Origin of the sequence: Alteromonas oceanisediminis (assembly GCF_018474025.1) — a bacterium.
GTDB lineage: Bacteria > Pseudomonadota > Gammaproteobacteria > Enterobacterales > Alteromonadaceae > Alteromonas_E > Alteromonas_E oceanisediminis.
Genome location: NZ_JAHCTA010000001.1, coordinates 173,015 through 288,357, shown reverse-complemented (window position 1 = coordinate 288,357; position 115,343 = coordinate 173,015). Strand labels below are relative to the sequence as shown.

The 115,343-nt window shown below is 47.6% G+C and carries 101 protein-coding genes and 1 tRNA gene (2 of these 102 running past the window's edge); 75 read left to right on the top strand and 27 right to left on the bottom strand.

Annotated features, from left to right (window positions below; genetic code table 11):
- On the bottom strand, nucleotides 1-946 hold the 5' portion of the coding sequence (locus KIU71_RS01340; protein WP_214129338.1) for a GspE/PulE family protein. Its footprint begins 752 nt before the window's first position; only the first 946 of its 1,698 coding nucleotides appear in the window; it begins with the start codon at nucleotides 944-946; the stop codon falls past the left edge of the window.
- An 801-nt stretch (nucleotides 947-1,747) separates the two neighbouring features.
- Between KIU71_RS01340 and KIU71_RS01335 the strand changes: the two genes are divergently transcribed.
- From KIU71_RS01335 to KIU71_RS01315, 5 genes are all read left to right on the top strand, one after another.
- Nucleotides 1,748-3,451 (top strand): hypothetical protein, encoded by a 1,704-nt coding sequence (locus KIU71_RS01335; protein ID WP_214129336.1) that lies wholly within the window; start codon nucleotides 1,748-1,750, stop codon nucleotides 3,449-3,451.
- A 109-nt stretch (nucleotides 3,452-3,560) separates the two neighbouring features.
- Nucleotides 3,561-5,309 carry a LicD family protein gene (locus tag KIU71_RS01330; RefSeq protein ID WP_214129335.1) on the top strand — a complete coding sequence of 583 codons (1,749 nt, stop codon included), beginning with the start codon at nucleotides 3,561-3,563 and terminating at the stop codon, nucleotides 5,307-5,309.
- A gap of 91 nt (nucleotides 5,310-5,400) precedes the next feature.
- Nucleotides 5,401-7,791: a rhamnan synthesis F family protein gene (locus KIU71_RS01325; protein WP_214129334.1), complete on the top strand. Its 2,391-nt coding sequence runs from the start codon at nucleotides 5,401-5,403 to the stop codon at nucleotides 7,789-7,791.
- Between the two features lie 173 nt (nucleotides 7,792-7,964).
- The gene (locus KIU71_RS01320; protein ID WP_214129333.1) at nucleotides 7,965-9,794 is read left to right on the top strand and encodes a LicD family protein; all 1,830 of its coding nucleotides are present in this window, start codon (nucleotides 7,965-7,967) and stop codon (nucleotides 9,792-9,794) included.
- Between the two features lie 11 nt (nucleotides 9,795-9,805).
- The gene (locus KIU71_RS01315; RefSeq protein ID WP_214129329.1) at nucleotides 9,806-10,261 is read left to right on the top strand and encodes an adenylyltransferase/cytidyltransferase family protein; all 456 of its coding nucleotides are present in this window, start codon (nucleotides 9,806-9,808) and stop codon (nucleotides 10,259-10,261) included.
- Nucleotides 10,262-10,271: 10 nt separating this feature from the next.
- On the opposite strand, the gene KIU71_RS01310 is transcribed toward KIU71_RS01315, so the two are convergent.
- The gene (locus KIU71_RS01310) at nucleotides 10,272-11,975 is read right to left on the bottom strand and encodes a sulfotransferase domain-containing protein (protein ID WP_214129327.1); all 1,704 of its coding nucleotides are present in this window, start codon (nucleotides 11,973-11,975) and stop codon (nucleotides 10,272-10,274) included.
- Nucleotides 11,976-12,389: 414 nt separating this feature from the next.
- Here KIU71_RS01310 and KIU71_RS17930 point away from each other — a divergent pair, with 414 nt between their 5' ends.
- Genes KIU71_RS17930 through galU form a run of 4 tightly spaced genes read left to right on the top strand, consistent with a single transcriptional unit; the run spans nucleotide 12,390 to nucleotide 17,601 of the window.
- Nucleotides 12,390-14,108, top strand: coding sequence for a glycosyltransferase family 2 protein (locus tag KIU71_RS17930; RefSeq protein ID WP_214129326.1), 1,719 nt, complete (start codon nucleotides 12,390-12,392; stop codon nucleotides 14,106-14,108).
- On the top strand, nucleotides 14,101-15,318 hold the full coding sequence (locus tag KIU71_RS01300) for a glycosyltransferase (RefSeq protein WP_214129325.1): 1,218 nt from the start codon (nucleotides 14,101-14,103) through the stop codon (nucleotides 15,316-15,318). The genes KIU71_RS17930 and KIU71_RS01300 overlap by 8 nt, the downstream gene beginning before the upstream one ends.
- Nucleotides 15,319-15,361: 43 nt before the next feature.
- Nucleotides 15,362-16,708: a UDP-glucose dehydrogenase family protein gene (locus tag KIU71_RS01295; RefSeq protein ID WP_214129324.1), complete on the top strand. Its 1,347-nt coding sequence runs from the start codon at nucleotides 15,362-15,364 to the stop codon at nucleotides 16,706-16,708.
- Nucleotides 16,705-17,601, top strand: a complete 897-nt coding sequence (gene galU / locus KIU71_RS01290) for a UTP--glucose-1-phosphate uridylyltransferase GalU (protein ID WP_214129322.1) — start codon at nucleotides 16,705-16,707, stop codon at nucleotides 17,599-17,601. Before KIU71_RS01295 ends, galU begins: the two co-directional genes overlap by 4 nt.
- 79 nt (nucleotides 17,602-17,680) lie before the next feature.
- Here galU and KIU71_RS01285 read toward each other — a convergent pair whose 3' ends face one another.
- The 7 genes from KIU71_RS01285 to queF all read right to left on the bottom strand — a co-directional run bounded on the left by KIU71_RS01285 (nucleotide 17,681) and on the right by queF (nucleotide 25,252).
- On the bottom strand, nucleotides 17,681-17,995 hold the full coding sequence (locus tag KIU71_RS01285) for a ComEA family DNA-binding protein (protein WP_214129321.1): 315 nt from the start codon (nucleotides 17,993-17,995) through the stop codon (nucleotides 17,681-17,683).
- A gap of 198 nt (nucleotides 17,996-18,193) precedes the next feature.
- Nucleotides 18,194-19,204 carry an isocitrate dehydrogenase gene (locus KIU71_RS01280; RefSeq protein ID WP_214129319.1) on the bottom strand — a complete coding sequence of 337 codons (1,011 nt, stop codon included), beginning with the start codon at nucleotides 19,202-19,204 and terminating at the stop codon, nucleotides 18,194-18,196.
- Between the two features lie 131 nt (nucleotides 19,205-19,335).
- Nucleotides 19,336-20,943 carry a hypothetical protein gene (locus KIU71_RS01275; protein WP_214129318.1) on the bottom strand — a complete coding sequence of 536 codons (1,608 nt, stop codon included), beginning with the start codon at nucleotides 20,941-20,943 and terminating at the stop codon, nucleotides 19,336-19,338.
- Nucleotides 20,940-21,314, bottom strand: coding sequence for a DUF3192 domain-containing protein (locus KIU71_RS01270; protein ID WP_214129316.1), 375 nt, complete (start codon nucleotides 21,312-21,314; stop codon nucleotides 20,940-20,942). Before KIU71_RS01270 ends, KIU71_RS01275 begins: the two co-directional genes overlap by 4 nt.
- 84 nt (nucleotides 21,315-21,398) lie before the next feature.
- Complete coding sequence (gene ppnN / locus KIU71_RS01265) at nucleotides 21,399-22,781, bottom strand: nucleotide 5'-monophosphate nucleosidase PpnN (RefSeq protein WP_214129315.1); 1,383 nt, start codon at nucleotides 22,779-22,781, stop codon at nucleotides 21,399-21,401.
- Nucleotides 22,778-24,322, bottom strand: coding sequence for a GGDEF domain-containing protein (locus KIU71_RS01260; protein WP_214129313.1), 1,545 nt, complete (start codon nucleotides 24,320-24,322; stop codon nucleotides 22,778-22,780). Before KIU71_RS01260 ends, ppnN begins: the two co-directional genes overlap by 4 nt.
- 81 nt (nucleotides 24,323-24,403) lie before the next feature.
- Nucleotides 24,404-25,252, bottom strand: coding sequence for an NADPH-dependent 7-cyano-7-deazaguanine reductase QueF (queF, locus tag KIU71_RS01255; RefSeq protein ID WP_250207176.1), 849 nt, complete (start codon nucleotides 25,250-25,252; stop codon nucleotides 24,404-24,406).
- A gap of 64 nt (nucleotides 25,253-25,316) precedes the next feature.
- On the opposite strand from queF, the gene syd reads away from it, so the two are divergent.
- Entirely contained in the window at nucleotides 25,317-25,868 is a 552-nt protein-coding gene (gene syd / locus KIU71_RS01250; RefSeq protein WP_214129311.1) for a SecY-interacting protein, read from the top strand.
- Here syd and KIU71_RS01245 read toward each other — a convergent pair.
- The gene (locus KIU71_RS01245) at nucleotides 25,846-26,199 is read right to left on the bottom strand and encodes a hypothetical protein (RefSeq protein WP_214129310.1); all 354 of its coding nucleotides are present in this window, start codon (nucleotides 26,197-26,199) and stop codon (nucleotides 25,846-25,848) included. The two genes, syd and KIU71_RS01245, sit on opposite strands and share 23 nt — an antisense overlap.
- Nucleotides 26,200-26,416: 217 nt before the next feature.
- On the opposite strand from KIU71_RS01245, the gene KIU71_RS01240 reads away from it, so the two are divergent.
- Together KIU71_RS01240 and KIU71_RS01235 are read left to right on the top strand one after the other, a co-directional pair.
- Complete coding sequence (locus KIU71_RS01240; protein WP_390881766.1) at nucleotides 26,417-26,782, top strand: DUF3192 domain-containing protein; 366 nt, start codon at nucleotides 26,417-26,419, stop codon at nucleotides 26,780-26,782.
- A 99-nt stretch (nucleotides 26,783-26,881) separates the two neighbouring features.
- Nucleotides 26,882-27,538: a GNAT family N-acetyltransferase gene (locus KIU71_RS01235; RefSeq protein ID WP_214129306.1), complete on the top strand. Its 657-nt coding sequence runs from the start codon at nucleotides 26,882-26,884 to the stop codon at nucleotides 27,536-27,538.
- A 598-nt stretch (nucleotides 27,539-28,136) separates the two neighbouring features.
- Here KIU71_RS01235 and KIU71_RS01230 read toward each other — a convergent pair.
- Nucleotides 28,137-28,442 (bottom strand): DUF3301 domain-containing protein, encoded by a 306-nt coding sequence (locus tag KIU71_RS01230; RefSeq protein WP_214129304.1) that lies wholly within the window; start codon nucleotides 28,440-28,442, stop codon nucleotides 28,137-28,139.
- Entirely contained in the window at nucleotides 28,443-29,507 is a 1,065-nt protein-coding gene (locus KIU71_RS01225; RefSeq protein WP_214129303.1) for a DUF3549 family protein, read from the bottom strand. It abuts the gene before it with no gap.
- Between the two features lie 48 nt (nucleotides 29,508-29,555).
- Between KIU71_RS01225 and KIU71_RS01220 the strand changes: the two genes are divergently transcribed.
- Both KIU71_RS01220 and KIU71_RS01215 read left to right on the top strand, forming a co-directional pair.
- Complete coding sequence (locus KIU71_RS01220) at nucleotides 29,556-30,431, top strand: pseudouridine synthase (protein WP_214129302.1); 876 nt, start codon at nucleotides 29,556-29,558, stop codon at nucleotides 30,429-30,431.
- Between the two features lie 79 nt (nucleotides 30,432-30,510).
- On the top strand, nucleotides 30,511-30,960 hold the full coding sequence (locus tag KIU71_RS01215; protein WP_214129301.1) for a flavodoxin: 450 nt from the start codon (nucleotides 30,511-30,513) through the stop codon (nucleotides 30,958-30,960).
- Nucleotides 30,961-31,037: 77 nt separating this feature from the next.
- On the opposite strand, the gene dapD is transcribed toward KIU71_RS01215, so the two are convergent.
- The 3 genes from dapD to map are packed head-to-tail and all read right to left on the bottom strand — an operon-like array spanning nucleotide 31,038 to nucleotide 35,351.
- Nucleotides 31,038-31,862 (bottom strand): 2,3,4,5-tetrahydropyridine-2,6-dicarboxylate N-succinyltransferase, encoded by an 825-nt coding sequence (dapD, locus tag KIU71_RS01210; RefSeq protein WP_214129705.1) that lies wholly within the window; start codon nucleotides 31,860-31,862, stop codon nucleotides 31,038-31,040.
- Complete coding sequence (gene glnD / locus KIU71_RS01205; protein WP_214129300.1) at nucleotides 31,855-34,524, bottom strand: [protein-PII] uridylyltransferase; 2,670 nt, start codon at nucleotides 34,522-34,524, stop codon at nucleotides 31,855-31,857. Before glnD ends, dapD begins: the two co-directional genes overlap by 8 nt.
- 35 nt (nucleotides 34,525-34,559) lie before the next feature.
- Nucleotides 34,560-35,351, bottom strand: coding sequence for a type I methionyl aminopeptidase (gene map, locus KIU71_RS01200; RefSeq protein WP_214129296.1), 792 nt, complete (start codon nucleotides 35,349-35,351; stop codon nucleotides 34,560-34,562).
- Between the two features lie 346 nt (nucleotides 35,352-35,697).
- Here map and rpsB point away from each other — a divergent pair, with 346 nt between their 5' ends.
- The 17 genes from rpsB to tilS all read left to right on the top strand — a co-directional run bounded on the left by rpsB (nucleotide 35,698) and on the right by tilS (nucleotide 55,135).
- The gene (gene rpsB / locus KIU71_RS01195) at nucleotides 35,698-36,429 is read left to right on the top strand and encodes a 30S ribosomal protein S2 (RefSeq protein WP_214129294.1); all 732 of its coding nucleotides are present in this window, start codon (nucleotides 35,698-35,700) and stop codon (nucleotides 36,427-36,429) included.
- Between the two features lie 116 nt (nucleotides 36,430-36,545).
- Nucleotides 36,546-37,418: a translation elongation factor Ts gene (tsf, locus tag KIU71_RS01190; RefSeq protein WP_214129293.1), complete on the top strand. Its 873-nt coding sequence runs from the start codon at nucleotides 36,546-36,548 to the stop codon at nucleotides 37,416-37,418.
- Between the two features lie 179 nt (nucleotides 37,419-37,597).
- Nucleotides 37,598-38,338 (top strand): UMP kinase, encoded by a 741-nt coding sequence (gene pyrH, locus KIU71_RS01185; protein ID WP_214129292.1) that lies wholly within the window; start codon nucleotides 37,598-37,600, stop codon nucleotides 38,336-38,338.
- A 15-nt stretch (nucleotides 38,339-38,353) separates the two neighbouring features.
- The gene (gene frr / locus KIU71_RS01180) at nucleotides 38,354-38,911 is read left to right on the top strand and encodes a ribosome recycling factor (RefSeq protein WP_214129286.1); all 558 of its coding nucleotides are present in this window, start codon (nucleotides 38,354-38,356) and stop codon (nucleotides 38,909-38,911) included.
- Between the two features lie 41 nt (nucleotides 38,912-38,952).
- On the top strand, nucleotides 38,953-39,708 hold the full coding sequence (gene uppS / locus KIU71_RS01175) for a polyprenyl diphosphate synthase (RefSeq protein WP_214129704.1): 756 nt from the start codon (nucleotides 38,953-38,955) through the stop codon (nucleotides 39,706-39,708).
- The gene (locus KIU71_RS01170) at nucleotides 39,702-40,565 is read left to right on the top strand and encodes a phosphatidate cytidylyltransferase (RefSeq protein WP_214129284.1); all 864 of its coding nucleotides are present in this window, start codon (nucleotides 39,702-39,704) and stop codon (nucleotides 40,563-40,565) included. Before uppS ends, KIU71_RS01170 begins: the two co-directional genes overlap by 7 nt.
- Nucleotides 40,565-41,749: a 1-deoxy-D-xylulose-5-phosphate reductoisomerase gene (ispC, locus tag KIU71_RS01165; RefSeq protein WP_214129283.1), complete on the top strand. Its 1,185-nt coding sequence runs from the start codon at nucleotides 40,565-40,567 to the stop codon at nucleotides 41,747-41,749. The genes KIU71_RS01170 and ispC overlap by 1 nt, the downstream gene beginning before the upstream one ends.
- Entirely contained in the window at nucleotides 41,746-43,098 is a 1,353-nt protein-coding gene (gene rseP / locus KIU71_RS01160; protein WP_214129282.1) for a sigma E protease regulator RseP, read from the top strand. Before ispC ends, rseP begins: the two co-directional genes overlap by 4 nt.
- A 40-nt stretch (nucleotides 43,099-43,138) precedes the next feature.
- Nucleotides 43,139-45,619, top strand: coding sequence for an outer membrane protein assembly factor BamA (bamA, locus tag KIU71_RS01155; protein WP_214129280.1), 2,481 nt, complete (start codon nucleotides 43,139-43,141; stop codon nucleotides 45,617-45,619).
- A gap of 58 nt (nucleotides 45,620-45,677) precedes the next feature.
- Nucleotides 45,678-46,193, top strand: coding sequence for an OmpH family outer membrane protein (locus KIU71_RS01150; RefSeq protein ID WP_214129279.1), 516 nt, complete (start codon nucleotides 45,678-45,680; stop codon nucleotides 46,191-46,193).
- 150 nt (nucleotides 46,194-46,343) lie between these two features.
- A complete protein-coding gene (fabZ, locus tag KIU71_RS01145) occupies nucleotides 46,344-46,790 on the top strand; it encodes a 3-hydroxyacyl-ACP dehydratase FabZ (protein ID WP_214129278.1) in 447 nt (148 codons plus the stop codon).
- Entirely contained in the window at nucleotides 46,791-47,564 is a 774-nt protein-coding gene (lpxA, locus tag KIU71_RS01140; protein WP_214129277.1) for an acyl-ACP--UDP-N-acetylglucosamine O-acyltransferase, read from the top strand. It abuts the gene before it with no gap.
- 3 nt (nucleotides 47,565-47,567) lie between these two features.
- Nucleotides 47,568-48,722 (top strand): lipid-A-disaccharide synthase, encoded by a 1,155-nt coding sequence (gene lpxB, locus KIU71_RS01135; RefSeq protein WP_214129276.1) that lies wholly within the window; start codon nucleotides 47,568-47,570, stop codon nucleotides 48,720-48,722.
- On the top strand, nucleotides 48,716-49,306 hold the full coding sequence (rnhB, locus tag KIU71_RS01130) for a ribonuclease HII (RefSeq protein WP_214129274.1): 591 nt from the start codon (nucleotides 48,716-48,718) through the stop codon (nucleotides 49,304-49,306). Before lpxB ends, rnhB begins: the two co-directional genes overlap by 7 nt.
- 60 nt (nucleotides 49,307-49,366) lie before the next feature.
- Entirely contained in the window at nucleotides 49,367-52,786 is a 3,420-nt protein-coding gene (dnaE, locus tag KIU71_RS01125; RefSeq protein ID WP_390881765.1) for a DNA polymerase III subunit alpha, read from the top strand.
- Nucleotides 52,787-52,830: 44 nt separating this feature from the next.
- Nucleotides 52,831-53,787 carry an acetyl-CoA carboxylase carboxyl transferase subunit alpha gene (gene accA / locus KIU71_RS01120; RefSeq protein WP_214129267.1) on the top strand — a complete coding sequence of 319 codons (957 nt, stop codon included), beginning with the start codon at nucleotides 52,831-52,833 and terminating at the stop codon, nucleotides 53,785-53,787.
- Nucleotides 53,774-55,135, top strand: a complete 1,362-nt coding sequence (gene tilS / locus KIU71_RS01115) for a tRNA lysidine(34) synthetase TilS (RefSeq protein WP_214129265.1) — start codon at nucleotides 53,774-53,776, stop codon at nucleotides 55,133-55,135. Before accA ends, tilS begins: the two co-directional genes overlap by 14 nt.
- Nucleotides 55,136-55,268: 133 nt before the next feature.
- On the opposite strand, the gene KIU71_RS01110 is transcribed toward tilS, so the two are convergent.
- A complete protein-coding gene (locus KIU71_RS01110) occupies nucleotides 55,269-56,195 on the bottom strand; it encodes a GGDEF domain-containing protein (protein ID WP_214129262.1) in 927 nt (308 codons plus the stop codon).
- A 186-nt stretch (nucleotides 56,196-56,381) separates the two neighbouring features.
- Between KIU71_RS01110 and KIU71_RS01105 the strand changes: the two genes are divergently transcribed.
- Nucleotides 56,382-58,358, top strand: coding sequence for a cation:proton antiporter domain-containing protein (locus KIU71_RS01105; RefSeq protein ID WP_390881752.1), 1,977 nt, complete (start codon nucleotides 56,382-56,384; stop codon nucleotides 58,356-58,358).
- Nucleotides 58,359-58,377: 19 nt separating this feature from the next.
- On the opposite strand, the gene KIU71_RS01100 is transcribed toward KIU71_RS01105, so the two are convergent.
- Complete coding sequence (locus KIU71_RS01100; protein ID WP_390881751.1) at nucleotides 58,378-58,629, bottom strand: hypothetical protein; 252 nt, start codon at nucleotides 58,627-58,629, stop codon at nucleotides 58,378-58,380.
- A gap of 219 nt (nucleotides 58,630-58,848) precedes the next feature.
- Here KIU71_RS01100 and tadA point away from each other — a divergent pair, with 219 nt between their 5' ends.
- On the top strand, nucleotides 58,849-59,346 hold the full coding sequence (gene tadA, locus KIU71_RS01095) for a tRNA adenosine(34) deaminase TadA (protein WP_214129261.1): 498 nt from the start codon (nucleotides 58,849-58,851) through the stop codon (nucleotides 59,344-59,346).
- A gap of 14 nt (nucleotides 59,347-59,360) precedes the next feature.
- On the opposite strand, the gene KIU71_RS01090 is transcribed toward tadA, so the two are convergent.
- Both KIU71_RS01090 and mltF read right to left on the bottom strand, forming a co-directional pair.
- Entirely contained in the window at nucleotides 59,361-59,513 is a 153-nt protein-coding gene (locus tag KIU71_RS01090) for a hypothetical protein (RefSeq protein ID WP_214129259.1), read from the bottom strand.
- 304 nt (nucleotides 59,514-59,817) lie between these two features.
- The gene (mltF, locus tag KIU71_RS01085; RefSeq protein WP_214129257.1) at nucleotides 59,818-61,203 is read right to left on the bottom strand and encodes a membrane-bound lytic murein transglycosylase MltF; all 1,386 of its coding nucleotides are present in this window, start codon (nucleotides 61,201-61,203) and stop codon (nucleotides 59,818-59,820) included.
- Nucleotides 61,204-61,306: 103 nt separating this feature from the next.
- On the opposite strand from mltF, the gene purL reads away from it, so the two are divergent.
- Entirely contained in the window at nucleotides 61,307-65,194 is a 3,888-nt protein-coding gene (purL, locus tag KIU71_RS01080) for a phosphoribosylformylglycinamidine synthase (RefSeq protein ID WP_214129255.1), read from the top strand.
- 227 nt (nucleotides 65,195-65,421) lie between these two features.
- Nucleotides 65,422-65,562 (top strand): hypothetical protein, encoded by a 141-nt coding sequence (locus KIU71_RS01075; RefSeq protein WP_214129253.1) that lies wholly within the window; start codon nucleotides 65,422-65,424, stop codon nucleotides 65,560-65,562.
- 10 nt (nucleotides 65,563-65,572) lie between these two features.
- On the opposite strand, the gene smrA is transcribed toward KIU71_RS01075, so the two are convergent.
- Entirely contained in the window at nucleotides 65,573-66,187 is a 615-nt protein-coding gene (gene smrA / locus KIU71_RS01070; protein WP_214129252.1) for a DNA endonuclease SmrA, read from the bottom strand.
- A 138-nt stretch (nucleotides 66,188-66,325) separates the two neighbouring features.
- Between smrA and KIU71_RS01065 the strand changes: the two genes are divergently transcribed.
- Complete coding sequence (locus KIU71_RS01065) at nucleotides 66,326-66,469, top strand: hypothetical protein (protein ID WP_214129250.1); 144 nt, start codon at nucleotides 66,326-66,328, stop codon at nucleotides 66,467-66,469.
- On the opposite strand, the gene KIU71_RS01060 is transcribed toward KIU71_RS01065, so the two are convergent.
- Nucleotides 66,466-67,248, bottom strand: coding sequence for an AraC family transcriptional regulator (locus tag KIU71_RS01060; protein ID WP_214129247.1), 783 nt, complete (start codon nucleotides 67,246-67,248; stop codon nucleotides 66,466-66,468). The genes KIU71_RS01065 and KIU71_RS01060 overlap by 4 nt on opposite strands.
- Before the next feature lie 193 nt (nucleotides 67,249-67,441).
- On the opposite strand from KIU71_RS01060, the gene KIU71_RS01055 reads away from it, so the two are divergent.
- The 11 genes from KIU71_RS01055 (at nucleotide 67,442) to KIU71_RS01005 (ending at nucleotide 83,374) form a co-directional block, all read left to right on the top strand.
- Nucleotides 67,442-68,605, top strand: a complete 1,164-nt coding sequence (locus tag KIU71_RS01055; RefSeq protein WP_250207207.1) for a Gfo/Idh/MocA family protein — start codon at nucleotides 67,442-67,444, stop codon at nucleotides 68,603-68,605.
- Nucleotides 68,602-69,663 (top strand): sugar phosphate isomerase/epimerase family protein, encoded by a 1,062-nt coding sequence (locus tag KIU71_RS01050; RefSeq protein WP_214129246.1) that lies wholly within the window; start codon nucleotides 68,602-68,604, stop codon nucleotides 69,661-69,663. Before KIU71_RS01055 ends, KIU71_RS01050 begins: the two co-directional genes overlap by 4 nt.
- A 2-nt stretch (nucleotides 69,664-69,665) precedes the next feature.
- Nucleotides 69,666-70,904 carry an MFS transporter gene (locus KIU71_RS01045; RefSeq protein ID WP_214129245.1) on the top strand — a complete coding sequence of 413 codons (1,239 nt, stop codon included), beginning with the start codon at nucleotides 69,666-69,668 and terminating at the stop codon, nucleotides 70,902-70,904.
- Nucleotides 70,901-71,536 (top strand): gluconate 2-dehydrogenase subunit 3 family protein, encoded by a 636-nt coding sequence (locus KIU71_RS01040; RefSeq protein ID WP_214129244.1) that lies wholly within the window; start codon nucleotides 70,901-70,903, stop codon nucleotides 71,534-71,536. Before KIU71_RS01045 ends, KIU71_RS01040 begins: the two co-directional genes overlap by 4 nt.
- Nucleotides 71,537-71,545: 9 nt before the next feature.
- A complete protein-coding gene (locus tag KIU71_RS01035) occupies nucleotides 71,546-73,282 on the top strand; it encodes a GMC oxidoreductase (protein ID WP_214129243.1) in 1,737 nt (578 codons plus the stop codon).
- 82 nt (nucleotides 73,283-73,364) lie between these two features.
- Nucleotides 73,365-76,382, top strand: coding sequence for a TonB-dependent receptor (locus tag KIU71_RS01030; protein ID WP_250207175.1), 3,018 nt, complete (start codon nucleotides 73,365-73,367; stop codon nucleotides 76,380-76,382).
- Nucleotides 76,383-76,491: 109 nt separating this feature from the next.
- Nucleotides 76,492-78,072: a tryptophan halogenase family protein gene (locus KIU71_RS01025; protein ID WP_214129242.1), complete on the top strand. Its 1,581-nt coding sequence runs from the start codon at nucleotides 76,492-76,494 to the stop codon at nucleotides 78,070-78,072.
- Nucleotides 78,065-79,456 (top strand): tryptophan 7-halogenase, encoded by a 1,392-nt coding sequence (locus tag KIU71_RS01020; protein ID WP_214129241.1) that lies wholly within the window; start codon nucleotides 78,065-78,067, stop codon nucleotides 79,454-79,456. Before KIU71_RS01025 ends, KIU71_RS01020 begins: the two co-directional genes overlap by 8 nt.
- Before the next feature lie 3 nt (nucleotides 79,457-79,459).
- On the top strand, nucleotides 79,460-80,971 hold the full coding sequence (locus KIU71_RS01015) for a tryptophan halogenase family protein (protein WP_214129240.1): 1,512 nt from the start codon (nucleotides 79,460-79,462) through the stop codon (nucleotides 80,969-80,971).
- A gap of 94 nt (nucleotides 80,972-81,065) precedes the next feature.
- A complete protein-coding gene (locus KIU71_RS01010; RefSeq protein ID WP_214129238.1) occupies nucleotides 81,066-81,920 on the top strand; it encodes a sugar phosphate isomerase/epimerase family protein in 855 nt (284 codons plus the stop codon).
- Between the two features lie 50 nt (nucleotides 81,921-81,970).
- Entirely contained in the window at nucleotides 81,971-83,374 is a 1,404-nt protein-coding gene (locus KIU71_RS01005; protein ID WP_214129237.1) for a sugar porter family MFS transporter, read from the top strand.
- A 12-nt stretch (nucleotides 83,375-83,386) separates the two neighbouring features.
- Here KIU71_RS01005 and KIU71_RS01000 read toward each other — a convergent pair.
- A tRNA-Arg gene (locus KIU71_RS01000) sits at nucleotides 83,387-83,462 on the bottom strand.
- 37 nt (nucleotides 83,463-83,499) lie between these two features.
- The gene (locus KIU71_RS00995) at nucleotides 83,500-84,666 is read right to left on the bottom strand and encodes a flagella assembly protein FlgT (protein WP_214129236.1); all 1,167 of its coding nucleotides are present in this window, start codon (nucleotides 84,664-84,666) and stop codon (nucleotides 83,500-83,502) included.
- A 240-nt stretch (nucleotides 84,667-84,906) separates the two neighbouring features.
- On the opposite strand from KIU71_RS00995, the gene KIU71_RS00990 reads away from it, so the two are divergent.
- Complete coding sequence (locus tag KIU71_RS00990; protein WP_214129699.1) at nucleotides 84,907-85,356, top strand: LPP20 family lipoprotein; 450 nt, start codon at nucleotides 84,907-84,909, stop codon at nucleotides 85,354-85,356.
- A gap of 10 nt (nucleotides 85,357-85,366) precedes the next feature.
- Here the strand turns inward: KIU71_RS00990 and flgN are convergent, their stop codons facing one another.
- The 3 genes from flgN to flgA form a co-directional block, all read right to left on the bottom strand.
- Entirely contained in the window at nucleotides 85,367-85,798 is a 432-nt protein-coding gene (gene flgN / locus KIU71_RS00985; protein WP_214129235.1) for a flagellar export chaperone FlgN, read from the bottom strand.
- A 44-nt stretch (nucleotides 85,799-85,842) separates the two neighbouring features.
- Nucleotides 85,843-86,175, bottom strand: a complete 333-nt coding sequence (gene flgM / locus KIU71_RS00980) for a flagellar biosynthesis anti-sigma factor FlgM (protein WP_214129234.1) — start codon at nucleotides 86,173-86,175, stop codon at nucleotides 85,843-85,845.
- Nucleotides 86,176-86,323: 148 nt separating this feature from the next.
- Nucleotides 86,324-87,043, bottom strand: a complete 720-nt coding sequence (gene flgA / locus KIU71_RS00975) for a flagellar basal body P-ring formation chaperone FlgA (protein ID WP_214129233.1) — start codon at nucleotides 87,041-87,043, stop codon at nucleotides 86,324-86,326.
- A gap of 158 nt (nucleotides 87,044-87,201) precedes the next feature.
- Between flgA and KIU71_RS00970 the strand changes: the two genes are divergently transcribed.
- From KIU71_RS00970 to flgE, 6 genes are all read left to right on the top strand, one after another.
- Complete coding sequence (locus KIU71_RS00970) at nucleotides 87,202-88,122, top strand: chemotaxis protein CheV (RefSeq protein ID WP_214129232.1); 921 nt, start codon at nucleotides 87,202-87,204, stop codon at nucleotides 88,120-88,122.
- Nucleotides 88,123-88,134: 12 nt separating this feature from the next.
- Nucleotides 88,135-88,968 carry a CheR family methyltransferase gene (locus tag KIU71_RS00965; RefSeq protein ID WP_214129231.1) on the top strand — a complete coding sequence of 278 codons (834 nt, stop codon included), beginning with the start codon at nucleotides 88,135-88,137 and terminating at the stop codon, nucleotides 88,966-88,968.
- An 86-nt stretch (nucleotides 88,969-89,054) separates the two neighbouring features.
- The gene (gene flgB / locus KIU71_RS00960) at nucleotides 89,055-89,459 is read left to right on the top strand and encodes a flagellar basal body rod protein FlgB (RefSeq protein ID WP_214129230.1); all 405 of its coding nucleotides are present in this window, start codon (nucleotides 89,055-89,057) and stop codon (nucleotides 89,457-89,459) included.
- The gene (gene flgC / locus KIU71_RS00955; protein WP_214129229.1) at nucleotides 89,456-89,887 is read left to right on the top strand and encodes a flagellar basal body rod protein FlgC; all 432 of its coding nucleotides are present in this window, start codon (nucleotides 89,456-89,458) and stop codon (nucleotides 89,885-89,887) included. Before flgB ends, flgC begins: the two co-directional genes overlap by 4 nt.
- Before the next feature lie 27 nt (nucleotides 89,888-89,914).
- Nucleotides 89,915-90,601 carry a flagellar hook assembly protein FlgD gene (gene flgD, locus KIU71_RS00950; RefSeq protein ID WP_214129228.1) on the top strand — a complete coding sequence of 229 codons (687 nt, stop codon included), beginning with the start codon at nucleotides 89,915-89,917 and terminating at the stop codon, nucleotides 90,599-90,601.
- A 12-nt stretch (nucleotides 90,602-90,613) separates the two neighbouring features.
- Nucleotides 90,614-91,999, top strand: a complete 1,386-nt coding sequence (gene flgE / locus KIU71_RS00945) for a flagellar hook protein FlgE (protein WP_214129227.1) — start codon at nucleotides 90,614-90,616, stop codon at nucleotides 91,997-91,999.
- 100 nt (nucleotides 92,000-92,099) lie between these two features.
- Here the strand turns inward: flgE and KIU71_RS00940 are convergent, their stop codons facing one another.
- Nucleotides 92,100-92,801 (bottom strand): hypothetical protein, encoded by a 702-nt coding sequence (locus KIU71_RS00940; protein WP_214129226.1) that lies wholly within the window; start codon nucleotides 92,799-92,801, stop codon nucleotides 92,100-92,102.
- Between the two features lie 234 nt (nucleotides 92,802-93,035).
- On the opposite strand from KIU71_RS00940, the gene KIU71_RS00935 reads away from it, so the two are divergent.
- The 21 genes from KIU71_RS00935 to KIU71_RS00835 all read left to right on the top strand — a co-directional run.
- Nucleotides 93,036-93,875 carry a flagellin N-terminal helical domain-containing protein gene (locus KIU71_RS00935; protein ID WP_214129225.1) on the top strand — a complete coding sequence of 280 codons (840 nt, stop codon included), beginning with the start codon at nucleotides 93,036-93,038 and terminating at the stop codon, nucleotides 93,873-93,875.
- A 478-nt stretch (nucleotides 93,876-94,353) separates the two neighbouring features.
- Nucleotides 94,354-95,196, top strand: a complete 843-nt coding sequence (locus tag KIU71_RS00930) for a flagellin N-terminal helical domain-containing protein (protein WP_214129224.1) — start codon at nucleotides 94,354-94,356, stop codon at nucleotides 95,194-95,196.
- Between the two features lie 452 nt (nucleotides 95,197-95,648).
- A complete protein-coding gene (locus tag KIU71_RS00925) occupies nucleotides 95,649-96,476 on the top strand; it encodes a flagellin N-terminal helical domain-containing protein (RefSeq protein WP_214129223.1) in 828 nt (275 codons plus the stop codon).
- A gap of 791 nt (nucleotides 96,477-97,267) precedes the next feature.
- The gene (locus tag KIU71_RS00920) at nucleotides 97,268-98,107 is read left to right on the top strand and encodes a flagellin N-terminal helical domain-containing protein (protein ID WP_214129222.1); all 840 of its coding nucleotides are present in this window, start codon (nucleotides 97,268-97,270) and stop codon (nucleotides 98,105-98,107) included.
- Between the two features lie 39 nt (nucleotides 98,108-98,146).
- On the top strand, nucleotides 98,147-98,617 hold the full coding sequence (locus KIU71_RS00915) for a flagellar protein FlaG (RefSeq protein ID WP_214129221.1): 471 nt from the start codon (nucleotides 98,147-98,149) through the stop codon (nucleotides 98,615-98,617).
- A gap of 151 nt (nucleotides 98,618-98,768) precedes the next feature.
- Complete coding sequence (gene fliD / locus KIU71_RS00910; protein WP_214129220.1) at nucleotides 98,769-100,247, top strand: flagellar filament capping protein FliD; 1,479 nt, start codon at nucleotides 98,769-98,771, stop codon at nucleotides 100,245-100,247.
- A gap of 12 nt (nucleotides 100,248-100,259) precedes the next feature.
- Nucleotides 100,260-100,688 (top strand): flagellar export chaperone FliS, encoded by a 429-nt coding sequence (gene fliS / locus KIU71_RS00905; RefSeq protein WP_214129219.1) that lies wholly within the window; start codon nucleotides 100,260-100,262, stop codon nucleotides 100,686-100,688.
- Between the two features lie 5 nt (nucleotides 100,689-100,693).
- On the top strand, nucleotides 100,694-100,996 hold the full coding sequence (locus KIU71_RS00900; RefSeq protein WP_214129218.1) for a hypothetical protein: 303 nt from the start codon (nucleotides 100,694-100,696) through the stop codon (nucleotides 100,994-100,996).
- A gap of 78 nt (nucleotides 100,997-101,074) precedes the next feature.
- The gene (locus tag KIU71_RS00895) at nucleotides 101,075-104,605 is read left to right on the top strand and encodes a motility associated factor glycosyltransferase family protein (protein WP_214129217.1); all 3,531 of its coding nucleotides are present in this window, start codon (nucleotides 101,075-101,077) and stop codon (nucleotides 104,603-104,605) included.
- Nucleotides 104,598-105,596 carry a UDP-N-acetylglucosamine 4,6-dehydratase (inverting) gene (gene pseB / locus KIU71_RS00890; protein WP_214129216.1) on the top strand — a complete coding sequence of 333 codons (999 nt, stop codon included), beginning with the start codon at nucleotides 104,598-104,600 and terminating at the stop codon, nucleotides 105,594-105,596. Before KIU71_RS00895 ends, pseB begins: the two co-directional genes overlap by 8 nt.
- A complete protein-coding gene (gene pseC, locus KIU71_RS00885) occupies nucleotides 105,593-106,768 on the top strand; it encodes a UDP-4-amino-4,6-dideoxy-N-acetyl-beta-L-altrosamine transaminase (protein WP_214129215.1) in 1,176 nt (391 codons plus the stop codon). Before pseB ends, pseC begins: the two co-directional genes overlap by 4 nt.
- Nucleotides 106,765-107,469, top strand: a complete 705-nt coding sequence (gene pseF / locus KIU71_RS00880) for a pseudaminic acid cytidylyltransferase (RefSeq protein WP_214129214.1) — start codon at nucleotides 106,765-106,767, stop codon at nucleotides 107,467-107,469. Before pseC ends, pseF begins: the two co-directional genes overlap by 4 nt.
- A 20-nt stretch (nucleotides 107,470-107,489) precedes the next feature.
- A complete protein-coding gene (locus tag KIU71_RS00875) occupies nucleotides 107,490-108,488 on the top strand; it encodes a glycosyltransferase family 9 protein (protein ID WP_250207174.1) in 999 nt (332 codons plus the stop codon).
- Entirely contained in the window at nucleotides 108,481-109,533 is a 1,053-nt protein-coding gene (gene pseI / locus KIU71_RS00870) for a pseudaminic acid synthase (protein ID WP_214129213.1), read from the top strand. The genes KIU71_RS00875 and pseI overlap by 8 nt, the downstream gene beginning before the upstream one ends.
- The gene (locus tag KIU71_RS00865; protein WP_214129212.1) at nucleotides 109,534-110,547 is read left to right on the top strand and encodes a PseG/SpsG family protein; all 1,014 of its coding nucleotides are present in this window, start codon (nucleotides 109,534-109,536) and stop codon (nucleotides 110,545-110,547) included.
- Nucleotides 110,540-111,115 (top strand): GNAT family N-acetyltransferase, encoded by a 576-nt coding sequence (locus KIU71_RS00860; RefSeq protein ID WP_214129211.1) that lies wholly within the window; start codon nucleotides 110,540-110,542, stop codon nucleotides 111,113-111,115. Before KIU71_RS00865 ends, KIU71_RS00860 begins: the two co-directional genes overlap by 8 nt.
- 29 nt (nucleotides 111,116-111,144) lie before the next feature.
- Nucleotides 111,145-111,384: an acyl carrier protein gene (locus tag KIU71_RS00855; protein WP_214129210.1), complete on the top strand. Its 240-nt coding sequence runs from the start codon at nucleotides 111,145-111,147 to the stop codon at nucleotides 111,382-111,384.
- Between the two features lie 10 nt (nucleotides 111,385-111,394).
- Nucleotides 111,395-112,123, top strand: coding sequence for an SDR family NAD(P)-dependent oxidoreductase (locus tag KIU71_RS00850; protein ID WP_214129209.1), 729 nt, complete (start codon nucleotides 111,395-111,397; stop codon nucleotides 112,121-112,123).
- On the top strand, nucleotides 112,068-113,525 hold the full coding sequence (locus tag KIU71_RS00845; RefSeq protein WP_214129208.1) for an AMP-binding protein: 1,458 nt from the start codon (nucleotides 112,068-112,070) through the stop codon (nucleotides 113,523-113,525). Before KIU71_RS00850 ends, KIU71_RS00845 begins: the two co-directional genes overlap by 56 nt.
- 89 nt (nucleotides 113,526-113,614) lie before the next feature.
- A complete protein-coding gene (locus KIU71_RS00840; protein WP_250207173.1) occupies nucleotides 113,615-114,766 on the top strand; it encodes a LuxE/PaaK family acyltransferase in 1,152 nt (383 codons plus the stop codon).
- Nucleotides 114,763-115,343, top strand: partial view of an acyl-CoA reductase gene (locus KIU71_RS00835; RefSeq protein WP_214129207.1) — the beginning only. 637 nt of this gene lie beyond the right edge of the window; the window shows 581 of its 1,218 coding nt (coding positions 1-581); it begins with the start codon at nucleotides 114,763-114,765; the stop codon falls past the right edge of the window. The genes KIU71_RS00840 and KIU71_RS00835 overlap by 4 nt, the downstream gene beginning before the upstream one ends.

Genomic DNA, 115,343 nt, shown 5'->3' with positions numbered 1-115,343 from the left:
GGCCCGTGACTAAGATAATACCGTGTGGCTGGCGAACGAGACGTGCCATCAGAGCCATTTGGTCGGGTAGCATGCCAAGCTTTTCCATGCTCAGACGCTCTTTGTCTTTAGGCAAGAGTCGCAACACCATCGATTCACCGTGTACCCCCGGTAGCGCTGAAACACGAATATCGATCTCCACGCCACCGGCACGTGTCGAAATACTGCCATCCTGTGGGAGCCGCCTTTCGGCGATGTCCATCCCTGAAATTAACTTTATTCTCGACACCAGCGCATCAAACTTCTCTTTACCTAAGGTCAACTTAGTGGTTAATACGCCATCACCTCTGAACCTAACTCGAAAACTACCTTCTTCCGGCTCGAAATGAATGTCAGAGGCGTTCGCATCAACAGCTTGAGCGAACAGGCTATTGACTAATTCTATCGTCGGCGCTTCCTCCGCTAGCTCCTTAAGGTAAGATTCGCTGCCAGCAGCGGTGTCGGAATACATATCTTTAATTTTATTGATACTGCGATTTAGGGAATCAAAATCTTGTGAAAGAATAAAGCAAGGCGAAATTTCAGCTTGCGGACAAAGCATTTCTAACGCCGAGATCAGTGGCTCTGAAAGAGGATCGCGAGACGCGCAAATAAGGTTATGCTCGGTACCTGACTCGAACCAAACTAGCGCGTGTTGATCAACGAGCCATTCGATATCAATATTGTGTTCTCTGCAGCACTCAACGATATCGGATGGGTCAGGCAGTTTGCGTCCGCTCCCCGCTAACAGCAAATCTAACTGTTCAGCTAACGTTCTCACCACGAACTCTTCAGAAGTAGCACCAATTCTGATTAAGATGGCGCCAAGCTTTCCGCCAATCTCTGTTTGGATGTTCAGCGCCTTCTCTAAATCCTTCGCTGAAAGAGCGCCTTTCTCCCGCAATAACGCACCAATTTGTCTCGTCATTTATTACACTCAATTAGACATCGAAAACAGCAGTTGTATAGCAACCAGCCGAGAATGGTAAAGCAATTGAAATATGAACTCAATGCAAACACCATGAGACCATATACTCATTTTATAATGCTTGTTTAGGGTCGGCAGCTTAGTTAAGGATTGAGGTGGCAAACCATCACATCACAATTGACAGGTTAGCACGCAATAATATAAGCGTATCTAAAACGACAATCGCTTATTATTATCGATACTTAAGTGGTTAACAGCAATGTATACATTGCGACATTAGCGACACAGCACATTGAATTTAGTTTTTAGGCGGGGATAAACTGCTCTTTAATCACTCGGATAATATACTATCAACCTTGGCGAAAACGTCGTAGTTTCCCAAAAAATGGTCATCAAAGCCGCGCTGTAAGCTGAAACCGCTATCTCAAGGAGCTAACCTTTTAGCCGATAATGTCCAAGTAACTGCTCGGATGTACGGCGCTACATAATTAAACAAGCGTTAATGACGCTGTAAGAATGTGCTACGTCACAGCGATAACTCTTAGCCAATGGCATTTGGGATTACCAGACAATATTTTTCACATAAAGACTTACTTTAATTGGAGAATTGGCCTAATCTAAGGGTTGACTTCTGAAATGGTACGAATAGAATCTCAAGTCGTGAAAGGCGCACCAATTATAGGGGCCCTATCTCAATTGATGCGCTTATTAACATGTTCAGGCATTTTTTCACGGTGCGCTAACTGCGATTATAATGATCTGAACGGCTATAGCTATATAACTATATTTAAGGATTTATAAATGAAATTATTTAACAAAACAGCACTTGCTGCAGCGGTCTTAGCTGCGTCAGCTGGTTCGGCGGTTGCAGCGCCTGACCTTGAGTTTGGCGGCGGCGACCAAACGGTAGTATTGGCAGATGTGATTTTTGGCATCGGTAACCCGGGTACTGGTTCTGAAGAAACACTGATTACTGCTCCGACAGTAGATTTCGATTTGACAAACGGCGCGACTGAGCCGGGCGATATTGCCGATGCGGGCGATGTTGCTACTATCAAGTACACACTTGGTGGCGGTGCTGTTTTTGGTGAGGATTTGTCAACGACCACGCTAGTCGATAACTCTAACGGCGGCGTTGGTGCGTTCAGCCTTGCTGTTGCTGGTGGCGACACTATCACTTATGAAGTGGTACAGGGTGGCGCGATTGGCGACAACACTATTACGTTTGAATTGAGTTTCGACACTGACGCTGGCGCTGATGGCGTTATTCTTAGCGGTACTACGTTTGAAGGTTACGCGGTTAAGAACTTGACCGACGCGCTTAACCCAAGCAGCTCAGATAAGAAAGTACGTTTAGGTGTAGAATACGTTGAAGGTGTTGAGACTGTAGCAGGCGGTGTGCTGGCTGATGAGATCAACCTTACAGCAACTGACACGCCGTTGGTTATTTTTGGTTCACAAGAACCGTTTGATTTGACAGCAAATGCTACTGATTTCACGGGAACTGTGCGCATTAACGTTGGTAACTCTGAAGTTACGTTTACTGATGCTAATGGAATCATTACATCACTAGAAGATGGTCGTTCAGACTTCGACCCAGCTGGTGATGTTTCAACTGTTAACTTGGGTACATTGCAGCTTGCTCTTCAGGCTGCTAGTACTACGGTATTCCCAGGTATCACCGGTAACGTACGTAAAGAAAACGGCGACGACTTTGATTTCCAAGGTGGTGACGAGCATACATTAGCATTCTCAGCTGGTTCTGGTTCTTTCCAGGATGGGAGCTCGTTCTTCCTAAGCTCTGCTGCGGATTGTTCTACTACAGCATTCACTGCTAATACATTGACGGCTGCCGCTGGCGAATTGACGTCTTTTGAGCTTGAGGTTTCTGGTAACACAACTCAGCTGACGTCTTTGTACAACGTTTGTTACTCAGTTAAGACGGGTGCAAACGCAGCAACTATTCCTGAAGTTGGTCAAATCAGTGCAACGTGGAACGTTGATTTCTTCAACGCGCGTTATGACAACATTGCTGAGGAAGCTGGTCCTTTCGGTGATTTAGTGCGTAACGGCTGTATCGCTAGCTTCTTTAATATTCCGGCGGTTGGCAATTCTGATACTGCGTATGTTCGCTTAACTAACACATCTGGTATTAACGAAGGTGATATCCGTGGCACACTTTACGCACAAGATGGTGCAGTATTGGGTACAGCAGATACAACTATCGCTCCAGACCTAGCGGTTCACGCGACTCAAGTGTTCTCGACTGAAGGTGCTAACCGTACAACTGCAGCTGGTCAAGACATCATCGATATTGAAACAGCGTTTGGTGTAGACGGTGCGACAGAATATAAAGGTCGTGCACGTTTGGTTCTTAAAGGCGCATTCGATACGTGTGAAGGTTTAGGCCTTATTCGTACTGCCGGTGGTTCACTGTTCAACATGACAGCAACGACACAAGGTAACGAAGCAGCTCTACCAAACAACGGTAACAACGGTAACTAATATTACTGTTACATTAATAGCGTTAGTTAAAAAGGTGGCTTAGGCCACCTTTTTTTATGACTACGCATTGGTATTCGTTAATGGTAAAGGCATAATTGCGCTTTAATATATGATTGAACAGGAAATTTTGAGCTATACAGCAGTTCAAAATGGCCTAATCGGGAAGGGAAATCAATTTATGGCTTGGGCGTGTCAGCTTATTGAGGGGCGTGTAGAAGTATCAGCTAGCGAGCGCGTTGTCATTGTACTTAAAGACGACCACTTTGTACTCGCTTATGCATCAATAACATACTGCTCTGAGGAAGAAATACATTGGGCACATTACGTGATTCCTGTTCCCGACACCGAAAATGTAACGACCAGTAGCGGATTTGTCACGATATGTCTGGATGATGAGTCAGGCACGGTAATTAGAGAGCTGCCAGTCAGTCGATTGAAAGAAAAACTAAATGAGCGGTCATTATACATAGCGTTCTTAGAGTATGTTGCTCCGTCATTCGGGTTTATCGGAGGAGCACTTAATCAACCTCTTGACATTATCTCGCAGCACGTATTTACATCAGTTAGAATATCTTTACGTGGAGTTAAAGATTTTCTTAATTTCAGTAGCTTTTCGCTATTTGATAGAGATGATACGCCAATAACACCAGAAGCAATTAAAGCGATTCGCTTTAGCTCTAGCAAGAACGCTAAGCTCGATCCTGAATCATTTGCTGCAGGTGGTTTTCATTCTGAATTAGATCAAACACCCTGGGTTGAGATAGAACTCAAAAAGCCAAAATTTATTAGCAGATTTCGCTTTATCAATCGCGGCGATAAATGGGGGGTGCGGTCAAAACCTTTGTGTATTACAGGGGAAGATATTGATGGTAGAACTCACGAGGTACATAACAATCTTAACAATACCGAAAAGTTAACACTGTATAGCAAAGTTCAAAATCTGTTAGGTAAACGCAAATTTCATCCGGATATGACGCGTGAACAAGTCTTGAGCTTTCTTCTCAGTTATTTCGACGTGTTGAACGATATTACAGAACATGATGAACAAGACATTCAGTTAATTCCGTATTTTTTATCGTCTTGGAGTAAGACGTTGGTAACTGGACCTGAAGCTTTGCTAGAGCTCAAATTGTTAGCGGTGTATCTGGTTTTTTACATGAAAGTACAGACATCGCTTAATTTGTTATGCTTTGAGGACTTGCTTGCCACCCGCAGCGCGCTACAAACCCTTGAGCTTGAAATAAATCATAAACGGGCTAGAGCCGATTTACCGTTGATTGAAATAACTAAACATGGAACAGCTCTGGCAAGCAAACTAACCGCTAAATATGGAAAGTTTGTCGAATCGCTCAAAATGCTAATTGCTGATCTAGACAATTTGAACGTCAGGCCTTGTCTTGCATATGGCACGTTGTTAGGGGCTGTTAGAGACAATAAGTTTATCCCCCATGATGATGACGTAGATATTATTATTGAATTACCGGGACAAAACCTCTCTATACCCGATGCATTGGCTGTTCACGAGCAAATTGCAGCTCAATTGGATGAAGATAAATATGTTATTAATCGCGCAACAAAAAGCGGAGCAAATTTAAATTTGCATGTGTACGTGATAAAGACCGGTGTATTGATTGATTTATTTCCGTATTGGTTGAATAACGACCAAGCCATGTTGCATATGGAAAAAATGCAAATTCGCGGCATACCTAAGCACATAATGAGTGAACGAAAAATGATAAAGCTCTATGAAGAGGATATGCCAATACCGGGAGATCCTCAATCGTTCTTAACTGAACGTTACGGCAGCACGTGGTCTACTCCAGATAAATTTCACGAGTGGCCGTGGAAACTTAAATAACAGTCTTGGTTAATGGTTTATAATGAGCTCAACGCCCTTTTACCTCTGTAGCGGTTTTCATCGCACGGGCACCTCTCTAGTGTCACTAAATATGATTAACAACGGTGTCGATATGGGCCGGGACCTTATGGGGGCCAGTTTCGCAAATCCCAAAGGCCATGGTGAAGAGGCTGAAATTGTCGCTATCCACAACCACTTTCTGCAGGTTAATGGTACGGATTGGCGCTACGACGGTAGCTTTCCATTGCTGATGCCTGACAATTCGCTTGAAAATTTACGTGACTATGTTCAGCGGCGAAAATCAAAATGTTCAGTGCAAGCGCTAGGTTACGGCGCTAAAGATCCTAGAGCAGCGCTATTTTTAGACCATTGGTTTGAAGCCTGTGAGGGGAATATTCGGTTTGTGTTAGTGTATCGGAACTGGAAGTTTGCAGTATCATCGCTGATGAAAAGGCACAGCAGGACACTGTTGCAGTTTAACCAATCTATGCAAGATCGCACGGAGGATATTGATTTCTGGCAACGCCCTGATTTAGCGGCAACTATGTGGTTATTGTCCACCGAGCGGATGCTTAGCTGTGTAAAAAACTATCCAAAATGTACACTGCTGTTCGAGCAGTCGGCATTTGTCGCTGACAATGAATTAGTATGCAGTGCTGCTCAAAGCAAAGGTATTCCGCAACAGGCTTTACGGTCTCACGCCTATGATGCAACGCTTCTGCAAAAAGATATCCCTGAAAGCTTGTTTGCGATGGTTTCACCCGAGCTTCAAAAACGATGCGATGAAGCGATGAGGCAATTACATGCCTTTGCTGATGTTAGCAAGGTATCGTCCGTCTCAAAAAGGCAGTCGCATCCCTTAACCGCACCAATCATCGATGAATTTAATCGACAAAGTAGCAAACGTGCCGAAATCGAAAGTAAAAATACATCATTGTCTCCGCGACCCAAAATCACTTTAGCGGGTATGAGCATTGGTGACGCCATTTCGACAATGAAAACTATGAATAGATCGTTGCTAGCTTTTGTTGACTGGCACTATTGGATCGCAAAGCCGTGCAGCGCTAATGAGGCAATTGAGTTGTTTTATCTTGCAACAAAGGGCAAAGCGAACGTTGCTGCAGAAATATTTATTGGGCGAGCGGCCGTCAAGCGTGATTTGTATTGGCAATGGATACATTTCGGTGATCATTTTTTTCAGATGCAACATTTCGATAATGCGCAGCGGTGTTACCAACGAGCTGCCGACACTCAACCTGAACATCCTGGTGTGATAGCTAGGCTTGCCGATATCGCTACTAAAGCGGGTGAGTTTGATCGGGCCGATACGCTGATCACAAAGGCTAGTTGTATTGAGCCTACGCATCCAGCTATCGAAAGCGCTAAAGTACGACTGAAAAGGGCTCTGAAATCTTGTTCCCCAGCCTCATCTGTTCGTCAGGGAGATGCTACATTTTCGTCGATCAGTGATTATCAGCAGGTGGTCACCGCGATGGCCGAAGATAGTCGGTGGGGCAATGCTGTTGACCGTTACATGGTGCAATCTAATTTCATTCTCAGGGACAATCTAACGTGGTTATACGAGGGTAGTTCCCAGTTATCAAGTAATGCCAAGCGATGCCTTTTTGATTACATATTTCAACACTTAGATGCCTATTGGAGTAGGGAGACACTTATTACAACGTTTGCCAAAGGAGCTAAATATAACCATTGGGCTGATTCTTACGACTGGCAAGTTTCTCCCAGAAGTTTATCAAGTGCTAGCACCAAGTTAGGAGTGCATATTCACGTATTTTACGTCGACTTGTTACCAGAAATACTGGGCTTCTTGTTACCACTTCCAACATCCAGCCAAATTATTATTACCACAACCGCAAACAATCACAACGCCGTTTGCGAAATAACGTCAAAACTAAAACATTGCGACGTTATTGTAGTAGATAACCGTGGCAGAGATATCGGACCTTGGCTAATGGTTGCAGGGCCCAAGCTGTCGGGTTGCGACATCGTCCTCAAACTACACACTAAAGCAACACCTCACTCGCGTCGACTTTCCGGTTGGCGACTACAATTATTATGGTCGTTAGTCGGTGGCTACCCCACAAAGATTGATTCTATTCTTGCGACGTTCATGGCTGACAGTACGTTAGGTCTATACCTTCCACCCTATCATCCTGAAATTATTGAGGATCTTGATTGGGGAGATAACTTCGATATGGCAGCAGCACTTGCATCAAGCATGGGTTTGGAGTTGACCAGCGACGTTGGAGATTTTCCGGCAGGTAGTATGTTTTGGTATCGTCCAGATGCACTGAAACCACTGTTCGAGCGAGAATGGAAGCCCTCAGATTTCCCTCAGGAGCTCGGTCAAATTGATGGCACGTTAATGCACGTAATCGAACGTCTATTGTGTAACATCGCAAAGCATAAAGGCTATAATTATCGATTTATTGATGTTTTTCCCGCCAAAGAAGTATCGTGATTTCCTGCAAACTCATTGAAAAATGGCTGTTAATTGGAGATTAGAGTATTTTCCAATTCCAACTGAAATGGTATTTTTTCGCGTGTAGCGTTATTATATGACACTTTAATGACAAGTCTGTGACCGCTCAGTTAGGTCACTTGGTCTCGAGCCTTTAACACACGGGGAATGGAATGCCTGGCAAATTATCAAGTTCCTGCGCTTTTTTAGGGGACGCGGGAGCGCTTTCAGTATTAAATATCGGTCAAAGTGCTTCTCCCAATAGTGGAGTGGTTCACCGTGTTTCCGCGAAACGCGGACAGGTTTTCATTGAAGGTGCTTGCTGCGTTTTATTAAGTCGTAAAGCGATTGTTACGGCGACGATCGGCGATGAGGTCTGCGGTATTGAGGTTCTCAATCGCAATGATAATCCGTTCATGGATACCACCGAAGTTGTCGCTTTTTCGATATCGATTGATCCCATATTACTTAGGAGAGCACCCAGTAGCCTGCTCTCCATATGTTTGCTCAACGACACAACATCGCAATTTTATGTCGTCAGATGCGGTCAGCTTATAGACAGCGCGCAAGAGAATAAGCAATTCACAGTTCCCACATTAGACGATATTTTTCCTTCAATGGGTTTTTTCGGTGGCGGTAATCACCGGCCGTTAGAAATTACGATTGATAGCAAAGTTAAAGCCATACGTTTAGTGATTGAAAAATCTAACGCTTTCTTAAACTTCGCTGGTTTGGAGCTCTTGGGTAAGCACGGTGAAAGGATTAATGGTGGTGACAATGTCAAAATTACTGCAAGTTCGAAGCTTAATCACAAAAAAAACCTCCAAACAGTGTTGGAAGGCCAAGGATTTCATTCCGCGCACGAGGATAACCCGTGGTTAGAAATAAAATTCGATAAGCGTTGTTATATCAGTAAATTGCGGATCACAAATCGTAAAGATAGATGGAGCATCCGGGCTAAATGCCTCGTTGTTTATGCGCGTTTTCGCAGAAATAAAGCCGCACTTGTGTACTCGCGTGATAAGCATTATTTCGGTGCTGAGCGTTTGAAAATTGAATTATCTCAGTTGCTAACGCTATCGGACATTAAACAATATAATGGGAATGGTGTACTCATTCGCCAGTCTATGATGAATAAAATTATAGAAATCTGTTATCGGGATGTTTCAGCCCATGAAATGTTCGAGTTGCCATTTCTACAGCAGTTGCTTGTTACTTGGGCTGAAATAGAATTTGATGATTTAGACATGGATAACGAACTAGCGTTGCTCGCGCTTGTGGTTTTCAAAGATACATTAAAGTCGATTCAGTATGACTTAAACATTCATTCTCGACTGTTGTCAACAACATTGAATATCTGCAAATTTGAACGTTATCTCAATAAGCTTCGCACAGCTAATGGTCAGAAGCCTGTGCAGCTTACGAAACATGGCATTGCGCTCAAAGGGGTTCTGCTCGAAACCTCTGAGAAGGTTGTTCACGTACTCAAAAATGTGATGGAAGAATTACAAAGGCTGGATTACAAACCCTGCTTGGCTTATGGCACTTTGCTCGGGGCAATTAGAGAAAAACAATTTATTGAACACGATGATGACGTCGATATTTTAATTGAACTAACCGACCAAGAGATTTCATTTGAACAGGCGGTTGAATTGAGAGATCGAATGGTTGAGCAGATAGACAGTGAAAAATATCGGATCGGTTACGGGATAGCAAGCAACCTCAACGTTCATTTGTACGATATACAATCCAATGTAATGATCGACATTTTCCCTTACTGGTATCAGAATGGGCGAGTGATGCTATACATGGAGAATATGTCGATTAGGAGCGTTGATAGTGCGATTCTTTCCCAGCGTAGCAGCATCAATTTTTATGGCGTTGATTTTCCCATTCCAAAATTGCCAGAACGTTTTTTAGCTGAAAGGTATGGTGATGCATGGACAGTATCTGATAAATTTCACGAATGGCCTTGGAAGATTTCAGTTAACAACACGTATTAGGAAATCTTATTGTGACAACCATTGTAACCTATGGAACCTTCGATCTTTTTCATGTAGGGCATGTTCGCTTGTTAAAACGGTTAAAGGCGCTTGGCGATCGTCTAGTCGTGGGGTTGTCGTCAGATGAATTTAACGAGGTAAAGGGAAAACAGGTTGTCATTCCCTATGAGGATAGGCGAGAAATACTATTGGCTTGTCGCTATGTTGACGCTGTTTTCGAGGAAAATTGTTGGGATCAGAAGCGTGGTGATCTGATTCGTGAACATGCCGATATTTTTGCCATTGGTGATGATTGGGCAGGCAAGTTCGATGAGCTTGAAGATATCGCCAAAGTCATTTACTTGCCGCGAACAAAGGATATCTCGACCACTGAGTTGAAAACAGTGCTGTCGTACCTAAATAAGGAGAAAGTTGTTGAAATTAAAAACGTAGTTAATAATCTAACGTCATTAGTAGAGCACTTGTAGCAACCTTAGGCTAGGTATTATCGCTCGATGAATTGAATCTGCACCAGCGGTACCCGTTAAATAAGATTAGTCGTAGCGTGTCAGCTAGGCTCCATGGAAGTATTCGCACGCAAGCACCATCGGTCAATATGGCTTGTTTAGCAAAGTTGCGGCTACGTTTTGCAATTACAGCTGCGATGTGGATTTTTTCCTTTTTAAGTTTCTGCCAAGCAATTAATACTTCCTCCCAACTTTCTGATTGATCCTTAAATGGAAGATGCCACTCCGCGGACGCGAGAAGCGTCAATTTTTTAACAACATTACCCTTCTGCAGTAACTCAGGATAAACTTGAGTAATGCCGCTGAGTTGGTCGAGCATAGACCGTTTAGATGCTTCAGCTTGTGCGCGCGAAATAAATGAGAACGGTGCTTGATTCTGGCTTTCCCGTTGCAACCAAAAGTCCAGCGATCTCAATAACCAACTGTCCAGTCTTTTCATCTGTTTGGGGTCAAAAAACTGATTGCAAAAGCGCATTAATTCAAGTTCGCCAAATCCAAACCGAGAGTTTATTTTTTGGTTGTTGATAGGCGTTATCGATCTTATCCCAAGGACATCGGTGAAGTCAGCGATTAAGCTCGAACCGCGCTGAAGTTCGCAATCGTAAAACCTAAGCATGGGCTCTATGCTCATTTCCGAGCATACCATCAAAAAAGCACATAATCGGCTAAACCTTGTGTTATCGGCGAGATTAAAAGGAGCAACACGCTGATGTCTTTTCACTTCCTGATGATAACTTGATTCAATAAGATCGAGTGGATGTCGAATATAAAAGACATACTTTGCTTGAGGCAACCACAAGAATAAATCCAATAAATGATTGTAAAATCGCTCTGATGACAGCAGCAAGGTATGGTGTGGCATTGTTTCAAAGTCAGATAATAACTTTTGTGATTTTTGAACATCGAAAAAGTACTGAGTCTGCCGTGTTTTCTGGCTTAGAAGAGACAAAAAGTTTCCCGAACTAACACCATTAGCATCTACTGTATGAGGGGGATAAAAAATCCCAGCATCACTCAGTTGGGTTTGATTTTCCCTAAGCCATTTTTGGATCGCTGACGTGCCGGTCTTCGGAGGACCTATATGAATAATAACTTTCTTTTGACGGCTAACAGATAGCGGTTTTACCCGAAGAGTTGATTCAAAATACCTGTTTAGCCTAACTTTGGCCTCGGCGTATAGTGCGCAATCTATAGCGTGCAAATCTTGGATTGCTAACTTATGTTCTGCGGTGAGTAAGTTGGCTATTTCGTCCGCATCGGCCGTGATGTCATAGTATTGTTGGACCGTTAAATCTACATTAAACCATTTTCCTGCTCTTAACAAACTAGTGTTGAACAGCTCGAACACACCGACAAACGATAAATCTTTAAGATTACGCCCTTGCAGCATCTCATTAAATACATTGAGTTGTTGAGGCTCGCTGTAATATTGGCGAAAGGTTTTTTGTGTGTGTCCAAGTTTTTTCAAAACGATGTACGCATGCGCTAATCGGGCCGCAGGCTCCCTTACAAAAATTCCTAAACGTGTTGGATCAAGAGTGGAGCCTATTTGCGCATTAAGTTTCCGTGATATCGAACTCGTAGCTTGATATCGGCTATCCCTAGAAAAATCAGTGGTATCCCTGAACCTAACCACCTTTCCCTGACTGTGAACTTCGCAGTGGTGCAGCAGCATATCAGCGCCAGAATATGGGGCGTCTAATAAATAAAATGGTCTCATGTGCGATAAAGTCTTACTTGCCTCATTCTGTGTGGTAGACCTCGTTTTTAGCTTAGAATAGAGCCAGTGATAATATATCAGCTACACGCGATGAGGATGCCGAAAAAGCCTAATATTATGACAATTTTTTGACTAAGAAGATATTTAAACTTCGTACGAAAACAACGCTAAGTAATTATCAATGGCGTGCAGCGGAATAAATCGGTATCAGAGCTGTCGAATAAGTGCTCGCAGCTATATCTGGTTTATATTTTCGAACAATATCACCAGGGGTTAACTCACACAACCTCTGCGTTGATTATACTTCTGTGTGTATGGTATTTTGTGACTTGATAAAATAATAATTAAACCAATAGGATTCCGTTCATCGTGAATAAAGTAAAGTCGCTCGTTAAAAGACTGATTGGACGGCCCGCTTCAACTCCATCACTTATAAACATCGATATTTGCTCTAAAACCGTTAACGGCTATGTTGTTATCGGGTGGTACCTTTCAGAAAAAGTAAACTCACTCACGTTGGTCGATAATGCGTCATCTGACCTAGAGTCGAATACGACAAAAATAGCGAGAGAAGATGTCGTAGCTCACATTGGACAACCGGCTGATGGTTTCCAGATAACTGTAGACACTGATCTGGATATTGATGACATCAAACTTCTAGCCAAATTAGCTGATGGTAGTACACAGAAAATCGCTTTAATGTTAAAGAATGCGCAGCAATTTATTGCACCTAGGGTGCCGGTGAGCGAAGAGCAGGTAATTTCTCCTTCAGACACCGAAGCTAGAGCGTCTTGCGAGTTTGTTATTATTGCGGAAAAGCATATATTTGTAAGTGGGTGGATTGTTGATAAAACGTCACACGTAGATGCCGTACTAGTAAATAGCAAAGGGAAAGTTGTTGGCAATACCGTGCATCAGTTAAGGTGTAATCGAAAAGATGTACAAGACGTATTTGGTGTTGGAACTAAAGTGAATACTGGGATTATTCTGTCGCTCGAACGCACGGACACAAAAAAGTATCTCGCTAGGGAGCTAACCCTGCGCGTCCATCTCGACTCATCCACTGAGCAAGATGTTGATGTGCAGAACCTATATCACACTGACACTAATCCAATAGCAACTTTAAGGCGATTATTGACGCACTGGACTGCACATGATGCGCTGCACTTAAGTAAAAGTGTTATTTTTCGGCCATTTTTAAGCGAACTTTACCCTAAAGATAGGAAGGTAGAAGTTCGACGCGTTGATTTCTCTGGGCGTATTGAACATCCGCGAGTTTCTATCGTGATTCCACTATATGGTCGTTATGACTTTCTACGCTACCAAATGTCCCACTTTGATCGATATTCTGAGTATCATGACGTTGAAATAATCTATGTTGTTGATGATCCTAACATCAGCAGTGCCGTCGGGACGTTAGCGAGGCGACTAACGCACTCTACTCGACATCCTTTCAGCGTGCTCTATCTGTCTGAGAATGTTGGTTTCGGTAAAGCAAATAATTTAGGAGTCGAGTATACCGCGTCAGACAATCTGGTTTTGTTAAATTCTGACGTCTTGCCGCGAGACGCTGAATGGCTGAATAAAATGCTGACGCTCGTGGAGAAAGAGAACGTCGGTATTGTTGGAGCTCGTCTGCTTTTTGAAGACGATACTATTCAACACAACGGGATGGCGCCTATGACAGTAGCTGAATATCCTGGGTTGTATTTCAATGATCATCCCAAAAAGGGATGGCCCAAAAACTTTGCAGAGCAAGATGGTGGTGAACAGAAGTGTGATTTGTTAACGGCTGCATGTTGGGCCATTAAAAAAACGGTATTTGAACAGGTTGGGGGATTTGATCCTACCTATATATTAGGTGATTTTGAAGATTCTGACCTTTGTCTTGCGATTTTAGCATCGGGACGAGTTAATTATTTGCATCGCGATGCTGAACTTTACCATTTAGAACGACAATCGCAGAATCTGGTCGACTCGGGCGGCTGGAAGCATAACGTTACGATATTAAATGCGATTACGTTTAATGAACGATGGAGGTCAGAATTAGAAATATTGGCCGGGGTTGGAGCAGATAGTAATGAATAAAGTGGTATTTATCTCTCACGGACATCCTGAATTAAGCAAAGGTGGTGCTGAAATTGCATCTTGGAATTTATATCAGTTTCTTAAGTCTGAGGGCATTGAATGTTTGTACATCGCTCGTGCTGATACGAAGAGCCATGGCGGATCAGCATTTTCTCAAAGAGGTGAGGAAATATTATTTCATACGGGCATTCATGATTGGTTTAATTTAACAACCAATAGCACGAAACAGCTTTTCGGTGATTTGAATTCACTCTTAGCGGATTTTAAGCCCGATATTGTGCATGTCCACCACTTTGCCCACATGGGGATTGAAATATTTTCAGCGATCAAACGGGCGGTACCGCAGGCAAATTTAGTGTTTACACTACACGAGTTTATGGCGATGTGTATGCATAATGGTCAAATGGTTAAGAAAGATACTTTGAAACTCTGTAATAAGGCGATTTATGCAGATTGTCACAAGTGCTTTCCTCAACATTCGCCAGGGGATTTTTTTCTACGGAAACAATTCCTACTGGACCAATTTTGCTACGTTGATGCGTTTGTATCACCAAGCCAGTTCTTAGCGGATCGTTACGTTGAATGGGGGATTTCTGAAAGCAAAATGAAGGTAATAGAAAATGTTTTGCCTAAGATCGAACCAATACCGCCACGGACACTACACGGTGGTGAGAAACGTATCAGATTTGCATTTTTTGGCCAAATAAACCCTTACAAAGGGCTTGATTTATTACTTAAAGCGATACTTTTACTGCCGGACCATATAAAAAGAGAAATCCGCTTAGATGTGCATGGCGCTAATCTCGATCTTCAGGAAAGTGAGTTTAAAGATAAAGTAACGTTATTGTTAGACCAATTGTCAGGAATAGTTCATTTGCGCGGCCAATACGAATCAGAACAATTACCTAGTCGAATGGCAGAGTGTGACTGGGTTATCATTCCTTCTATTTGGTGGGAAAACTCACCGGTTGTTATTCAAGAGGCTATCCGATTTGGGAGGCCGCTAATTGGTGCCAATATCGGGGGAATGAAAGAAAAAATTGAAGGCAAAGCCGGTTTAACATTTGAGGCCCGCAGTGCGTCTTCTCTTGCCGAAAGAATCGTGCAAGCTACAGAACCAGAGGTCTTTGATTATTGGCATGGTGAGCTAAGTCATTATACGTGTGCCGAATCCGCGCATTTAGCATTTTTAAGAAGTTTAACGGCCTAGAGTCTTATAATTCATACGACTCTGGCGAAAGTTTGGAGAAACTATGAAAGTTACCGTTTTCGGGATAGGGTACGTCGGATTAGTACAGGCCGCTGTGCTGGCAGAAGTGGGGCACGACGTGGTCTGCGTTGATGTCGACTCCAGTAAAGTCGACAAACTGAAGCAAGGGCATATTCCGATTTATGAGCCGGGATTGACACCGCTAGTAACCAGTAATTATGAAGCCGGTCGCTTGCAGTTTACAGTCGATCCCAAAGAGGGCATAGACCACGGCAGCATCATTTTTATTGCTGTTGGTACACCGCCAGATGAAGATGGGTCGGCTGATCTAAAATACGTGTTGGCAGTAGCAGACACTATTGCCACACACATGCAAAAGCATAAAGTCATCGTAAATAAATCGACTGTACCGGTCGGTACGGCAGATAGGGTCAAAGCGGCGGTCAGTCGTAAATTATCGGAAGAGGGGAAAGATGTCACTTTCGACGTGGTATCCAATCCTGAATTCTTGAAGGAAGGCGCGGCGGTGAGTGACTGCATGCGTCCTGACCGTATTATTTTAGGTACAGACAGTGAGAGTGCTGAGCGCAAGTTGCGTGAATTGTATGCGCCATTCAATCGTAATCATGACCGCGTGATTACCATGGATATTCGAAGCGCTGAGTTAACCAAATACGCTGCAAACTGCATGTTGGCGACCAAAATCAGCTTCATGAATGAGATGAGTAATCTCGCCGAACACTTTGGTGCGGATATTGAAAATATCCGCCGGGGGATCGGCTCCGATCCGCGTATTGGCTACCAGTTCATTTATCCGGGCTGTGGTTACGGCGGCTCATGTTTCCCCAAAGATGTGCAGGCGCTCGCACGTAGTGCGGCTGCTGTCGGTTTTGATGCAAAGATTTTAAATGCCGTTGAACATGTCAATTACCGTCAGAAAGAAAAACTGTTCGGCTATATGTCTGATTATTTCAAGGGCGAGCTTAGCGGCAAACGTATTGCCATTTGGGGCTTGGCGTTTAAACCCAATACCGACGACATGCGAGAAGCATCAAGCCGGGTATTAATGGAGTCACTCTGGCAGGCAGGAGCCACAGTGCAAGCGTACGACCCAGAGGCGATGGAAGAAACCCAGCGAATTTATGCTAACCGAGATGACTTGCTCTTGGTCGGCACTAAAGAGAGCGCACTCAATGGCGCTGACGCCTTAGTGATATGTACTGAGTGGCAGCAATTTCGTGCGCCTGATTTTGAAACAATTCGTGATAAATTGAAGTCCCCTGTGATTTTTGATGGGCGGAATTTATACGACCCAGCAATCGTTTCGGAATACGGATTGCATTACTATGGTATTGGACGAGGATTATCAGTAAAGGAGCAAGCATTGTGAGTCAAGTAAAAAAAGCAGTTATTCCGGTAGCGGGTTTGGGAACCCGCATGTTGCCGGCCACAAAAGCCATTCCTAAGGAAATGTTGCCGGTGGTGGATAAACCGTTGATCCAATACGTGGTTAGTGAGTGTGTGAAAGCGGGGTTGAAAGAAATTATCTTAGTAACGCACGCGAGTAAAAACAGTATCGAAAACCATTTCGATACCTCGTTTGAACTCGAAGCGACACTGGAAAAGCGTGTTAAGCGCCAATTGCTCGAAGATGTACAAGCAATCTGCCCGAAGGGCGTTACGATCATGCATGTGCGTCAGGGGGTGGCGAATGGCCTAGGGCATGCCATCATGTGTGCGCGTCCGCTGGTAGGAGACGCGCCCTTTGCAGTTGTCTTGCCGGATGTCATTATCGATGACGCGGCCAGCGATGCACGAAAAGATAATCTTGCCGATATGGTGGCCAAATTTAATACCAGCCGGGTTAGTCAGGTCATGGTTGAAAGTGTACCCGATGAAGATGTGAGCAAATTTGGTATCGTCGATTTGGAAGGTGCCACTATCAAGCCGGGCGAGGGCGCTAAAATCCACCAGATGGTTGAGAAACCCGATCGTGAAGATGCACCCTCGAATTTGTCAGTCGTCGGGCGCTACGTGTTGTCAGAGAAAATATGGGATCTGCTTGAATTTACGCCACCGGGTGCAGGTGGTGAAGTTCAGTTAACGGATGCGATTGCGGCGCTGATGAAGCTTGAGCAAGTTGATGCCTACTATATGAAAGGACTGAGCCATGACTGTGGAAGCAAATTGGGTTACATGAAGGCCAATGTCGCTTATGCACTTCGTCACCCTGAAATGAAAGAAGAGTTTTTAGCTTACTTAAAAGAGTCGGTGAAAGGGTAACGCTCAAATGAGCTTTCCCTACCTGTTTTGATGAAAGGCGTTAGCATAACGCTTGTATGCTAACGCCTTGCACCGTGCTCTAGAGCGTCACCTGATCTCTCAATCGAGTGACCATTTTACTGCCGATCCCTTTGACTTGTTCCAGCTCGTCAACAGATTTGAAACCCCCGATACTGTCTCTGAAGTCGATAATGGCTTTGGCTTTTTTCGCGCCAATACCTTTCAATGACGATAACTGGCTTTCAGTCGCTGTATTGATATTGATCAGCCTACTTTGTTCGGCGCTAACCGTTTGTGCTGTTACTGTCTTTGGGGTTTCAGCTGCATTGACTGACTGAGTAAAAATACACAAAGACAGTGTCGCCATCATGCCCATTGCCATAAGTTTTTTCATTCGAAGTCTCCTTTTGCGAATGTAATAGGTGTGCGTCAGTCGGACTAATTCCGCTGACTCAATTCAGTGTAGCGAGTTTGCGTGATGCGTCGAGATCAGGTTTTGGCCAGTTTTTGGGGCGCTTAACAACAAAAAAGCCAGTCAGGCTAACCTGACTGGCTTACTTACCGATGCGCTGCTACAGCAGCATCAGAGGCTTTACGACAAGCGATCAAGTACCGCTTGAGTGAATTCGGTTGTACCCGATTCACCGCCTAAATCACGTGTAGTACGATCACCTGATTCAATTACATCTTTCAATGCGCTGCGGATGGCATTGGCTTTGTCGGCCATGTTCAGATATTCAAGCATTTGAATCGCAGCAAGAATAACCGACGTCGGGTTTGCTAAATTTTTGCCCGCGATATCGGGTGCAGAGCCGTGAACTGCCTCAAAAATAGCGCAATCCTCGCCAATATTTGCACCGGGTGCCATGCCTAGCCCACCCACCAGACCCGCACACAAGTCTGATAAAATATCGCCAAATAAATTGGTTGTCACGATAACGTCGAATTGATGAGGGTTCATCACCAATTGCATACAGGTGTTATCCACGATCATTTCGGTCGATTCGATATCCGGATAACGCTCGCCCACTTCTCGTGCAACTTTCAGAAACAGGCCTGACGTTGATTTCAATATATTGGCTTTATGTACTGCAGTAACCTTCTTACGGCCTTCGCGGCGCGCCAGCTCGTACGCAAAAGTGACAATCTTTTCGGCGCCGTCACGTGTAACGATACTCATGGCTTCCGCTTCGTTCCCATCTTCAGACACGGTTTGTCCTACGCCAGAATACATGCCTTGCGTGTTCTCTCTAACAGTAATGATGTCGATGTCTTCGTAGCGTGCTTTAGTACCTTTGAACGACAGTACTGGGCGTAAATTAGCGTACAGTTTGAATTGTTTGCGTAAACTGACATTGATGGATGTGAACCCTTCGCCAACCGGGGTTGTCAGTGGGCCTTTCAGTGCCACTTTATTTTTAGCGATCAAGTCGAGCGTTTCCTGAGGCAACAACTCGCCGTGATTTTCCAGTGCCATCAGACCAGCATCAGCGTAGTCGTAAGCGAAGTCACAGCCTACTTTTTCTAAAATCTTGATTGTTGCATCAATGATATCCGGTCCAATGCCGTCGCCACGAATGACCGTGATACGCTGTTGCGTCATGGTGAATCCTCTTTAATTCGGTATATTTTAACTTAATCAGTTATTTTAGCTGATTGCAGCACGTTGGAACAGTCTCAAAGGGGTAATTTTGTTACCGTTAAGTTGATTTGGACCGCACGCGATTGGCAGCCCTAAAACACGCGGCAGTAGAGGAACTTAGCAGCGTCACAGCGTAATTGATGGAAGTGCGCCCCCGACAACTGATCGATACAGCGGTTGTTCGAAAGCTGCTGTGTGAGATCGGTTAGTTCAACATCCTTACCTTCGAACCAATACCGGCTCAGCGCCAGTGATGCTTTTAGAATGTGCACATCATCATGGTGAGGCTCCGTTGACGCTTCACTGAGTTGTGTGAGACGCTTAATCAGTGCAGGCGGCTGTTGCCATGCCTTCGCTAGCATTACTGCATGGCTGGCGAAAGGAACGGGCGGTTCAGTCGCCAACAGGGTTTCAGCAGACTCAGGAGTGTTCATTGGCAAGCGCCATTGCCATCGGGTTCTAAGGGGCGCATAGGTGAACAAAGCGCTTAACTGAAGGGTTGCCAGTAAGCTGATATTTTGAGGTAAAGGGTGTTTAAGTAGCTGTGCTAGGCTGGCAGCCGTAAAGCGATGTAGTTCACAAAGCTGCTGGAAAGAGCGGGCCAGCGGAAACTGACTTAAGGTGAGCCGATGCCATAGCGCTTGCTCAGTCAGTATGGCGCCAATCCGGTCTAAACCATGCGTTAGAATAGATTGAAGTACATTATCTACCCGCAAGTTTAATCGATTGAGCTGTTCAGCAGACCCGCGTAATATTTCCACAAACAGTGGGTTTGTCTCAACCAGTTTGGCGATGGCCTGTGGTTCAGCATTCGGATGATTTATCGCCTGAACGACTGACAATAACGATGCAGGTGGGGTTTGTATCGGGTAGCGTGCGACTTCTCCTAGCGAAGGTAAATCTGCGTGCTGGCTTTTATCGGCAGAAAAGGCTCGGTACCAGCGCGAGAAACCCAACGTTTTATCGACCAGTTCTAATCTTGCGAATTCGTTAGCGGCAATCTCAACAACACTTTCGTCAGGTAGGGTAACTAACAATAGTTTCCCTCGCCGATGTCCTAAAACAAAACAATAAGACGCCTCATACTTAGCAATGCGACCCACCCAAGTTGGGGCTTCCACGCCGACCATTGCGTTAAACAACGCGGAATGTTGGGGAGCAGACGTGGCTCGATCGGCAAGAATGGATTGATATGAGCGTTTTTTCTCAACGTTTAGCCATGCGACATTCAATAACAACTTAACGAGATGTGATTGAGTTTGCTGACGCGCTAGCGCCGGGGTCTTACGTAAGCGGCACAGGTGCAGGAGCGATTGATAGGCTACCCCCATTTGTGGCGTATTTAATACCGTTAGCCATTGCTTGATCACAGCGTGTGAGGGCGCACGGGGGCTACCATTGTGAAAACTCGTGTCTGTGTAGATAAGAATACCCACCACCATCTGCTGGATCACAGATGCACTGCTGCAAGACGCCTGACCCAGCATGAATGCCGAATCGATAAAACCTAGCCTCGGTGCCAGTGCAACCGACCTCTGGCCATGGTGACGCAGCTGCATGCAAACCAGCGCAGGCTCTTTCAAAAAACTGGCGACCAGTTCATGACAATCTTGCAGTAGGGTGGGTAAGGCAGAAAGAACACAGGGTTGACACACGGCCTTTAGCTGAGCGTCAATGCCCTTTATTGGTGTGACGGTCATCCCTCAAGGAAATTAAGGTAAACGCCATCACCCCACGCAACAAGAATATCGTCTTCGAACAACAGCGGAGTACATTCATTCTGTGTAGTGATGCCATCCGATTTCATGTGCTGAGTTCGATAAAACATGACTTGAAGACTACCTTCTCCCACGGTTTTGGCTTCGGTGATATCAGGCGAACCAAGCAAGGCTAAAATTTCATCTTTAGATACACCCAGTTTTAACTTACCGATCTGCACCTTGTTGTACGCTTCTCTGTCACGCCAATCCATATCTTCTGGTTTGTCAGGGAAAAACGATACGATTGCGTACACAAAGAGGCCGTAAAGCGCAAACCCGCCAACAATCATTTTCAACACTTTGCCGTTCATGTGCGACTAATCTCTCCCACCTAACACCCTTGTAAGCATAAAATCTTTGCCGCCAAATTTAAACGACAAAGTTGTAACATAACGTTATTCCACCGCAATCGTGTAACAAGGTTCGTAGCGGCTTCCTGGTAGCTTCATTCGTTGCTGGGCTACGAAAGAGGCGAGTAGTTCGTCAATCAGCGTCATTAGTTCTGGGTCACCAGACAATTTAAAGCGCCCTTTACGTTTGATTTCGGCAACCGTTTTCGCCTTGATATTACCCGCTACGATCCCCGAAAAGGCCTTACGCAGCGTTGAAGCCAATTGCCCGACAGACTGATTCCGATGCAAAGGTAACTGAGCCATCGCTTCATGGGTTGGCTCAAATCGATGCTGAAATTCAGGCTCGATTTTCAGCGACCAATTAAAACTGAATGAATCGCCCATCGCTAAGCGATACTGCTCAACCTTTTGCTTTGATTCGCATAGCGCCCTCGCAACCGCCACCGGGTCATTAACAATGATTTGATATCGGCTCTGTGCGGCTGGTCCCAACGTTTTGCCCACGAAGGTATCGATGGCTTCAAAGTAACCCTGCGTGCCCTCGGGCCCGGTTAAAATTAATGGGAATGGGTGTTGTGAATTGCGCTCATCCATCAATATACCCAATAGGTAAAGCAACTCTTCTGCGGTACCTACACCACCCGGGAAGATCACAATGCCATGCGCTGCACGTACAAACGCCTCGAGACGCTTTTCTATATCAGGCATGATGATCAGCTCATTCACTATTGCATTAGGCGGTTCTGCGGCGATAATACTGGGTTCAGAGATGCCAATATACCTTCCCTTTTTATAGCGCTGTTTAGCGTGACCAATAGCGGCACCCTTCATGGGGCCCTTCATTGCGCCTGGGCCACACCCAGTGCAGATATTCATTTGGCGTAGACCAAGCTGATAGCCTACTTCCTTCGTGTATTTGTATTCTTCCAATCCAATTGAGTGACCGCCCCAACACACAATCGTATTCAATTCGTCATTACCATCCAGCGCCTTCGCGTGGCGCAGCATATCGAACACCATATCGGTGATACTGATTGTCGTCTCTTGCTCAGTAGTATTGTCGCTGGCGGCGTGCGCTTCGATACCCGAATACTTGACGTGCATGTAGAGTAAATCACGAAGCACTGAAAACAGGTGTTCATGCACACCTCTAATCAGCGTGCCATCCACAAATGCCACTTCCGGTGGATCGATAAGCTCCATTTTGACACCGCGCTCGCGGCGCACCAGTTCAACACGGAACGACTCGTAAGGAGCAAACAAGGCAGCAGCATCATCGAGATCGACGCCGCTGTTCAGTACGGCTAAACAACAGTCTCGAAACACCTTATAGAGCTCGCGGTCAGTGGTACCGGTGAGTAGAGTGACTTCCCCTTGCGAGAGTTGGCTTATCCAGCCAACAGGGTTGAGTCCAATTCGCTTCATTGTGATGAGCCCGCATCACTCTCAATACGGTTTCGTCCGTTGTTTTTAGCAGAGTAGAGATATTTGTCAGCTCGATCAAATACGGTTTCGATACTATCACCTTCCTGAAATTGTGTTACGCCAAAAGAAGCCGTGATGGTAACCGGCTCTTGCTTAAATTTAAACGGGAGACTTTCCAGCTTCGCGCGCAGTGTTTCGAGCGGCTCTAAAAGGCTATCTAATTCGCTGTCGGGAAAAAGCACGACAAACTCTTCCCCACCCCAGCGCGCTAAAAAGTCGGTTTTACGTAAGTGTGTGCGGAGTTGCTTGGCAATCACTTGCAGCGTTTTGTCTCCTGCGGCGTGACCAAATCGATCGTTTATGGATTTGAAGTGGTCAATGTCGATAACGGCCATGCACAGTGGTGTGTTAGATCGTTGCCACCGTGCAAACTCCTGCACCATGCGTTCGTTGTAGGCAATTCGATTCGGGATCCGCGTAAGCGGGTCTGTGTGAGTTTGCAAGCGCTGTTCAAGCAATTTTTTACGATATTGCTGCGTTTTCTTTTCCATGGTGGTTAATTCACGCTGCAGACTTTGCAATAGACTGATCAGCACTTGTTCTTCTTCTTTCTCAACCTCTTCACGTTGACTGATGGTAGATTGCATCCGTTCAAGGTAGGCTTGCGCGTCAGATTTTAATGTGTCGATATCGGTTGACTCATTGACCAAATCGCCCATATCACCCAATTGAGACTGCAATTCTTGAGTGTGGCTGGCTTTGCTTTCAAATTGGGCCTGCGTCGCTTCAATGGTTTGATTGACATCTTGATTGATAGTGATGATCGACTTATGCAAACTTTCAATCACTTTGCCATTCACGCCTGCTTCTCTGACGGCATCTTTGATGATCAACCGGATCAGAACTAAGCAGCATTCCAGCAATTCGTGCTGAGTCAAACCATCCAACAGTTTCTTGCGTACATCGGACAGCAAGGTATCGGACTGGTTTTTTTGATAATAAGGTTCTATCAATTGTTGAAGTTCAGCGCTGATCTTGGCGTGCAGGCGGTCATCAATCGGCTTATCGAGATTGGGCTTCGCCTGTTTGTTTCCACCTTTCTCGGCTTCCTCTTCATCGGTCTTGCCGTTTTCAAGCGCCTGCTGGTAAAGAATAATGACCCGTTCGAACTGAGAAAGCGAAGAAAACACAGAGCCACTTTGCATGCTCAACGACGATAAAAAGCGGGCAGCCTCTCCCTTTAAGTCTTCTGACATGTTGGCGTTGCGCTGCAACTTTTTGACCGCAGACTCAAGGCGATGCAAAGTATCGGTAGATTGTTTTTTAAGACTTTGCGCGTTTTCCATCATCAAGTTATTGAGCTTTTTGATGCTGACGGTGGCGAGCGTGACATTTTGCTTACCGGCAAGGTGCCCTCGCAATACCTGAAGCTCTCTATCGACTTCCGCGCTGGCGCCTTCATAAAACTTGGATAGGCGCGTGATGAACTGGGCGAGTTGTTCATTATGTTGTTTCAATGAGTCAATTTGTTTTTGATCCAATGTAAGATGCTCTCAATGATTCGACAGTTCGGTTACCTCAAGGATTGCGCGAAACCTGTCATTGGTCAATGTTTTCGGCAACTATTGTCTTGCCAAGCGTAAATTGGCGTAGGGCATTTCGAAATTAGACCGAAATGGATTGATGTCTAACCCTCCTCGACGAGTGTACCGTGCATAAACGGTTAGTGCCGTTGGTCGACAGTATTGCAGTAAATCACAAAAAATCCGCTCCACACACTGCTCATGAAATTCATTGTGGCTACGAAACGAGACAAGATACTTCAATAAACCCTCACGTGAAATTTGGGCACCTCGATAGCGAATGATCACGCTGCCCCAGTCGGGCTGATGCGTGATCAAGCAATTGGACTTAAGCAAGTGACTGATTAAGGTCTCACTAACCTCATTCGACGAAGTGCTTAGAGTACTTGGCGAATACTCATAGTGGTCGATACTCACGTCTAAATCGTCAATACAGTCACCGGTGATGTCATTAATGGCAGCCTGATTAAATTGATCAGGGAGCAACAGGGTGACCTCAACCGGTACGCCTGCACAGGCCGATAGATCTCGTGTCAGCGACTGCTTTACAACATCTACATGGTCAAAAACACTTTGATTGAAGCTGTTCAGATACAATTTAAACGATTTACTTTCGATCAGGTTAGGTGAGTTTGCGGGAACGGCACACCGTAAAATGGCGATCTGTGGTTTGCCTTTTGCGTTGAGCCACGACAACTCATAACCATTCCATAAATCAACGCCCTTAAAGGGAAGTTGGGTGGCGGACAGGCCAATTTTCTCGCGATTGATGCTGCGCGGTACCGGTTGCAGTAGTTCAGGTGTGTAGTGTTCAATATAGTCGACTGATTTCCCTAACGTCAGTGATTGCATCGCAGCGGGAGTTTGTGCTTTGTTCGCGTCTGTCATAAGCTTGCGCGTCATTGCCTTGAATTAAAAAACAATTCATTATTTTAGCGCGGAAGCTCATTGAATGTCAGAAAAATTAAACTGTGCACTGGACGGTTTCATCCACGGTTACATCGACAAAGCCGAGGCCGGTTTAGTCATCGCGTATGATGAGGATTTTCCTTCTCGATGTATTGTGGCGGCAGCCACAGATGGCGAGAACGTGCTATGGCAGCCCGTGTTGCAGACAGAAAATAATCATTTCGACAATGTGCAATCCGCGCTGGATTTAACCCTGAATACTGAATACACGGCTTTTTTCACCCGCTATTGGAGTGATCATTTGCACGCCAGTGCCCCTGATGGCGAACTCACATTACTGCAAGTCTGGAATCAGGATGATTTTGAACGGCTACAACAAAATCTGATTGGTCATGTGTTAATGAAGCGACGTTTAAAGCAACCAGAAACGCTCTTTTTCGCACTGACCGATCAAGAAGACATTATTATCAGCGTTGAAAATACAACGGGTAATGTCGTGGTTGAGCAAGTGGGAAAGCGCCCGCACAGAACGCTCGCGCCCTCTTTAGCTGAGTTTCTTGGATCATTGGTACCTAATCCTTCTGCTGCAGCATAGACGCGAGTTGTTGTTCTAAGGCAATCAAGCGGCTATTCAGCGCTGCATTTGCCTGCTCGAGTGTATGGCATCGTTGTTCCAGTGTCGCTATGCGCGAGTCCGATAACGTGGGTGTATCACTTTGAGTTTGTTTACTCTCAGCCGGCTGTATATCACTATCGTCTGCGACATTATCCAGTAGAGCCATCGATGCTTTTTTCCAGGCGCGAAGTGCTGAGATGGCCTGTGGTACCGACAAAGCGCCGTTCGATTGTGCTCTGAGTAGCGCAACGTTTGGGGTTAAACCTTTCCGCGCAATTTCCTGACACCAGACAAAGCTTTGTGTATGCATGTTAAAAAACCTAAATAAACGTCAATTTGCTTAACTAAATTTGGTTCTTTTCGCCAGTTGGATAAAAAAACCAGAAAAAACAATATGATAAAAGTTGGCAGAAAACTTGTTTATCAATTGCGACCTGCCAGTGCTCACTCAACGTTAAACACCGCACTGTGCAGTATATCGAGAATCAACAAAAATAAGGAATGAAGTCATGCTTACGCGTAAATTTTTGAAAACGACGGCCATCGCCTGTGGATTATGTGCGCCGCTGTTATTGTCTGGTTGCGTCGTGTCAGTGGGTGGAGATGGCGACGGATACTATCAACATGACTGGGAAAAGCGAGAAGCCAATAACCGTCAGCATGTCAGTCGCTTGGAACAGGGAATGATGCTTGAAAAAGTGACGCAGCGTATGGGGTTAGCTGACTTTGACGAGGCTTATCAACAAGACGGCGCAAACTATCGGATATTGTATTACCGGACACAACGCATCACAGATGACGGCGTCACCACCAAAGATGAATGTACGCCGTTAATTTTTGAAAATGGCCGGTTAATCGGTTGGGGGGATGCTGCGCTGAGCAGTTATCGTTAATCCAGATCAAATCTCTGTGCTGTGTGGATGGGATTTTACTTTACAAACGGTTAACAAAAAGTCAGTGTTAATACCTACTGTTTGTAAGGAGTTTTTGCCATGGCGCAGCATGTTATTGACCTATCTTTGGATAGCGTTCGGGCGGTGTATTTAACTGCTGAGGATCTCAAGGTCGCTGCATCAATTTTATATAATGCCTACTTTGATGATCCACTCTTCGTTGACATTTTTGACAGCGAACGTGAGGGTTATGAAAGTCGGCTGCGCTCGGCTATCCGGGAAGAGCTACACGCGTTCTGGACAGCCAGGCAGCCTATGGTCGGTTTGTACGACGAGAAGAGGCTGTTGGCTGTGGCGTGCTTGATTGCACCAGACGCAGCGTTTGGCGCTGGGCGATACTGGCATTGGCGCTTAAAAATGTTGTTGACCGCAGGGTTCCTAGGCACTAAACACATGATTGAAAAAGAAGAGCGGGTTAGAGAGTGCATGCCTGCGAGCAACTATCACATGCTGTCTTTCATCGGTGTTCACCCTGATTATCAGGATAAAGGCTTAGGGCACATTTTGATGAATGCCATTGACAGTGTCATGTCTGAGGACGAGCGTAGTGAGGGGGTTGGGGTGTATGTTACTTTGCCGAAATGTCTCTCTTTCTTTCGTGGCGGGCATTACGATCATGTCTGTGAACTTGAGTTTAGCCATATCACTGGATACGTTATGTTCAGGCCTCGCCCAAATAACGTTCGCTCGGTGTAAGAGATCGCCTACAAACGCGTAGGCAATCAATAGAAAATGCAATTGAACATAAACGTAGAATAATATTTAAGTGTCTGATTTTAAATAGTTACTTGGCTTCACCTCTCTCAACTGGTCGATTTCTGACAATCTTTTTATTAAATGCATAGCGCACTGTTTTCGGATCGGCGTATTCTACTCACGTCACAAGGAAACACGACACGTCAGGAAGACACTTGGACAGCTTAGGACATCTCAACGGAGTGAGATAATTGAAGCGGAGCTTCAATCACATGGATAAGCAATGGAAAGCACATGGATGAAACTCAGGAACGTCTCTGGATGAGGCTATTCGCGGCATGGATGGGCGATGTTAAACGGAAAAAAGGAAGGGACCTACTTAGGATGAGTGGCTCGCTTAGGAAGAGCGAGAAAAGATGGAAAGGGGCGTAAAGGATTCAAATCGGGATGATTGTAGTTGCAAAGGATCGCAGAGAAGGAAGCTCGAAATTCGACCAAAAAGCGAAGCCATGTGCTTCGCTTTTTCTATTTTCGACAATCGAGTTGGTGGCTTTTTACAAGCGGGTTATCAGTTCTGATCCCTCGAAGCCTAAGGGCTTCAATTGATTGGGTAGGCTGGAACGTCGATAGCGGTAACCGTTTTACTATGCATCTCAAACGTACCGCTGTTTAACGCTTCTCGATTTGCGGAGAATTCAAAGCGAAAACGGCAATACCACGCGGGTTTGCCTTTGAATAGTCTTATCCGCGTTGATTCTCGCGCAACAGAAATCAACTGCAATGCATGCTTTTTACAGTAATGCGCCGCGAATCGGTTGGCCAGTTCATTCATTTCACGGATGTGCCAAAACTGCCAAGCGGTTGCCACTAATAGCAGTAACAATATAACGTTAGTGAGTTCCATTTATTCTCCGCGCTGGTTAAACAGCGCGCCTATCGCTTGACTTAGCATGTCACTTCTGTCGGCGCTTCGTACGGCATTGAGTGCAGCGTGTCGAGTCGCCGGGATTTGCACAATGTCAGCAAACAAGCCGCAAAAAAACGGATATTGGATCCTGTCCTCATCAACATATGCTGCGGCTTCTAAAAAACGTGTCATGACGTCATCAGACTTCAGTGCCTGCCAGTGTCGACCTGCAATAACAAGCAACGGGTCGGGGTGAGAACCGAAGGTATCCAGCGCGGCTAACACCGTATTTTTTCTTAAATCGTCATCTGGCACCATGGCCATCGCTCGTAAAAACTGAAGTGCCGATGGTTTTTTTTGTGCGAGAGATTGATGATATTGCGCGTCAAGAACCTGCGCGACCTTTTCACAAGGAACTCGGTTTTCCAGTGCGCTCATTAGAGGTACCTGTACTTCGGGTGGAAACCTTTCTTCGATGCACTCTGAAAATTGTAACAAATCGCTCTCAGTGCTGAAATGTACAGCATCGGAGATACCCTGAACGCTTATATTGCGCCAATCCTGTGCAGCAGGTGCCAGCAGATAATCGTGAGCCGCCACATGATCCGCTGACGGGGGTAATTGCAATGTTTTTCTGGATAGCGCATTAAAGTCGGCCAGTTGCTGCTGTGCTGGCGTGAAAATATAGGGGTTATCAGGCTGCTGCGCTTCGTTAAGATCAATGCTATCGGTTGCGGGCGCAGAAGTCTGTTTATTCTTGCTTATTGCAGAGACGATGATTTCTAAAAATTGCTGACGCGCAGCGTCCAGTACGCAACCTCTCTCATCCAGCGGCAGCTTTAGAAACCAAATGTAGCGATGCTCAGAAAGCGGTTTATTCCAATACACAATGCCAAACCAAGCATGGCGCTGGCGTGGGTAGGGGGCGGGCAGTTCACCTTGCTCTATAGCGAGAAACGTCTGTGGTTCGAGAGAGCGAATACAGCGTCCCATATCAAATATGGCATACTGTGTGCCAGCGTGGATCAGAAACTCACTGATTGATCCTATGTGCTGCGACAATGGCTTTCCCCCTTCATGTAAAAAGCGTGATTATACCCGGATATGACAATGTTTTGCACAGGTCGCTACGCGAAATTTGAAAGACAGCATATCTCGCCATGGGTCGCTTATGTATGGGATACTTTGTTCACGTCTTCACCTAGCAAAAAGCTACCTGTGTTCATAGAGCCGCTAACCGTTCTTTATCGAGATGATGATATTGTCGTCATTGACAAACCGCCCGGGTTGCTGGTGCATCGTAGCCTGATCGCGAAACGGGAAACGCACTTCGCTGTACAGATGCTACGTGATCAACTTGGGTGTTTCGTTTACCCTGTTCATCGGCTAGACCGGCCTACCTCAGGCGTACTCGTGTTCGCTTTGTCCTCTGCGATGGCGGCAACATTAACTGAGTCTTTCACTCAGCGGCAGATTCGCAAACACTATCGCGCCATCGTCAGAGGGCATGTGACTGCATCAGCGAAGATTGATTATCCGCTGCGAGAAATTCTAGACAAGAAGTCGGATAAGCGCGCATTTAAAGATAAGCCTGCGCAGTCAGCTCAAACACAGCTAACCTGCGTTCAGCGTTTTCAGGTTCCTCTGCCTGTGGGTCGTTATCATGAGGCGCGCTTTTCCTACGTGGCGCTGTCGCCCCATACGGGGCGTAAACATCAATTGCGGCGTCACATGGCGCATGTTCGCCACCCGATTATTGGTGACACAACACACGGTGATGGTAAGCAAAATGCGTTCGTACGACATCATTTCAACGGTTACAATCTGGCGCTCAGTTGCACAGAAATGCACTTTCCACACCCCCGCACGGGCAAGCTACTGCGCATTGCAACGCAACCCCATACGGAAATGGCTCGCCTGTTGGCAAGTTGGACGCCTTTTCGCGTCGCCGGAAGTGAGAGCCTGAATATTGAGAGAGCGTATTGATGCTTTAGCGGGTCACTGATGTATACTCTGGCGCGTAAAATCGCTCACACTGATTAAAGAAATAAAGGTACTGATTGTTATGAAAAAACTTTCCATTTTTGCAGGTTCGGTTTACGGCAATGCGCAGCACGTCGCCGAAGAGGTTCAACAGGCTTTAAGTGATGACGGCATCGATTCCAGTGTGCATAGCGATCCCAGTGTTGATGACTTTAAAGAAGCTGAAGCAGTACTGGTGATTACGTCAACGACTGGCCAAGGCGATGTGCCACCTAATTTAGAGTTTTTCTATGCTGAGCTGCGCGATCAGTTCCCCTTAATGAACGGCAAACCTTATGCAGTCGCCGCGTTGGGAGACAGCAGCTATGGCGATACTTACTGTGGTGGTGGCAAGCAGTTTGCTGAGTTACTGGCGGAGCTACAGGGGCAACCTGTTGCTGACATGCTTGAGATCGACGCCATTGAAACGCTAGAACCTGAGACAGACGTTGTAGCCTGGGTTAAAGGGATAAAAACGAAATTGCTGGCGTAGGTGTGTCGATTATTGAGTCATGGAGCAAGTCACAGCGGCTCTGACCGACTGTGACTTATTTTTTGCATTAGCAGAGGTTACTCAGCAGCGCGAAGCAGTGCATTAATGCCCACTTTTGCGCGTGTTTTTGCATCGACTTTTTTCACAATCACGGCGGCATACAAACTGTAGCTACCCTCTTTACTGGGCAAGCTTCCCGAAACCACAACTGAGCCTGCAGGCACACGACCATAATGGATTTCTCCCGTTTCTCGGTCGTAAATTCGCGTGCTCTGGCCGATGTAAACGCCCATCGAAATAACCGCCCCTTCTTCTACAATAACGCCTTCAACAATTTCAGAGCGTGCGCCGATAAAACAGTTGTCTTCGATAATGGTAGGGTTTGCTTGCAGCGGTTCAAGTACACCACCAATACCAACGCCGCCGGACAGGTGCACATTCTTGCCAATTTGTGCACACGAGCCAACCGTTGCCCATGTGTCAACCATGCTGCCTTCATCAACAAAAGCGCCTATGTTCACGTAGGAAGGCATGAGTACGACGTTTTTACCCACGAAACTGCCAGTGCGCACCGTCGCTGGCGGCACAACACGAGTGCCGTCGCGCTGGAAATCTTCGGCGCTGTAGTTGGCGTATTTAAGCGGGACCTTATCAAAGTATTGACCAACACCATCCTGCATGGGCGCATTATCGTGCAGACGAAAATACAAAAGCACGGCTTTTTTTAACCATTGATGCACAACCCATTCACCGGCAATCTTCTCTGCCACACGTGCCTCTCCGGAATTCAGCAGTGAAATCGCGTGTTGAACGGCATTTTTGACATCACTGTGGCCAGAATTCGGCGTGATCGAATCGCGTGCTTCAAAGGCGGCTTCGATGGTTTTTTGCAACTCATGCATCATGGTTCATGTCTTCCAGTTGGTCTAGTTTAGAGAGTATGGTCTTGCGCAATTCAACTTGCTGATCGGGGCTCAACGCAACCCCGTCGGCGTTACTGATGATGAAAATATCTTCGGCACGTTCACCGATGGTCGCGATTTTGGCGAGTTTCAGTGTGACATTGCAATCTACAAAGGCATGCCCGATTTTCGCGAGTATGCCGGGCGCATCAAGTGCTTCGAGCTCAACCAATGTGACATCGTCTTGTCGATTGTAAAAGCGTATTTTCGTGGGTACGGTCAACTGCTTGAGTTGCCGTGAAATCTTTCGCTGATTGGTGTGCGAACGCCCGGGCGAAGCCAATTGCGATTCGATGGCCTCTTCAATACCGCTGAGGCGCTGACCTGAGCTTATGCGGCTACCATCGTTTTCCAAAATAATAATGCTGTCGCATACGTATCCGTCGTCGGTGATCGTAATGGTGGCGTCGTGGATAGACAGGTTGCGACTATCAAGAACCGAAGCAACCTGGGCGAACAGAGCGGGTCTGTCAACGCCGTATATAAACAGTTCCGTGCCGGCTCTGGTCGTTGTGTCGCTGGCTCTGATCAAAAGTGCGGTGGGCGATTCCATTTTAAAGTGCAGTACTTCTTCAGTATGCCACGCGATCTGTGCAGGTTTGTAACGCGCGAAATAGTCATGGTCAAGCCGAGCCCACAGGCTATCAATGGCAATATCTGACAGCGCTTTATCGGCAAGAATATTACGCGCAGCCAATTTGTTTTCGTTCACGCGCTCAAAGATAGTCAATTGACACTGCAAGCCATTGTCGAGCGCTTTCTCGGTAAGAACATACAACTCGCGCAGGAGCGACGATTTCCAGTCGTTCCATAAATTGTCATTGGTTGCCCGAATGTCTGCCAATGTGAGTGCATAGAGCAAATTTAAATGTGTTTGGCTTTTCACCTTGCTGGCAAAATCATTGACGACATCAGGGTCGTATATGTCGCGGCGTTGCGCGACAACCGACATCAGCAGGTGGTTGTTTACCAGCCACGCAATCAGTTCAGTGTCGGCCTTTGGAAGCCGATGGGCAGTACCAAATGCCTCAACATCTTTTGCGCCGAGCACCGAATGGTCGCCATCGCGACCTTTACCAATGTCATGGAAAATGGCGGCGAGGTACAGCAATTCAGGTTTATCTAAATTGGTTGCAATTCTTCCGCACCGAGGGAAAGCACGATTCTCAGGTTGAAAATAATCATTCACGTACTTAACTAACCGATGCGTATGTTCATCAACGGTGTAGGCGTGAAATAGATCGAACTGCATCATGCCCACTATGTGGTTCCACTCGGGCAAGTAGGCCTGCAAAATGCCATACTTGTGCATAATATCCCAGCCAAAGTCGAAGAAGTGCGGGTGGCGCATCAACTGCATAAATCGCTCACGGCACTGGGGAATATCCACCCAATATTGCGCTTGAAATTCACGCCGGGCGTTGCGCAATTGGCGAATGCAGTCGGTATCCAACCCTTTCACTTCAGCGTGATCAGCCACCAGTAACAGGAAATCAAACACGGCGACAGGCGAATCAAATGCGGCATCATGCGAAGGGGAAATAAGTCCGTCGTGCAGGTCAAAATGCGGGCTGAGCGACACGTTGCCATAATCCTGTTTGCCTAGAATGTCATGGCTAAAGCGCTGCATCAGCATGTCGTTCAGCTCACTAACACGCCTGACCGTGCGGAAAAATGCCTTCATCATACTTTCAACCGAGGCTTTGCCTTGATCACCATAGCCTAGTCGTTGTGCGACGTCGGTTTGGTAATCAAACAGCAGTCGGTTTTCGCTACGACCTGCAGCAAGGTGCAGGGCAAAACGCATGCGCCACAGGTGCGAACGGCATTCAATCAATTCGGCATGTTCGTCTTTAGTAAAGTAACCATGCCCGACCAGACTCCAACCGTCATATTCTTTAAAGTGTTTCTTGGCTACCCAGCCAATGGTTTGAATGTCACGCAAGCAACCCGGATTTTCTTTAACATTAGGTTCCAGATTATAGGCGGTGCCATGAAACTTTCTGTGTCGGGTACGTTGTTCATCCAGTTTGGCGAGAAAGAAGCGATCACTCGACCAGACGTTCTTTTTGGAAACTTGCTGGATCAACGAGGTGAAAACGGGTTTTGCCCCAGCTAAACAGCGGGCTTCGACTAAATTGGTTGCCACGCTAAGATCATCTTTAGCCAATGCGATGGATTCTTTAATGGTGCGAACGGCCTGACCAACATCGAGTTTGATGTCCCACAACAGCGTAATAAATTGACCGATGCTGTCCTTCACATCGGGCTTTAACGGGTTTTTGGACAGGATAAGTAAGTCGATATCTGAGTAAGGCTGGAGCTGTGCTCGTCCATAGCCACCCACCGCAGCAAGACAAAGGTCAGGAACCTTATCTAGCTCATACAATTCCCATAAGTGCCGCAACAGGCTGTCGATAAATACCGCTCTCCCCGATACCAGTTCATCCACGAGTAGCTTATCAAATGCACCGTCAAGCCAACGGTAGCTGTCTGCGACACATTGCTTGAAGGCTTTTATATCGTTAACGTCGTGTAGCGCTAACACCCGCTCAATCAGCGCTTCCAATGTGAGTTGTTCTGCTTCTACTACCACTGTCATCGCTTACCCACGCTGTTGGTTAATGTGCTCTGCTGTTAATGCTCGATAACGCGCTCAATATCTTCCTCATCACGTAGAGTAAGAATTTCGACGCCGTTGTCAGTGACTAACAAGGTGTGTTCCCACTGTGCACTTAAGCTGCGATCTTTCGTCACTACCGTCCACTGGTCAGGAAGAATTTTGGAGTAACGCTTACCGGCGTTGACCATGGGCTCAATGGTGAAGCACATTCCGGCTTCCAGTACGTCGCCAGTATTTGGGCGCCCATAGTGCACAACCTGTGGGTCCTCATGAAACGTTGCGCCAATGCCGTGCCCGCAATACTCACGCACAATCGAGTAGTCATGCGACTCAGCGTATTGCTGGATCGCGTGGCCCAGGTCACCTAAACGCACACCAGGCTTAACCATTCTGATTGCCTTGTATAAGCTCTCCTGAGTGACGCGCACAAGTCGTTCGGCCAGAATAGTGGGTTTTCCGACAATAAACATTTTTGACGTATCGCCGTGATAGCCATCCTTTTTCACGGTGACATCGATGTTGATGATATCGCCGTCTTTCAGTTTTTTGTCAGATGGAATGCCGTGGCAGATCACGTGGTTAACGGAGGTACACACTGATTTTGGAAAGGGCGGGTGCCCATAGTTGAGTGGCGCTGGAATAGCATCTTGCTGATTCACGATGTAGTCATGACACAAGGTATTGAGTTCATCAGTCGTCACGCCTTTCACCACATGCGGCGTAATCATATTGAGAACATCGGCTGCGAGTCGACCCGCAATACGCATTTTTTCGATTTCGTCTGCCGTTTTGATAATCGCGCCCAAAACTTACCTCTAATCTGTGCAATGAATGTATATAAAGCAGCAGATAGTACCGTTAAGTGCAGGCGCTGTACAGCCATCGGCGCGCTGCCTGGATGAACAATACGCTATAAAGTAGAACAGAAGTGTGACCTGATATCATCGATTTACCGGTTGAGAAACTTGAACATGCTGACATGTCATGGTATAAAGCGCGCGCTTTTTGGCGAATACTCGTTTGGCGAGTCGACTAAAAGGTTAATTAACTAATACACACATACATCGACACCGGTGCCGGGGTGTCTGTTGCTCATGCAGCGGATCGGTAGTGGGGATGTATGGAGGCCTAACCCAAATTGAGGACAATTTAATGGCAAACGTATCTATGCGTGACATGCTCCAAGCGGGCGTACACTTCGGTCACCAAACTCGTTATTGGAACCCGAAAATGAAACCTTTCATCTTCGGTGCTCGCAATAAGGTTCATATTATAAATCTTGAAAAAACGGTTCCGTTGTTTAACGACGCGTTGAGCTACATTTCAAGTGTGTCTGCGAAAAAAGGTAAAATCCTTTTCGTAGGGACTAAGCGTGCCGCTGGTGAAGCGATTAAAGAAGCTGCGGTTAGCTGCGACCAGTACTATGTTAACAAACGCTGGTTGGGCGGTATGTTGACTAACTGGAAAACAGTACGTCAATCTATCAAACGTCTGAAAGATCTTGAGCAACAAAGCCAAGATGGCACGTTCGAGAAGTTAACAAAGAAAGAAGCATTAATGCTTCAACGTGAAATGGACAAGCTTGAAAACAGCTTGGGTGGTATCAAGAATATGGGTGGCTTGCCAGACTGTATTTTTGTGATTGATGCCGACCATGAGCACATTGCTGTGACAGAAGCACGTAACTTGGGTATCCCTGTCGTTGGCGTCGTTGATACCAACTCTGATCCAGACGGTGTTGATTACATCATTCCGGGTAACGACGATGCAATCCGTGCCATTCAGCTATACTTGAATGCCGCTGCAAATGCAGTTAATCAGGGTCGTGAGAACAATCTTGAGTCACAGGCAGAGCAAGACGACTTCGTCGAAGCAACTGAGTAATAGAAGGATACTGATTAAGCGACCGAAGCGTAGCTTAGTCCAACATCTTTTAAGGGGCGAACACACAGGGTGCACGCCCCTTTACCTTATTAAAAAAGCTAATTGAGGAATTTATTATGGCAGTGACTGCAGCACTGGTAAAAGAGCTTCGCGAGCGCACAGGCGCTGGAATGCTAGATTGTAAAAAAGCGCTGGTTGAAACCGACGGTGACGTTGAATTAGCGATTGAGAACATGCGTAAATCAGGCCAGGCGAAAGCGGCTAAAAAAGCGGGTCGTATTGCCGCTGAAGGTGTTATTTTAACTGAAGTTGCCAATGGTCGTGCGACCATGATGGAAGTGAACTGTGAGACCGATTTCGTTGCGCGTGATGAAGGGTTTCTTGCTTTCGGAAAGCAAATTCTTGCTATCGCCGCAGAAAAGAACATCAACAGCATCGAAGAATTGAACGCAGCTGAATTGAACGGCACCACAGTCGCTGACGCGCGTGATACGCTCGTGGCTAAAATCGGTGAAAATATTAGCCCTCGTCGCGTGATCAATGTTGAAGGTGACAATCTAGGTGCTTATGTACATGGCGGCCGTATTGGTGTTGTGGCTATTTTAAATGGCGGTGACGAAGATTTAGCGAAAGACATCGCGATGCACGTTGCAGCGGCTAGTCCACAATACGTGAAGCCGGAAGATGTTCCAGCAGACGTGGTTGAGAAAGAAAAGCAAATCCAAGTTGAGATTGCGATTCAATCTGGTAAGCCTGCTGATATCGCAGAGAAAATGGTCGCTGGCCGCATGAAGAAATTCACAGGCGAAGTCAGCTTAACCGGTCAACCGTTTGTCAAAGATCCTTCAATGTCAGTTGCGGATTTACTTAAATCAAAAGGTGCTGACGTGATCAACTTCGTTCGTTTCGAAGTGGGTGAAGGTATCGAGAAAAAGACGGAAGATTTTGCTGCTGAAGTGGCAGCGCAAATGGCAGCAGCAAAGAAATAAATTGGCTTCTGACTTTTGCATGATGCGAATGTCATATACACTACGGGCACCTTGAAAAAGGTGCCTTTTTTGTATTTATACTCGCAGGTTGAGTGTGAATTTAATCGAGTTTGTTTGCTTGATAGAACATTGATGTCAGTGTTATCACGCAAACCGAATTCAAAAGGATACTAACTGCCATGACTATGACTCCAAAATCTGCTTATCGTCGAATTCTTTTAAAACTCAGTGGTGAAGCATTAATGGGCGATGAGGGTTTCGGCATCGATCCTAAAGTGCTGGATCGCATGGCGCAGGAAATTAAAGAGTTAGTTGAGTTAGGTGTGGAAGTTGGCTTGGTGATCGGCGGCGGCAATTTATTCCGCGGAGAAGGACTCGCAAAAGCCGGGATGAACCGGGTTGTTGGAGACCACATGGGCATGCTCGCCACAGTGATGAATGGCCTTGCGATGCGTGATGCTTTACACCGAGCCTTTGTCAATGCGCGTTTGATGTCTGCTATCCCACTTAACGGTGTGTGCGACGCTTATAACTGGGCAGAAGCCATCAGTCTGTTGAAATCCGGTCGCGTTGTTATTTTTGCAGCAGGTACGGGCAATCCATTCTTCACAACTGACTCGGCGGCCTGTTTGCGCGGTATTGAAATTGAAGCTGATGCCGTCATCAAGGCGACGAAAGTTGATGGTGTTTATGACTCCGATCCGGTCAAAAATCCCGACGCAGTATTGTATTCGCATATCAGTTATAATGACGTGCTTGAAAAAGAGTTGAAGGTAATGGATTTGGCGGCATTCACGCTTGCCAGAGATCATAACCTACCGATCCGCGTGTTCAATATGAACAAGCCGGGCTGCCTTAAACGTGTTGTCGTTGGGGAGCCGGAAGGCACGCTGATCAGTCACAATAATAAAGAGCAATAAAACAGGATATTGACCGTGTTAGATGAAATCGAATTAGACGCGCAGCAGCGCATGGAAAAAAGTATCGCCGCCCTTCGTTCTCAATTGAGTAAGATTAGAACTGGCCGCGCTCATCCCAGCCTTCTTGATTCAATCAGCGTATCGTATTATGGCGCTCCTACACCACTTCGTCAGGTTGCCAATGTCATTGCAGAAGATAACCGCACTTTGGCATTAACCGTGTTCGACAAGAGTGCAGTGCAAGCAGTTGAAAAAGCCATCATGCAATCAGATTTGGGTTTGAACCCGATGAGTGCTGGAGCAACGATTCGAATCCCTATGCCACCGTTGACCGAGGAGCGCCGCAAAGATCTCATTAAAGTTGTGCGCAACGAAGCCGAACAGGGTCGCGTAGCGATCCGAAACGTGCGGCGCGATGCCAACAGTGACATTAAAGAACTGTTGAAAGAGAAAGAGATTAGCGAAGATGAGAGCCGCGCTGCAGAAGAGAATATCCAGACGTTAACTAATACATTCGTAAAGAAGGTTGACGATATGTTAGCGGATAAAGAAACCGAGCTTATGGAAGTGTAAGCGTTTTGGATAAAGCTATCGCTCAGGCGCAAATTAATGCCATGGAACAGGCGTCTCACGACCAGCCGTTGGCCCTACCCAAACACGTCGCCATTATCATGGACGGCAATGGGCGCTGGGCTAAACGCAAAGGTAAAATTCGTACCTTTGGGCATAAGGCCGGGGTCGATGCGGTACGTGCGTCCGTGAAGTATGCGCGCGAAAATGGTATTTGTGCACTGACGTTGTTTGCGTTTAGCAGCGAGAACTGGAAGCGTCCCGAAGACGAAGTTAAGGTGCTGATGGAACTGTTTAACTTGGTCTTAAACAGTGAAGTTAAGAAACTCAACAAGAATGACGTTCGCTTGCGCGTCATTGGCGACCTCACTCGCTTTGACAAAAAGCTAGTCGACAAAATCCGTAAGGCTGAAAACCTCACCGCACAAAATACGGCCTTAACGCTGAATATTGCCGCCAATTATGGGGGGCGCTGGGATATTGCCAATGCCGCTAAACAACTCGCTTTGCAAGTAGCCCGTGGCGAGATCGATGCCAATAGTGTGGATGAAAATGCTCTGACTGAGCATATTAGCATGGCTGATCTACCACCGTTGGATTTGCTCATACGGACCGGTGGTGAGCAGCGTATCAGTAATTTTTTACTCTGGCAGTGTGCTTATGCTGAGTTTTTCTTCACACCCATATTGTGGCCAGACTTCAATGAAGCAGCGTTTGCGCAGGCGGTTGAGAGTTTTAGTGAGCGACAACGTCGCTACGGTATGACCGGTGAGCAAGTGACGGCGGCGACAATATGTTAAGGCAGCGGATTATCACCGCAGTCATTTTGGCGCCACTGGCGCTGATTGCCGTACTGTTTCTGCCGATATTTGAGTTTCAAGTTGTTATTGGTGGTGTTGTCGCTATTGGCGCGTATGAATGGGCAAAGATGTCTGGCTTAGACAGCCGCACCTACAAGCTGGTATACACGCTCATCACCCTGACTATCTGCATTTTTTTCGCTCAATATGTCGATGAAAATCTCATATGGTACCAAGGGCAGTTAAATGCCGTTTATCGCTACATCCTTGGGCTTTCCGTCATCTGGTGGTTATTTTCTCTGGCACTGATTATTGCCTATCCGCGCTGGAGCGCGTTTTGGAAGCACAGTGTGTGGATACGGGCATTGTTCGGTTTGTTTACGCTAATCCCAACGTGGATTGCGGTTGTTTCGCTACGCACCAGTTTGTATGAGATTGATCCCTTTTACGGGGCTTCATTGATTTTTTATGTATTGGGCATTGTGTGGGCCGCAGACATCGGCGCTTTTTTTGTCGGGGTAAAATTTGGTAAACACAAGCTCAGGCCGAACGTATCTCCGGGCAAAACCCTTGAAGGCTTAATGGGTGGAGTTACGGCGTCGGTGGCCATTATTGCCTTCGCGGCGTTGCATTATCAGGTTGACCCGTCGCGGATTTGGCTTCATATCGTCATTGGTGGCTTAACGGTTGGGGTATCTGCATTGGGCGATCTCAATGAGAGCATGTTCAAACGCTGTGCTGGCATGAAAGACAGTGGAAAAATCCTGCCGGGGCACGGTGGTGTTATGGATCGTATTGATAGCCTGACCGCTGCATTTCCCATCTTCGCCTATTGCTATGTCACCTGGATGGCGTAGTGCAAACGGTAACGATTCTGGGTGCCTCTGGTTCAATTGGCTGCAACACACTGGATGTGATTGCACGCCATCCTGATCGCTATCGGGTTTTCGCGATTACCGGCTGTCGTCGAGTTGAACGTCTCATGCAACAAGCAAAAGCGTGTGCGGCTCGCTATGTCGTCATTGCCGACGAAACGCTTTACGAAGATGCAAAACATTTCGCAAAACAGTATGGTGTTGAAGCCGAAATACTTATGGGTGAGGATGCGCTCAGTTTTGTGGCTAGCGACTCGGCCGTGGATATTGTTATGGCTGCTATTGTCGGCGCTGCGGGTCTACTCCCTACGCTGGCGGCAGTCAAAAGCGGTAAACGTGTTTTGCTAGCGAATAAAGAAGCGCTGGTGATGAGTGGAGAGCTATTTATTCAGGCCGCTAATCAATACGGCGCCACCTTGTTGCCGATTGATAGCGAACACAACGCTATTTTTCAATCGCTTCCTCAGACCTTTCAATACGGTGATTTACAGGGCAGTGGGATATCGAAAATCCTCCTGACCGGTTCTGGTGGGCCATTTTTGACACGCGCCATCGACAGTTTTAATACCATTACGCCAGACGAGGCTTGCGCTCATCCCAATTGGGACATGGGCAGAAAGATATCGGTTGATTCGGCTACCATGATGAACAAGGGGCTTGAGTTTATTGAAGCACATTGGTTGTTCGGCGTAGCGGCCAGCGACATTCAAGTCGTATTGCACCCGCAAAGCACGATTCATTCGATGGTGCAGTATGTGGATGGCTCGGTTATCGCACAACTAGGCAACCCGGATATGCGTACACCCATTGCGCATGGGTTGGCCTATCCTGAACGCATTGTGTCGGGTGTGAGCGCACTCGACTTTTCGCAACTTGCTGCGTTCACTTTTGCACAGGCCTGCCCCGAACGTTACCCTAATTTAGCGTTGGCAATCTCTGCGTGTGAATCGGGACAGGCTGCGACAACACAGCTAAACGCCGCCAATGAAGTGGCGGTTGACGCATTTTTATCCGGCGCAATACGCTTCACCGACATTGCCAGCGTCAACGCAGAATCTTTGCAGCAATTGGAACCTACTTCAGTTTCTTCAATCCAACAGGTGTTAGACATTGATACTGCCGCGCGCGCTGCGGCTCAGCAGCACGTACAGAGGCTTACGGCATGATTGATTTTTTCTGGAGTTTAGGTGCTTTCATCGTTGCGCTTGGTATTTTAGTTGCCGTGCATGAATGGGGGCACTTCTGGGTAGCACGCCGGTGTGGTGTTCATGTTGAGCGATTTTCCATCGGCTTTGGTAAAGCATTATGGCGCACCAGAGATAAGCACGGTACTGAGTTTGTCATTGCCGCTATTCCGCTCGGTGGATATGTGCGTATGCTGGATGAGCGGGTTGATAATGTGCCAGCCAATCAAGCGCACAAAGCCTTTAATCGCCAGTCGGTGGGTAAGCGTATGGCAATCATTGCCGCTGGGCCCGGCGTCAATTTTGTTTTCGCGGTGGCTGCACTGTTCCTCATGTATTTGATTGGTGTCCAAACGGTAAAGCCGATAGTGGGGAGTGTTGAACCACAGAGCTTTTCTGCTCAGGCAGGCGTTCAGGCTGGCGATCAAATTATTGCCGTAGGCGGTCGAGAAACCCTCGATTGGGAAGCGGTTAATCTCGAATTTGTTTCACATGTTGGTGACAGTGAATTACCGGTTACTGTGCTACGTGAGACAGGTCATTCCCAGCAATTGATTGTTAACATTGCTCAGTGGCGTTTTGACCCTGACAAAGCATCCGCTTTGTCGAGCTTAGGGATCACGCCTTTTCGGCCCAATGCCACCACAGAGATTGCCTTTATCGGTGAAGAGAGTGCGGCCGCAAGAGCCGGAATTGAAGTGGGTGACGAACTCCTTGCCATTGACGGTGTCGAAGTTGACTCGTGGCAGAGTGCCGTTGAGTTGATCACAGTAAAACCCAATCAAAGCATCGAAATTAGTGTGCTGAGAGGCAATGCACCCATGAATGTTAATGTTCGATTGGATGCGGTGGAGAGTGACAATGGTCAACGCGGTTATCTGGGTGTGAGTCCACGAGTTGAACCTTGGCCAGATGGGGTTGTCTTTACTCATCAGTATGGCATTGTTGGCGGTTTTAGTCAGGCTTTGGAGCGAACTTGGCGTTTAATGACGCTAAGTGTTGAGATGATTGGCAAGCTCATCACCGGCGATGTATCGGTGAAGAATTTAAGCGGTCCTATTTCAATCGCTCAGGGGGCAGGTGCCAGCGCTGACTATGGTTTAGTCTATTTTCTGAGTTTTTTAGCGCTTATCAGTGTGAATTTAGGCATAATTAACCTTTTGCCACTGCCCATGTTGGATGGTGGGCATCTGATGTATTTCACTATCGAGTGGCTTACTGGGAAGCCTGTGTCTGAAAGTGTTCAAGAACTGGGATTTAAAATTGGTGGTGTGTTGTTGTTTGCGCTGATGAGCATCGCCATTTTTAACGACATTGCTCGATTGGCATAACGATAATAATGTAGCAAACGCGTAGGAAGAATAGGTATCAATGAAGTTTAGACAGTTAGTTGTAGCCGGATTATTGTCGTCCGTTGCTAACCTCGCCATTGCAAATGATAACGAGTTTGTAGTTGAAGATATACGGGTAGAAGGTCTTCAGCGCGTGGCGCTGGGCGCGGCATTGACCTTTCTGCCGGTGCAGGTTGGCGATGAGTTAAACAGTTTTCGTATCTCACAGGCGATCCGCTCGCTGTATTCATCAACCCATTTTGAGAATATCGAAATTTTACGGGAAGGTAATACATTGATAGTGCGCGTGGCAGAGCGCCCGACTATCAGTAATATCATCTTTGAGGGCAACGATGATATCAAAGATGAACAATTGCAGGAAAGCCTTGATGGCAGCAATGTGCGCGTAGGCGAGCCGCTAGATAAGACGGTGCTAACTTCCATCGAGAATGGCCTTAAAGACTTCTTTTATAGCATCGGTAAATACAACGCCGATGTCACGGCGATCATCACTCCACTTCCACGCAACCGGGTGGATTTAAAATTACTGTTTGAAGAAGGCGATGCGGCCAAAATCCAGCAAATCAATATTGTGGGTAACGAAATTTATTCTGATGAACTGTTGTTCGATCAGATGGAGTTGCAGTTCAATACGCCATGGTGGGATTTTATGTCTGAAACCCGCTATCAACAGCAAACCTTGTCGGGTGATATTGAAGCGATTGAAAACTATTATAAAGATCGCGGCTATTTACGGTTTGCTATCGACTCTACACAGGTTTCTATGACACCCGAAAAATCGGGTATTTATGTCACTCTTAATGTGGAAGAGGGTGAGCAGTACACGATTTCAGATGTTGAATTAGTCGGCGATATCTTGGGTCATGAAGACTACATTCGACAAGTGTTGCCACTCAATCCGGGTGAAATGTATAACCAGGCTGAAGTGACCTACACAGAAGAATTTATCAGTAAGTACTTAGGGCGCTTTGGTTATGCATACCCTACGGTAACCACCGTGCCTGACATTGATGATGAAGAAAAAACCGTTAAATTGACTCTCTCGGTTGATCCGGGCAAGCGTATTTATGTGCGCCGTTTGAATTTTGAGGGCAACATGGTCACGGCGGATGAAGTGCTTCGTCAAAATGTCAGCCAGATGGAAGGTACATGGTTGAGCAATGGTTTGCTGGAATCATCGAAAAACGCGCTTTCGCGCTTAACCTACATGGAAGAAGTCGAGTTCGATACCGTACGTATTCCCGGCGAAGATGATAAAGTTGATGTTAATTTTACCGTTAAAGAGCAGCCGTCAGGCTCGTTCAATGCCGGTATTGGTTATGGTGACAGAACCAAGCTAAGCTTACAGGCGGGTATTCAGCAAGATAACTTTTTAGGTACCGGTAAGCGTGTCGGCCTGAGTTTGAATACGGTTTCTTATCAACAATCCGCGACCATTACCTATCAGGACCCATTCTTCACCATTGATGGTATTAGTTTAGGTGGTTCGATTTCATACAGTGAGTTTGACGGTGAGAGCTTCAACGTCATTCGCTTTAACAGTAAGCAATATTCCGTGGGTGCGAATATTGGTTATCCGATTGACGAATTTAACCGTATCAATTTTGGCTTAACGTATTCCAACGTGGAGCTGTTTACTCGTGAACAGTTTGATCAAACCGACCGCTTCTACGAGCAGTTTATTGATCCTCAGGATCCCGATGCTTCCATCAACTACGAAAGTTATTTGGCTTCTGTGACTTGGAGCCGTAGCACGCTGAATCGTGGGGTTTTCCCAACCGCAGGTTCATCGCAGCGGGCATCATTTAGCATCACTACGCCAAATTCAGACGTTAACTACTTTAAGACCATTGTAGACGGCAAGTTTTACTTCCCGCTAAGCCGAAATCAGCGCTGGTCTGTGCTGGCACGCTTGCGCCTGGGCTATGGTAATGGCTATGGCGATATCAATGGTAACGATCAGGTGCTGCCGTTCACGGAAAACTTTACCGCGGGGGGCAGTGATACCTTGCGTGGTTTTGAGAACAATACGGTCGGCCCGCGCGGGATAAGACGCTTAAGCGGCGGTCAAATCATCGGTCCAGATGGCTCAATCATTCCCGGAAGCCCACAAACCAGTCAGTATGATCCATCGCGCAGAAGCTTAGGGGGTAATGCAATGGCGTTGGGTGGTATAGAGTTAATTGTACCAACACCTTTTGTCGAAGCTGATTTCGATAATTCTGTACGTACCAGTTTATTTATCGATGTGGGTAATGTCTGGGATACTGAATTTGATATTGATGATTACGCAGGCCTGACAAATGCGCGAGAAGGTCGCGATGATCTGGTTGAGTTGCAGGATTACAGTGATTGGAAGCAATATCGCAGTTCGGCGGGTATTTCTGTACAATGGCTGTCACCCATGGGGCCAATGGTATTTAGTTTCTCGAAAGCGATTCAGGAACGTTCTGGCGACGACGCCCGTTTCTTTACCTTTAACATTGGTCAAACATTTTAATAAAATAGGGAAAGCTGTTAAGAGTATCCCGTTAATAAGTGAATTTAAGGAGTTTCCGTTGAAACAATTTGCAAAACATATGATAGCAACTGCCTTGTTAAGCACAGCAGTCATTGCAACCCCCGCTGTAGCGGAACAGAAGATTGGTATCGTTGACGTTCAGGCAATTTTTCAGGCTATGCCGCAAGCGGCTGAGATTTCTGAGTCAATTAATGCTGAGTTTAAAGATCAGATTGAAGAAGTGACTCAGTTGCAGCGTGATGTTCAGTTTTTCAGTGAGCGTTTGCAGCGTGACGCTGCGACGATGAGTGAAGCTGAAAAAAATGAGCTTCAGCAGAAAATCATCACCGCGCGTGAGCAGTACACGGCGAAGGGTCAGCCTTTACAGCAAACCATTCAACGTCGTAGTAACGAGGAAAGAAACAAGTTGCTGGGATTGATCAAACAGTCAATCGACAACGTCGCAGCGCAGGGCAACTACGATTTGATACTCAATGCAAATGCAGCGTCGTTTGCTAAGCCAGACCTTGACGTGTCTGCACAGGTTTTGGATTCGGTCAGTAAACTGAATTAATAAACCGGTATCATTGATATATTATGCAGGCCAAATAACATTGTTGTTTGGTCTGATTTGTTTTTGGCGCAAATGCGCGTATGGTTGGCACCATTTTTACTAGCTACACTTGCGCATCACCCGTGCGCTTGAGAGTTACACGGAGGCACCTTGGCCAACTCATTGAACCCAATCGACATCCAAGAGATTTTGGATCTGCTGCCACATCGCTATCCATTCTTGTTGATTGATCGCGTCACCGATATCACCCTAGGTCAATCGATCAAGGCGTATAAAAATATTACGTTTAATGAACCTTGTTTCACTGGGCATTTCCCCGGTCGTCCCATATTTCCTGGGGTTCTCATTCTGGAAGCGATGGCACAGGCTGCTGGTGTTCTTGGTTTTAAAACGAAAGGGAATACGGATCAGTTATACCTTTATGCGGGTATTGATAAAGCGCGCTTTAAACGTCCAGTTATTCCTGGAGATAGATTGGATTTCGATGTTCAGTTGGTTAAAGAGCGCCGAGGGATCTGGAAGTTCAGCGGCGTTGGCAGTGTTGATGGTGAGGAAGCTTGCGCTGCAGAATTCATGTGTGCAATGCGAGCAATGTAAATGACAGTTCATTCAACCGCCATTATCGAGTCGTCGGCCACATTGGGCAGCAATGTCAAGGTCGGCCCCTTTAGTTACATTGGCCATGACGTGGTAATTGGTGATGATTGTATTATTGAATCTCATGTTGTCATCAAGGGCCCAACCAAAATTGGCCGCGGGAATCATTTCTTTCAATTCGCCAGTATCGGTGAAGCGTGTCAGGACAAAAAGTACGCGGGTGAACCAACACGGTTAGAAATTGGCGATAATAACGTCTTTAGAGAATCGGTTACGGTTCACCGCGGCACGATGCAAGATAAACAGGTGACGGTAATCGGCAGTCACAATTTACTGATGGTTAATGTGCATGTCGCTCACGATTGTATTGTCGGAGACGACAATATCTTCGCTAACAATGTGACGCTTGCGGGCCACGTGGAAGTGGGCAATCATGCGATCATGGGTGGGCTGGTCGCGATCCATCAATTTTGCAAAGTGGGCTCCCATAGCTTCGCCGGGGGGGGCGGAATTATTCTGCGCGATATACCACCCTACGTCATGATCAGCGGGACCAAGCATGTCCCACAAGGGATTAACTCCGAAGGACTGCGCCGACGCGGCTTCAGTAAAGAAGCGATCATGCAGATAAAACGCGCCTATAAAGTGATTTATCGTGATGGGAATACGGCAGCTCAGGCAGTGGATATTCTCAAGCAAATGGCGGTAGACACGACCGAAGTGGCTTTATTAGCGGACTTTATTGAAAACTCAGAGCGCGGGATCATTCGTTAGACGATGAGCCGTCCACTGCATATTGGCATCATCGCCGGCGAGCCATCGGGTGATGTGTTGGCGGCAGGGCTTATTCGTGCCATTCAGGCGAAACATTCAAATGTGCGATTCAGTGGCATCGGTGGCCAACATATGCTGGCCGCTGGTTTTCACTCTATCGTTGATATGGAAACGCTGTCTGTGATGGGGTTAGTCGAAGTTTTATCTCGATTGCCTGAGCTTGTTGGCGTCAAACGTGCCGTTTTGACGCACTTTGCTGACGATAAACCCGATGTGTTTATCGGTGTTGATGCGCCTGATTTCAATTTGCGGATTGAAAAGGTGCTTAAACAACGGGGAATTCCCACGATCCACTATGTTAGTCCTACCGTGTGGGCATGGCGCGAGAAGCGTATTCATACAATTGCCGAGGCAACAGATTTGGTTTTAGGATTGTTCCCTTTCGAGGCACCTATCTATGCGCAGTACAAGGTGCCCTATCGTTTCGTGGGCCATACGTTGGCCGACACTATTCCGCTTTATCCCGACCAAAAAAACGCGCGAGAACAGTTCTCACTCGATACGCAGCAACCCGTACTGGCGCTATTGCCGGGTAGTCGACGTGGCGAAGTCGCGGCACTGCTCGACAGTTTTTTGCAAGCAGCCACCATTGCAGCATCAAAACTGACGCAGGGTGAAGCAGCGTTAACCGTACTAATCCCCGCGGCCAATGCGGCACGCCGAGAGCAGATTGAAGCGACTATCGGGCAATACAGCGATTCCGCGTTAGCTATTCAGGTTATTGATGGTCAATCGAGAGAGTGTTTGATTGCCGCCGATGCGGTGTTGATCGCATCCGGTACCGCCACACTAGAAGCGATGCTGTGCAAAAGACCCATGGTGGTGGCTTATAAAATGGCGAAAATGACGCATTTTCTAATGAGCTATCTGTACAAGCCCGCGTATTTCTCGTTACCGAACTTGCTTGCGGATGCGCCCTTAGTGACTGAGTTATTGCAACAGGATGTGAATGCAGAAACGCTGGCGACACACTTAATTCCCTTATTCGGTGATAAAGGGCAACAGCTTGAGCAACGCTTCATTGAAATACACCAATCACTGAAATTGAACGCGGATTCTCAGGCAGCAGATGCCGTACTGGGGCTAGTAACATGTTGATTGCGGGTGTCGATGAAGTCGGGCGTGGGCCTTTAGTTGGTGCTGTGGTGACAGCGGCAGTGATCCTCGACCCCGACAAGCCGATTGATGGGTTGATGGACTCTAAGAAGCTGTCCGAAATGAAGCGCAATACACTGGCAGAACAAATTAAATTAAACGCCCTGAGCTGGGCCATCGGGCGGGCGGAACCGCACGAAATTGACAACATGAATATCCTGCAGGCATCCTTACTCGCCATGCATCGCGCTGTCGAGTCACTGGCCGTTCAACCCGAGTGGGTTCGAGTAGACGGTAACCGATTACCGCAGTGGAGTTATCCCTCTGAGGCCGTCGTAAAAGGCGATAGTCTGCACGCTGAAATTTCGGCTGCATCCATTCTTGCTAAGGTCACGCGCGATGCAGAAATGCTGGCGCTTCATCACCGGTTTCCGGCCTACGGATTTGATCAACATAAAGGCTATCCCACTAAGGCCCATTTTGCTGCCATCGCCCGTTTAGGTGTACTTGATTGTTACAGAATGAGCTTCAAACCCGTACAATCCATTATTCAGGCAAATCCCAACGCAATTCATGTGAGCAAGTAGTTTATGAGCCATGACGTGAACGTCGATTTCGTACACCTGCGTGTACACAGTGACTATTCCATGATGGATGGTTTGAACAAAACCAAGCCGATACTCGATCAGGCTAAAGCGCTTCAAATGCCGGCCATTGCGATTACCGATCAGATGAACATGTGTGGTTTGGTAAAGTTTTATTCTGAAGCTCACAGCCGCGGTATCAAGCCCATTATCGGTGTCGACTTATGGTTGCAAAGCCAGTTTGTAACGGACCAGCTAACCCGATTGACGCTGCTTGCGATGGATTTGGATGGCTATCGGAATATCACGCTGTTGATTTCCGAAGCCTATAAACGAGGTTATGTTCAGGGTCGTGCGGTGGTCGATCAAGTCTGGTTAGCTGAGCATTGCAAGGGCGTTATTGTGCTCTCGGGTGGCGTTCAGGGTGACTTGGGTGTCGCTATTGCGAAGAAGAATACTGCGCTGACTCAACAAATTATTCAATTTTACCAGCACCACTTCGCCGACCAGTTTTATATTGAACTGAACCGCACAGGTCGGGCGGGCGAAGAGAGCTATATCCACCACGCCGTGCAGGTTGCATCGCATTTTGAACTGCCTGTGGTGGCAACCAATGAAGTGTGCTTTTTGTCTCCCGAGGGGTTTGACGCGCATGAAATTCGGGTTGCGATACATGATGGATATACATTAGACGATCCTCGCAGGCCAAAGCGCTACAGCGCGCAACAGTACTTACGCTCCAGTGAAGAAATGTGCGCATTATTCGACGATATTCCCGAGGCGTTGGCCAATTCTGTTGAGATAGCAAAGCGTTGTAACGTGGTGGTTAAACTGGGTGAATACTTTTTGCCTAAGTTTCCAACGGGCGGCATGTCGGACGCCGACTATCTGGTTAAGGTGAGTCATGAAGGCTTGGAAAAGCGTCTGGCCTTTTTGTTTCCAGATGAACAGGTGCGGCAAAAAAAGCGGCCAGCATACGATGAGCGGCTGGACATTGAACTGACCGTTATTAACCAGATGGGTTTTCCCGGCTACTTTCTGATCGTGATGGAGTTTATTCAATGGAGTAAAGATCACGACATTCCGGTGGGGCCAGGGCGTGGTTCAGGTGCCGGTTCATTAGTTGCCTATGCGCTGGACATCACCGACTTAGATCCACTGGAATTTGACTTACTATTTGAGCGCTTTTTGAATCCCGAGCGTGTATCCATGCCCGACTTTGATGTCGATTTTTGCATGGACAGACGCGATGAAGTCATCGACCACGTGGCGCAAATGTACGGCCGCGATGCGGTGTCGCAAATTATTACCTTTGGCACCATGGCCGCAAAAGCGGTAGTCCGTGATGTGGGCAGGGTGTTAGGGCATCCCTATGGTTTTGTTGACCGCATCAGCAAGCTGATCCCCTCAGATCCTGGCATGACACTGGGTAAAGCATTTGAAGTTGAGCCGAGATTGTCAGAGCTTGAGCAGGCTGATGAGGAGGTGGCTGACTTAATGGCCATGGCGCGCATTCTTGAAGGCGTGACTCGGAATGCGGGTAAGCATGCGGGTGGTGTTGTGATTGCACCGACCAAAATTACTGATTTTTCACCACTTTATTGCGACGACGAGGGCAATAATCCCGTCACGCAGTTTGATAAAAATGATGTTGAAACAGCCGGCCTAGTCAAGTTTGACTTTCTTGGATTACGCACTCTGACCATCATTCAGTGGGCCATTGAGATGATCAAGGAGGCTAACGGTGATGTGATAGATATCAGTGCGATTCCGTTAGTGGATAAAGTCAGTTTTGATATGCTTCAGCGCGCGGAAACGACGGCTGTTTTTCAGCTTGAATCCCGTGGTATGAAAGATCTCATTAAACGCCTTCGCCCTGACACGTTTGAAGATATTATTGCACTAGTGGCATTGTTCAGGCCCGGACCACTGCAATCGGGTATGGTGGATAACTTCATTGACCGTAAGCACGGCCGAGAAGCCATCTCGTATCCCGATGCTGATTACCAGCATGAATGTCTGGAGCCCATACTGGAACCGACCTATGGGATTATTCTTTACCAAGAGCAGGTAATGCAAATTGCTCAGGAAATGGCGGGCTATTCACTGGGTGGAGCCGATCTGTTGCGCCGCGCAATGGGCAAAAAGAAACCCGAAGAGATGGCGAAGCAACGAGCGGTATTCGCTGAGGGTGCCAAGAACAATAATATCGATCCTGATCTTGCGATGAAAATCTTTGACCTGGTAGAGAAATTTGCCGGTTATGGATTTAATAAATCGCACTCTGCGGCTTATGCGTTGGTGTCTTATCAAACGCTCTGGCTGAAAGCCCACTATCCTGCGCAGTTTATGGCGGCGGTGATGTCTGCCGACATGGACAACACCGATAAAATTGTCACTTTGGTGGATGAGTGTGCTCGTATGGGCCTGACATTGCTTCCGCCTGATTTGAACAGTGGGCGATACAAATTTACGGTAAATCCAGATGGTCATATCGTGTATGGCATTGGTGCCATTAAAGGCGTTGGCGAAGGCCCAATTGATGCGATTATCGCCGCCCGGGAAACCCATGGCAGTTTTAGCGACTTGTTCGATTTTTGCGCCAAAGTCGATATTAAGCGCGTAAACCGGCGTGTCTTAGAAAAACTGGTGCTATCTGGCGCGATGGATAATTTAGGTCCGCATCGGGCAGCGATTATGGCGTCTCTGCCGGAGGCGATAGCGGCGGCGGATCAGCACGCGCGCGCAGAATCTTTTGGTCAATCGGATATGTTTGGGTTATTGAACTCAGAACCGGATGATGTTCAACAAGCGTTTGCTGACGTGCCAGAATGGTCAGAGAAAGTTTGGCTTGATGGCGAGAAAGAAACGCTCGGCTTGTATCTCACAGGGCACCCGATAAACCAGTATATTGAAGAACTTGCACACTATACAGATGGTCGTCTGGTTGATTTGAAACCCACGGGCCGTGACGTGATGGCATCGGCTGTAGGACTGGTGCTGGGTGTGCGTGTGATGACGAACAAGAAAGGCAAACGCTGGGCAATCGTTACGCTAGACGATAAAAGTGCGCGTATGGATGTCCGATTTTTCCCAGACGCCTATGAGCAGTATGAGTCGATGCTGGTCGCTGACAAAATTTTGCTGGTTAAAGGACAGGTCAGCTTTGATGAATACGCGGGTGGCAATACAATTACCGCCAGAGATGTGATGGACATTGTTGCGGCACGAGAAACTAATTTAAGCGCTATTTCACTGCACATTGGCGCAGATTGGTGTAATGTAAACACAGTGTCTACACTTCAAAACATTATAAATGAATATCGTGGTGGGAGTTGTCCACTGCAATTCAAGGTCACTCATCCTGACGTTGAATTGACCTTGGCGAGCGGGGCGGATTGGTATGTCACGCCAGAAGACCAGCTGTTGCACGACTTAAAACAGTGTTTGGGTGCTCAGAAGGTATCAATGGCGTTTCGCTAGGCGCAATGGCAACTTACATGAAAGCGGTACAAATAGGACATTGAATGAATTCTCATTTTCTAGATTTTGAGCAGCCGATTGCTGAGCTAGAAGCAAAAATAAAAGAGTTGCGCTTAGTGAATCAAGACGGGGAGTTCGATGTAAGCATCGAAGAAGAAATTACCCGTCTGCAAGAGAAAAACGTTGAGCTTACCAAAAAGATTTTCTCAAACTTGGGGGCATGGCAAATATCACAGCTTGCACGTCACCCCAATCGGCCCTACACGTTCGATTATGTGCAACGTATCCTGAGTGAGTTTCAGGAATTGGCTGGTGACAGGACCTATGCAGATGATAAAGCGATTGTAGGGGGCTTAGCAGAACTCGATGGTCAGCCCCTGATGGTCATTGGCCACCAAAAAGGCCGCGACACGAAAGAAAAAATCCGTCGTAACTTTGGTATGCCAAAACCAGAAGGTTACCGTAAAGCGCTGCGTTTAATGAAATTGGCTGAGCGATTCAATCTTCCTATCATTACCTTCATTGATACGCCTGGGGCCTATCCTGGGGTCGGCGCTGAAGAGCGAGGGCAAAGCGAAGCCATTGCCCGGAATCTTAAAGAAATGGCCGAACTCACTGTCCCCGTGATTTGCACAGTGATTGGTGAAGGCGGTTCTGGCGGGGCATTGGCTATTGGTGTGGGCGACAGAGTCAACATGATGCAATACAGCACCTATTCGGTCATTTCACCTGAAGGATGCGCGTCCATTTTGTGGAAGAGTGCCGAAAAGGCGCCAATCGCGGCAGAAGCTATGGGCGTAAGCGCCCAGCAAATTCACGAGTTAGGTTTAATTAACACGATAATTGACGAGCCACTGGGTGGAGCGCATCGCGATATGGACAGTGCGGCTGCCAATTTGAAAGCCACCATCAAACAGCAGTTGTCACAGTTGCAGTCGCTCAGCACTGAGGATTTGTTGGAACAGCGCTATGAGCGTCTAATGTCCTTTGGCTACTGCTGATTGGGTTGAACTGACGGAACGATTGTTGGATGAGCACTGTCAACAATCGTGCCTCTACATCGGCTGTTCCGGTGGTCTTGATAGTATGGTGCTGCTCGACCTGGTCGTCACTTGGCAGCGTCGTCAGGAGCATGCGCCTGAGATCCACATTGTCCATGTAAACCATGGCCTCAGCGGTAACGCTAAATTCTGGGAACAGTGCGTGAAAGCCGCTTCCCGGCGTTACGATGTTCACTGTCACCTTTGTTCAGTCACGGTTAATCACCAGCCGCGGCACAGTCTTGAAGCGGCTGCCCGTGACGCGCGATACGCGGCTTTTTTTGACACCATCCCAAGCAACAGCACGTTATTACTCGCTCATCATCTAGATGATCAGGTGGAAACCGTTCTCCTGCGCCTATTGCGAGGCAGTGGTCCCAGCGGCTTAGCCGCTATGGCAACGCACACTGAGCGCCGCCAAGGCGGCTCTGTGATTGCGATTGTTCGACCCTTGCTCGGGCACGCCAAAACAAAACTGCAGTCTTACGCCATTCAGAACAAGCTGGATTGGGTTGACGATGAGTCGAATGACGACATGGGTTTCGACCGCAATTTTTTGCGTCACAAGGTGATCGACACGATGGCAGCCCATTGGCATGACCGGTGGCCGGGTATGCAAAATGCGATAGCGCGCAGTGCATCGCTGTGTGCGCAACAGCAAACGGCACTGACTACCTTGCTGAATGCGACGTTAACCGCCGTTCGTAGTGGCCGATATACCTTAGTCAAATCAGCTGTACGCGCACAAACGCCAGAAGTCAGTGCTGAATTACTCAGGCATTGGCTGAGTGATTTGGATATGTCGATGCCTAGCCATGTGGTGATGCAGACTTTACGTGCGGCACTGCACAGCCGTCACGATGCCTCCCCCGTGGTTTGCTGGGCAGAGCACGAAATACGAGTGCATGGCGACACGGTATATGCGTTACCCAATGGGTATACACCAGGATTGCTAGCCAGTGAGCTTGTGGCTGAGGAGCCTGTGCACTTGCAAACAGCGGTAGGCCTAATCAAAACGCTAACGCTGCATGTAACAGCAAAAGGGGCGGAACTTACCTTAACTAATGGGAGCATTCAACGTAGCGTAGTGCTACCTCATGTCGAGGGTCAAAAAAGCCTGCAACTGAGGAACGAATTGTCTCAGTTCAGTGTGAGATTCAACGCGAGCCAACCGCCCAGAGGCTTACACCGATTCTTCAAAGAGTGGGATATTGCCCCTTGGCATCGCGCAAACATTGTGGGTGTCTGGCATAACGACAGGTTGCAGGCGTTGATTTTGGATACTGACATTAAAGTTGTGGTCGCGTAACTGGCACTGGATAGTAGTGGCTAAGCTGACACAGGGTGTGCATTACCAGGGCAGCCCTACGTTACGTCACATGCCTGCGAAGCGCTACACGCATTCAACGCACCAAAATTCGGACCGTGGGTAGCAAAACGCGTTATAGGATCACCACGTTATTTTTAGCATCTGCCTTCACCTGATAAACCGCTGTATCAGCACGTTCAAACAAGCTGGCACCGCTTTCGTCGGGGATCGCAAGTGTGCCACCAATGCTTGCAGTGATACCCTGCGATAACAACACGGACTCTGCAGCAATACCCGCACGAATGCGTTGCGCGACAGATTCTAGTTGCTCAATCGACACACTATTCAGTAAACAACAGAATTCGTCGCCGCCAAAACGAAAGGCGATATCTTCGTCGCGCAATATTAACTGTAACTGATTGGCAACGCGGATAAGTGCTTTATCACCTTCAAGATGACCTTGCTGGTCATTGAGTTGTTTAAAATTGTCTAAATCAATCACCAGTAAACCAAACGGAATATCGTGACGTTGAGCTTGGCTGAAAAAGCGCAATAACTGTTGTTCAAACTCGGCGCGATTGCCTAAACCGGTTAAAGCGTCACGCGTGGCTTGAAGCTGAAGCTTGCGGTACGAGAGCGCATGCAACAGTGGCACACAAAAGTGCGTGTGCAACTCGTGCAACAAGTGCTGTTCGCGCAACGTGATCAATCGCTGAAAATGATAATGAATCGTGTGAGCCAGAGGCGGCTTATGCGCCGATGCAGCCGTTGTTTGCAATGAGACTATATGTTCACGTGAAGCATGACTGCCGCTAACAAACTGCCTGTCTTCTGCGGCAAAAGTTAGCCCCTTCAACGGTAGCTTTCCGGCAAGGTACTGATAATAATTCTGGCTTAATTCTTCCACATCAATGGTCGACAGCATCAAGCTTAAAAACGCATTATACTCGGCAGGATTAATCATCGGTTGGCCGAAACTTATCGCGTCGCTGTGCGACAGACCGCGAGTCGCAAAGCCGCTGACATCAGCAATAGGTTCTGAAGTAGATAAGTAATCCAAAGTTTGCTCCTTACTGGCGGCGTTTAATTTGTGAATTAACGCGAATTGCCCTATTCTCAAAGTGACACTTTTTTGACCAAAACCGGCTGGATCTGCCGTTCCTAATCACTTTTACCGATTTAAGCAAAAATAGCGCCAGAGTGATTCCCCGAGCGATATTGCGACACGTTACCGGAGTCTTTGTTTGTGAATACGATGTTAGTTCAAGTTATCGGATTAATGGCGATTGCGGTGGGGCTGGTATGGTCGTTCAAACGCTTGGGGTTGCCGCCAATTCTGGCTTATCTGGTCGCAGGCGTTGTTGCTGGGCCTGAGTTGATGAATCTTTTTGCTCACCCTGAACAAATGCACCTTCTGGCTGAAATAGGCATCGTATTTCTACTCTTTTCCCTCGGTCTTGAATTTTCGTTACCCAAGCTCGTTGCCATGCGACACATGGTATTTGGTGTCGGCACGGGACAAGTGTTGCTGACTGCCGTCGCATTCGGCTTTCTCGCCTATTTCGTCGGCATGAGTATGAATGCTGCCATCGTTATCGGTGGTATTGCCGCGTTGTCATCCACCGCCATCGTGATCAAGCAGGTGTCTGAAATGGGTATATTGCAAAACCAACGCACGCAAATGGCTATCAGCGTGTTGCTGTTTCAAGATTTGGCAGTCGTACCGTTTTTAATTGCTATCCCTTTGATGGCCAGTGATGTCGAAACGTCATTGATTGTGGCGATGGGCGTCGCGCTGTTCAAGGGGGTTATCGTCGTCACTGTATTGCTAGCCGCGGGGAAATGGCTGTTGCCGCATGTCTTTAGAGAGGTCGCCAGTGCCCGTACCGATGAGCTTTTTGTACTCACCACTATCGTGGTCGCTCTCATGGCTGCCGGGTTCACTTACGCTTTTGGCCTATCAATGGCTTTAGGGGCATTCTTAGCGGGAATGATGTTAAGTGAAAGCCAATATCGATATCAGTTAGAAGCCGATATTCGTCCGTTCCGAGACATTCTCATGGGCCTGTTCTTCGCAACGGTTGGTATGCAGTTGAAGCTTGATATTTTGGCGACACAACTACACTGGATCATACTCATGACGCTGATCCTGATGCTCGCCAAGGTGCTTTTAATGCAGGCGGCGGCGTTCATTTGCGGGTTTGCGTCAAGTGATAGCTGGGCTGCGGCGATCAAGCTCTGTCAAATGGGCGAATTTAGTTTTGTATTAGCAGCGCTGGCAGTGACCTATGGGGTACTGGATCCAAGGGAGTCATCGCTGCTGCTCAGCGTGGGTATCCTCAGCATGGCGTGCACACCGTTTTTAATCAGCCGAAGTCAGCAGATCGCCAGTCAACTGAGCCAGCGCAATCTGGTGAGTCACCTGAGCGCTAATCATGCACAAAACTGCGATACTTCATCCATGGTGGGCCACGTGGTGCTGGTCGGATTTGGCCGAGTGGGTCAATCGGCAGTTCGTATGTTAAAGCTTGAAGGGATTCAGTTTGTCGTCATCGACTATGACCCAATCCGTGTGCAAGAGAGCCGGGGCGCCGGCGAATCGATCCTTTTTGGTGATGCAGCGCAAAAAGATATTTTGCGTAGTGCCGCGACGCACAATGCAAAACTCATGTTGATTACGTTTGATCAGCCCGATAAGGCCGCAAAAGTCATCGGTGTAGCGAAGCAGATGCAGCCTGCATTAGACATCATCGTGCGAGCGCGCAAGGATAAACAACTGGATGACCTATACAGCGCCGGCGCAACTCAGGTAGTGCCTGAATTACAGGAAGGAAGTCTCATGCTCATTTCGCAAGTAATGCATTACTCGGGCGTTCCCATGTCGAGAATTTTGAAGCGCGTTAGGGCCGAACGCAAAGGTCGTTACGATCACATGCACGGGTTTTACCCCGGCGAGACCACCGAAATAAACCATGATACGCAGGATAAACTTGAGTTTATTCACGCCGTTATCGTGAGCACGCGAGCGTACGCTGTCGGTAAAACGCTCGCGCAATTAGATTTGGCGCGCAGCCGTGTCACACTGAAAGGGCTTAGACGACATCAACAAGAAGTCGAGGATCCACAACCAGAACACATCATTGAAGCAGGAGATGTGTTGGTCATCTCCGGTAAACCCCGCCGAGTGGAGCGTGCGGAACGCCACATACTCGAGGGTCATTAAGCCCCTAAGTTTTTATAGGCTACGCAGCTCTGCCTGAATCTTTGGCCAGATCATCAAATTGACGATTCAAATCGTATTTTTCATCAGTAACAATTTTTTCCAGTGTTTCCACGCGATCTTGCAATTGCGCCACTTTAGCCATCAGTTCATCCGCTTCTGCTTTTGACAGACCGCCATTGCTTTTCTTCGTCCATTTTTTGTTTTCAGCAATAGTCACAATAGTCCAGCAAATGATGGCTACAATAACAATGGTCATGGTGGTGCCGCTCATAGTGTTTCCCTCTTAATGATTACAGTGTGCTGTTGCGCCGTTGATCAGTTGTTGAGTTTAGCGCGAACTCGATATTTTGCACGTTCTACGTTCGTGCTATCTTAGTTGTATAATAGCAATCTACTGACCAATTTTAAAAATCCAATAAAATCAAATGTATAAAGATTTCTGATGGTGCGACATGGTCAAAATAACCAATCCGGTTGGTGAAAAACATTAATGAATAACGAGTTTCAAAATCATCACGATGACTGGATGCGGTCGGCCATTGCATTAGCCCAAAAGGCTGAGCAGGCCAACGAAATACCGGTGGGTGCCATTGTGGTCAAACAGGGTGAGATCATCGGGCAGGGGTGGAATCAGCCCATTCAAACCCACAATCCTGCCGCGCATGCCGAAGTGCTCGCTCTGCAACAAGCTGCGCATCACTTACGTAACTATCGAACGGTAGACACGACCCTGTACGTTACACTAGAGCCCTGCGCTATGTGCGCGGGCCTAATAGTGCATGCACGAGTGACCACCGTGGTATTTGGCGCATTTGATGCCAAAACCGGGGCGGCTGGAAGTGTGATGAATGTGCTGCAACATCCTTCGCTGAATCATCAGGTAAACATTATCGGCGGGGTATTAGAGCAGGAGTGCAGTCAGTTGTTATCGGATTTTTTTAAACGTCGGCGAGCTGAAAAAAAGGCGCTAAAAACACGATTGCAGTGACACAAGCGTGCGCGCTAGCAGGCAACTGGCCATTGTTCGGCAAGTTCCGTGCGGATAAATTCTCGGCGGCGTTGCAGTATCTTTTTGTGATTGCGCTTCAGCATCAGTAAGCGGCGCGTATTGTTAGTGCGTAGTTTTGGTTTACGCAATATTCTTGCTTTCTTCATTAGTCTCCTCGACATATCAGTCGGTTTTAGCAGAATAGTCAAGTCATCTTCAAGCCACATATGGGGCCGTCGAAATCACTTTCCAATCTTAGGCTGCTGTATAGACCATCAGTACGAACAAATAGTTTCGTTTGGATCGTTTTCTCACGCGAAAGCGGCGCGACGATTTGATGCCAACACATCAGTTTTAGGCTCGCAGATAAACACTGTTGAGCAAAAACGGTGATGAAGTACTTCAATTGAGAGGCATCGAACGCTGCGCTATCGGTCGGGTAGATCAATGTGACAACGCAGGCGGTGTCGTCTAGTTGTTTAATTCTGGCGGCGCGATCGAAAAGCTTTGTTGCTCATCCAACCACAACAGCGTGTCGTAATATCGACGAATGTTCTCGACGTAATCTACAGCTTCATTGCCTCGTGCATAACCGTACTTCGTGGTGCTGTAGTATCGTTTTTGGCGTAATTTAGGCAAATGTTGCTTAACGTCGATCCACAAGTCTGGGTTTCCGCCAAAGCGCTGTGTCAGTACTCGCGCATCTTCTAAATGACCCAAGCCAATGTTATAGGCTGCCATTGCCAGCCATATCTTATCGGGCTCCTGTATACGCGCTGGCACCCGCCGAAGTAGACTGGCGAAATACTGCGCGCCGCCACGAATACTTTCCTCTGGATTCAGTCGAGACTTCACGCCCATGTCTTTTGCGGTAGCGCGGGTTAACATCATCAGGCCGCGCACGCCCGTGGGTGAGGTGGCTTTGGGGTTCCAATGACTTTCCTGATAGCTCATCGCTGCCAACAGGCGCCAGTCAATATCGGCAGAATGCTGCTTAAATAAAGGAATGAGCGGCGGGAGTTTTTTCTGCGCAGATTGGATAAACACACGCGTGTCGACGTAGTCAAAGTTTTGCACATGCCCAAAATACTTATCTTCCAAGATCGCAAAACTGCCGTCTTCCCGAATATTGCCAAAGTATTCGATCAACGCGGCGCGTAGCCCATCATCGCCTTGGTCATTGACCGCCCAGCCAATCCCTTGCTCTTCAACCAAGGTAAAACCCACGCTAATCTCAGGGTAACGGCGTCGAACCACGGCCAAAATGGTCGAATCAGCAACGGTGTAGTCTAATTCGCCCTGCGCCACAAGTTCGAGCAGTTCTTCGGCGTCGCGTTCATCGGTTTCCTGCCAGCGCAAGGTGTCGGGTAGTTCCGCACGAGCAAGTGCTTCAGCGTGGCTGCTCCCTTTAACAACCAACATATTACCGTTGAGCTGAGAGACATCGCGAGGGCGTTCGCCGCCCTGAAGAAAAACGATTTTTAAGCTGACATCCTGATAGGCTGGGCCGAACACGAACTGTGCTTTGCGTTCCGGCGTCATACTGATGCCGGCGGCAATGATATCGATGTGATGTTGGCCTAGTTGTAAAAACAAATCGTTTAGCGAGTAGTAAGGGTACACTTCCAGTGCGACGCCTAAATGATCGGCAAACCCTTTCGCCAATTCATATTCAAACCCCTCAGGACCAACAATACCGTTATAATAGGTTGTTCTTCCGTAGTTTGTGCCAACTTTGAGTACGCCGTCTTCGAGCACACGTTCTAAAGATGATTGTGGCCGTTGCTGTGAACAACCTACTAGAAGTACACACAGCAAAACTACAATGGCCAGCGAAGTCACTGAGCGGTTGAGCATTGAAATTTTTCGTATCCTCTATCAATCCGTACTTATCAACAAACCGTGGATCGGCTATACTCCGCGCAAATTTTACCGTTGTTAATATCAGAGAAAGCACTCTATGTTAGTACTGCGCGGTGCACCAGCACTTTCCGATTTTAGAATTCAAAAACTCAGTGAGCAACTGGCATCATCGGGTTTAAATGTAACATCTTTATACGCCGAGTATGTGCATTTAATCGATTGTTCTGATGCACTGTCGGATAAACATTCAAATGTATTGCAGCAGCTATTAACCTACGGCCCGGCCAAAGAGTCACAATCACCGCAGGGCACGTGCTTTTTCGTGACACCGCGTGCGGGCACTATTTCGCCGTGGTCATCGAAAGCAACGGATATCGCACGCAATTGCGGCTTGGGTTCAATCAAGCGAATAGAACGCGGATGCGCATATTACATCACGTTTGAACATACGTTAAGTGATGAGCAGCTTCATCAGGCGGCTGCCGTGCTTCACGATCGAATGACTGAGATGGTGCATGCAGATATTCAGGCCGCTCAGTGTTTGTTTACTTCCATGGAGCCAGCACCACTCGCAAGTGTTGATATTCACGGGCAGGGAAAGCAAGCGTTGATCGATGCCGATCAGCGCATGGGGCTGGCTTTGGCAGACGACGAGATTGATTATCTGTTTGAAAGCTTTTCCGCGCTGGGACGAAACCCCAACGACATTGAATTGTATATGTTTGCTCAAGCCAATTCTGAGCATTGTCGGCATAAGATTTTTAATGCCGATTGGACCATCGATGGCAAAGATCAACCTAAATCACTGTTCAAAATGATCAAAAACACCTTTGAGGTGTTACCAGACTTTGTCACTTCAGCGTACAAAGACAATGCGGCTGTTATGCACGGCTGGTCTGCGGGTCGATTCTTTCCTGATCCTGAATCACGGGAATACCACTTTCACCACGAAGAAATCGATATCTTGATGAAAGTTGAAACACATAACCACCCGACGGCGATATCTCCTTTTGCAGGCGCGGCGACAGGATCAGGCGGTGAAATTCGTGACGAAGGCGCGACAGGGAGAGGGTCTAAACCTAAAGCGGGGTTAGTTGGCTTTAGCGTGTCTAACTTGTCTATTCCTGGTTTTGAGCATCCCTGGGAAGTCAATTACGGTAAACCTTCACGCATTGTGAGTGCGCTCGACATTATGATTGACGGGCCACTGGGTGGCGCCGCGTTTAACAATGAGTTTGGTCGGCCTAATCTCCTCGGTTACTTCAGAACGTTTGAACAGCAAGTCGACAGCTTCAACGGTATTGAAGTGCGCGGTTACCACAAACCGATCATGTTGGCTGGTGGTTTAGGTAATATTCGCCGACAGCATACCCAAAAAGGTGAAATCACCGTGGGTGCAAAGCTGATTGCGTTGGGCGGCCCGGCAATGAATATTGGTCTTGGCGGTGGTGCTGCGTCGTCAATGGCTTCTGGGCAGTCGAGTGAAGACCTTGATTTTGCTTCTGTGCAACGTGATAACCCTGAAATGGAGCGCCGCTGTCAGGAAGTCATTGACGCGTGTTGGCAATTGGGAGAAAACAACCCGATCCAGTTTATCCACGACGTAGGTGCGGGTGGGTTATCCAATGCATTTCCCGAGTTGGTGAATGATGGTGAGCGCGGTGGGCAATTTGAATTACGTAATGTGCCCAACGACGAGCGCGGCATGTCGCCACTTGAAATTTGGTGCAATGAATCTCAAGAGCGCTATGTTCTGGCAGTCGCCCCTGAAAATCTGGACTTGTTCACACAGATTTGCGCGCGGGAACGCGCGCAGTTTGCCGTAGTGGGAGAAGCCACTGAAACGCGTCACCTGACGTTAACTGATAACTATTTTGATAACAAACCGATTGACATGCCGCTGTCGGTTTTGTTGGGCAAACCGCCCAAAATGCATCGTGATGTTACACGTCGAGAAGCACCACAAAGCACCTTTACATACCAGCATATTGACCCGAATGAAGCTGCAATGCGTTTACTCAGCTTACCCACGATCGCGGAAAAAACCTTTTTAATTACCATCGGTGACCGGTCAGTGACGGGTATGGTGAGTCGCGACCAAATGGTGGGGCCGTGGCAAATTCCAGTGGCTGATGTTGCGGTAACAACCAGCGCATTTGATACCTACACCGGTGAAGCGATGTCGATGGGCGAGCGCCCGCCACTGGCGTTGCTGAATCATGGCGCCTCGGCGCGGATGGCGGTTGCAGAAGCATTAACAAATATTGCCGCAAGCGATATTGGTGATATTCGCCGGATTAAACTCTCAGCAAACTGGATGGCCGCAGCCGGACACCCCGGCGAAGATGCCGGTTTGTACGAAGCTGTGAAGGCCGTGGGTGAAGAGTTGTGCCCTGCATTGGGATTAACCATTCCGGTTGGCAAAGACTCGATGTCGATGAAAACCCAATGGCAAGACGGCGATGAAACGAAAACCGTCACATCGCCCCTGTCGCTGGTTATTACTGCATTCGGCGCAGTTAAAGATGTGCGTAAAACCCTGACTCCGCAACTGCGCACAGATAAAGGCGCGAGTACGTTGTTACTGTTGGATATCAGCGGTGGAAAGCAACGCCTTGGCGGAAGTTGCTTTGCTCAGGTTTATTCTGAGTTGGGTAACATGCCAGTCGACATTGATGATCCAAAAACACTCGGTGATAGTTTTGGTGCGTTGCAAATGATTGTTAACCAGCAACTGGCGCTGGCCTATCATGACCGCTCAGATGGTGGGGTGTTCACCACCTTGGTAGAAATGGCTTTTGCAGGAAAAACGGGCATCGATGTTAACATCCCGTCAGAGGATGTTAACGCTTGGTTGTTTAACGAGGAAGCCGGCGCTGTGTTGCAGGTTGCTGACGAACACCTGAAACAGGTGATGGATATTTTTGCTCAGTTCGGTTTGGCCACCCATGTAAGTCGCGTGGGCAACCTCAACATCACCGACACCATTCGATTTTCGCAAGGGGAGTCAACCGTTATTGAACATCCTCGCTCTGTGTTACGCACCCAGTGGGCGCAAACCACGCATCAGATGCAGAGTTTACGCGACAATCCAGAGTGTGCGAAGGAAGAGCTCGCCATCAAAGCAGACGACTCAGATCCTGGTTTACATGCCGCACTGAGTTTCGATGTGAACGAAGATATTGCTGCTCCCTATATCGCAAAAGGGGTCAGGCCTCGCGTTGCCATATTGCGCGAGCAAGGCGTTAATTCGCATGTTGAGATGGCAGCGGCTTTTGACCGGGCAGGTTTTAGCGCGATTGATGTACACATGAGCGACATACTGAGTGGCAAAGCGTTGCTGCGAGATTTCAATGGTTTGGTCGCCTGTGGTGGTTTCAGTTACGGTGACGTTCTCGGTGCGGGAGAAGGTTGGGCGAAATCGGTGCTTTTCAATCAGCGCGCCCGCGATGAATTTGCTGGTTTCTTCGCGCGTCAGCAGACGTTCTCGCTCGGCGTGTGTAACGGTTGTCAGATGATGTCTAATTTGAAATCTCTGATTCCAGGAGCCGAACACTGGCCCCATTTTGTGACTAATCGTTCAGAACGATTTGAGGCCCGCGCCGCCATGGTTGAAGTCATGCCTTCTGCATCGGTGTTCTTTGCCCAAATGGCGGGCTCACGTATGCCCATCGCTGTGTCGCATGGTGAGGGGCGCGCAGAGTTTACCGCCAATAACCAATTAAGCGCGTTGCAGTCGGTTCAACAGGTCAGTTTACGCTACGTTGATAACTACGGCCGCCCCACCGAACAGTATCCGGCCAATCCAAACGGTTCGGCAGCAGGTGTGACTGGCTTCACCAGCACGGATGGTCGTGCCACTATCATGATGCCTCATCCCGAACGTGTGTTCCGCGCTGTAACCAACTCGTGGCGCCCGGATGACTGGCAAGAGGATAGCCCATGGATGCGTATGTTCAGGAATGCACGCGCGTTTGTCGGCTAATGATTGATGTATAACGTGGCGCAAATGACAGGGTCTTGACTTTTTTGTCAAAAAATTGTCATGCGCCCATTGTCATTTGCTAAGCATTTGATATACGATAAGTAATTAATCATGGATTGGTGCAAACGTGGATCGGACACCTATGATCATTCTGTACGTCATGTAGCGCTGTAAAGGCTTATTTTGTGCAGGCAGTAAAGACAGTTTTCAAACAATAAGAGACGAATATGAATCGTTCAGGTCGAGGCTTCGGATTAACCGGTGTTGCTATTGCGGTCGCAGTGATGATTATTACCGCAGTATTTAGCACCTCTGCGCGTACTGCACCTATTGAAGACGCTCCGCTCATCAGCTCGCTGAATCATTGAATTAGTCTGTTTATTTGCCGCGTTTAAATAAGCGTTCTCTATTCATTTGCTTCTGATCAGAGTGCTTTTTTAACAGCACGTAGCTGGCCGAGAAGCTACCATGTTGACGTTGCGCTGAGTGCAACGCAATCACCCATTCAAGTTCCTGACACCATTGGTAAACATAACTTTTTAGCAGTGCCGGTATGGGTTTGCTAAGCTCGCCTCGCCCATGTTTGACCAATACAACGCGCACCCCCTGTTGATGCAAATCGCTGGTTTTCTGAAATAGCACCCTGCGAGCTTCCTCTAATGGGATGCGCTGCAAATCGATGACGCCTTCAAGAGGATACTTTGCTAATCGCAGGTTCTTAAACACGCCCTCTTGAATGCCCGGTTTTTTATAACTAAGCATATCGTCAGGTTTAACGGCGCTGCGCAGTGACAAACTCAGGGGATTAGCATCATTTTCCTGTCGCTGCGTGATTGAGGCACGTTTTAACTGTTTAGCCAGCAAGTCCGTATCTCTGCGCTGAGATTTTAAATCGACGGTAGTCTTGTCATCCAGTGGTGTTATTTCATCGAGTTCTTCCCCCAAAGCGTCTGCAAATGAAAAAGGCTCAGGGGGTGATTGGCGATGACTCATGCGCTGTATACTCCTCAGTGATGCGCCGATATTGCCCTATCGAACGACGGTTTTGTGCTTCCCATTCAGGTATCAATTCTTTTACGGTTAGGTGCATTATTCCGATCGATCCCTGATTTTAGACAGTGAGGACGTACTATGAGAATTCAAGTGTTCAGGCTGCGTATCTTGGCGCTCGTTTCAGCATCTAAAGGGATTGCGACGGCGATGGCCATTTATTTAGCCCCTGCGAGTAAGGAAGAGCGCCCAAGATTGGGTGGCTATTTTGACAAGGTCGCCTAAGTCGGATCAGTCGTATTAGCCTTAGACATTTGTCCTTCGCGCTGCATTTGTTCGCGTAGCAGGGAGGGGAGTGTGCCAAACATAATCTTGAATTGTCGGCTGAAATAACTGTGTTCTGAGAATCCACACTGGTAGGCAATTTCGACGATAGGTAGTTTGGTTTCGATCAGCATTCGACGCGCATTTTCTAAGCGGATTTCATTAATGAACTGTTTCGGCGTCTTACTCAGGTGTTTTTTGAAGCGTCTTTCCAGCGCACTGACTGATAAAAATGACAACTTGGCCAAATCGTCAATGGTGATATCTCGATGATAATTCTCCCGAACAAATTCAACAGGTGCCTTAATCGCCTCAATACTGGAAAGCGCTTGTGAGGTTTGTTCAAGATGATGCGTAAACCCATAAGTACCAATAATCTCACCTTGTTGGTTATGCAGCGGGCGTTTCGAAGTGGAATACCAACCAAACTCACCTGAAGACAGCATATTAAGCTCAATACGATTGGTAACGGTTGCGCCTTCCATCACTTTTTGATCGTCCATCGTATACTGACGCGCGAGATGAGGTGGCGAAATCGCATAATCCGTTCTGCCCATAACTTTGGAGAGACAACGCATGCCGCTATGGTCGATGAAAACCTGATTAGCATGAATGAAACGATGCTGGTCGTCTTTTATCCAAAACAGTGTATTGGGCACTAAATCAAACATTTTGATCAGCTCGTCGACACCGACGCGAGCCAACATATCCAATGCTTCAGCGCGGGATTCTATACTCATGGCGGGTCTCAATAATAGACTTTCATTTTTATATTACGCCGAAAATGTTGCATATGAAACCGATTTTGTATTAACGCTATATTTGCAATCTTCGTACTATCATCACAATTAATTTACAAAATAAATTTGTAAGTGTTGTCGAAATTTAACAAAAAATCAGTTTCGACGTTACTGAGGCCAAACTTTGACTAAGATGACACGTAAAATTCGCATGGGCATGGTAGGTGGAGGTGATGGCGCTTTTATTGGCGACGTTCACCGGATGGCTGCACGCCTAGACGGCAAGGTTGAACTCGTATGTGGAGCGTTCAGTTCTAACGCGTCACGTTCGGCCACTTTTGGTCGCTCACTGGGACTCGAAGAAACACGGTGTTATCCGGATTTTAACACGATGTTTACAATTGAGGCGGCGCTCCCGTCTGAGAGTCGAATGGAATTCGTCGCCATCGTAACGCCGAATCATTTACATTTTCCAATAGCCAAAGATGCGTTGGAAAGTGGCTTTCATGTACTCTCCGATAAACCGGCGACGCTGACTCTAAATGAGGCGCTATCACTCAAGAGTATCATTGAGAACACGGGCAAGCGCTATGGCCTGACACACACCTATTTAGGCTATCCCATGATTAAGCAGGCTCAGGCGCTGGTGAAGCAAGGCCGTTTGGGCAAAATCACCAAAGTGCTGGCTGAATATCAGCAAGGCTGGCTCGCTGATAAAGGTGCAGAAACCGGCAAGCAAGCAAGTTGGCGACTGGATCCCAGTCGTGCCGGTGTCAGTTGCTGCATGGGTGATATTGGTGTGCACGCTGCTAATTTAATGGAAAACGTCAGCGGTTTGAAAGTCACCCAACTGTGTTCAGACTTGGCAACAACCGTAGAAGGTCGCCAATTAGATGACGACGGGACGGTGTTGCTGCGCTTTGATAATGGTGCCCGTGGCACCCTATTGGCGAGCCAGGTTGCTACCGGGGAAGAGAACAATCTGACCTTACGGGTATATGGTGAAAAAGCCAGTCTGTCGTGGCAACAACAGGAACCTAATAGCTTGTGGCTGAAGTTTAACGATCAGCCAGCGCAATGCTTTCGCACCGGCGTAGGCCAACTTGATGAGTCTGCGCAGCGCTTCACTCGCACGCCAGCCGGTCACCCCGAAGGGTATCTGGAAGCCTTTGCGAATATCTACAGCCAATTTGCCGAGGCGCTTCTGGGCGATACGCCTATGTCTTCACCCGGCATCGACGACGCAATCAGGGGTATGGCCTTCATCGAGAATGCGGTTGCGGCAAGTCGCTCGAACCAGAAGTGGCATCCGTTTATCATCAGCCAGTCGCCGTTACACAATGAAGAGAACATATGAAACACATTAAAGGTCCCGGCATCTTTCTGGCACAGTTTGCCAGTGACGATGCACCATTCAATAGTTTAGACAGTATCTGCAAATGGGCTGCGAGTCTGGGTTTTAAGGGTATTCAGGTTCCCTCGTGGGACAAGCGCTTTATGGATCTGGAAAAAGCCGCGGGTAGTGCGCAATATTGTTCCGAACTGATTGATATTGCCGGTCAGCACGGCATCACGATTACTGAGCTGTCGACCCACTTACAGGGGCAGCTCATTGCTGTACACCCTACTTACGATTCCATGTTCGACGGTTTTGCACCCGATCACGTGAAAGGCAACTCCTCTGCTCGCACGGCGTGGGCCAATCAGCAAATGCACTGGGCGGCTGCCGCGAGCAAAAATCTCGGCTTAACCGCGCATGCCAGTTTTTCTGGTGCGTTATTGTGGCCGACCATGTACCCCTGGCCGCAGCGCCCTGCGGGATTAGTGGAAACCGGTTTTTCTGAGCTAGCCAAGCGCTGGTTACCCATCTTAAATGCGTTTGACGAGAACGGCGTAGACCTATGTTATGAACTGCACCCTGGTGAAGATTTACATGATGGCGTGACGTTTGAACGTTTCCTTGAGGCAACCGGAAACCACGTTCGCGCCAACATATTGTATGACCCCAGTCATTTCGTGCTTCAGCAGTTGGACTATCTGGCATTTATCGATATCTATCACGAACGAATTCGAGCGTTTCATGTAAAGGATGCTGAGTTTATTCCATCGGGCCGTTGTGGCGTGTATGGGGGCTATGAACCATGGCTTAATCGGCCGGGGCGGTTTCGCTCGCTGGGTGATGGGCAAATCGACTTCTCGCAAGTATTTAGCAAGCTTACACAGTACGATTTTGATGGCTGGGCGGTGATGGAATGGGAATGCTGTATGAAACATCCGCTTGATGGCGCAGCCGAGGGCGCTCCATTTATCGCTAATCACCTTATCAGGCCAACGGACAAAGCGTTCGATGATTTTGCTGGCGGTGATGCTGATGAAGCCGCTAATCGTCGCACGCTTGGGTTATCAGGAGAATGAGCATGTTAAATCAAAACCACGCCTCTCGCGTATTTGTGCTGTGTTGTGTGGCGCTCACCGTAACGTCTATGACCTTTGCGATCCGGGCCGGTATTTTAGGTGAATTGGGTGGGCAGTATGGCTTGTCGGCCACCCAACTTGGCTGGGTAAACGCTATGGCGTTTCTCGGATTCCCTTTGGCCACCATGTTCGGCGGAGTGTTATACAACGCGATGGGCGCAAAGCGCCTGATCAGTTTGGCATTTGTCTGCCATCTACTGGGATTAGTATTAACTATTTACTCGGGTGGCTTCTGGGGGTTGTTGATATCAACATTCTTGATTGGCTTCGCAAATGGCTCGGTTGAAGCAGGCTGCAACCCTTTGATTGCTGAAGTCTACAAAGACAATAAAACAACCATGTTGAACAAGTTTCATGTGTGGTTCCCAGGCGGTATCGTGATTGGGGCATTGATTTCTAATGCGATGACGGGGATGGGATTAGGCTGGCAGCTTCAGGTGGCCGTGATCATTGCGCCAACGCTGGTGTACGGATACCTGCTGCTGACTAGCCGCTTTCCTGAATTTGACCGCGCAGAGCACTCTACCATTAATAACGTTAAACATCTGTTTTCTCCACTTTACTTATTCTTAGTGGCCTGTATGACGCTCACCGCGACGACCGAGCTGGGCACGCAGCAGTGGATACAGGATATCTTAGGGGCTTCAGGCGCATCGCCCATGTTAATTCTGGCGTTGATGACCGGCATCATGGCTGTCGGTCGCTTCTACGCGGGCCCACTTATCCATCGGGTCAACCCGACCGGGGTACTCATTGGTTCAGCCCTATTTGCGGCGTTGGGGATGTTTCTTATGAGTCAGGTGTCAGGCAATCTAATCTACCTTGCAGCCATTCTCTTTGCGTTAGGTGTCACCTACTTCTGGCCAACCATGTTGGGGTGTGTGTCTGAATACACACCGAAAACCGGCGCATTGGGTCTCTCGCTTATTGGTGGCGCAGGCATGTTTGCCGTGAGTTTATGGAACCCTATCATCGGCTCATGGATTGACGGCGCCAGCGCTGATGCTCAGGCATTGAATTTGCCTGCTGAACAAGTGCAGATACTTGCCGGTCAAGCAGTCCTGCAAAATCTGATCATTTTTCCATGTCTGCTGATTATTGCCTTTGTAACCTTGCATTTTGTGATTAAACGCCGTCGACTCAATCGCGTCGACGAAGGCGCTGCAGGTAGTACGTTATGAGACACCCCAATCGAGCAGGTCAGGACTTTGCAACCGAGTCGCAATTCAACATAACGCGCCGTCACTTCATTAAGCGGCTCAGTTCTATCGTGGGTGGTAGCAGCGCGATCGCACTAGCCGGTACAAGCCAAGTGGCGCTGGCCTATTCGCCGCGCAAAGACTCGGCTTCGCAGGCCGGTAAGGTGCTCAGTAAAGCACAGATGAAAACGCTCAGTGGGGTTTGCGCTGCGGTATTGCCGCGTACTGACACACCCAGTGCGGCAGATCTTGACTGTCATGGCTTCATTGACCATCAACTAGCGGCTTGTTACGAGGCATCAGAACACCAAGCTGTGCGCGCCTCATTAGATGCGATTGACGCTTATGCGCAAAAACACTCACAGCGGGCTTTCCACACGCTCGTGAATGCTGAGCGGCAAGCCATTCTACGTAAAATTGAAAAACGCAATGGGTTTAGCGAGGTTCAAAAAGCACAATTTACCTTTGTTAAAGAGTTGCTGCTGTTTGGCTACTTCACCAGTGAAGTAGGAGCAACTGAAGCGCTGGCTTACCAAGCGGTTCCCGGTGGTTATAAAGGGTCAACCCCTGTCACTGAGGATACCAAGGCTTGGGGCTCGATGAATTATTATTAGGCAGTGAATATGCAAGCGTCAGAATTATTTTTAAAAGAAGCTCAGCAGACTTTCGACGTGATTGTCGTTGGTTCAGGTATCAGCGGTGGCTGGGCGGCCAAAGAGTTTACTGAACGCGGGTTCAAAACGCTGATGATTGAGCGCGGTCGTAAGGTTGAACATCGCAAAGATTATCCGACTGAGGGCAAAGGCCCGTGGCAGTTTCCTCAGCGGCAGAAGGTAGACAATCTGTTGATTGAAGAGCAGTACAAGGTCCAGTCAAAAAGTTATGCGTTTAACGATGCCACTAAACATTTCTTTGGAAACGATCGCGACTTGCCGTACTCAACGGAAGACGGTACAGACTTTCGATGGTTTCGCGGTAATCAATTGGGCGGTAAGTCACTTACGTGGCATCGCCAATCTTACCGCATGAGCGAGTTTGATCTGAACGCCAATAAAGCTGACGGGCACGGTAATGATTGGCCCATTCGCTACGCTGATCTCGCACCCTGGTACAGCTACGTCGAAAAGCACGCTGGGATTTCGGGTAACACTGACGGCCTTGCACAGTTGCCTGACAGTGAGTCGTTACCGCCTTTTGAAATGAATGCTGCGGAAGTGTCGATGCAAAAACAATTTGCTGAACACTACCCTGACAGGCCCATGATCATTGGGCGTTGTGCACATCTTTCACAAACAACGGACTATCACCTGCAGCATGGTCGTATCACCTGCCAAGCCCGAGATGAGTGTCAGAAAGGCTGTTCATTTGGTGCGTATTTCTCAACACAAAGTTCTACCCTCCCATTAGCTGTGGCCACGGGTAACCTATCCATTGCGGTCGACAGCATTGTGCACAGCCTGATCTACGACGAGGCTTCGAATCGTGTAAAAGGCGTGCGGATTATTGACAACAACGATTTAAGCACACGCGAGTACTTTGCCAACGTGGTGTTTCTGTGTGCATCAACATTGGGGTCGACGCAGGTATTGCTCAATTCTACCAGCAAACGTTTTCCGAATGGACTGGCAAACAGCTCAGGCGTTCTTGGACGCTATTTCATGGACCACAACTACAATGCACGTAGCGGCGGGATTTTGCCCGGATTTGAAGATGAATACTATTCCGGTCGACGCCCCACCGGTATCTATGTTCCAAATTTTCAGTATGAACCTTCGCGTTATAAAAAGCATTACGCTCGTGGCTACGCGTTAGGCGGAAGCGCAAACCGAGGCAGTTGGAAAGGCGCTCACAATCGTGATGGCATTGGTGCAGATTACAAGAATAGCTTAACCACACCCGGTGATTGGTATTTTGGTTTTTATGCGCAAGGCGAGATGTTACCCCGATTTGACAATCAGGTAACCCTGCATCCTAGCAAGAAAGATAAGTGGGGAATGCCACAATTGCACTTCAACGTGAGTTGGTCAGATAACGAGCGGCTGATGATGGAAGACTGTGCCGAGGAGTGTGAAAAAATGCTCAAGAAAGCCGGTTTGCAGTATGTCTCCAGCGAAGTGAGCTTGGATGAGAATCCACCCGGATCGGCCATCCATGAGTTGGGAACTGCGCGTATGGGGCGGGACCGCAAAGACTCAGTACTGAATGGATTTAATCAAACTCATGACATTCCCAACCTATTTGTGACTGACGGGTCAGCATTTTGCTCTTCGGCGACGGTGAACCCGTCGCTGACTTTCATGGCGCTGACGGTCAGGGCAGTCGACTACTGTGCGAATGAGATGAAACAACGACGAATATAACGATTTCGACTCGAAACAGAGCGAAACACTGAGCGAGCCGCAAGACCCGCTCGCCAAAAAACAGCAGGACCACGAGGACACTATGAAAACAATAAAGCAAGCATCGGCTATGCCCAATATGCGATTCAAATATTCGCTTCTGGCGTCGGCAATGCTGGGGTTGTCTACCAGCGCCGTTTACGCTCAGGAAACCGACGTACCGCCAGCGGAAGAGGATGAAGTTGAAATCATCGATGTCCGTGGCACACGCGCCGATCTTTACAACGCTCAGAATATCAAACGATTTAGCGAGACCGTGGTTGACGCACTCGATGCATCGGATATTGGCGGTTTCCCTGACCGCTCGGTACTTGAGGCTATCTCGCGCTTGCCTGGTGTCACCATGGGGCGCTTTGCCGCACCCAATGACCCGGACCACTTCGGTACGGAGGGCAGCGGCCTAGTGATCCGAGGTCTAACGCAAGTACGCAGCGAATTTAACGGACGCGACAGCTTTACGGCTAACTCTGGACGCGGCTTGAGTTTTCAGGATGTACCACCTGAGTTGATGGGGTCAGTCGAAGTGTTTAAAAACAGCACTGCCGATATGATCGAGGGTGGCATCTCCGGCACGGTTAACTTAGTGACGCGCAAGCCTTTCGATAATGACGGGCAGATGATCGCGTTTTCAGTCGATGCAACCTACGCTGATTTCATTGACGCAGTGACACCGACGTTCTCAGCTTTGTACAGCAACACCTACACAAATGATAACGGTAAGTTTGGGGTACTGTTTAACGTATCGCACTCCGAATTAGAAGCTCAGTCTGACGGCGCGATGGTGGGCCAGTATCAGCCTCAAAACCTGATTGGTGATGGTTCTTTGTTTGTGCCAGAAGCTGCACGTTTAACTCGCAAGCGCGATGACAGAACCCGTTCAGGAGCCGCGGCGGTCATACAATGGCAAAGCCCTGATCGCACAATTAAAGCAACCGGTGAGTACATTCGTTCTGACTCGCAATTAGCATGGACTGAAAACGCCGTTGAAATGGATGATGGCGATAACCAAAACAACTTGCTGCCGGTGGAAGGTACAGAGTTTGATTTTGATTCAAATGGTTACTTTGAACGCGGGATTATCACCTCGACCGCTGGTTGGCGTGGCAACGAAGGCGACCGTACGCCTGGCGGAATTTTCGGTACGAACCACGTATTACAGGCACGCTATCGCGACGAGCAATCTCTCGTAGAAGACTTAAGTTTGAATGTGCAATACACACCAAACGATACCTGGGCTTTCAACGCCGACGTGCAGTACGTAGATGGTACTAACGACATTATCGACTTCTCGGTGATGGGCGCTACCGATGCCGTGGTTGGGTTAGATGTGAGTGGTTCGGGCAAGCCGAAAATTGATTACTACGATCCTAACTTTAATGGCGAAGCTGGGTACGCCAGAGACTCTAATCATTTTACCGATCCAAACACGACTTTCTTCCGCAGTGCGATGGACCATGTGTCACAAAATGAAGGGAATGAGATTGCCACACGTCTTGACGCCAAGTACACCTTTGATGACGGTGCGATCGAGAGCGTACAGTTTGGCGTGCGCTACGCCAAACGTGACCAGACAACGCGCCAATCAACCTATAACTGGGGTGTGCTGTCCGAGGCATGGACCGGAGTAACTTGGTTTGATTCAGAGTTGGGATCGCAGGTACCGCAGGAAATCGTGAGCTTCGATAACTTCGGTCGCGGCGGTATCTTAGATGTTGACGGCGGCAATCAGTTCCTGTTTCCTGCGATGTCGATCGCGCAAAACTATCGCAATGCTGGCAGCGTATTGGGACCCATCAGTAATGGTTGGCAACCACTGGCGCAGCGTGACGGTGTCATTGAAGGCACGGATTTCTTACCCAATGAGATTAACGAAACCACGGAAACGAATACTGCGGCTTACCTGAAGTTCAATTTCACCGGCGAGCTCGGCGATATGGATTACTCGGGTAACTTTGGCGTGCGTTATGTGAAGTTAGAAAATGAGACGGAAGGGTTCGTTGTCTTCCCTGATAACACCATTGACGGGCCTACCGATAACGATTTGCTGTTACCGGCTGATCAGCGTGCGTTTGGCGATGCGGGTTCATTCGAAACCACATCGACGGATGACTATAATAAGCTTCTGCCCAGTTTCAACGTAAAATTAAACCTTACTGATGAATTGCTGATGCGCTTTAGTTTCTCTGAAGCCATTGCATTGCCAGAGTTAGGATTGCTGCGCAACTATGTGTCTATTCAGGAGCAAGATCGTGTCACTGTGGTCGGCCCTGATATCGACGGTGACGGTCAGCCAGACCCCATTTCATCAGAGATTGGTCGTTACACAGCAGAATCGGGTAACCCATTCCTTAAGCCGATGGAATCAACCAACTATGACCTCACGCTAGAATGGTATTTTGCGCCCGTTGGCTCGTTAACCGCCTCGCTGTTTTACAAGGATTTGAAGAACTACTTTATCAGCGGTACGCGAAATCAGGAATTCACCAATAATGGTGCGACTCAAACGGTTGAAGTGGCAAGCCCACTGAACGGTGATGAAGGTAAAATTCAGGGTTTCGAACTGGCCTATCAGCAATTCTTTGACACCTTGCCAGCGCCATTTGATGGAATTGGTGTTCAGGCAAACTATACTTACGTCGATGAAGAGGGGTCGCCCAATGCGGGCTTATCCTCGGATAATAGTAACCCTAACGCGAACGCGAATTTTGCTTTTGAAGGGCTACCGTTAGAAGGGTTGTCGCAAGACAATTATAATCTGGTGTTGTTGTACGAAAAGTACGGTTGGAATGCTCGGATGGCTTACAACTGGCGTTCAGCGTACCTGTTGACGACGCAAGACGTTATCACCACTTTGCCGATTTTCAATGAAGATATAGGCTTTCTGGATGCATCTGTATTTTATGATGTGACTGAAAACCTAAAGATTGGCTTGCAGGGGAGTAACCTGACGGATGAAACCACGCGCACTGCCATGCAGGTTGATCAAGAGGGCAATCGTCGGCTACGAGGCGCGTTTGTAAACGACCGACGCATTAGTTTTATTGTTCGCGGCGTGTTTTAAGCGGTAGGTGCACAGGCTGAAGTCTTTTGTCCCAAAGGCTTCAGTCTGTTGTGCTGTTGATAAAACGGCTTATAGTGACGCCTAGAGGTTGTAAACGAAGTGAAAAAACGTGTTTCAAGCACCTAAACACCCCATTCAATCGGTCGTTATTTTGGGCGGTGGTACCGCAGGTTGGATGACCGCAGCTGCATTGGTTAAGTTGTTACCCCAATCGCAATTGACAATAACCTTGGTTGAATCTGACGCTATCGGCACCGTGGGCGTGGGCGAAGCAACGCTGCCGCACTTGCGCTATTTCAATCAACGTCTTGGCATTGATGAGCGGCAGTTTATCCGAGAAACCGGCGCAACGTTTAAACTCGGTATTGAATTTAGTCATTGGGGGCGGCAAGGTGATGCTTATATTCACCCGTTCGGTGATTACGGCAAGCCCGCCAACGGCGTGAATTTTCATCATTTTTATACAGCAGCAAAACGTAGCGACCCGTCGCTATCGTTAGATTCATTCTCGTTGCCGGTGATGGCATGCAAAGCGAAACGTTTTGATTTTCCTAGCACCGATCCTCAATCACTTCTCTCAACTTATTCGTACGCATATCATATTGATGCCGGTCAGTATGCGCGCTTTCTTCGTAGCTTCTCTGAAGCCTTGGGTGTGACGCGGATCGAGGGCAAGGTTGTTGATGTTATCACACGAGTCAGTAACGGTGAGGTTGCGGCGCTGACGCTTGAAAATGGTGATCGTATTGATGGTGATTTTTTTGTTGATTGCTCCGGTTTTCGCGGGCAATTAATTGAACAAACGTTGCACGCCGGTTACGAAGATTGGTCGCACTGGCTGCCGTGTAATCGGGCCGTAGCGGTGCCATCTAAACACGCCGGCGATCCACTACCCTACACCAAAGCAATCGCTAGGGAAGCGGGCTGGCAGTGGCAAATACCACTGCAGCACCGAATGGGCAATGGCTTGGTCTATTGTGATGAATATATGACAGCGCAGCAGGCTGAGGACAGTTTACTTAACGCGCTTCCCGGTGCCGCTTTGGCACAGCCGAATCATTTACGTTTTTGCACTGGCAAGCGCCAGCAAAGTTGGTTAAAAAACTGCGTTGCCATTGGATTATCCAGTGGGTTTGTAGAGCCGCTAGAATCGACCAGTATTTACTTGATCCAAGCCGCTGTGATGAAGTTAATTGAGCTGATGCCACAGCGTGCCAACATGGTGGTTAAGGGGCGTGAGTATAACCGCTATTTTGACCACGAAATGACACGCATTCGTGATTTTTTGATCCTGCATTACCATGCGACGCAACGCGACGACAGCGCCTTTTGGCGGTATTGCAAAACCATGCTCATTCCAGATTCATTGCAGGAGAAAATGACGCTGTTTACGCGTTACGGCATGATTGAACCGTATCGATATGGACTTTTTCTTGAGCCGTCATGGGTTGCTGTCTATTACGGGCAAGGGATAATACCGCAGAGCGTTGACGCAAGAGCGGTGGCGCAGCATCAACATGATACTGGTGCAGCCACAGCGGCAATGGCTGAACTGGCCAAGCAAGTGGATGAGTCTGTCATGCAGTTACCGACGCATGCTGCGTGGCTAAACAGGTTACATTCTGAGCATACTCCAGTGCCTGCGGGGCAAACCGCATCTGCCAGCCTGTATGGAGTACGGCATGGTTAAGCCTGCGCAAATGCAGTGTGTATCGGCAAAGACAACACCAGTAAGCGTGCTGGTAATGCTTGATCAGAGCTCGACACTGTTGGGTATGTTTTGTGCGGCAATGCTCTCTCAGGCCGGTTTCAGTGTGAATGTGAACAAGCGCAACAGGCACAAACACCATCTTGGCGATCATTCAGCCGTTGTGTTGACACCGGAGTTACTTATTACACTCAGCCAATTAGGCATTGAAGAATCAGCGCTGGTAGGGCGGGCAGAGGGGCAGTATTATTTGGCTGACAGGCTGATGAACTGGCGAGCAACCTGTGTAGCCCCCGAGTCTGATGAGACACTTATTGGTCTGGCACCGTCAGGAGTGAATGCCAATGGTATTCGTTTTTTACATTACCTAACTCGTTATCGCGCTGCCCATTCTGCAAATTTGTCTGACTTTTCACTGAATACCTTGTGCGCACAGCGCGGCGTGTTTACGCACCCGGTTAGTGATCCTCGCTCTGTTTTGTCCACGTTGGAATATGGGCTCATGGTGAATACTGAAGCGCTTGTTGAATTACTGCGTGAGGTGGCGATACGCTGTGGAGCGGGCTTCGACGCGAGTGCAAAGTCTATGGAGCATAATCTGACCATAGACTGTTGTTTTTCCGACATAGATGACGGTAATTGGCCGCTGCCGTTTTCCACCTACCGACGTTTGTCAGAGGCAGAAGTCAGTGCGATGAGTGTGTTGCCCCTCTGCCATAATCAGGCTTGGACCGAACAGGGGCTGGCACAAACATGCCAGTTAAAAACGTCTCGACATGGTCAGCTATTCGGCCATCAGGCTGAGTACGCTTTTGCAGTGGGCAATTCAGCGCCGCCAGAATGGGTTGTGTCCGCCGAGGTTGGGCAGATTATCTTAAACAATCAGGGGCTTATGCGCTATTTGGCGGATCAGGGGCTGCTGTTCTATGCCGGGATACTGCAATTACTCAGCGATACTATTGCACGTGAAGCGCCGGATCAGCTTAGCGACCCTGTACTTCACCATTATTTTAACCGAACTGCGCTGCAGCGCTATAGCGGTTGTTATGATACGGCAATGCTGCGTTTCTATTTCGCGCAACCGCACACAGAGGCTAATCGACGCGGTTTGTCGCAATATCAGCCAAGTAGCGAGCTTACGCACCTGTTTGACTTGTATAGCCAAAGCGGCGTGCTGCCAGAGTATGAGCATTACGAGGCTGACACTCACTGGCTAGAAAATAGTTTAGCGGCGTTGGGCCAGTATCCACAGGGTCATGACCTGATGGTTGATGGATTGTCTGAGCAGCAGCTCGACACTTTCATCACACAAATTAGAAGCCGCTTAAACGCGACGGCACAGCGCCTTCCCCGTATTGAGGAGTAAGTTATGCAGGCAGTGAAAAAAATAATCATACTCGGTGGCGGAAGTGCAGGGTGGATGACTGCGGCAGCACTGGCTACAGTGCTCAAAAACCAATATGCCGATATTCATCTGATTGAATCAGAAGCTGTGGGGACGGTCTCGGTAGGTGAAGCGACTATTCCTCAGATTGCACTGTTTAATCAGATTTTAGGTATCGACGAAAATGAGTTTGTGCGTGAAACACAGGCCACCTTCAAATTGGGTATCGAGTTTGTTGATTGGAAGCGGAAAAATCACCGCTATATGCACCCATTCGGTAGTTTCGGTACCGACATGGATGCCATTCAGTTTCATCACTATTGGCTAAAGCAATTCCACGCTGGAAAAGCCGATGATCTCGAAGCATTTTCGTTGGCAAGTATTGCTGCACGTCAAGGACGCTTTATGCGCCCTGAGAATCGTGGCAACTCTCCGCTTTCACAAATCGCGTACGCATTTCACTTTGATGCCACTCTATACGCGAGGTACCTGCGCAACTTTGCTGAAAAACGTGGCGTTCGGCGCACAGAAGGCAAAGTGAAAGACGTACTTGTGCGCAACAATGATGGTTTTATTGATGCGCTCGTCATGGAAAATGGGCAGCGCTGCGAGGCCGATTTGTTTATAGATTGTTCAGGTTTTAGCGGGATGTTGATTGAACAAACACTTAACGTTGGGTTTGAAGACTGGGGTCACTGGCTACCCTGCGATCGTGCTGTCGCCATGCCATGTGCAGCCCGAGAACCAGTAAATCCATACACTATCAGTACCGCACAAGATGCAGGCTGGACATGGCGTATTCCATTACAACACCGCATTGGGAATGGGTACGTGTATCCGAGCGAATTTGTGTCTGACCAGCAAGCCATCGACTGTTTAACGGCGCAGATGGAAAGCGAGCCATTAGCGCATCCGAACCTATTGCGCTGGAAAACGGGTATGCGGCGTAAGATGTGGCATAAAAACTGTGTCGCTATAGGGCTTTCCAGCGGCTTTATAGAGCCTCTGGAATCGACCGGCTTACACTTGATCCAAGCCGGTATTGCCAAGTTATTGGGCATGTTCCCACACCAGGGGTTTGACCAAGTGGATATCGATACCTTCAATCAGCAGTCGCGTATGGAAATGGAACGTATCCGCGATTTTATCATTTTGCATTACAAAGTGACCGAGCGTGAAGATTCGCCATTTTGGCAGTACTGTAAAAACATGGCGATACCAGATTACCTGCAACATAAAATTGACTTATTTGCCGCAAATGGGCGGATCTATCGTCAAGATATTGAGTTATTTAATGAAACCTCGTGGCTTGCTGTCATGCATGGTCAAGGCATAGTGCCCAAAGGCTATCACCCACTGGTTGATGTATTGAGTGAACAAGAAATTGCGCAACGTTTACAGCACATTAAACAGGTTATCGACAATTCGGTCGCCCACATGCCAATGCAATCAGAGTTTATTGCGCGACATTGTCAGGCACCGCCGAAAATGTCTTAGTGAGCACCGAATATGTGTTACTCCAATATCCTCAAACTCGGTACACTTTGCCATGAATTGTAAATAAAATGTTGCTTACACAGGGTTATATCGAATGAAATTCTCTACAAAACTTAACGCTTTTCTTATCAGTGTTGCTACCGCAACAATCAGTATACCGGCGAGTGCACACGAAATTGGCCTGCAACTATACAGTCTACGGCATCAGATGGCCGATGATTTGCCCGCCGCTATGCAGTCGGTCAATGACTGGGGGATTCATGCGGTTGAGGGCGGTGGAAACCTGTATGGTCACTCGTTGAGCGACTTCAAACGCATAATCGACGAACACCACATTCAGGTAGTCAGTGTGGACACTAGTTATGAAGAAGTGCGCGATAACCCTATTGCGGTGGCATATAAAGCCAAATTTTATGGGGCACGTTTTGCCACGTTTTACTGGATCCCTCATGAAGGTACCTTTTCCATCGATGATGCTAAAGCGGCTGTCGACGTGCTGAATACCGCCGGTGCTGTACTGAAGGAAAACGGTGTGACCTTGCAGTATCATCCGCATGGCTATGAGTTTTTCCCACATGAAGAGGGGACTATCTTGGATTACATGCTCACTCATGTAACCGAGGCTCAGTTTCAAATGGATGTTTTCTGGATTAAGCAGGGTGGGCAGGATCCTGTCGACTTCCTGACGCGCTATCCGGGTAAATTTACCTCACTGCACCTAAAAGACCGTCGGCATGGCACAGAAACAACACAGGATGGCAAAGCGGATGTCGATACTAACGTGGTGCTAGGGAGCGGTGATGTGGGTATTCAAGACGTTGTGAAAGTGGCCAAGCAGCAAGGGATCAAATACTTTTTTATTGAAGATGAATCCTCACGCGTGATGCTGCAAGTGCCTGAGAGTATCCGATATTTGCTGGAGTTGGAGGGAAGAATGCTACCATTGTAGCCAATTCACCTGTATAAAATCGTTAACATAACAATAACAAGGTTAATCGCATGCAACCTCTCATCGAAGCGGATGATAATATTGGATTTATTATTCTGATCAGCATCATTGCCGCCTTAGGCGGATTTTTATTCGGTTTTGACAGTGGCGTGATCAATGGCACCATCGACGGGCTGCAACAGGCGTTCGATTCTCAGAGCGTTGGAACCGGATTTAACGTTGCGAGTATGCTATTGGGATGTGCCGTCGGCGCTTTCACCGCCGGACGTCTTGCGGACCGTTTTGGGCGGCGCAAAATGCTGATTCTGGCGGCCATTTTGTTTATTGTCAGCGCGTGGGGATCTGGTATTTCTGGTGGCTCGTTAGAGTTTGTTATTTACCGAATACTCGGTGGTTTCGCTGTCGGTGCCGCATCGGTCATGACCCCCGCGTACATCAGCGAAATCGCGCCTGCCGCCATTCGCGGTAAATTATCCACCTTGCAGCAAGTGGCAATTATCAGCGGTTTATTTGTGGCGTTTGTGAGTAACTATCTGATTGCTGATGTAGCGGGTGGCTCAGTGAGAGAATGGTATCTGGGTTTTGAAGCGTGGCGCTGGATGTTCTGGGTCGAACTCATTCCCGCAACCCTGTTTTTGCTGGGTTTACTATTTATTCCTGAAAGTCCCCGATTTTTGGTGCTACGCGGCGAAGATACCCTTGCGATGGCGGTGCTTAAAAAGCTCTACAAGCATCGTGCTCAACCGCTGCTTGAGTCTATTCGTCAATCTGTATCGCAACAACGTACGCCCGCCTTATCCGACCTTGTCGATCCGGTTAAACAACGAATACGCCCCATTGTATGGGTTGGAATAGGGCTTGCGACGTTTCAGCAGTTAGTCGGTATCAATGTGGTTTTCTATTACGGTGCGGTGCTATGGCAAGCCGTCGGCTTTTCTGAAAGTGATGCGCTGCTGATCAATGTGATCAGCGGGGCAGTGAGTATCGGCGCTTGTATCGCAACCATCTTGTTGGTTGATAAGATTGGCAGAAAGCCCATTCTATTTATCGGTTCTCTAGGTATGACAGTGACATTGGCGTTGATGGTATTTGCTTTCGCCAATGCTGAGACAGGCGCAAACGGTAACCTTGACTTGGGCAACTACGGCACTTTGGCGCTGGTTGCCGCCAACGCCTATGTGGTTATGTTTAATTTTTCGTGGGGGCCGGTGATGTGGGTATTGCTCGGCGAAATGTTTCCGAATCAGTTACGAGGGTCGGGCTTGGCAGTAGCGGGTTTAGCGCAGTGGTTTACCAACTTTTTGATCACAATGTCGTTCCCGCTGATGCTGGGTTCTATCGGTTTGATCGGAGCCTATGGTTTTTACGCGATCTGCGCAGCGATTTCGATTATATTTGTTGGCAGGTATGTGTTCGAGACCCGCGGCACTGCGCTGGAAGATATGCAGGGTTAACCGCTATACAACTGGCGTCCCCACCAGGACTCGAACCTGGAGCAGCGGCTTAGGAGGCCGCAGTTTTATCCTGTTAAACTATGGGGACGCGGATGTCGTCTTTCGCGCCGGGCATTATGCCCTATCTAGCGCTTGGCAACAAAATCGTTTGGCTGAATGTTTGACAGCAGCGCGTCATCGACGGAACTGACGGTGGCTGTGGATGCGTAAACTCTGCGCACGATCACCTGATGTGGATGTACGGTATGTTGTAGATATCTTTGACCAAAGGGATCAATCACTTCCGATGACTTAAACAAAGTGAGTGTATCGCCAACCTGCACGTTGTGTTGTTCGCCCAAGTTGATTTGCAGTTGGTTATTATTGACGCTAAGCACTCGCCCCACGGCTTGCTCGCAGTTGAGCATCTCATCAATATCAACCGCCATGGCGTCAAATGTATCAATGATTGCTTTACCGTAAGGCGACTGCCAAAATTCGCTTGAGCGCACATCGACGTGGTCAAACTTACTGAACGTCCACGCGGCCATTGCAGAATAAGTCTTATCCATGATGAGTTCAGTGTTCATACCGTCAAAAAGCCTCGCTCGAATAACAAATGCGCGTTTCGGTGCGGTATTCCGCCAGAACGCTAAACTGCCTTCAGGGCGGTGTACACTGACGTCTTCTGCGGTAATTCCCAGAACGAACTGTGCATTCGTTCTGGTGGCTAACTGATTAACCTGAGCTTGCACGGCAGCGGCATCCCAATTAAATCGTTCGGGGATGACATCGGTGATTAGCGTATTCGACGTCAAACGCTTAAACGCATTGGGCAGCTGGTCGATTGCTGCTCCACCCAGTGCAAACAAATTGCCATCTTTGGTTTGGTCTCGGTGTGTGAATGGCATATGCGCCGTGACGACCGTTTTTTTGTACGTAGCAGCTGAACACTGGGCTGTTTGAGGGAAAATGTCAGCGCGGATCGACACGGTGACGTAATCCTGATGATAAATCTCGTCGATCAGCTCAATTTCGTTAACCTCACCGGTAGCGCGTACCTCAAGTCTGTCGTCGCGCAAAAGTCCATTAGTGAGCTGCTGTACACTGGTGACAGATGCGCCAGCGAACAAGAGTGCTTGTTTGATGGCTTCCTGCGTGGCCTGCTGTCGTGCATACTGTTTGTCGCCATTCACAATTTCAGCCTGTCCAGTTGCCTGAAACCAAGCGGCATTGGCTTGCCCACTCAAGCTGACAAACAGGCAAACCAACGCCGATAATCCGAGTCTGTTAGTGTAAGGCAATGTCTGCATGAGGTAGGCTCACCGTGTTTAATGATTGATTCACAGTGCCAGCAGCGTGTCGCTGCGGCGTATGGATTACAATTAATACAAACCCTGTGCCAGTTCTCGTCACATTGGCGCAATCTCTGCTAAGGAAACTGAGTTTAGTTGTTTTGTGTTGAGTGAAGTGATGACCTGAGGCATTGCCTTGGGTGGTTGGCTTTCAACGGTTGGAGATATCTCGTGAAATCAGTAACCCTGTCCCCATTAATGATGGCAATAACATGGTTAACGCTCCTATGCGCAGGCTGTACATCTGTGTTTGATAAGCATGTGGAATGGGAAACCATTAAACCAGAACAGTTCCCCACCTTGTCGGCTGTCGGGTATGCGCCGATTAATGCGCAGAAAGGCGATAGTGAAACGACGCGTATGCTGTTGGCAATTAAAGCGTCTAAGCTTGAGGCTTACAGAGAATTGGCCGAACAAGTCTATGGGCAACGAATTGATGGTAAACAGTCGTTACAGCAATTGGTATTAGCTGATACCCAACTTAAAAGTTCTGTCGAAGGCGTTATTCGTGGTGCGCGTGTGGTGAAATCGTACGCGGTAGGTGAAGATATGTACGCCACTGAAATGACACTCGATTTTCAAGATGTTTATGATATCTATTTATCGACGGCGCGCCCAAAGAAAGTCAAAGATGTCAGCTACTATTAGGGCTCATTAGTTAAGCACTAACGCCTTTGCCTAACGTACCACCGCGCGGTTTTCCCGAGCGGTCATAGGTGAGCGATTCTTTCGCACGTGTTTCAAGCAGTAAGTGGCGCAAATGTTCAAGTTTAAGCTGGCCTTGTTCAACGGCTTTTTGGTTGATTGACGTTCTGAACTTGCATTGCTCGATTAACTGCTTGGCCTGTTCAAACAACGCTTCTATTTCGGCGCCGATACTGCCTTTTTCGGCGACTTCCTGAGCGTAAAACGATTCTATGCTAGCGTCTTGCTCCTGGATGGCATCTAACGTGGCTTGTTTGTCATCCAAAAGATTCATTAAACCTTCGGCATCACGAGAACTGATGAGGTGAAGTTCGGTTTCTAAGAGTTGTTGCAGTTTGGTGAGATACTGAAGTTGTTGAGTAACGGCTTCGTGTAATGATGACATGTTGGACTAATGACCTCACTCGCGCAGCTGCGCGAGCTTAATAATTAACGTGTCCCGAAGATTTGCCCTTCAAGTTTAGAAATCTTGTCGGCCAATACCTCTGGATTCACTTTGTATTCACCATTCTGTATGGCTTTCTTCAGGCGATCAACTTTTTCTTGATTAACCGGTGCTTCAGAACCTTTCTTCTGAACCTGATTAAGCTGTTGAGCAGACTGAGTTAGCGACACTGAATCTTGACGTGGCGTTGCTTGAGCGGCTGCTTGCTGCGCAGGCGCTTGAGCGGCCGCACCTTTATTCTGTGCTTGCTGCTGCGAAAGCTTTTGGTTATCAATCGGTGTCTTGGGAACACCGTTGTTAATATTATTTACCGTCATGATTAATCCTCACTACCTGTAACTCCTCAGTCATTGTATCGGCAGCCCTTGGTCATACTTTAACTAAATGACTTAAAAAAATCACAGATATTGCATTAATTTTCGTAAGTGATTATACCGTATCAAGTTATTTTAAAACCTACGGTGACTAAATACTGACAACGGCGGTTTCGTGATCTTGCACTTTAGCCAGTACGGTCCGTTCTGTACGGCTGTTCATCACTCGTATTGTATCACCAATATTGCCATCTTGCTGTGCAATGCCTTTTGTACTGATGCTAAGGCCTGCTGAATTTGCCGACAGCGTAATCAAGTCACCTTTGCACACAAAACAAATCATGTTGGGATTAATAGGTTGCCCCGCTCGCACTCGATGCTTAATTCGGGCACCATAAAGCGCTGAAGGGTCCGAAAACGTCGTATGGCGCAAACTCTGACTATTAATATCGGCAGTGGTGAGGTTTTGCTGAGTTAATAATGTATCAGGGCTAACCATATCGGCGAGCACCACCACCTGCTGTCGTTCTTCAATTTTTACGTTGACAAACAAATACCAATTGTTATCTGCACAGGTCACTTTGACCGTGCCGTAAGATTGCTGCGCACCACTTTCCGTCATGCTGTAGGTATAAGGAACATCACAGGGCGCAACATTGATACGCTCGTCAATCGGATAGGCCTCAACGAATAATGTTTGAGTTTCATCGACGGGACGCTGCGATCGCACATATTCTTCTACGCCTTTTTGCACAGCGACATGAAGCTCGGCCTTCTTGTCAGTCGCCTGTTCAGCGAGTGTACTTGCGTTTAACGCCAACGGCAAAGTAGCCAATAGCGCAATAAAAAACGCTTCGGACAAATTTTTCATGTTCACACCCCACCATTTTGACTATGATTAAACCAGATTGATTGAACGCATCAAAAAGCGTCAATTTACAGGCACATTGATTCAGTTTACGCGGCATTGCGCCGATAGAGTGATAGCAACGCAACCATCGTGCCTAAATTCTCAAAAGAGGTGATGTAATGTCAGGAATACTGGACTCGGTAAATCAACGTACGCAGCTAGTAGGGCAAAACCGCTTAGAGCTGTTACTCTTCCGGCTCAATGGTCGTCAGCGTTTTGGCATTAATGTATTTAAGGTGCGGGAAGTGCTGCAGTGCCCTCCGCTCACCTCTATGCCTAAACTGAATGAGTTGGTGCGAGGCATTGCCCACATTCGAGGCCAGACTATTTCAGTGATTGATTTGAGTATGGCGACGGGCGGCAAGAAAATTGCCGACTTGAAAAACGCCTTTATCATCATTGCTGAGTATAATCGTTCAGTACAGGGGTTTCTCGTCGGATCGGTCGAGCGGATCATCAACACCAACTGGGATGCGATAATGCCCCCGCCGCAGGGCACAGGCCGCGCCAGTTACCTAACCGCGGTGACTGAAGTTGAAAACGAACTCATTGAAATTCTTGATGTAGAAAAGATTCTAAATGAGATTTCGCCGCTCAATACGGATCTAAGTGACGAGATTGCCGGTGACATTGATGTGGGTAAGAGTGCTGGTAAGATGATTTTCATCGCCGATGATTCATCCGTGGCGCGGAATCAGGTTAAAAAGGCGCTCACGTCGCTAGGGCTTGAAATTGAAATGGCCAAGAACGGGCTGGAGGCATTGAACCGCTTGAAAGAAATTGCCGCAGAGACAGGTGATATTACGGATAGAGTCGGTGTACTGGTGTCTGACATCGAGATGCCGGAAATGGATGGTTATACGCTCACTGCGGAAATCAAAAATACGCCGGAGTTACAAAAACTGCATGTGGTGCTGCATACATCGTTAAGCGGCGTATTCAATCAGGCGATGGTGCAAAAGGTCGGCGCCGACGACTTTATTGCCAAATTCCACCCAGATGAATTAGCCACCGCCGTGCAAAAATGGTTGAGAACCTAAGGCGCATCGACGTTGCTTAACAGAGAGTTTTCGCCTGAGAATTATCAGCGGTTTGGGCGCTTCTTAGAACAGCGTACCGGTATTGTACTGGGAGATGCCAAACAGTATTTGGTGCGCAGTCGTCTGATCAGTTTTCTACACGAATATCCGGACACGGATCTTGATGGCATTATTGATAAGGCTATCAGCGGCAACGATCTCAACCTTCAACAGCGAGTCATTGATGCAATGACGACCAATGAAACGCTGTGGTTTAGAGATACGTACCCGTTTTCATTGTTAACCCATCATATCCTACCGGGGTTGCAGGACAAACAGCGCCTACGCATCTGGAGTGCGGCCTGTTCTACTGGCCAGGAAGCGTATTCAATCGCGATGACTCTTCTCGAGTACCAAAGTCAGCACAAAGAGGCTTTCCGAGGTGGTTTTGAGATAGTAGGAACCGATATTTCACGCCGTGTTTTGAATATGGCAAAGTCGGCTCACTACGACCTGATGTCGGTGGGTCGGGGTTTGCCAGCCGCGTTACAGCGAAAATATTTTGACACCAATGAAGACAAATCGGTTACCGCAAAGCTTGAACTGCAACGCTGCGTGACGTTTAAACCACTCAACCTGCTTGAAAGCTATACCGGTTTGGGCATGTTCGATATTATTTTTTGCCGCAATGTGCTCATCTATTTCTCGACCGACAACAAAAAGAAGATACTGCAACAAATTGCCGCCGTGCTCGACCCGAAAGGCAGTTTGATGTTGGGCGCGTCTGAATCCGTCAACGCAGCCGCCGATCTGTTCAGTATGACAAAAGCAACTAATGGCTTGTTTTATCAACATAAACCTCGTTAACGCATCGCTTCTTCGTTAAAAATTACAGCCTATACGTAACACTGGCACACCCCTTGCTGAATATTTCCGCAGAGAAGGAGTGTGTAATGGCAATTAATTTAGACAGATTGGTTGGTTTTCATCATCAGGCAGTGAAAGTCAGAACTGAGCAGATGGAAGTCATCTCTGGTAACTTGGCAAATGCGAATACGCCAGGCTACAAGGCCCGCGGTATCGATTTCCAGCAGGCAATGAAAAGTGCCAAGCTTGCGCAGTCACACAATCTGGTCAAAACCCACGAAAAACACATGAGTGGTTCAACACAGCCACAATGGGATCTGAAATTCAGAGAGCCAACACAACCGGATACCGGTGATGGCAACACGGTAGATATTCAACATGAACGTAATCAGTTTCTGGATGTAGGGATGCGATTCCAAGCCAGTACTGAATTACTCAGCGGAAAAATTAAAGGCATGAAGAAGGCACTAAGTGGAGGGCAAGGCGGATGAGTTCACTGTTTAGAGTTATGGACATTGCCACGACCGGTATGTCGGCTGAAAATGTGCGTCTTAATACGACGGCAAGTAATATCGCCAACGCGAATAGTGTTAGCAGTAGTTACGACCAGACTTACAAGGCCCGGCACCCCGTGTTTGCCGCTGAGCTTGAGCGCGCAACCAATGCACAAGGTATTGGCGGCGGTAGAGGAGTGCAGGTACTCGGCGTTGTCGAAAGTCAAAAACCATTGCAAATCGAATACGCGCCGGGTAACCCGATGGCCGATGAGAATGGTTATATCTACAAGCCAAATGTCAATGTCGTGGAAGAAATGGCGAACATGCTGTCTGCTTCCAAAGGCTACGAAACCAATATTCAAGTGGCCGATACAACCAAGCGTTTGTTCCGACGCGTATTGCAGATAGGTCAAGGTCGCTAGCCGACGGACTAAACTGAGGATAAGACAGTGGATACAGTAAGAAACAATGGTCTGGACCCGAACCTCTATTTGAAAGAAGAGAAGTTTAAGGTCAGTGACGGTACTGAGCAAAATCTCAGTCAGGAAGATTTCTTTGCCTTGCTCACCGAGCAGCTTTCGAATCAGGATCCAACTAAACCGGTAGACAACGACCAGTTGGTGGCACAGATGACCTCGTTTACTACGGCCGATGGCGTGAATAAATTAAATGAGCAATTTGAGTCATTTTCCGCCTCAATGACGTCTAACCAAGCGTTGCAAGCGTCCAGTCTGATTGGGCAAGACGTCCTCGTTGCCGGTGACACTGCTTATATGGGCGCCGCTGGAGAAGGGATATCTGGTGTGGTTGTGAATGAATCAACCGCGCAAAATATGCAAATCACGATTGAAAATAAGTTCGGTGAAATTATCAAGGTGATAGATGCAGGCACGCAAGCCGCAGGCAATGTTGAATTTAATTGGGATGGTACCGACCAACGCGGCAATCCTATGCCGCCGGGAGATTACCGCGTAAAAGCACAGGGCGAAGTGTTCGGTGAAGGTGTGGCTATTCCCACAGCAATTAATCGCCATGTCGGCAGTGTGAGTTTGGCCGGCAGTAATCAGGGCGTCATCTTAAATTTGGCTGGCAATGTGAGCATTCGCTTAGACGATGTCATTCAAATCGGTAGTTAACAGGAGAGAATCATGTCTTTTAATATAGCGCTTAGTGGTGTTGCAGCCGCGCAACGAGACTTAGATGTTACCGCAAACAATATCGCGAACGTCAACACAGTGGGTTTTAAAGAGTCTCGTGCCGAATTTGGTGACGTATACGCCGCCTCATTACTGTCTGGTGGCAAGACCAAAGTGGGTGATGGTGTGCTCACGCAGGAGGTTGCCCAACAGTTTTCTCAAGGTAGCTTGCAATTCACCAACACGGCATTGGATTTAGCCATTACCGGCAACGGGTTTTTTGCCACCGTACCGGAAATTGATTCGCGCGACTTTTCATTCACGCGTGCGGGTCAATTCAAGCTCGATTCAGATAACTTTGTGGTTAACTCCAACGGTGACAACCTACTTGGCTTTCCTGTGAATGCGGATGGCACTTCTGCTTCAGTTGCGTTGAGTACGACAGTTCCGGTGCGCATTCCTGACTCTTCAGGTTCACCACAGCCGACCTCAGAAGTTGATTTGCGTTTCAACCTACCTGCGGGCGACCCAGCGAAAGACGTGACAGCCTTTGACCCGGCAGATCCTTTGACCTACAACGCGGCGACGTCAGTGACCATCTATGATTCATTAGGTGATAGTCATGTGATGACTTACTACTTTATTAAAGATCAAGCCGCGGGTGCGAATGAATGGTTAATGGTGACGGCAGTTGACGACCAATTAGTCAATCAAAGCGATGCAAACGGTAACGAAGTGTTACCCGGCGCCGCCGTCAATGTCGCTGGTAATGGTGCGAATGCGACATCGGCAGCCCGCTTGACATTTACACCCGGCGGTGAGTTCTTAGGTTTATTCGGCGCCGATAATCTGGCTCCGGTCGCTCCACAAGCGAATAAATTGTTGACAGCCCAACTGGGTGGAATCTTATCAAATGGTTCAGACACCACCCAACGTATTAGCATTGATTTTAACTTCACACCAGGCGGCCAAACCCCAGAAGAACCCACGCAGTTTGCCTCGGCTTTTGAGGTAACCTCGTTGGAGCAGGATGGTTTACCGGTGGGGCGATTAACCGGCATTGACATCGGGCCCGATGGCTTAGTTCGAGCCACATTTTCAAACGGTACATCTGAACCCATCGTTCGGGTGGCGCTAGCACGCTTCTCCAATGAACAAGGGCTAACCCAGCAAAGTAATACGCAATGGAAAGAGAGTATTTTGTCTGGCGAAGCGCTAGCGGGTGAAGCGACAACCGGTACGTTTGGAGATATTAATTCGTCCGCGCTTGAACAAGCGAACGTCAACTTGACCACGGAACTTATCGATTTGATTATCGCGCAGCGAAACTTTCAGGCCAACTCACGAGCACTGGAAGTGAATAACCAGCTGAATCAGACGATTCTGAACATCCGATAAATTATCATGTTGTAACCCAAGGGCTCATTCGAGCCCTTTTTCTTATTTGTTTCAATTATTCTTTACTTCTCAATCAGTTGCGCTGCTGGTAGGCAGTGAATCACATCTTGGCACTGCTTTGCCCCCCTACCAGCGATGGCAGTGGACCGACTTGGGCGCTGAACGAGTCAGCGTCTCGACGCACTACTGCATTTATTTCCCTATGCTGATTAATGTGTAAATCACTTTCATTGGGATAACCTAAGCCATGTTGCGCTAGAGATAAAACACCGGTGGCTCTTTTTTCAACATACCGGCGTGGATCACCGGCATACAGATCGATTCGATTGGCACGGCGGTTGTAGGCAAAGCCGAACGCTTGCTCAGAACCCTGATGAGTCATTTCAGCTGGCCAGCGCATACGCCATAACCACCAAAAGTTGTTGCCCAAGTTAACTGGCGACCCCCACGATTCTCCGGTCGACGATTGCCAACTGATATTCGCCGTTCTGATAGTTTGGTTTTGTGCATTGGTGTAACGCGCGTAGGCGAGCAATAAAAGTTGCCCATCCGGTGTGGTCATCAACTTCGGGTCGCGCACGTCAGCTGATGCCACACTGATGCGTTGTTGAAACAGAAGATTACCCTGCAAATCAAGGCAAAAAATGCGAATGATTCCGTCTCCACTGACGTGGGTACTGGCTTCGCGAAACGCACAAAAAAGCCTTCCTCGAAACTGCACCAAGTCAGTAAACGCACAGTGTCTGTGGTTAAAGGTGAGCTGCTTGAGCCACTTTACAAAAATTTTTCGATCATTTTTCATGCAAAAAAAGCAAATAAAACCAATTGATTACCCCAGTATAGGCGGCAATTCCTTGCCGTGACGCGGAAATTATTGGTTTTTTTATTAAAGGCTTTGGCGAGGGCGTCGATAAAGATTACGAGAGAGCCAGTACATGAATCCCCATAATAGGGTGCAGTGTTCTACTAATTTAACCAAATCACCGGTTCACCGGTTGCCAGCAAACGCTGGACTGAGAGTGTAGGAGTATCCATTATGGGTCTTTTTGTAAATACTAATGTCTCGGCTTTAAACGCCCAGCGTCAGCTATTCAATTCTTCCAACGCCTTAGACACGTCTTTCGAGCGTTTGTCTTCAGGTTTCCGCATTAACCGTGCTGCAGATGATGCTGCCGGCTTGCAAATTACTGACCGTATGACGTCGCAAATCCAAGGCTTGAACCAAGCCGTACGAAATGCGAACGATGCGATTTCACTGGTACAAACTGCTGAAGGTGCGTTGGGTGAAACAACGAATGCACTACAACGTATTCGCCAGCTAGCAGTGCAGTCTCAAAACGGTATTAACTCGTCTGCAGACCGCTTGGCGCTTCAAAAAGAAGTGTCTGCGCTGAAAACTGAAATCACGCGTATTTCGACCGACTCACAATTCAACGGTGTTGATTTGTTGACCGGCGGCTTCTCCGCTTCTTTCTTAGTCGGTGCCAACGGCGGTCAAACGATTTCTGTTAACTTATCTGCAGCTAATTTGCAGGGTGTGAACGGCTTCAGCGCCGCCGGTCTAGGTCTTGAAGACAGCACAGTAGCTACTACGGCTGGTGCGTCTGGTGTGTTAACTCAGGTTGATGCAGCGCTATCAGCGATTGGTGGTGCGCGTGCTGACTTGGGTGCACTGCAAAATCGCTTCCAGTCTACGATCCGTAACTTGAGCAATATCGCTGAAAATGTGTCTGCTGCTCGCTCACAAATCAGAGACACTGATTTTGCGACGGAAACCGCTGAATTAACGCGTAATCAGATTATCCAGCAGGCAAGTACCACCGTACTGTCTCAGGCTAATCAGCGTCCTCAGTCAGCGCTACAGTTACTCGGCTAAGCGTTAGCCTAAACTTCATCAGCTTGATGTTACGCCAGGAGGTAGTTTCGGGTTATATCCATCAAGTTGTTGAGACTTCGCTCCATCTCCTAACGTAGAGCGGTTGGCCAGACAGTTGTCTGGCCATTTTTTATTTCATCCTATCTATTTGATTTTATTCAACTAATAAAATTTCTTTATTTTTTATCTAAAGCAATCATCCCGCCTGCACGATAACTATTTTGAAGGCACTCAGCGAATAAAAATAATCAACGCAGAGGCACTTCGGCTTAATACCCTCTAACAATAATAATAGTGGATTGAGCCTCGACAGCTAACCCAAAAATAATAATAGGTAGTTGTCATGTTAGCGACCGGATCAAAGAATCTGGCGTTAATTTCACCGATGATTGGCACCAAAGAGTCCGGCATCGGTACCCCAGACGCTTAATAAAAACAATAAAGTCTGGATCCAAAAAATCGTTAGGAGATTAAAAAAATGACTTTATTCGTTAATACGAATGTGTCGTCGTTGAATGCTCAACGACAACTATTCACATCCAACAATGAGCTGAATACAGCGTTTGAACGCTTGTCTTCAGGTTTTAGAATCAATAGTGCGAAAGATGATGCTGCAGGTTTGCAGATCTCCGACCGCATTACCACGCAAATCAAAGGCCTAGATCAAGCGGTACGCAACGCAAATGACGGCATTTCGCTTGCTCAGGTCGCCGAAGGTGCGATGCAGGAAATTACTGTCGCATTGCAGCGGATCCGTGTCTTGGCCATTCAGGCACAAAATGGCATTAATACCTCTGCCGACCGTGTTGCCCTGCAAAAAGAAGTGAATGCGTTAAAAACCGAAATCAGCCGAATCGCATTAACATCGCAGTTTGCCGGTGTTGATTTGCTCACCGGTGGATTTTCGGCAGCGTTTTTGGTCGGCGCGAACGGCGGTCAATTTATCTCGGTCAACATTTCGGCGGGGCGGATCCCGGGAATCAATGGGTTTAGTGCAACGGGTTTGGGCATTGGTAGTGACCAAACGGTTGAAACGGTTCGTGGCGCTTCTGCAACACTGACAGCGGTTGACGGGGCGCTATCTGCGATAGGTGGTGCGCGGGCTGAACTGGGTGCCATCCAAAATCGTTTCCAATCAACCATTCGTAACCTGAGCAATATTTCAGAGAATGCGTCGGCGGCACGTTCACGCATACGTGACACAGATTTTGCGGTCGAAACAGCTAATTTGACTCGCTTTCAGATCATTCAGCAAGCTAGCACAACGGTGCTTGCTCAGGCTAACCAGCGTCCACAAGCTGCGTTAAGTCTGCTGCAATAAGGAATGCAATCATGAGGAAAAGTTGATGATTTTACTTGTTGCAATACGCGGGGGCAGACGGCAACACGGTAAGTAAGAGAAAAACGGTCGGAATACAAAATGTGGGGCAGACTGTAGCCGACCGGTAAGTAAGCAATTTTAAGCAAGACAATGGAAAGAAAAGTTACGCGTGTGCTGGTTTTGAACTGCTGACTGGACGAATATAACGCCAGGAGGTAGTGAGAGGTATGAGGTCTGGATCATCATACCCGCCAGTCAGCAAGAGCCAAAGCTCAGTTTTAGCGTAATCTTTCACTAGCCATATGCCTAGCAAAAAATATCGATCACCGTCAGAAACGGTTACCGACAATTTGTTAAAGCATAGGCCGTGCCAAGTTAATTTGGTAATCCATTGTTTTCTATTAGGCCGATTTCAACTGAAGTCATGTTGTAGAAAACTGTAGGAGAGACCTATGACGATTTACGTCAATACCAATGTCTCATCATTGAATGCACGCAGGCAGTTAATCAATTCCGGAGAGGGATTGGATACCGCGTTCGAACGGTTATCATCCGGTTTCCGTATAAATCGCGCCGCAGATGACGCGGCGGGCCTGCAAATTAGTGATCGAATGACCTCGCAAATACAAGGCTTGGATCAGGCGACGCGTAATGCCAATGATGGTATATCACTCGCGCAAACCACCGAAGGGGCATTGGCAGAAGCAACCAATGCATTGCAGCGCATTCGAGTGCTGTCGATCCAATCGCAGAATGGCATTAATACGTCCGCCGATCGAGTCGCACTGCAAAAAGAAGTCGCTGCGCTTAAACTAGAAGTCAGCCGCATTGCTGCGTATACCACTTTTGCTGGGGTTAACGTATTGCAGGGAGATTTCTCAGCGACCTTTCTCGTTGGCTCCAATGGTGGGCAGACTATCAGCGTGAACATTTCTCGCGTAGGTGGATTTGGCTTCTCTGGGTTAGCCAATGGCAATGCGCTATCAGTACTGACACCAACTCAAGCGTCAGCCGCACTGGTCACGATTGACAGAGCGATATCAACGATTGATGCCAAACGCGCAGACTTGGGTGCAATTCAAAACCGTTTTCAGTCAACGATCCGAAACTTGTCGAACATTTCAGAGAATGTTTCAGCGGCAAGATCACGCATTCGTGACACTGATTTTGCCGCCGAAACGGCACAACTAACCCGCTTTCAAATTATCCAACAGGCGAGTACGACGGTGTTAACCCAAGCAAACCAGCGGCCGCAAGCTGCTTTGAGTCTGCTACAGTAATAAAACAGCGTGATACGTGACGAGAATCAAAGTCATCGTGTAAGAGGGTGGAACTGAGAGGCCAACCTCGCCAAGGATGGCGGCCGAAAGGCCTGGCTGAAAAAGCCAATGAATTAAAACGCCGACTAACAGGACTGAGAGTGTAGAATTATGGTTGAGAGGCCAGTAAATATCTACTAATAATCCTGCCAGCCGACAGAAACCGAATTTGCTCCATCTCCTAACGTGAGCAAGTTGGCCGGGTCACTTTGACTCGGCCTTTTTATTATCGTTGCCAAATCAGTGACGCTTCCCTTGCTATGACTGTTCAAAGCACCTTCTGTGCCAATTAAATGACAAGTGCACTTATTTTACTGCTGTATCGAGTAATTCAGCGGTCAGCCTGTGTCTCGACTGGCTTGTAGCTCAGCGGCTCGCGAACGTGGGTTTCGATGCAACGCCCCGTTTTTACTTTCTCCTCGGCTGCTCGCGGGGATCCTTCTATTTAACAGGCAAATGATTGCCGCAATACGCTAAGAAGCATGCCTAGCCCTGCCGCCTTTCACGAAACTTTAAGATTTTATTATTTAATAAAAACAAGTAATTAGATTTTTTTTACTTTTTTTATCAAAAAAAGCTAAAGGTCCTTATGGTACAGCCGATAACGATAGTCGAGGGGTAATTTAATTACTGTTTGCTAAACGTGTGGTAGCGCTTAGCGTTTGAGGTGGCTTGCCGTGTGAGGCGGTAGGTCGAATGTGGATGGAATAGCTGGTTCTCTCAGATCTTGCTGTTTCCCAGGAGGTATAACAATGACTTTATTCGTCAACACCAATGTGTCAGCACTGAATGCTCAACGCCAGTTGTTTAATTCAGGGCAAGCACTTGATACATCATTCGAACGTCTGTCTTCAGGTTTTCGGATTAACCGAGCAGCAGATGATGCGGCAGGCTTGCAAATCAGTGACCGCTTAACGTCACAAATCCAAGGTTTGAATCAGGCGGTGAGAAACGCCAACGATGCGATTTCGCTAACGCAAACCGCCGAAGGTGCGTTAGGGGAAACGACCATTGCGTTGCAACGCATTCGACAGTTGGCGATCCAGTCGCAAAACGGAATCAACTCGTCAGCTGATCGTGGAGCGCTTCAAAAGGAAGTGTCTGCATTGAAAAGCGAAATTACGCGTATCGCGACCGATACCGAATTCAATGGCGTTAAGTTGCTAGATGCTAAGTTCTCAGCTGCGTTTTTGGTCGGCGCTGAAGGTGGACAGACAATCTCTGTGAATCTCTCTGCTGGCAAAATACAGGGAGCAACCAGTTTCAGTGCGGCGGGGCTGAATCTGACAGATTCTACCGTTGCGACTGCGTCTGGTGCATCGGCAACGCTAGCAACTATTGATACCGCAATTTCTGCCATCGGCGGAATACGTGCTGATTTGGGGGCGTTGCAGAACCGATTTCAGTCAACTATTCGCAACCTAAGTAATATCTCTGAAAACGTTGAAGCGGCTCGTTCACGTATTCGTGATACTGATTTTGCGGAAGAGACGGCTAACTTAACGCGAAACCAGATTATCCAACAAGCCTCAGTGTCAGTGTTATCACAAGCAAATCAAAGACCGCAGTCAGCGCTGTCTCTGCTTGGATAGTCTATACTGAATGTCTAACGGTGAACGGGGAGGTTGATTATGGAGATACCAAGTTCGCAAATTGGCCAGAGTTTTGCTGCGATCAGTTCGTCTGCGCTTCAAAGTAGAGTCGCAAGCGATGTTGAAGGAACATCATCTGCGCGAGGATCTACTCAGGGGCAAGCTTCGGGTGTAAACTCTGAGCTACAACGTTTTAATGAGGCCGCTTCTCAGACTCAAGAGAATGCGCGAGACGCCGATAACAGAGACAGTGAGCAGCGAAATACAACCCTAGAGTTAGAGGATGCAACGCGCGAGATTGAACAGTTCTTGCAGGTTCAAAATCGTAGTTTGTCATTCTCGGTTGATGAAAATACCGATCGCTCGGTCGTCACGGTAACCGAGGCTGAAAGTGGGGATGTGATACGTCAAATCCCTTCGGAAGAGGTTCTCCGCCTGGCAGAGCGATTGAAAGACCTACAAGCTGATGTTGGTTCAAGCGTAGGAGTATTGTTTAACAACCGGGCTTAGTGAATATAGACTAGCCTTCTGGGTAGATTTACCGTCTGTGGTAGGGCGGTACATCGATTGTCCTTTAAACCTGACAAGCTGGTAGTCATATTAGCTTGTCAGGGCCTTTAAGGTTCGCTGCAGAGGTAGAGAGCATTTGAGGTAATTGTAGATGACTATTCAATCATTAGGTGTTGGTTCAGGGCTTGCGCTAGACGATCTTGTGACGCAATTGCTTGAGGCCGAACGCAAACCCAAACAAGACCGCCTTGATCGACGCGAAGAAACGATTGAAGCTGAAATCTCCGGACTGGGGCAGCTTAAATCCAAACTCAGTGATTTTAAAGACTCTGTTGATGATCTGCGCAAAGATGAAGCGATCAACGGGCGTGAACCTAAAATTACCAATCCGAACGAAGATATCAGCACCATTGAGGCGGAAGCGTCCAGTAGTGCGTTAAAAGGTGATTACCAAATTACCGTCAAGCAACTCGCTAGTGGTAGTCGAATTGAAACTGCCAATGCGGTTGATGGTGGTTTTGCCAGTTCAACGGATTCTGTTTTGTCATCGGGGAGCGGTTCGCTGACCTTTAAAGTCGGTAATACAGGTGACTCATTTTCAATTGATGTGACCGCTGGGATGACGCTGGCCCAGTTGAGAGAAAAAATTAATTCGTCAGAGAACAATTTCGGCGTTAACGCCAATATTATTTCCACAGGCACTGCTGATGGCGGCGCAAAACTCGTTTTCACATCTGATGTGGCTGGAGCGGGTAATGACTTGCAAATTGTCAACGACAATAATCTGGCCGATCTCAATCGAGTAGCGACGACCGATTCTGCTGAAACGGCTTCGTATTTATCACCGGTAGTCAATGCACAAAACGCGATTGCAGTAGTAGACGGTATTGCGGTTGAAAGTGCTTCAAATGAATTTGAAAACACCATTCAGAACGTTTCCTTCACTGCCAATGAAGTTTCGCCATTCACTACCACCGCTGTGAGTGCGGAATTTCCAGAAGGCCGCATTTACGAATCCTCTCGTCTGAAAATTGGCTTTGATAAAGAAGGCCTTGAAGAAAAAATTAATAAGTTTATCGAAAATTACAACGGCATTATTGATGAGATTAGTAAACTCACGCGCTACGGTGAATCAGACTTGGAGGAAGATGGCGCATTAGCTGGCGACTCCATGGTGCGAAGCATTCAATCTGGATTAGCCAGTCTCGTCGGTAGCGGCGTGAGCAGCTCTGAGCTAGGCGGATTGTTTAGCATTGGTATTGAAATTGACAGCGACGGCAAACTCGAAATCGGAAATACTGATTTTGGTCTAGGCAGTGGTAAAGACAGATTGTCGGATGCCCTTGATGATGCCTTTGATGAAGTGGCGAAGTTGTTTTCATCGGACAACGATGGAATTGCAACCCGAATGTATGATTTCATCGAGCAGTATACCTCATTCAGCGGTATTCTCAGCACGCGAGAGCGCGCTGCAAAAGATAACAAAGATACTGTTTTTGATGATCGCGAACGTTTCGAATTGCAAATGCTTAACTACGAGCAAGTGCTACGTGATAAATATTTGAATTTAGACCAAACCGTTTCACGGTTGAATAGAACCGGCAATGCGTTGCTGGCTTCGCTAAGATAGTAGGAGTAATCGGTGGCTTTAACAGGTATTAATGCGTACAAAAAAGGTGGTCTAAAGCAGGATGTTGCCAGCGCTGATCCGCATAAGTTAACGTTAATGTTAATGCAGGGTGCGCTGGACAAAATGGCTTATGCAAAAGGCTGTATCGAGCGGAAAGACTTTGCAGGCCGCTCTGAACACTTGTCGCGCTCAACAGCTATTTTAATTAATTTACGCGATACGCTTGATATGAAATCGGGCGGTGAAGTCGCGGAGAATTTGTTTTCGCTTTATGATTATATGGTGCAACGTCTAACGGACGCCAATGTGCAGAATAGTACGGAAATCGTTGACGAGGTCATTCGACTGCTTTCGCCCATTCGTGACGCTTGGTTACAAATCCCTGAATCTGCAAAGCAGGAAGCGTATGCTGCACAACGGCAAAAACGCGAGGCTGTTTAATCTGAATGGCTGAGCCCAACGCGCGCACCTATCAACAGGCTATTCAAGTTCAGAATCAGCGAATTGAATCCATATTGGCGGCTGATGAACCGGAAACAGAAGAGTTATTGACGTTGGTGGAAGAAAGAGACGCATTGGTCACTAAATGTCTTGCCTTACTGGAGGGAGAAGACTTAACCACCTTCGTTGATGCTGAACATAAAAAAAATCAGTATTTTGTTGAAAGGAGTCAGCGTCTTTTCGACGAATCATTCAAATCATTAACTAAATTTGTCAAAGACGCCAAGGCTGTGCGAAAGTATCGATAGTCGGCAAATTAAGATTGCCGGATAGTTTAAGGGAACGATGTGGTTTTAGACGAATTTATCCAAAATGTTGTTAACTAAATGCGTGAACTTATTCAATTCCATATAGATGAATTAGATATTCAGCAAGCGCGAGAGCAACAATTTGCCAACACATTAAATCAAAAGTTCTCAAACAATAAGCGTGCATTTTCTCATTTCATTCCAAGTTTAGCGAGAATTTTGGAAAGTGGACCTCCAGAGCGAAAATCAATTTTCGTCAACAAGTTTGCTGAGCCCAACATCGTTGATTACACAAACGGTAGGGTTTTCTATGGTCAATCACCAGCGTCGGAAGTAAAGCGCCATGTCAAAGACTATCAGCGTGCAGCGCTGAAAGTACCATGCCACCAAAATAAACAACACTCTAGTGCGCCACTTGAACGGCTCGCAGATTCCGTTGTTTTACCAAAAGAAATAGAAGTGTTAGTGGTTCTAGGTTTAGGACTAGGTCACGCGCTTGATATCCTTATTAAGGAACATGACCTCTCGCATATCTTAATTTATGAGCCAGACATAGACCTGTTTAAATGTGCTTGTTTCGTTCAAGATTGGCAGTCCTTACTGCGTTTGTGCGCAAAAAAAAATATTGCCCTATATTTCCAAATTGGCGAAGACGCTTCCAATTTGGTTGGCGATATTTTAGAACTTCAACAACATTTTTCGTTTTCTGAATTTTTTGTTTATCGGCATTACCATACTGCGGTGTTTGATTCTCTAGTCAACCAATTCACGCGTGGTCATTGGACTAATTTATCGGAGCTAAAAGTAGCGCCTCTCAACGACTATACCTATTTAAATTTTAATTATCCTTGGGGAACTGCGATTCCGGATAAGAGTATTAGGGTAGAGTCTAAAAAAAATGATTTGTTTGAGCGAAACTTTGCAGCCCTTGAGAACTTTTTTCCTGAAATAGCCAGTCAATACAAAAATTATAGTCCCAAAATTTGGCATCCTATCCGTGATGGAGATGGCCAATTCAATATGCTAAATGACTTTTCTCAATCCGTTTTTAGCCATGACCCTCTATGCGAAGTAGCCAGTGATGAGTTCCGACATTTTAGTCAGTTCCCTAACAAAAATGGAGTGGTTTTAGGCTACACCGGAGAAAAATTAAGGCATTACGCGCATTATCAATTCGTAATAAATACTGAGTTACTCATCGACGAAGTGGAAGAGGAAGTTGCAGAACTTCCAAAGGTCGCAAAGTCTATAATTATGTTTGGGTTGGGTGCAGGCGACTTATTAGCACAATTGCTAGACAATCATGATGTTGAAAATCTGTTTATTTGTGAGCCTAACTCAGACTTTTTCTACGCATCACTGTTTAATATAGATTGGCACGCCATTTTGCACAAAATCGATCAGTCTGAGCACAGGCTTTACATTAATATTGGAGACAACGGTTCAAACATCACTAGAGGCCTGATCCGTCAGTTTTACTCCTTAGGGCCTTATCTTTTAGCCCAGACATACGTAGTTCAAAGTTACGTGAATAAGGCGACTGATGCAGCACTTCATGATCTACAAGAGCAACTGAAACTGCTATTGTCGATGGGTGATTATTTTGACCATGCATTTTATGGGATCAATCACACCCGCAGTGTTATAGAAAAAAACGCGCCAATGCTATTAAGTAATCCGCATCAAAGGCTAAGTTATTCGCATAAAAAAGTTCCGATCGTCTTAGTCGGCAACGGACCTTCTTTAGATAGCAGTTTGTCGCTATTAAAAACGGTGCACAGCCAAAGTATCATCGTTAGTTGTGGCACTGCCTTAAAGACGTTGTATGAAAACGACGTGATCCCCGATTTTCATTGTGAGATTGAGCAAAACCGTGCAACGTTCGATTGGGCGTGCCGAGTCGGTAGCTTCGATTATCTTAAAAAAGTTTCTTTGCTATCTTGCAACGGTATTCATCCTGATACATGCGCACTTTACAAAGAGGTGTTTTTCTGTTTTAAGGAAGGGGAAGCTTCAACCGTCGCATGGACTTCAATTATAAATTCAAAATCAGTTCATGTTCTGCCCTTTGCATTTCCGACGGTGGCTAATTTTGCTTTTGATGTATTTAGTGCGATGAATCCTAACGAAATCTATCTTGTTGGTATCGATTTAGGGTATACCGACTTAAAAAAACATCACAGCCAATCTTCAGGGTACTACGATGATTCTGGCGAACAATTGTATGACTACGTTGCTAAGAATCACGCAGTACTGGAAGTAGAGGGGAATTTTTCTCCGACTGTCTATACTAAACATGAGTTCAAAATTGCCAAAATGGTCTTGGAGGAAGCTGTGAAGGCAAGGCCAACGGACGTATATAATTGTTCAGATGGAGCAATGATCAATGGAACTCGGCCACTTTCCATGGACTACGTTATCGTTTCGACCACTCCCAGCGAAAAAAACACATGTGTGGATACAATCAAGAAAGATCTTTTTTCAAATAAATTAAATGCGGAAATCGTGAGGCGATTTGATGCACTGAAAGACACCAAAGCACTTGAGCACGACGCCATAAAAATTCTCGATATTGTTAAATCCTTCATGAGTAGCACTAAGTCTGTCAACGTGGATGAACTGATTGAAGAGCAGCGTAGCGTATTGATAGATTCAGTGAAAAATAATAGCTCATTAATATTTTACTATCTATATGGAAGCGTCAATTACGCGAGTGCTGTTCTAAGTAAGCTTAGTTCAGCCAACCAAACTGTCAGAAGCAAGTGTCTTCCCAAGGTTTTGAGTGAATGGGAAACGTGCTTAACTAAAGTGGTAGAGATGTTTTCGTCAAAATCCTTGCACCTTGACAACTCGTCATCGATGAGATGGTTAAGAATTGAAGCCCTAACGAAAACACGATTACAGGGCAAGCGTGTTCTCCTGAGTACCAACTCAACTAGTTTTATCGACGCATTTCGACTTCAATGTCGCCAACTCGACATCAATGTAGATTTGACAGTTACCGGCCTTGATCATTCCAATTGCACCGATGGCGTGGTTTTTGACTCAGTGGTCTATTATCTAACAGCTCAGTTTGATCACTGCCAGTTTTTGAACACTCTAGAAAACAACAGCATTCTCCGGTCTAAATCGGGCAATGGGCTGATTGTGTTTGATTATCCCGTATTGGAATCTGTTCTAAAATTTCCTAAAGGCGTTACTGTTATGGAAATGGACGGTGATATTGAGCGTGGCAGTAACCGTCCTTTTAGTCATGTTTCAAACGCGGCATTTCACGTTGTTAATGGGCTATGTTCTGAGAACAGCAACTGTTTTGTGCTACCGAAGATTATTTTGAAAAACGGCAATGGCGGTGAACGACTTGCTTCGTTGAATCCAAACCTGCTCGGTTACCGGTGGTTTGAGTCAAATCTCTGGTTAGTAGGAACGAAAACCGAAAGTTTTAATGAGCCTTTTGACGGCTTTGGTGACAGGTTAGAGGAAATTAGTGGGTCAGACTTGCCGTCACAGTTTACTGTTGCAGATATGTCAGATGAGGAAATAGCCGCAGCACTCCATAGTGCTCAACTTTCTTCTAAATTCATTTTTAGAGATAAAGAACATGTTTAGTAATAAATCCATTCTAATAACCGGTGGAACAGGCTCATTTGGCCGCCGCTTCATCACTCATGTACTTGCTCATTATCAGCCGAAGAAAATTATCATCTATTCGCGTGACGAGCTTAAACAGTTCGAAATGCAGCAGATGTATGATGACAAGTGTATGCGCTATTTTCTGGGTGATGTGCGAGACAAGCATCGATTAATTGCCGCCATGCGCGATGTCGACTACGTCATCCATGCAGCCGCGCTAAAGCAAGTGCCGGCCGCTGAATACAATCCAAATGAATGTATTAAAACCAATATCAATGGTGCGCAAAACGTCATTGATGCTGCTATTGCAGCGAATGTGAGCCGCGTCATTGCGCTCTCAACCGACAAAGCAGCCAATCCCGTTAATCTGTATGGCGCCACAAAATTGGCGTCAGATAAACTCTTTGTAGCAGCCAATAACATCTCCGGCGCCAAAGGACCTCGTTTTGCGGTGGTGCGTTACGGCAACGTGGTGGGCTCTCGCGGCTCGGTGGTGCCATTTTACCGAAAACTGTTAGCGGATGGGTGCAGGGCATTGCCGCTGACCCATGAAGAGATGACTCGTTTTTGGATCACGCTGGATGAGGGCGTTGAGTTTGTTATTAAAGACTTCCAGCGCATGCAAGGTGGTGAGATTTTTGTGCCCAAAATCCCGTCGATCCGCATTAGTGATTTGATTGAAGCAATGAGCGGCACACGTGACTTTGAATTAGTTGGGATCAGGCCAGGCGAAAAGTTACACGAAATCATGGTTCCAGAGGAAATGGCTCACCATACCTTTGAGTTTGATGATCACTACGTGATTACGCCTGCGATCAAGTTTTTTGATAAAAACATTAACTATGCGAAAAATAAACTCGGTGAGAAGGGGTGTCAGGCTGCAGACAAGTTTGAGTATCACTCCGGCACAAACCCACATTTTTTAACGGTGGGTGAATTGCAGGCACTGGACAAGATCACCGAATGATCCCTTACGGTAAGCATAGTATCGACCAGAGCGACATTGATGCGGTTGTTGATGTGTTGCAGAACAAATTTCTCACTCAGGGTGAAACGGTTCCAGCGTTTGAAAAAGCGCTGTGTGACTACACTGGTGCTCGATATTGTACCGCCGTCAACAGTGGCACTTCCGGATTGCATGTTGCGTGTTTGGCGGCTGGCGTTGGCCCCGGGCAGACAGTGTGGACGGTACCTAATTCGTTTGTGGCATCGGCCAACTGTGCGCTGTATTGCGGTGCTGATGTCGACTTTGTCGATATTGATCCACTCACGCGCAACTTATGCATTAAGGATTTGGCAGACAAGTTAGCGAGTGCAAAACAAAATGGCACCTTACCCAATGTGTTAATTGTTGTGCATTTTGCGGGTGCAAGCTGTGATATGCGCGCAATTAGTGCACTCATAAAGCCCTACGACATTGTTCTGATTGAAGACGCTGCGCATGGTTTGGGCGGTCGATACGAGGGCTCTGCGATTGGCAGTTGTCAATTCAGCGACATGGCCGTTTTGAGTTTTCACCCAGTTAAAAGCATCACGACTGCCGAAGGCGGCGCCGTAATGACAAATCACGCAGCATTTGCTGAAAAACTGGTGTTGTATGCAAAACACGGCATTACACGTGATCAGAGCAAGTTGACGCAGCACCATGGGCCCTGGTACTACGAGCAACACGTATTAGGTTTTAACTATCGCCTCAGCGACTTACACGCTGCATTAGGCTTGGCTCAACTGGCGAAACTGGATAATTTTGTCGCTCGCCGCGAAACGCTGGCTAAGCGCTATCATGAGTTAATTTCAGCCACACCAATCGCCGCAAAAGTGCAGTTGCCATTGTTAAACTCCGACAACGTTGAATCAACACGACTCACTAAATCAGCGTGGCATTTGTTTATGATTGAAGTGTTGCAGCCCGATCGCACAGCGGTTTATGAAAAACTGGTGGCGTCGGGCGTTGGTGTGAATGTCCATTATATTCCTATCCATTGGCAGCCTTTCTATGCGCGCCGCGGGTTTAGACGGGGCCAGTTCCCTAATGCGGAGCGTTTTTACCAGCGCGCGATTACCCTCCCGCTCTTTCCCGATATGACGTTCGAGCAGCAAGACCATGTTGTCGAGGCGCTCCAAGGCGCATTATTGTGAGGCTGGCGGTGATCCCGGCGCGTGGTGGCAGTAAGCGTATCCCACGTAAAAATATCAAGTCTTTTTGCGGGCAACCTATGCTGAGCTACAGTATTAAAGCAGCACAGGATAGTAACGTGTTTGATGACATTATTGTCTCTACCGATGACCCGGAAATTGCAGCGCTGGCTGAAAAATTGGGCGCAAGCGTGCCGTTTATGCGACCTGAATCATTGTCTGATGACTTCGTTGGCACACGGCCGGTGACAAATCACGCCATTGAAACTTATCGTGATCGCATTGCTCCAGTGACGTATTGTTGTTGTATCTATGCAACGGCTCCTTTCATTCAGCCGAATTATCTGCGCGAAGGCTATCAGGCACTGTTGGACGCGCCTGAAAAAGCCTTTGCCTTTTCAGTGACTTCTTTCGCGTTTCCCATTCAACGTGCATTGCGACTCGTTCAACACCCCGATCAAACGATGGGTGTGAGTGTGATGTATCCCGACAGCATCAACAAGCGCTCGCAAGATTTGGAGGAGGGCTTTCACGATGCGGGTCAGTTTTATTGGGGAACAGCAGAAGGGTACGCGTCATCCAAGGGCATGTTCAGTGAGCACAGTATTCCCATCGTGCTACCTAGGCACTTAGTACAGGATATTGATACTCAAGAAGATTGGCATCGTGCCGAACTTATGTACCAAGCCTACATAAACCGTTAAGACATAGGTTAATACTGACAATGACCACACGACCTAAAATATTGATTATCCGAATGCTGGGTTTAGGGGATGTTACCTGCATTGGTATCCCGGCTTTACGCTTCGTCAAATCACGAAACCCAGAGGCTGAAATACATTTTTTAACCTTTGCAGCAGGCAAGGATGTTATACGACTTGCTGAGCCGAACGTGTATGTGTGGGGGCTGGATAAAGGGGAGTGGCCAGATAATATCGTATACGCCATGGAGACCTTTCTGGGTTTGGCAGAGCAAGTTGTGGCGAATGAATACCAGCAGATTATTAATCTGGATACGTCATTTATGCCTTGTTTCTTAGCGCGTTTTTTGAAAGATGCCGGAGAGCCCGTCACAGGGAATATGATGGGCATGTCCGTGGCTGATTTGGTCAGTCAGTTTCAGCAGCAAACGCTTAAACCGCAGTTCGTCAATGAGCCTGCAGCGTACTTGCAAAGTACGTGGTTTAGTATGCATCGCTGGAACACGTCATGGTGGGAAAGTGGTCTGGCACCAGACGGTGGCTATCCTGAGTTTTACCTGAAAACCTGTTGCGGCTTTGCGGATATCGACTTAAATATGGCAATCACCGTAGCGCCTGACAACACATTAAAGAAAAAACGCAAAAAGCACCCTGTGGTTGCGTTGGCGACTCAGTCAGGCACCTTAGAACGAAGTTATCCTTTCAAAGACGAAGTTAAGCAGTTGCTGACTCAGCAAAACGTTCACGTTTGGACAGGTTTTGATGGTAGCGTTCCCATGCGTCAAACATTGGCGCAACTGGCAGCAACCGATTTGCTCGTGAGTGTCCCATCAGCGCCGCAATGGCTAGCAACGGCGGTGGGATGCCCTAGTTTGATTATTTCTGGCAAGGTTGATCCGCGAACCTTAATGCCTGATTACGCCACCGACATGAGTGATGAGCCGATTTTACCCGAGGTGCTGGTGGATGGCATTTTGACCATACTGGCACAAAATAATGAAGGTGGTGTTAGTAATGCATGATGTTCGAATCGGTGATCGCTTGATTGGGCAAAGTGATGCACCGTTAATTATTGCTGAACTGAGTGGTAATCATGGGCAGTCATTGGAAACGGCCATGGCGATGATCGATGCAGCCGCAAAAGCGGGCGCTCACGCTATTAAACTACAAACTTACACCGCAGACAGCATGACGCTTGATGTTGACTCCTCTGACTTTACGATCAATGAGTCTGATAGTCTTTGGTTTGGCGAAAAGTTACATGCGCTTTATCAAAAAGCCGCAACGCCTTACGAATGGCATAAGCCGCTGTTCGATCATGCGCGTCAACAAGGATTAATGGCGTTCAGTTCGCCTTTCGATGAACACGCCGTTGAGTTCTTACATGCGCTTGATGTTCCATGCTTTAAGATTGCGTCTTTTGAGTTAACCGACCTTCCTCTTATTGCTTGTGCAGCCAGCAAAGGCAAACCCTTGATCATGTCAACAGGGATGGCGTCGTTAGCAGACATTCAACAGGCGGTTGAAACTGCAAGAGGCGCGGGCTGCGACGACATTATTTTGCTCAAATGCACCAGTACCTATCCCGCAGATGCTGGTAATACTAATTTAGCGACGATCCCGAACATGCGTGACGCTTTTGGCTGCCAGGTTGGCCTTTCTGATCATACTCGGGGCATTGGCGTGTCAGTGGCTTCTGTTGCGCTGGGCGCAACGGTGATAGAGAAGCACTTTGTGCTCGATCGCAATGCTGGAGGTGTCGATGCCGAGTTTTCTTTGCAACCTGAAGAGCTAAGCGCTCTAGTCACAGAAACGCATCGAGCTTGGCTAGCGATGGGCAATGTGCGTTACGGTGGCGCTGCGGTCGAAGAGAAATCGAAGCAGTATCGACGCTCGATTTACGTCGCTGAAGATATTGCAGCTGGGGAAGCGTTGACCCGAGATAATTTACGCATTGTTCGCCCCGCATTTGGTTTAGCGCCCAAACATTGGTCAAGAGTGCTAGGTAGCGTCGCATCGCAGGATCTAAAAAAGGGGACAGCACTGTCTTGGGAGCTCATACAGTAGATGCGCTGTGTGTTTGTGGTTCAAGCCTCAAAAAACATGGGCACCGGCCATTTGATGCGTTGTTTGGCGTTGGCGCAAGTGTTTGACAACCATGACATTGAGAGCACATTTTTGCTTGATGAGGCGTCTTTAGCGTCGGCGAAACAACGACACGACTGGACAGGGCGCATAGTTGCCCATCACTATGCTGCGGATCTCGCTGATAGGAGTGTCGACGTGAAACGGGCGGCTAGGCAATGCGGATCACTGCCTGACTGGGTGATTGTGGATGGCTATCAATTTGATGCTGAATACTGCGGGGCATGGAGAGCACTGGGTTGCCGAGTGGCTTTATTTGATGATGGTGTGCACGATGCGCGCGCACTGGAAAGCGCAGATTGTGTACTGGCCGGCACAGATTATCGGCTGTTGCGACGTGAGTTTTGGTCAATCATGCCATTACCCGTGACACAACGGCATTCGTTGACATTGAGCTTTGGTGGCAGTGATCCTGCCAACATAACACAACCCTTGTTGTTAGCGCTTGAACGGCTTAATTTCAGCGGCCCTGTTCGCGTGGTTACAGGGCAGGCCTATGCGGACCCGCAGCGTATTGGCAGATTTGTCGGTCAATCGTCGCTAACGATTCAGCACATTCATGCGGCCCAGGATATGGCTGATGTTTGGTCGAATGCTCGTTTAGCGGTGTCGGCCGCGGGTGGCAGTCAGTTTGAGCTGGCGGTGTGTGAAACGCCAAGCATATTGGTTGTTGTTGCTGACAATCAGCGAGCAGCAACCGAACAAGCGGTCGCAGAGGGCTGGTGTGAATCGATACTGTTGACGCACGCCACATCCGAGCACAGCGGCGGTGCCAGTCAAAATGACATTGATGCAATCGCACAGCGCATTCTAGCGTTATGGGAAGACGAAACTGCGCTGCTCACAATGCAGCAGGCAATTGTGGGGCGTTATACCGCGGATGGCGGTGAGCGCATCATAGACGCACTATTGCAAGCGGAGCGCGCCGATGGATAGCGTGATGCCCTCGCGGCTGTGTGGCTATCAGGTGACATTGATTAGCGTCACGGAAGCTCACCTTGAACAACTGCGCGCATGGCGTAACAGTGCGCATGTAAAACAGTACATGCTGACACAGGATAATATCACGCCAGAGCAGCAACTCGCCTGGTTTGCACACGTTTCGCGAGCCACCAATCAGCACCACTATTTGATTGAGTATCGTGATAGGCTCATTGGCTCATGCAATCTTAAAACGCGTGGAAACGCTTCGCATATTGCACAAGCAGATCATTTTGAGCTAGGCCTGTATATCGGTGACGCTGATTATATGGGTAATCTCATCGCGTTCGCGCCAACGTTAGTGCTGAATGACTTCTGCTTCAATGCGTTAAAGGCAGCGTGTCTTCACGCCGTAGTCAAGCCGGAAAATCAGGCTGCCATGCGGTATAATCAGCAGTTAGGTTATGTGGTAGTGAAAAGTGATGGTGTGGTTGAATTGTCACTCACGCAAGAGCGCTATGAAGGCTGCAGCAAGCCGCTGAAGCAGTTGCTCAGCCGCCAACGCAAAACCACGGCGCAATAAACACATTTAATTTAAGTAGAGGCAAGAACATGTCAGAGAGCCAGTTAACTCAAGCATTTGTCACCGCATTGGGGATCTCCGCGGAACAGGTGACCGATGAGCTTACTTATAATGAAATTGACGCCTGGGATTCAACGGCCCACATGATTTTGATTGCCGAGCTTGAAGATACATTCGATATTATGCTTGATACGGACGATATTATCGACATGAGCTCGGTGGCTAAAGCGAAGCAGATATTACACAAGTATCAGGTCAATCCAGAGTAGGGGCACACGGATGCTACAAGATAAGGTGATACTGATCACCGGTGCCAATCGAGGTATTGGGCTTGCGACGGCGCAAGTTTGTATTGCGTTAGGTGCTACGGTGTTATTGGCAGGCCGCAATGAGGTACAGCTAGAACTGGTGGCTGAGCAGCTCGGCGAACGCGCCATTGCCATGTGTTATGACTTGACTGATGAAACGCAAGTAAAACAGGCTTTTGCGCATATCAAGCAACACATCGGGCATTTGGATGGTTTAGTGAACAATGCCGGTATGATGCACAATGCGCCTGCAGCAATGACGTCACTTGACTCCCTCCAACAACAACTGACCTTAAACACCGTTGCGGCGTTTCAACACATCCAACTGGCGAGTCGGTTGATGCGAAAACCGGGCTGCGGTCGTGTTGTGAACCTGTGTTCGATTGTGGGTGAACGGGGTGCAGCAGGACAAAGTGCTTACGCCGCTTCAAAAGCGGCACTCACAGGGATCACAAAATCCTTAGCAAAGGAATTGGCGGCACAACAAATTTGCGTCAATGCCGTAGCGCCTGGCTTTATCGATACCGAGCTACACAGTGATTTTAGTGACAAGCAGCGTGAAAACATTATCAATACGGTTGGGTTGGGACGAATGGGTACACCAAGAGAAGTGGCTGACCTCATCAGTTTCTTACTGTCAGATCATGCAGCTTACATCACCGGACAAATTATCGGCATCGATGGAGGCATGCAGCTCTAGCTGCACATCGCTTATGTTCTTTAACGAGCTTGGCGGTTTCGGGTCTTCAGATGCGCTGGTTTCTACCCGTTACTCTGAAGCGCTTGAACAGACAGTGGTTGACTACGCGACGCTGAATCAAAAGGCGGAAAGTCTTGCATATCGTCTAACACAGACGTTTAGCCAGCCTAGTCGCACCGCTGAGCAGCGTTGTTTGGTCGCGATTAAAATGCACAATACCGTTGAGAGTGTGGTGGATTATTTGGCCGCACTGAAAGCGAACATGCCCGCGTTGTTGATTAATCCTGAACTGAGTGACCCGTACTGCGAGGCATTGTATACACACTATGTGCCCAACGCCGTGATCGAGCAGAATCATGTTCGCGTGACGCATGACACTTCCAGCCCTATCCACCCGGATGTCGCGCTATTGTTACCGACATCAGGTAGTACTGGCGCGCCCAAGCATGTCGTGTTGAGTTATGCAAATTTGCAGGCCAACGCTGAGTCAATCTGTGAGTATTTACCAATCCAGGCGTCAGATCGGGCGCTGAGCACCTTACCGCTGTTTTACTCCTATGGTTTGTCGGTGATTAACACGCATCTGTACGCAGGCGCTGCCATCGTGTTTTCGCCCTACACGGTGGTAGAGCGCGAGTTTTGGCAGGTGCTTGACGCGGCTAAGATCAGTAGTATGGCAGGGGTACCACACACCTACGATATGCTACTGAAACTGCGCTTTACACGACGCGACATGCCTCACTTACGATATTTAACCCAAGCGGGCGGAAAGCTTAATGAAGAAGCAGTTTCTCATTTGGCTGCGTTCGCTGCCCAACATCACAAACAGTTTTACGTCATGTATGGCCAAACAGAGGCGACTGCGCGAATGAGTTACGCCGATCACAACACGTTAATGAACAAACCGGGTACTATTGGTCGAGCCATTCCCGGTGGTACTTTATCAATTGATGAGGGTGAGCTGTGCTACCGCGGACCAAATGTGATGATGGGGTATGCTGATTCTCGTCGCGCATTGTCTCGCTTTGAACCAATTGATTGGCTGAAAACGGGTGATTTGGCAACCGTCGACGAAGAAGGAGACTTTTTCATCACCGGACGCCGCAAGCGCTTTATCAAGGTGTTTGGGTATCGTATTGACCTTGACCATATGGAGTCGGTGCTGTCTGCGCACGGTTACACAGCCTATTGCGTGGGAGATGATAGTCAACTGTGTGTGGTGCTCGCAACCAAGGAGCGCTCATCGCAGGATGAGACCGTCATAGGCAAAGACGTTGTCGCTGTGTTAAAAAAAACAACGGGACTCCATCCAAAAGCCATTCGTGTTAAGCCGGTGAGTGAGTTACCGTTAACGGCCAGTGGTAAAAAAGATTACGCAGCGGCGATGCGCTGGTTTGATTAGGCTGCCGTTTAACTTTATGCGGTACCAGCCGATAGCTGAATCAAACTGCGACGACCTAGACAGTGAGCAGCTCAAGATAAGTGGTGAGTATGACAACCCCAATAATCCCAGCTTCTGATCCATTGCTTTTGAGTGAATATCTTACTGCTTTCGATGCGTTGATGGCAGAGTCAGTGTTTGGTCTAGAGCAAACCGATAAAAATTTGCGCTTGCTGCCAATACTGCGCGGTTTACAGCAGCTTCATAGCCTGCGCTGTTCTGAATTTGAATCCATTGTAGGCGCATATCAAGCGGCAGGTGGCCAGCCTAGTGATACGGTTGTCTATCTGGCTGTCAGGTTGTTCAAATTGCTTGAGTTAAAGAGTATCTCACCCGATCAGGTGTTTAAGGTGTTGCAGTCGTCAGGTACCACAGCACAAACGCCAGCGCGTATTATATTAGACAAGCCCACCAGCCAGCGTCAGTCGAAAGTACTGGTGGCGATTTTGCAGCAAGTGCTAGGCAAGCAACGATTGCCTATGCTGATCATTGATGCGCCGAGCACTGTGCGCGATCCGTCTAAGTTCAATGCACGTGCAGCGGGCATTCAAGGGCTTGCGTTTTTTGGCCGAGATCATACCTACGCACTGAATGACGATATGTCGCCCAACTGGTCAGAAATCCATGGATTTTGCGATAAATATGCTGAGCAACCGGTACTTCTGTTTGGCTTCACGTTTATGGTTTGGCAATATTGGCTATCAGCGCTTAATCATGCCGGAAAGTTTATTCATTTACCGCACGGTGTTTTACTCCACAGTGGCGGCTGGAAGAAACTCGAGGCGCAAAGGGTTGATAACGCCACTTTCAAGCAAACCGTTGAATCTCTGACAGGGGTCAAACGCTGTCACAATTTTTACGGTATGGCTGAGCAGGTTGGCTCGATTTTTATGGAGTGCAGTGAAGGCTATTTGCATGCACCACATGTTGCTGATGTCATTGTACGTGACCCAGTTGACCTAAGCATGGCGGGTGTGGGCGAACAAGGGCTGTTACAGGTGTTATCGGGCGTGCCAACGAGTTACCCCGGACACAGTATTTTGACTGAAGATTTAGGCGTACTGCACGGTGAAGATGATTGCCGTTGTGGCTGGAAGGGAAAGTACTTTAGTGTTTTAGGGCGACTTCCAAAAACCGAGATGCGCGGCTGCAGTGATACGCATGCGCCAGCAGTAAAACCATATAGGCCGGGCGCAGTATGAGTTCAATAACGGTTGTCGCGCCCTCTGCATCGGTGTTAAATAGCGACCCTTCTGTGACTATTCATGCTATTGCTGCGCAAACACCGTTGTCGCCGTTTAGCCAACAATCCGTCAGTTTTATACAGCACTTGGCTAAGCAACTGTTGCAGCCTACCGTGAAAGCGTATCCGGAATTAGTTGCTTTGGGGTTTTGGCTGCGCACACTGACACGAAGCCGCAGTGATATGCGGTCGCACGCTGAAAAAAATGAGCGTGATACTCGGATAATCCAAAAAGCACTGGGTACGGTGGTGCACTTTACGCCAGCCAACGTGGATACCATGTTTATCTACAGTTGGATCTGTGGGTTATTAATGGGCAACAACAATATTGTTCGGGTTGCCACACAGAACACGCCAATGCAGCAGGTACTATTTAAGCTGGTCAATGATGCGCTCCAGCAGCCCGATTTTATTGATATTGCTCAGCGCAATATCTTCGTGCGCTATGATAAATCGAATCATTGGTCAGCCACGCTGAGTCAATTGGCAGATGCGCGTATTTTGTGGGGCGGCGATGTCAGTGTTCTTGCCATCAG

Excerpts from the sequence above, each read along its gene's own strand:
- KIU71_RS00925 (WP_214129223.1), top strand. The coding sequence starts at position 95,649 with ATGACGATTTACGTCAATACCAATGTCTCATCATTGAATGCACGCAGG.
- flgC (WP_214129229.1), top strand. The coding sequence starts at position 89,456 with ATGAGTTCACTGTTTAGAGTTATGGACATTGCCACGACCGGTATGTCG.
- uppS (WP_214129704.1), top strand. The coding sequence starts at position 38,953 with ATGGAACAGGCGTCTCACGACCAGCCGTTGGCCCTACCCAAACACGTC.
- KIU71_RS01220 (WP_214129302.1), top strand. The coding sequence starts at position 29,556 with ATGTTTTGCACAGGTCGCTACGCGAAATTTGAAAGACAGCATATCTCG.
- KIU71_RS00895 (WP_214129217.1), top strand. The coding sequence starts at position 101,075 with ATGCGTGAACTTATTCAATTCCATATAGATGAATTAGATATTCAGCAA.
- KIU71_RS01330 (WP_214129335.1), top strand. The coding sequence starts at position 3,561 with ATGATTGAACAGGAAATTTTGAGCTATACAGCAGTTCAAAATGGCCTA.
- KIU71_RS00865 (WP_214129212.1), top strand. The coding sequence starts at position 109,534 with ATGCGCTGTGTGTTTGTGGTTCAAGCCTCAAAAAACATGGGCACCGGC.
- KIU71_RS00875 (WP_250207174.1), top strand. The coding sequence starts at position 107,490 with ATGACCACACGACCTAAAATATTGATTATCCGAATGCTGGGTTTAGGG.
- smrA (WP_214129252.1), bottom strand. The coding sequence starts at position 66,187 with ATGAGTCATCGCCAATCACCCCCTGAGCCTTTTTCATTTGCAGACGCT.
- KIU71_RS01270 (WP_214129316.1), bottom strand. The coding sequence starts at position 21,314 with ATGAACGGCAAAGTGTTGAAAATGATTGTTGGCGGGTTTGCGCTTTAC.
- KIU71_RS00840 (WP_250207173.1), top strand. The coding sequence starts at position 113,615 with ATGACAACCCCAATAATCCCAGCTTCTGATCCATTGCTTTTGAGTGAA.
- KIU71_RS01215 (WP_214129301.1), top strand. The coding sequence starts at position 30,511 with ATGAAAAAACTTTCCATTTTTGCAGGTTCGGTTTACGGCAATGCGCAG.
- KIU71_RS01030 (WP_250207175.1), top strand. The coding sequence starts at position 73,365 with ATGAAAACAATAAAGCAAGCATCGGCTATGCCCAATATGCGATTCAAA.
- KIU71_RS01230 (WP_214129304.1), bottom strand. The coding sequence starts at position 28,442 with ATGGAACTCACTAACGTTATATTGTTACTGCTATTAGTGGCAACCGCT.
- KIU71_RS01045 (WP_214129245.1), top strand. The coding sequence starts at position 69,666 with ATGTTAAATCAAAACCACGCCTCTCGCGTATTTGTGCTGTGTTGTGTG.
- KIU71_RS00845 (WP_214129208.1), top strand. The coding sequence starts at position 112,068 with ATGCAGCTTACATCACCGGACAAATTATCGGCATCGATGGAGGCATGC.
- flgA (WP_214129233.1), bottom strand. The coding sequence starts at position 87,043 with ATGAAAAATTTGTCCGAAGCGTTTTTTATTGCGCTATTGGCTACTTTG.
- KIU71_RS00990 (WP_214129699.1), top strand. The coding sequence starts at position 84,907 with ATGATGGCAATAACATGGTTAACGCTCCTATGCGCAGGCTGTACATCT.
- KIU71_RS01275 (WP_214129318.1), bottom strand. The coding sequence starts at position 20,943 with ATGACCGTCACACCAATAAAGGGCATTGACGCTCAGCTAAAGGCCGTG.
- KIU71_RS01005 (WP_214129237.1), top strand. The coding sequence starts at position 81,971 with ATGCAACCTCTCATCGAAGCGGATGATAATATTGGATTTATTATTCTG.
- rnhB (WP_214129274.1), top strand. The coding sequence starts at position 48,716 with ATGTTGATTGCGGGTGTCGATGAAGTCGGGCGTGGGCCTTTAGTTGGT.
- rpsB (WP_214129294.1), top strand. The coding sequence starts at position 35,698 with ATGGCAAACGTATCTATGCGTGACATGCTCCAAGCGGGCGTACACTTC.
- KIU71_RS00940 (WP_214129226.1), bottom strand. The coding sequence starts at position 92,801 with ATGAAAAATGATCGAAAAATTTTTGTAAAGTGGCTCAAGCAGCTCACC.
- KIU71_RS01035 (WP_214129243.1), top strand. The coding sequence starts at position 71,546 with ATGCAAGCGTCAGAATTATTTTTAAAAGAAGCTCAGCAGACTTTCGAC.
- lpxA (WP_214129277.1), top strand. The coding sequence starts at position 46,791 with ATGACAGTTCATTCAACCGCCATTATCGAGTCGTCGGCCACATTGGGC.
- flgB (WP_214129230.1), top strand. The coding sequence starts at position 89,055 with ATGGCAATTAATTTAGACAGATTGGTTGGTTTTCATCATCAGGCAGTG.
- queF (WP_250207176.1), bottom strand. The coding sequence starts at position 25,252 with ATGACAGACGCGAACAAAGCACAAACTCCCGCTGCGATGCAATCACTG.
- KIU71_RS01040 (WP_214129244.1), top strand. The coding sequence starts at position 70,901 with ATGAGACACCCCAATCGAGCAGGTCAGGACTTTGCAACCGAGTCGCAA.
- KIU71_RS01050 (WP_214129246.1), top strand. The coding sequence starts at position 68,602 with ATGAAACACATTAAAGGTCCCGGCATCTTTCTGGCACAGTTTGCCAGT.
- KIU71_RS01280 (WP_214129319.1), bottom strand. The coding sequence starts at position 19,204 with ATGACGCAACAGCGTATCACGGTCATTCGTGGCGACGGCATTGGACCG.
- tsf (WP_214129293.1), top strand. The coding sequence starts at position 36,546 with ATGGCAGTGACTGCAGCACTGGTAAAAGAGCTTCGCGAGCGCACAGGC.
- bamA (WP_214129280.1), top strand. The coding sequence starts at position 43,139 with ATGAAGTTTAGACAGTTAGTTGTAGCCGGATTATTGTCGTCCGTTGCT.
- fliD (WP_214129220.1), top strand. The coding sequence starts at position 98,769 with ATGACTATTCAATCATTAGGTGTTGGTTCAGGGCTTGCGCTAGACGAT.
- KIU71_RS01055 (WP_250207207.1), top strand. The coding sequence starts at position 67,442 with ATGACACGTAAAATTCGCATGGGCATGGTAGGTGGAGGTGATGGCGCT.
- KIU71_RS01090 (WP_214129259.1), bottom strand. The coding sequence starts at position 59,513 with ATGAAGAAAGCAAGAATATTGCGTAAACCAAAACTACGCACTAACAAT.
- mltF (WP_214129257.1), bottom strand. The coding sequence starts at position 61,203 with ATGCTCAACCGCTCAGTGACTTCGCTGGCCATTGTAGTTTTGCTGTGT.
- KIU71_RS00850 (WP_214129209.1), top strand. The coding sequence starts at position 111,395 with ATGCTACAAGATAAGGTGATACTGATCACCGGTGCCAATCGAGGTATT.
- lpxB (WP_214129276.1), top strand. The coding sequence starts at position 47,568 with ATGAGCCGTCCACTGCATATTGGCATCATCGCCGGCGAGCCATCGGGT.
- KIU71_RS00900 (WP_214129218.1), top strand. The coding sequence starts at position 100,694 with ATGGCTGAGCCCAACGCGCGCACCTATCAACAGGCTATTCAAGTTCAG.
- KIU71_RS01170 (WP_214129284.1), top strand. The coding sequence starts at position 39,702 with ATGTTAAGGCAGCGGATTATCACCGCAGTCATTTTGGCGCCACTGGCG.
- KIU71_RS01020 (WP_214129241.1), top strand. The coding sequence starts at position 78,065 with ATGGTTAAGCCTGCGCAAATGCAGTGTGTATCGGCAAAGACAACACCA.
- KIU71_RS01065 (WP_214129250.1), top strand. The coding sequence starts at position 66,326 with ATGAGAATTCAAGTGTTCAGGCTGCGTATCTTGGCGCTCGTTTCAGCA.
- KIU71_RS00860 (WP_214129211.1), top strand. The coding sequence starts at position 110,540 with ATGGATAGCGTGATGCCCTCGCGGCTGTGTGGCTATCAGGTGACATTG.
- pseC (WP_214129215.1), top strand. The coding sequence starts at position 105,593 with ATGATCCCTTACGGTAAGCATAGTATCGACCAGAGCGACATTGATGCG.
- KIU71_RS01245 (WP_214129310.1), bottom strand. The coding sequence starts at position 26,199 with ATGCATACACAAAGCTTTGTCTGGTGTCAGGAAATTGCGCGGAAAGGT.
- flgN (WP_214129235.1), bottom strand. The coding sequence starts at position 85,798 with ATGTCATCATTACACGAAGCCGTTACTCAACAACTTCAGTATCTCACC.
- KIU71_RS00995 (WP_214129236.1), bottom strand. The coding sequence starts at position 84,666 with ATGCAGACATTGCCTTACACTAACAGACTCGGATTATCGGCGTTGGTT.
- KIU71_RS01235 (WP_214129306.1), top strand. The coding sequence starts at position 26,882 with ATGGCGCAGCATGTTATTGACCTATCTTTGGATAGCGTTCGGGCGGTG.
- accA (WP_214129267.1), top strand. The coding sequence starts at position 52,831 with ATGAATTCTCATTTTCTAGATTTTGAGCAGCCGATTGCTGAGCTAGAA.
- syd (WP_214129311.1), top strand. The coding sequence starts at position 25,317 with ATGTCAGAAAAATTAAACTGTGCACTGGACGGTTTCATCCACGGTTAC.
- KIU71_RS00855 (WP_214129210.1), top strand. The coding sequence starts at position 111,145 with ATGTCAGAGAGCCAGTTAACTCAAGCATTTGTCACCGCATTGGGGATC.
- KIU71_RS01010 (WP_214129238.1), top strand. The coding sequence starts at position 81,066 with ATGAAATTCTCTACAAAACTTAACGCTTTTCTTATCAGTGTTGCTACC.
- flgM (WP_214129234.1), bottom strand. The coding sequence starts at position 86,175 with ATGACGGTAAATAATATTAACAACGGTGTTCCCAAGACACCGATTGAT.
- KIU71_RS00920 (WP_214129222.1), top strand. The coding sequence starts at position 97,268 with ATGACTTTATTCGTCAACACCAATGTGTCAGCACTGAATGCTCAACGC.
- dapD (WP_214129705.1), bottom strand. The coding sequence starts at position 31,862 with ATGCATGAGTTGCAAAAAACCATCGAAGCCGCCTTTGAAGCACGCGAT.
- glnD (WP_214129300.1), bottom strand. The coding sequence starts at position 34,524 with ATGACAGTGGTAGTAGAAGCAGAACAACTCACATTGGAAGCGCTGATT.
- KIU71_RS01320 (WP_214129333.1), top strand. The coding sequence starts at position 7,965 with ATGCCTGGCAAATTATCAAGTTCCTGCGCTTTTTTAGGGGACGCGGGA.
- KIU71_RS01300 (WP_214129325.1), top strand. The coding sequence starts at position 14,101 with ATGAATAAAGTGGTATTTATCTCTCACGGACATCCTGAATTAAGCAAA.
- KIU71_RS00935 (WP_214129225.1), top strand. The coding sequence starts at position 93,036 with ATGGGTCTTTTTGTAAATACTAATGTCTCGGCTTTAAACGCCCAGCGT.
- pseB (WP_214129216.1), top strand. The coding sequence starts at position 104,598 with ATGTTTAGTAATAAATCCATTCTAATAACCGGTGGAACAGGCTCATTT.
- KIU71_RS01100 (WP_390881751.1), bottom strand. The coding sequence starts at position 58,629 with ATGAGCGGCACCACCATGACCATTGTTATTGTAGCCATCATTTGCTGG.
- KIU71_RS01015 (WP_214129240.1), top strand. The coding sequence starts at position 79,460 with ATGCAGGCAGTGAAAAAAATAATCATACTCGGTGGCGGAAGTGCAGGG.
- tadA (WP_214129261.1), top strand. The coding sequence starts at position 58,849 with ATGAATAACGAGTTTCAAAATCATCACGATGACTGGATGCGGTCGGCC.
- flgE (WP_214129227.1), top strand. The coding sequence starts at position 90,614 with ATGTCTTTTAATATAGCGCTTAGTGGTGTTGCAGCCGCGCAACGAGAC.
- KIU71_RS01295 (WP_214129324.1), top strand. The coding sequence starts at position 15,362 with ATGAAAGTTACCGTTTTCGGGATAGGGTACGTCGGATTAGTACAGGCC.
- KIU71_RS01075 (WP_214129253.1), top strand. The coding sequence starts at position 65,422 with ATGAATCGTTCAGGTCGAGGCTTCGGATTAACCGGTGTTGCTATTGCG.
- KIU71_RS01310 (WP_214129327.1), bottom strand. The coding sequence starts at position 11,975 with ATGCTGCTGCACCACTGCGAAGTTCACAGTCAGGGAAAGGTGGTTAGG.
- KIU71_RS01335 (WP_214129336.1), top strand. The coding sequence starts at position 1,748 with ATGAAATTATTTAACAAAACAGCACTTGCTGCAGCGGTCTTAGCTGCG.
- ppnN (WP_214129315.1), bottom strand. The coding sequence starts at position 22,781 with ATGAAGCGAATTGGACTCAACCCTGTTGGCTGGATAAGCCAACTCTCG.
- rseP (WP_214129282.1), top strand. The coding sequence starts at position 41,746 with ATGATTGATTTTTTCTGGAGTTTAGGTGCTTTCATCGTTGCGCTTGGT.
- pyrH (WP_214129292.1), top strand. The coding sequence starts at position 37,598 with ATGACTATGACTCCAAAATCTGCTTATCGTCGAATTCTTTTAAAACTC.
- dnaE (WP_390881765.1), top strand. The coding sequence starts at position 49,367 with ATGATGGATGGTTTGAACAAAACCAAGCCGATACTCGATCAGGCTAAA.
- purL (WP_214129255.1), top strand. The coding sequence starts at position 61,307 with ATGTTAGTACTGCGCGGTGCACCAGCACTTTCCGATTTTAGAATTCAA.
- KIU71_RS00930 (WP_214129224.1), top strand. The coding sequence starts at position 94,354 with ATGACTTTATTCGTTAATACGAATGTGTCGTCGTTGAATGCTCAACGA.
- KIU71_RS01285 (WP_214129321.1), bottom strand. The coding sequence starts at position 17,995 with ATGAAAAAACTTATGGCAATGGGCATGATGGCGACACTGTCTTTGTGT.
- KIU71_RS01060 (WP_214129247.1), bottom strand. The coding sequence starts at position 67,248 with ATGAGTATAGAATCCCGCGCTGAAGCATTGGATATGTTGGCTCGCGTC.
- pseI (WP_214129213.1), top strand. The coding sequence starts at position 108,481 with ATGCATGATGTTCGAATCGGTGATCGCTTGATTGGGCAAAGTGATGCA.
- KIU71_RS00970 (WP_214129232.1), top strand. The coding sequence starts at position 87,202 with ATGTCAGGAATACTGGACTCGGTAAATCAACGTACGCAGCTAGTAGGG.
- KIU71_RS01325 (WP_214129334.1), top strand. The coding sequence starts at position 5,401 with ATGATTAACAACGGTGTCGATATGGGCCGGGACCTTATGGGGGCCAGT.
- KIU71_RS00915 (WP_214129221.1), top strand. The coding sequence starts at position 98,147 with ATGGAGATACCAAGTTCGCAAATTGGCCAGAGTTTTGCTGCGATCAGT.